107 protein-coding genes, 1 tRNA gene, 1 other RNA gene and 1 other annotated feature (1 of these 110 running past the window's edge) are annotated in these 115,343 nt (G+C 54.4%); of the genes, 54 read left to right on the plus strand and 55 right to left on the minus strand.

What is annotated here, in order from left to right:
- Positions 1-113: 113 nt before the first annotated feature.
- From hupB to J2X14_RS13615, 4 genes are all read left to right on the plus strand, one after another.
- Positions 114-386 carry a nucleoid-associated protein HU-beta gene (hupB, locus tag J2X14_RS13600; RefSeq protein WP_038627591.1) on the plus strand — a complete coding sequence of 91 codons (273 nt, stop codon included), beginning with the start codon at positions 114-116 and terminating at the stop codon, positions 384-386.
- Between the two features lie 246 nt (positions 387-632).
- Positions 633-2,501 (plus strand): peptidylprolyl isomerase, encoded by a 1,869-nt coding sequence (ppiD, locus tag J2X14_RS13605; RefSeq protein ID WP_352411726.1) that lies wholly within the window; start codon positions 633-635, stop codon positions 2,499-2,501.
- A gap of 139 nt (positions 2,502-2,640) precedes the next feature.
- Positions 2,641-3,036: a ComEA family DNA-binding protein gene (locus J2X14_RS13610; RefSeq protein ID WP_352411727.1), complete on the plus strand. Its 396-nt coding sequence runs from the start codon at positions 2,641-2,643 to the stop codon at positions 3,034-3,036.
- Between the two features lie 108 nt (positions 3,037-3,144).
- Complete coding sequence (locus J2X14_RS13615; RefSeq protein ID WP_352411728.1) at positions 3,145-3,543, plus strand: YbgC/FadM family acyl-CoA thioesterase; 399 nt, start codon at positions 3,145-3,147, stop codon at positions 3,541-3,543.
- A 43-nt stretch (positions 3,544-3,586) separates the two neighbouring features.
- Here the strand turns inward: J2X14_RS13615 and queC are convergent, their stop codons facing one another.
- On the minus strand, positions 3,587-4,282 hold the full coding sequence (gene queC / locus J2X14_RS13620; protein ID WP_352411729.1) for a 7-cyano-7-deazaguanine synthase QueC: 696 nt from the start codon (positions 4,280-4,282) through the stop codon (positions 3,587-3,589).
- Between the two features lie 122 nt (positions 4,283-4,404).
- Positions 4,405-5,442 carry a PLP-dependent cysteine synthase family protein gene (locus J2X14_RS13625; protein WP_352411730.1) on the minus strand — a complete coding sequence of 346 codons (1,038 nt, stop codon included), beginning with the start codon at positions 5,440-5,442 and terminating at the stop codon, positions 4,405-4,407.
- A gap of 116 nt (positions 5,443-5,558) precedes the next feature.
- Here J2X14_RS13625 and J2X14_RS13630 point away from each other — a divergent pair, with 116 nt between their 5' ends.
- The 5 genes from J2X14_RS13630 to amtB all read left to right on the plus strand — a co-directional run bounded on the left by J2X14_RS13630 (position 5,559) and on the right by amtB (position 11,518).
- A complete protein-coding gene (locus J2X14_RS13630) occupies positions 5,559-6,020 on the plus strand; it encodes an Lrp/AsnC family transcriptional regulator (RefSeq protein ID WP_352411731.1) in 462 nt (153 codons plus the stop codon).
- 53 nt (positions 6,021-6,073) lie between these two features.
- Positions 6,074-7,849, plus strand: coding sequence for a SmdA family multidrug ABC transporter permease/ATP-binding protein (locus J2X14_RS13635; protein WP_352411732.1), 1,776 nt, complete (start codon positions 6,074-6,076; stop codon positions 7,847-7,849).
- Entirely contained in the window at positions 7,842-9,611 is a 1,770-nt protein-coding gene (locus tag J2X14_RS13640) for a SmdB family multidrug efflux ABC transporter permease/ATP-binding protein (protein ID WP_352411733.1), read from the plus strand. The genes J2X14_RS13635 and J2X14_RS13640 overlap by 8 nt, the downstream gene beginning before the upstream one ends.
- Before the next feature lie 249 nt (positions 9,612-9,860).
- Positions 9,861-10,199 carry a P-II family nitrogen regulator gene (gene glnK / locus J2X14_RS13645; RefSeq protein WP_007886947.1) on the plus strand — a complete coding sequence of 113 codons (339 nt, stop codon included), beginning with the start codon at positions 9,861-9,863 and terminating at the stop codon, positions 10,197-10,199.
- A 35-nt stretch (positions 10,200-10,234) separates the two neighbouring features.
- On the plus strand, positions 10,235-11,518 hold the full coding sequence (gene amtB, locus J2X14_RS13650; protein WP_352411734.1) for an ammonium transporter AmtB: 1,284 nt from the start codon (positions 10,235-10,237) through the stop codon (positions 11,516-11,518).
- A gap of 51 nt (positions 11,519-11,569) precedes the next feature.
- Here the strand turns inward: amtB and tesB are convergent, their stop codons facing one another.
- A complete protein-coding gene (tesB, locus tag J2X14_RS13655; protein ID WP_352411735.1) occupies positions 11,570-12,430 on the minus strand; it encodes an acyl-CoA thioesterase II in 861 nt (286 codons plus the stop codon).
- A 215-nt stretch (positions 12,431-12,645) separates the two neighbouring features.
- Here tesB and J2X14_RS13660 point away from each other — a divergent pair, with 215 nt between their 5' ends.
- Positions 12,646-13,200 (plus strand): YbaY family lipoprotein, encoded by a 555-nt coding sequence (locus J2X14_RS13660; RefSeq protein ID WP_352411736.1) that lies wholly within the window; start codon positions 12,646-12,648, stop codon positions 13,198-13,200.
- A 30-nt stretch (positions 13,201-13,230) separates the two neighbouring features.
- Here J2X14_RS13660 and J2X14_RS13665 read toward each other — a convergent pair whose 3' ends face one another.
- A complete protein-coding gene (locus J2X14_RS13665) occupies positions 13,231-13,539 on the minus strand; it encodes an MGMT family protein (protein ID WP_352411737.1) in 309 nt (102 codons plus the stop codon).
- A gap of 208 nt (positions 13,540-13,747) precedes the next feature.
- Here J2X14_RS13665 and ffs point away from each other — a divergent pair.
- Positions 13,748-13,844: signal recognition particle sRNA small type (gene ffs, locus J2X14_RS13670), an RNA gene on the plus strand.
- Positions 13,845-13,883: 39 nt separating this feature from the next.
- Here ffs and J2X14_RS13675 read toward each other — a convergent pair.
- From J2X14_RS13675 to J2X14_RS13705, 7 genes are all read right to left on the minus strand, one after another.
- Positions 13,884-14,102 carry an HHA domain-containing protein gene (locus tag J2X14_RS13675; protein ID WP_071883698.1) on the minus strand — a complete coding sequence of 73 codons (219 nt, stop codon included), beginning with the start codon at positions 14,100-14,102 and terminating at the stop codon, positions 13,884-13,886.
- Between the two features lie 27 nt (positions 14,103-14,129).
- Entirely contained in the window at positions 14,130-14,510 is a 381-nt protein-coding gene (gene tomB / locus J2X14_RS13680; protein ID WP_352411738.1) for an Hha toxicity modulator TomB, read from the minus strand.
- A gap of 148 nt (positions 14,511-14,658) precedes the next feature.
- Positions 14,659-15,012 carry a hypothetical protein gene (locus J2X14_RS13685; protein ID WP_352411739.1) on the minus strand — a complete coding sequence of 118 codons (354 nt, stop codon included), beginning with the start codon at positions 15,010-15,012 and terminating at the stop codon, positions 14,659-14,661.
- Between the two features lie 345 nt (positions 15,013-15,357).
- Entirely contained in the window at positions 15,358-15,498 is a 141-nt protein-coding gene (gene ykgO, locus J2X14_RS13690; RefSeq protein ID WP_352411740.1) for a type B 50S ribosomal protein L36, read from the minus strand.
- A gap of 14 nt (positions 15,499-15,512) precedes the next feature.
- Entirely contained in the window at positions 15,513-15,770 is a 258-nt protein-coding gene (locus tag J2X14_RS13695) for a type B 50S ribosomal protein L31 (RefSeq protein WP_352411741.1), read from the minus strand.
- Positions 15,771-15,970: 200 nt separating this feature from the next.
- Positions 15,971-19,120: an efflux RND transporter permease subunit gene (locus tag J2X14_RS13700; RefSeq protein ID WP_352411742.1), complete on the minus strand. Its 3,150-nt coding sequence runs from the start codon at positions 19,118-19,120 to the stop codon at positions 15,971-15,973.
- A 17-nt stretch (positions 19,121-19,137) separates the two neighbouring features.
- Positions 19,138-20,334, minus strand: a complete 1,197-nt coding sequence (locus J2X14_RS13705; protein ID WP_352411743.1) for an efflux RND transporter periplasmic adaptor subunit — start codon at positions 20,332-20,334, stop codon at positions 19,138-19,140.
- Between the two features lie 140 nt (positions 20,335-20,474).
- Between J2X14_RS13705 and acrR the strand changes: the two genes are divergently transcribed.
- Positions 20,475-21,128, plus strand: coding sequence for a multidrug efflux transporter transcriptional repressor AcrR (gene acrR, locus J2X14_RS13710; protein WP_352411744.1), 654 nt, complete (start codon positions 20,475-20,477; stop codon positions 21,126-21,128).
- A 4-nt stretch (positions 21,129-21,132) separates the two neighbouring features.
- Here acrR and rsmS read toward each other — a convergent pair whose 3' ends face one another.
- Both rsmS and J2X14_RS13720 read right to left on the minus strand, forming a co-directional pair.
- Positions 21,133-21,288, minus strand: coding sequence for a pleiotropic regulatory protein RsmS (gene rsmS / locus J2X14_RS13715; protein ID WP_352411745.1), 156 nt, complete (start codon positions 21,286-21,288; stop codon positions 21,133-21,135).
- A 10-nt stretch (positions 21,289-21,298) separates the two neighbouring features.
- Entirely contained in the window at positions 21,299-21,541 is a 243-nt protein-coding gene (locus tag J2X14_RS13720) for a GlsB/YeaQ/YmgE family stress response membrane protein (protein ID WP_352411746.1), read from the minus strand.
- Positions 21,542-21,671: 130 nt separating this feature from the next.
- Between J2X14_RS13720 and J2X14_RS13725 the strand changes: the two genes are divergently transcribed.
- The 9 genes from J2X14_RS13725 (at position 21,672) to J2X14_RS13765 (ending at position 31,243) form a co-directional block, all read left to right on the plus strand.
- The gene (locus J2X14_RS13725; RefSeq protein WP_352411747.1) at positions 21,672-22,049 is read left to right on the plus strand and encodes a DUF454 family protein; all 378 of its coding nucleotides are present in this window, start codon (positions 21,672-21,674) and stop codon (positions 22,047-22,049) included.
- A gap of 217 nt (positions 22,050-22,266) precedes the next feature.
- Entirely contained in the window at positions 22,267-22,818 is a 552-nt protein-coding gene (gene apt, locus J2X14_RS13730; protein WP_352411748.1) for an adenine phosphoribosyltransferase, read from the plus strand.
- Between the two features lie 79 nt (positions 22,819-22,897).
- Positions 22,898-24,841: a DNA polymerase III subunit gamma/tau gene (dnaX, locus tag J2X14_RS13735; RefSeq protein ID WP_352411749.1), complete on the plus strand. Its 1,944-nt coding sequence runs from the start codon at positions 22,898-22,900 to the stop codon at positions 24,839-24,841.
- Positions 24,183-24,244: a sequence feature (DnaX frameshifting element), on the plus strand. (Overlaps the previous gene by 62 nt.)
- A gap of 52 nt (positions 24,842-24,893) precedes the next feature.
- Positions 24,894-25,223, plus strand: coding sequence for a YbaB/EbfC family nucleoid-associated protein (locus tag J2X14_RS13740; RefSeq protein WP_352411750.1), 330 nt, complete (start codon positions 24,894-24,896; stop codon positions 25,221-25,223).
- Positions 25,223-25,828 (plus strand): recombination mediator RecR, encoded by a 606-nt coding sequence (recR, locus tag J2X14_RS13745; RefSeq protein ID WP_352411751.1) that lies wholly within the window; start codon positions 25,223-25,225, stop codon positions 25,826-25,828. Before J2X14_RS13740 ends, recR begins: the two co-directional genes overlap by 1 nt.
- A 103-nt stretch (positions 25,829-25,931) precedes the next feature.
- Entirely contained in the window at positions 25,932-27,800 is a 1,869-nt protein-coding gene (gene htpG, locus J2X14_RS13750) for a molecular chaperone HtpG (protein WP_352411752.1), read from the plus strand.
- Between the two features lie 245 nt (positions 27,801-28,045).
- Positions 28,046-28,690, plus strand: a complete 645-nt coding sequence (gene adk / locus J2X14_RS13755) for an adenylate kinase (RefSeq protein ID WP_352411753.1) — start codon at positions 28,046-28,048, stop codon at positions 28,688-28,690.
- A gap of 232 nt (positions 28,691-28,922) precedes the next feature.
- Complete coding sequence (hemH, locus tag J2X14_RS13760; RefSeq protein WP_352411754.1) at positions 28,923-29,882, plus strand: ferrochelatase; 960 nt, start codon at positions 28,923-28,925, stop codon at positions 29,880-29,882.
- A gap of 56 nt (positions 29,883-29,938) precedes the next feature.
- Positions 29,939-31,243 carry an inosine/guanosine kinase gene (locus J2X14_RS13765; protein ID WP_352411755.1) on the plus strand — a complete coding sequence of 435 codons (1,305 nt, stop codon included), beginning with the start codon at positions 29,939-29,941 and terminating at the stop codon, positions 31,241-31,243.
- Between the two features lie 33 nt (positions 31,244-31,276).
- On the opposite strand, the gene ybaL is transcribed toward J2X14_RS13765, so the two are convergent.
- Complete coding sequence (ybaL, locus tag J2X14_RS13770) at positions 31,277-32,968, minus strand: YbaL family putative K(+) efflux transporter (protein WP_352411756.1); 1,692 nt, start codon at positions 32,966-32,968, stop codon at positions 31,277-31,279.
- Between the two features lie 486 nt (positions 32,969-33,454).
- On the opposite strand from ybaL, the gene ushA reads away from it, so the two are divergent.
- A complete protein-coding gene (ushA, locus tag J2X14_RS13775; protein WP_352411885.1) occupies positions 33,455-35,185 on the plus strand; it encodes a bifunctional UDP-sugar hydrolase/5'-nucleotidase UshA in 1,731 nt (576 codons plus the stop codon).
- A gap of 35 nt (positions 35,186-35,220) precedes the next feature.
- Here the strand turns inward: ushA and J2X14_RS13780 are convergent, their stop codons facing one another.
- Positions 35,221-35,652 (minus strand): multidrug/biocide efflux PACE transporter, encoded by a 432-nt coding sequence (locus J2X14_RS13780; RefSeq protein ID WP_352411757.1) that lies wholly within the window; start codon positions 35,650-35,652, stop codon positions 35,221-35,223.
- 123 nt (positions 35,653-35,775) lie between these two features.
- Between J2X14_RS13780 and J2X14_RS13785 the strand changes: the two genes are divergently transcribed.
- Positions 35,776-36,642: a LysR family transcriptional regulator gene (locus tag J2X14_RS13785; RefSeq protein WP_352411886.1), complete on the plus strand. Its 867-nt coding sequence runs from the start codon at positions 35,776-35,778 to the stop codon at positions 36,640-36,642.
- Here J2X14_RS13785 and ybaK read toward each other — a convergent pair.
- The 3 genes from ybaK to copA form a co-directional block, all read right to left on the minus strand.
- Positions 36,639-37,118, minus strand: coding sequence for a Cys-tRNA(Pro)/Cys-tRNA(Cys) deacylase YbaK (gene ybaK, locus J2X14_RS13790; protein ID WP_352411758.1), 480 nt, complete (start codon positions 37,116-37,118; stop codon positions 36,639-36,641). The genes J2X14_RS13785 and ybaK overlap by 4 nt on opposite strands.
- A 165-nt stretch (positions 37,119-37,283) precedes the next feature.
- Complete coding sequence (locus J2X14_RS13795) at positions 37,284-38,084, minus strand: TraB/GumN family protein (protein WP_352411759.1); 801 nt, start codon at positions 38,082-38,084, stop codon at positions 37,284-37,286.
- A 123-nt stretch (positions 38,085-38,207) separates the two neighbouring features.
- Positions 38,208-40,796, minus strand: a complete 2,589-nt coding sequence (copA, locus tag J2X14_RS13800) for a copper-exporting P-type ATPase CopA (protein WP_352411760.1) — start codon at positions 40,794-40,796, stop codon at positions 38,208-38,210.
- Positions 40,797-41,013: 217 nt separating this feature from the next.
- Between copA and cueR the strand changes: the two genes are divergently transcribed.
- Positions 41,014-41,421, plus strand: coding sequence for a Cu(I)-responsive transcriptional regulator (gene cueR, locus J2X14_RS13805; RefSeq protein ID WP_352411761.1), 408 nt, complete (start codon positions 41,014-41,016; stop codon positions 41,419-41,421).
- Here cueR and J2X14_RS13810 read toward each other — a convergent pair.
- The 5 genes from J2X14_RS13810 to tesA all read right to left on the minus strand — a co-directional run bounded on the left by J2X14_RS13810 (position 41,418) and on the right by tesA (position 45,221).
- Entirely contained in the window at positions 41,418-41,882 is a 465-nt protein-coding gene (locus J2X14_RS13810) for an NfeD family protein (RefSeq protein ID WP_352411762.1), read from the minus strand. The two genes, cueR and J2X14_RS13810, sit on opposite strands and share 4 nt — an antisense overlap.
- Entirely contained in the window at positions 41,882-42,799 is a 918-nt protein-coding gene (locus tag J2X14_RS13815; protein ID WP_352411763.1) for an SPFH domain-containing protein, read from the minus strand. Before J2X14_RS13815 ends, J2X14_RS13810 begins: the two co-directional genes overlap by 1 nt.
- 55 nt (positions 42,800-42,854) lie before the next feature.
- Positions 42,855-43,712 carry a co-chaperone YbbN gene (locus tag J2X14_RS13820; protein ID WP_352411764.1) on the minus strand — a complete coding sequence of 286 codons (858 nt, stop codon included), beginning with the start codon at positions 43,710-43,712 and terminating at the stop codon, positions 42,855-42,857.
- Positions 43,713-43,792: 80 nt separating this feature from the next.
- Positions 43,793-44,566 (minus strand): SDR family oxidoreductase, encoded by a 774-nt coding sequence (locus J2X14_RS13825; protein WP_352411765.1) that lies wholly within the window; start codon positions 44,564-44,566, stop codon positions 43,793-43,795.
- A gap of 31 nt (positions 44,567-44,597) precedes the next feature.
- Positions 44,598-45,221 carry a multifunctional acyl-CoA thioesterase I/protease I/lysophospholipase L1 gene (gene tesA, locus J2X14_RS13830; protein WP_352411766.1) on the minus strand — a complete coding sequence of 208 codons (624 nt, stop codon included), beginning with the start codon at positions 45,219-45,221 and terminating at the stop codon, positions 44,598-44,600.
- Here tesA and ybbA point away from each other — a divergent pair.
- Both ybbA and ybbP read left to right on the plus strand, forming a co-directional pair.
- Positions 45,189-45,875, plus strand: coding sequence for a putative ABC transporter ATP-binding protein YbbA (gene ybbA / locus J2X14_RS13835; RefSeq protein WP_352411767.1), 687 nt, complete (start codon positions 45,189-45,191; stop codon positions 45,873-45,875). The two genes, tesA and ybbA, sit on opposite strands and share 33 nt — an antisense overlap.
- On the plus strand, positions 45,872-48,280 hold the full coding sequence (gene ybbP, locus J2X14_RS13840) for a putative ABC transporter permease subunit YbbP (RefSeq protein ID WP_352411768.1): 2,409 nt from the start codon (positions 45,872-45,874) through the stop codon (positions 48,278-48,280). The genes ybbA and ybbP overlap by 4 nt, the downstream gene beginning before the upstream one ends.
- Before the next feature lie 36 nt (positions 48,281-48,316).
- On the opposite strand, the gene purK is transcribed toward ybbP, so the two are convergent.
- The 4 genes from purK to ppiB all read right to left on the minus strand — a co-directional run bounded on the left by purK (position 48,317) and on the right by ppiB (position 51,246).
- On the minus strand, positions 48,317-49,384 hold the full coding sequence (gene purK / locus J2X14_RS13845) for a 5-(carboxyamino)imidazole ribonucleotide synthase (RefSeq protein WP_352411769.1): 1,068 nt from the start codon (positions 49,382-49,384) through the stop codon (positions 48,317-48,319).
- Entirely contained in the window at positions 49,381-49,890 is a 510-nt protein-coding gene (purE, locus tag J2X14_RS13850; RefSeq protein ID WP_352411770.1) for a 5-(carboxyamino)imidazole ribonucleotide mutase, read from the minus strand. The genes purK and purE overlap by 4 nt, the downstream gene beginning before the upstream one ends.
- A gap of 145 nt (positions 49,891-50,035) precedes the next feature.
- The gene (gene lpxH / locus J2X14_RS13855) at positions 50,036-50,752 is read right to left on the minus strand and encodes a UDP-2,3-diacylglucosamine diphosphatase (protein ID WP_352411771.1); all 717 of its coding nucleotides are present in this window, start codon (positions 50,750-50,752) and stop codon (positions 50,036-50,038) included.
- Positions 50,752-51,246: a peptidylprolyl isomerase B gene (gene ppiB, locus J2X14_RS13860; RefSeq protein ID WP_352411772.1), complete on the minus strand. Its 495-nt coding sequence runs from the start codon at positions 51,244-51,246 to the stop codon at positions 50,752-50,754. Before ppiB ends, lpxH begins: the two co-directional genes overlap by 1 nt.
- A gap of 243 nt (positions 51,247-51,489) precedes the next feature.
- Here ppiB and cysS point away from each other — a divergent pair, with 243 nt between their 5' ends.
- The 3 genes from cysS (at position 51,490) to J2X14_RS13875 (ending at position 54,861) form a co-directional block, all read left to right on the plus strand.
- Positions 51,490-52,869, plus strand: a complete 1,380-nt coding sequence (gene cysS / locus J2X14_RS13865; protein WP_352411773.1) for a cysteine--tRNA ligase — start codon at positions 51,490-51,492, stop codon at positions 52,867-52,869.
- 149 nt (positions 52,870-53,018) lie between these two features.
- Complete coding sequence (locus tag J2X14_RS13870) at positions 53,019-53,777, plus strand: DeoR/GlpR family DNA-binding transcription regulator (protein ID WP_352411774.1); 759 nt, start codon at positions 53,019-53,021, stop codon at positions 53,775-53,777.
- Positions 53,770-54,861 (plus strand): oxidoreductase, encoded by a 1,092-nt coding sequence (locus J2X14_RS13875; RefSeq protein WP_502890011.1) that lies wholly within the window; start codon positions 53,770-53,772, stop codon positions 54,859-54,861. The genes J2X14_RS13870 and J2X14_RS13875 overlap by 8 nt, the downstream gene beginning before the upstream one ends.
- 64 nt (positions 54,862-54,925) lie before the next feature.
- Here J2X14_RS13875 and ybcJ read toward each other — a convergent pair whose 3' ends face one another.
- Together ybcJ and folD are read right to left on the minus strand one after the other, a co-directional pair.
- Complete coding sequence (ybcJ, locus tag J2X14_RS13880; RefSeq protein WP_352411776.1) at positions 54,926-55,138, minus strand: ribosome-associated protein YbcJ; 213 nt, start codon at positions 55,136-55,138, stop codon at positions 54,926-54,928.
- Positions 55,138-56,004 carry a bifunctional methylenetetrahydrofolate dehydrogenase/methenyltetrahydrofolate cyclohydrolase FolD gene (gene folD / locus J2X14_RS13885; RefSeq protein WP_352411777.1) on the minus strand — a complete coding sequence of 289 codons (867 nt, stop codon included), beginning with the start codon at positions 56,002-56,004 and terminating at the stop codon, positions 55,138-55,140. The genes ybcJ and folD overlap by 1 nt, the downstream gene beginning before the upstream one ends.
- 182 nt (positions 56,005-56,186) lie before the next feature.
- Here folD and J2X14_RS13890 point away from each other — a divergent pair.
- Positions 56,187-56,263 (plus strand) — tRNA-Arg (locus tag J2X14_RS13890).
- A 174-nt stretch (positions 56,264-56,437) separates the two neighbouring features.
- Entirely contained in the window at positions 56,438-57,643 is a 1,206-nt protein-coding gene (locus J2X14_RS13895; RefSeq protein ID WP_352411778.1) for a tyrosine-type recombinase/integrase, read from the plus strand.
- A 192-nt stretch (positions 57,644-57,835) separates the two neighbouring features.
- Here the strand turns inward: J2X14_RS13895 and J2X14_RS13900 are convergent, their stop codons facing one another.
- Positions 57,836-59,956, minus strand: a complete 2,121-nt coding sequence (locus J2X14_RS13900; protein WP_352411779.1) for a hypothetical protein — start codon at positions 59,954-59,956, stop codon at positions 57,836-57,838.
- Between the two features lie 415 nt (positions 59,957-60,371).
- Between J2X14_RS13900 and J2X14_RS13905 the strand changes: the two genes are divergently transcribed.
- From J2X14_RS13905 to mzaE, 8 genes are all read left to right on the plus strand, one after another.
- On the plus strand, positions 60,372-61,976 hold the full coding sequence (locus J2X14_RS13905) for a type I restriction-modification system subunit M (RefSeq protein WP_058960842.1): 1,605 nt from the start codon (positions 60,372-60,374) through the stop codon (positions 61,974-61,976).
- Positions 61,966-63,417: a restriction endonuclease subunit S gene (locus J2X14_RS13910; protein ID WP_352411780.1), complete on the plus strand. Its 1,452-nt coding sequence runs from the start codon at positions 61,966-61,968 to the stop codon at positions 63,415-63,417. Before J2X14_RS13905 ends, J2X14_RS13910 begins: the two co-directional genes overlap by 11 nt.
- An 84-nt stretch (positions 63,418-63,501) precedes the next feature.
- Positions 63,502-66,783, plus strand: a complete 3,282-nt coding sequence (locus tag J2X14_RS13915) for a type I restriction endonuclease subunit R (protein ID WP_352411781.1) — start codon at positions 63,502-63,504, stop codon at positions 66,781-66,783.
- Between the two features lie 531 nt (positions 66,784-67,314).
- Positions 67,315-69,366: an MZA anti-phage system associated sigma-70 family RNA polymerase sigma factor MzaA gene (mzaA, locus tag J2X14_RS13920; protein WP_352411782.1), complete on the plus strand. Its 2,052-nt coding sequence runs from the start codon at positions 67,315-67,317 to the stop codon at positions 69,364-69,366.
- Positions 69,363-70,865: an MZA anti-phage system associated ATPase MzaB gene (mzaB, locus tag J2X14_RS13925; protein ID WP_352411783.1), complete on the plus strand. Its 1,503-nt coding sequence runs from the start codon at positions 69,363-69,365 to the stop codon at positions 70,863-70,865. Before mzaA ends, mzaB begins: the two co-directional genes overlap by 4 nt.
- The gene (gene mzaC / locus J2X14_RS13930) at positions 70,862-73,720 is read left to right on the plus strand and encodes an MZA anti-phage system associated Z1 domain-containing protein MzaC (protein WP_352411784.1); all 2,859 of its coding nucleotides are present in this window, start codon (positions 70,862-70,864) and stop codon (positions 73,718-73,720) included. The genes mzaB and mzaC overlap by 4 nt, the downstream gene beginning before the upstream one ends.
- On the plus strand, positions 73,704-74,732 hold the full coding sequence (gene mzaD, locus J2X14_RS13935) for an MZA anti-phage system associated PD-(D/E)XK motif protein MzaD (protein WP_352411785.1): 1,029 nt from the start codon (positions 73,704-73,706) through the stop codon (positions 74,730-74,732). The genes mzaC and mzaD overlap by 17 nt, the downstream gene beginning before the upstream one ends.
- On the plus strand, positions 74,719-76,515 hold the full coding sequence (mzaE, locus tag J2X14_RS13940; RefSeq protein ID WP_058960836.1) for an MZA anti-phage system associated AIPR family protein MzaE: 1,797 nt from the start codon (positions 74,719-74,721) through the stop codon (positions 76,513-76,515). The genes mzaD and mzaE overlap by 14 nt, the downstream gene beginning before the upstream one ends.
- Before the next feature lie 366 nt (positions 76,516-76,881).
- Here mzaE and J2X14_RS13945 read toward each other — a convergent pair whose 3' ends face one another.
- Positions 76,882-77,430 carry a hypothetical protein gene (locus J2X14_RS13945; protein ID WP_352411887.1) on the minus strand — a complete coding sequence of 183 codons (549 nt, stop codon included), beginning with the start codon at positions 77,428-77,430 and terminating at the stop codon, positions 76,882-76,884.
- A 27-nt stretch (positions 77,431-77,457) separates the two neighbouring features.
- Positions 77,458-78,578 (minus strand): IS3 family transposase gene (locus tag J2X14_RS13950; protein ID WP_352411786.1). Its coding sequence is split into 2 segments (ribosomal slippage): positions 77,458-78,341 and positions 78,341-78,578, totalling 1,122 coding nucleotides; the frame shifts between segments, so codons are not numbered across the junction.
- Positions 78,579-78,942: 364 nt separating this feature from the next.
- On the opposite strand from J2X14_RS13950, the gene J2X14_RS13955 reads away from it, so the two are divergent.
- Positions 78,943-79,299: a putative periplasmic lipoprotein gene (locus tag J2X14_RS13955; protein WP_352411787.1), complete on the plus strand. Its 357-nt coding sequence runs from the start codon at positions 78,943-78,945 to the stop codon at positions 79,297-79,299.
- Between the two features lie 55 nt (positions 79,300-79,354).
- Here the strand turns inward: J2X14_RS13955 and J2X14_RS13960 are convergent, their stop codons facing one another.
- Positions 79,355-79,972, minus strand: coding sequence for a LysE family translocator (locus J2X14_RS13960; protein WP_352411788.1), 618 nt, complete (start codon positions 79,970-79,972; stop codon positions 79,355-79,357).
- A 350-nt stretch (positions 79,973-80,322) separates the two neighbouring features.
- Here J2X14_RS13960 and J2X14_RS13965 point away from each other — a divergent pair, with 350 nt between their 5' ends.
- Positions 80,323-80,616: a hypothetical protein gene (locus J2X14_RS13965; RefSeq protein ID WP_502890015.1), complete on the plus strand. Its 294-nt coding sequence runs from the start codon at positions 80,323-80,325 to the stop codon at positions 80,614-80,616.
- 402 nt (positions 80,617-81,018) lie between these two features.
- Here J2X14_RS13965 and J2X14_RS13970 read toward each other — a convergent pair whose 3' ends face one another.
- The 13 genes from J2X14_RS13970 to J2X14_RS14030 all read right to left on the minus strand — a co-directional run bounded on the left by J2X14_RS13970 (position 81,019) and on the right by J2X14_RS14030 (position 95,527).
- Complete coding sequence (locus J2X14_RS13970) at positions 81,019-82,047, minus strand: HoxN/HupN/NixA family nickel/cobalt transporter (protein WP_352411790.1); 1,029 nt, start codon at positions 82,045-82,047, stop codon at positions 81,019-81,021.
- A gap of 30 nt (positions 82,048-82,077) precedes the next feature.
- Entirely contained in the window at positions 82,078-84,342 is a 2,265-nt protein-coding gene (gene hypF, locus J2X14_RS13975) for a carbamoyltransferase HypF (protein ID WP_352411791.1), read from the minus strand.
- 46 nt (positions 84,343-84,388) lie between these two features.
- Positions 84,389-86,560: a formate dehydrogenase subunit alpha gene (fdhF, locus tag J2X14_RS13980; RefSeq protein WP_352411792.1), complete on the minus strand. Its 2,172-nt coding sequence runs from the start codon at positions 86,558-86,560 to the stop codon at positions 84,389-84,391.
- Between the two features lie 23 nt (positions 86,561-86,583).
- Positions 86,584-87,129: an electron transport protein HydN gene (hydN, locus tag J2X14_RS13985; RefSeq protein ID WP_352411793.1), complete on the minus strand. Its 546-nt coding sequence runs from the start codon at positions 87,127-87,129 to the stop codon at positions 86,584-86,586.
- Between the two features lie 196 nt (positions 87,130-87,325).
- The gene (hycI, locus tag J2X14_RS13990; protein WP_352411794.1) at positions 87,326-87,820 is read right to left on the minus strand and encodes a hydrogenase maturation peptidase HycI; all 495 of its coding nucleotides are present in this window, start codon (positions 87,818-87,820) and stop codon (positions 87,326-87,328) included.
- On the minus strand, positions 87,813-88,289 hold the full coding sequence (locus tag J2X14_RS13995; protein WP_502890016.1) for a formate hydrogenlyase maturation HycH family protein: 477 nt from the start codon (positions 88,287-88,289) through the stop codon (positions 87,813-87,815). The genes hycI and J2X14_RS13995 overlap by 8 nt, the downstream gene beginning before the upstream one ends.
- The gene (locus J2X14_RS14000; RefSeq protein ID WP_352411796.1) at positions 88,289-89,086 is read right to left on the minus strand and encodes an NADH-quinone oxidoreductase subunit B family protein; all 798 of its coding nucleotides are present in this window, start codon (positions 89,084-89,086) and stop codon (positions 88,289-88,291) included. The genes J2X14_RS13995 and J2X14_RS14000 overlap by 1 nt, the downstream gene beginning before the upstream one ends.
- The gene (locus J2X14_RS14005; protein WP_352411797.1) at positions 89,086-89,640 is read right to left on the minus strand and encodes a formate hydrogenlyase complex iron-sulfur subunit; all 555 of its coding nucleotides are present in this window, start codon (positions 89,638-89,640) and stop codon (positions 89,086-89,088) included. The genes J2X14_RS14000 and J2X14_RS14005 overlap by 1 nt, the downstream gene beginning before the upstream one ends.
- A 12-nt stretch (positions 89,641-89,652) precedes the next feature.
- Entirely contained in the window at positions 89,653-91,377 is a 1,725-nt protein-coding gene (locus J2X14_RS14010) for a hydrogenase large subunit (protein ID WP_352411798.1), read from the minus strand.
- A 42-nt stretch (positions 91,378-91,419) separates the two neighbouring features.
- The gene (locus tag J2X14_RS14015; protein ID WP_352411799.1) at positions 91,420-92,373 is read right to left on the minus strand and encodes a respiratory chain complex I subunit 1 family protein; all 954 of its coding nucleotides are present in this window, start codon (positions 92,371-92,373) and stop codon (positions 91,420-91,422) included.
- Between the two features lie 10 nt (positions 92,374-92,383).
- Complete coding sequence (locus J2X14_RS14020) at positions 92,384-94,282, minus strand: proton-conducting transporter transmembrane domain-containing protein (RefSeq protein WP_352411800.1); 1,899 nt, start codon at positions 94,280-94,282, stop codon at positions 92,384-92,386.
- Positions 94,282-94,890 carry a 4Fe-4S dicluster domain-containing protein gene (locus tag J2X14_RS14025; protein WP_352411888.1) on the minus strand — a complete coding sequence of 203 codons (609 nt, stop codon included), beginning with the start codon at positions 94,888-94,890 and terminating at the stop codon, positions 94,282-94,284. The genes J2X14_RS14020 and J2X14_RS14025 overlap by 1 nt, the downstream gene beginning before the upstream one ends.
- A 172-nt stretch (positions 94,891-95,062) precedes the next feature.
- Positions 95,063-95,527, minus strand: coding sequence for a formate hydrogenlyase regulator HycA (locus tag J2X14_RS14030; RefSeq protein WP_352411801.1), 465 nt, complete (start codon positions 95,525-95,527; stop codon positions 95,063-95,065).
- A gap of 340 nt (positions 95,528-95,867) precedes the next feature.
- On the opposite strand from J2X14_RS14030, the gene hypA reads away from it, so the two are divergent.
- The 7 genes from hypA (at position 95,868) to J2X14_RS14065 (ending at position 102,558) form a co-directional block, all read left to right on the plus strand.
- Entirely contained in the window at positions 95,868-96,212 is a 345-nt protein-coding gene (hypA, locus tag J2X14_RS14035) for a hydrogenase maturation nickel metallochaperone HypA (RefSeq protein ID WP_352411802.1), read from the plus strand.
- A 29-nt stretch (positions 96,213-96,241) separates the two neighbouring features.
- Positions 96,242-96,991, plus strand: a complete 750-nt coding sequence (gene hypB, locus J2X14_RS14040; RefSeq protein WP_352411889.1) for a hydrogenase nickel incorporation protein HypB — start codon at positions 96,242-96,244, stop codon at positions 96,989-96,991.
- On the plus strand, positions 96,982-97,260 hold the full coding sequence (gene hypC, locus J2X14_RS14045) for a HypC/HybG/HupF family hydrogenase formation chaperone (RefSeq protein WP_352411803.1): 279 nt from the start codon (positions 96,982-96,984) through the stop codon (positions 97,258-97,260). Before hypB ends, hypC begins: the two co-directional genes overlap by 10 nt.
- Positions 97,260-98,414: a hydrogenase formation protein HypD gene (hypD, locus tag J2X14_RS14050; RefSeq protein ID WP_352411804.1), complete on the plus strand. Its 1,155-nt coding sequence runs from the start codon at positions 97,260-97,262 to the stop codon at positions 98,412-98,414. The genes hypC and hypD overlap by 1 nt, the downstream gene beginning before the upstream one ends.
- A complete protein-coding gene (gene hypE / locus J2X14_RS14055; protein ID WP_352411805.1) occupies positions 98,411-99,448 on the plus strand; it encodes a hydrogenase expression/formation protein HypE in 1,038 nt (345 codons plus the stop codon). The genes hypD and hypE overlap by 4 nt, the downstream gene beginning before the upstream one ends.
- Before the next feature lie 112 nt (positions 99,449-99,560).
- Positions 99,561-101,630, plus strand: a complete 2,070-nt coding sequence (flhA, locus tag J2X14_RS14060) for a formate hydrogenlyase transcriptional activator FlhA (protein WP_352411806.1) — start codon at positions 99,561-99,563, stop codon at positions 101,628-101,630.
- Between the two features lie 106 nt (positions 101,631-101,736).
- The gene (locus J2X14_RS14065; RefSeq protein WP_352411807.1) at positions 101,737-102,558 is read left to right on the plus strand and encodes a Cof-type HAD-IIB family hydrolase; all 822 of its coding nucleotides are present in this window, start codon (positions 101,737-101,739) and stop codon (positions 102,556-102,558) included.
- Here J2X14_RS14065 and J2X14_RS14070 read toward each other — a convergent pair.
- Complete coding sequence (locus J2X14_RS14070; protein WP_352411808.1) at positions 102,555-103,712, minus strand: iron-containing alcohol dehydrogenase; 1,158 nt, start codon at positions 103,710-103,712, stop codon at positions 102,555-102,557. The two genes, J2X14_RS14065 and J2X14_RS14070, sit on opposite strands and share 4 nt — an antisense overlap.
- Before the next feature lie 276 nt (positions 103,713-103,988).
- Here J2X14_RS14070 and gntT point away from each other — a divergent pair, with 276 nt between their 5' ends.
- Positions 103,989-105,305 carry a gluconate transporter gene (gntT, locus tag J2X14_RS14075; protein WP_352411809.1) on the plus strand — a complete coding sequence of 439 codons (1,317 nt, stop codon included), beginning with the start codon at positions 103,989-103,991 and terminating at the stop codon, positions 105,303-105,305.
- 87 nt (positions 105,306-105,392) lie between these two features.
- Here gntT and J2X14_RS14080 read toward each other — a convergent pair whose 3' ends face one another.
- The gene (locus tag J2X14_RS14080; protein ID WP_352411810.1) at positions 105,393-105,638 is read right to left on the minus strand and encodes a hypothetical protein; all 246 of its coding nucleotides are present in this window, start codon (positions 105,636-105,638) and stop codon (positions 105,393-105,395) included.
- Positions 105,639-105,912: 274 nt separating this feature from the next.
- On the opposite strand from J2X14_RS14080, the gene J2X14_RS21025 reads away from it, so the two are divergent.
- From J2X14_RS21025 to tatE, 5 genes are all read left to right on the plus strand, one after another.
- Positions 105,913-105,996, plus strand: coding sequence for a small membrane protein YohP (locus J2X14_RS21025; RefSeq protein WP_442897173.1), 84 nt, complete (start codon positions 105,913-105,915; stop codon positions 105,994-105,996).
- A gap of 956 nt (positions 105,997-106,952) precedes the next feature.
- Positions 106,953-107,162 (plus strand): transcription antiterminator/RNA stability regulator CspE, encoded by a 210-nt coding sequence (gene cspE, locus J2X14_RS14085; protein ID WP_038627478.1) that lies wholly within the window; start codon positions 106,953-106,955, stop codon positions 107,160-107,162.
- A 340-nt stretch (positions 107,163-107,502) separates the two neighbouring features.
- Positions 107,503-107,937: a GNAT family N-acetyltransferase gene (locus J2X14_RS14090; RefSeq protein WP_352411811.1), complete on the plus strand. Its 435-nt coding sequence runs from the start codon at positions 107,503-107,505 to the stop codon at positions 107,935-107,937.
- Positions 107,938-108,019: 82 nt separating this feature from the next.
- Positions 108,020-108,811, plus strand: coding sequence for a deaminated glutathione amidase (locus tag J2X14_RS14095; protein WP_352411812.1), 792 nt, complete (start codon positions 108,020-108,022; stop codon positions 108,809-108,811).
- Positions 108,812-108,963: 152 nt separating this feature from the next.
- Positions 108,964-109,164: a twin-arginine translocase subunit TatE gene (gene tatE, locus J2X14_RS14100; protein WP_352411813.1), complete on the plus strand. Its 201-nt coding sequence runs from the start codon at positions 108,964-108,966 to the stop codon at positions 109,162-109,164.
- A 185-nt stretch (positions 109,165-109,349) separates the two neighbouring features.
- Here the strand turns inward: tatE and lipA are convergent, their stop codons facing one another.
- From lipA to mrdA, 7 genes are all read right to left on the minus strand, one after another.
- Positions 109,350-110,315: a lipoyl synthase gene (gene lipA / locus J2X14_RS14105; RefSeq protein ID WP_352411814.1), complete on the minus strand. Its 966-nt coding sequence runs from the start codon at positions 110,313-110,315 to the stop codon at positions 109,350-109,352.
- A gap of 172 nt (positions 110,316-110,487) precedes the next feature.
- Positions 110,488-111,147, minus strand: coding sequence for a lipoyl(octanoyl) transferase LipB (gene lipB, locus J2X14_RS14110; RefSeq protein ID WP_352411815.1), 660 nt, complete (start codon positions 111,145-111,147; stop codon positions 110,488-110,490).
- An 84-nt stretch (positions 111,148-111,231) separates the two neighbouring features.
- Positions 111,232-111,495 carry a DUF493 family protein YbeD gene (ybeD, locus tag J2X14_RS14115; protein ID WP_104956631.1) on the minus strand — a complete coding sequence of 88 codons (264 nt, stop codon included), beginning with the start codon at positions 111,493-111,495 and terminating at the stop codon, positions 111,232-111,234.
- Between the two features lie 99 nt (positions 111,496-111,594).
- Positions 111,595-112,806 carry a D-alanyl-D-alanine carboxypeptidase DacA gene (dacA, locus tag J2X14_RS14120; RefSeq protein WP_352411816.1) on the minus strand — a complete coding sequence of 404 codons (1,212 nt, stop codon included), beginning with the start codon at positions 112,804-112,806 and terminating at the stop codon, positions 111,595-111,597.
- Positions 112,807-112,954: 148 nt separating this feature from the next.
- Positions 112,955-114,043 carry an endolytic peptidoglycan transglycosylase RlpA gene (gene rlpA / locus J2X14_RS14125; RefSeq protein WP_352411817.1) on the minus strand — a complete coding sequence of 363 codons (1,089 nt, stop codon included), beginning with the start codon at positions 114,041-114,043 and terminating at the stop codon, positions 112,955-112,957.
- A gap of 10 nt (positions 114,044-114,053) precedes the next feature.
- Positions 114,054-115,166, minus strand: a complete 1,113-nt coding sequence (gene mrdB / locus J2X14_RS14130) for a peptidoglycan glycosyltransferase MrdB (RefSeq protein WP_352411890.1) — start codon at positions 115,164-115,166, stop codon at positions 114,054-114,056.
- 8 nt (positions 115,167-115,174) lie between these two features.
- Positions 115,175-115,343 carry the 3' portion of a peptidoglycan DD-transpeptidase MrdA gene (gene mrdA, locus J2X14_RS14135; RefSeq protein ID WP_352411818.1) on the minus strand. Its footprint extends 1,736 nt past the window's final position, so only the last 169 of its 1,905 coding nucleotides appear in the window; its start codon lies off the right edge, out of view; the stop codon is at positions 115,175-115,177.

Consider the following 115,343-nt stretch of genomic DNA (forward strand, 5'->3'; position numbering starts at 1 on the left):
ACCCAGAGAATTCCCGTTGTTTCGGCTCAACAACCTTGCTATAACTGGCTGCGCATTCGCGTCTGGCTGGAAGTCGGCTGCGATAGTGAATAATAAAAGAGGGGATGAATAGAGTGAATAAGTCACAATTGATCGACAAAATTGCCGCAGACGCTGATATTTCTAAAGCGGCAGCAGGACGTGTTTTAGATGCATTTATTGGTTCAGTTTCTGATTCCCTGAAATCAGGCGAAGAAGTGGCTCTGGTTGGCTTCGGTACGTTTTCCGTGCGTGAACGTTCTGAGCGCACCGGCCGTAACCCGCAGACAGGTAAAGAAATTACCATCCCAGCAAGCAAAGTACCTGGCTTCCGTGCCGGTAAAGCGCTGAAAGACGCGGTGAACTGATTTACGGTCAGCTCCATTAAAGCAATTTCTTTGGTGGAGTGAGGACGGCTATGGCGTTCTCATGTAACATACGGGCACATCAGACAAATGATGTGCCTTTTTTATTCTGACAGGTGACAAACGTCAGCGATGGATGTCAGAACATAGCCAGCTACTAGTCGGCCTGAAAGCAGCAACGCGCACGCCTGCAAGGATGGGTGCCTGCGTGAGGTTTACATTCACATTACAGCGGAGTGTTGTCATACCATGATGGACAATTTACGCGCGGCGTCGAATCATGTCGTGCTCAAGATTATTCTGGGACTGATTATCCTGTCATTCGTGCTGACCGGCGTTGGCAACTATCTGATCGGCGGCAGTGGCGATTACGCAGCCAAAGTCAACGGCCAGGAAATTGGTCGCGCCCAGCTGGATCGCGCTTTTAACAACGAGCGTAGCCGCCAACAGCAGATGCTGGGCGAGCAGTTCTCGCAGCTGGCTGGTAATGCGGGCTATATGCAGCAGATGCGTCAGCAAGCGCTGTCACAGCTGGTGGATGAGATGCTGCTGGATCAGTATGCCAAAGAGTTGAATCTGGCCATCAGCGATGAGCAGATCAAACAGGCGATCTTCACTCAGCCTGCGTTTCAGACCAACGGTAAATTTGATAACGCCAAATATCTCGCGCTGATTAATAACATGGGCTTCAGCGCCGATCAGTATGCTGAAGCGCTGCGCAAGCAGCTAACCACGCAGCAGCTGATTTCCGCTATTGCCGGTACTGACTTTATGCTGAACGGTGAAACCGAGGCGCTGGCAGCGCTGGTTTCTCAGCAACGTGTGGTGCGTCAGGCGACGCTGAACGTGGATGCCCTGGCGGCCACGCAGCAGGTTAATGATGATGAAATCAAAAACTACTATGCCCAGCACAAAAACAGTTTCCTGGCACCGGAGCAGTTCCGCGTAAGCTATATCAAGCTTGATGCGGCCAGCATGCAGGAAAACGCCAGTGAAGCGGATATCCAGAGCTGGTACGAGCAGCACAAAGCCGAGTATGCCCAACCGCAGCGTAATCGCTACAGCATTATTCAGGTTAAAAGCGAAGCGGATGCGCAGGCTATTCTGGATCAGCTGAAGCAGGGCGCGGATTTTGCCACGCTGGCTAAAGAAAAATCTGCCGATCCGATCTCGGCGCGCAAGGGCGGCGATATGGGCTGGCTGGAACCGGCTTCCACGCCGGATGAGCTGAAAGAGGCTAACCTGACCAGCAAAGGAGAGCTGTCGGGCGTGGTGAAATCTTCCGTGGGTTTCCTGATTGTGCGCCTGGATGATATTCAGCCAGAGCAGATTAAACCGCTGGCGGAAGTGCATGACGTCATCGCGGATAAAGTGAAACAGGAAAAAGCGCTGGATGCTTACTATAAGCTGCAGCAGAAAGTCAGCGATGCGGCGAGCAACGATAACGAATCGTTAGCCAGCGCAGAAGAGGCGGCAGGCGTGAAGGCCGTTGAGACCGGCTGGTTTGGCCGTGACAACGTGCCGGAAGATCTGAACTTTAAGCCGGTGATCGACGCGATTTTCAACGGTAATCTGCAGGGTGAAAACGGTACGCCGGGCAGCAACTCCGATATGATCACCGTTGAGGGCGATCGCGCCTTTATCCTGCGTGTTAATCAGCATCAGCCGGAAGCGATCAAAGCGCTGGATGAAGTCAAAGCGCAAATCGCCGATACGCTGAAGCATGATAAGGCGGAAAAACAGGCTAAAGCGCAGGCGGAAAAAATCCTTGCCGAGCTGAAAGCGGGCAAACAGGATGCCCTGAAGGCTTCGGGTCTGACGTTTGGCGAAGCGAAAACCTTCACCCGTAACGACCGTGATGCGATTGTCCAGGCGCTGTTTGCACTGCCGCAGCCGCAGGCGGGTAAAGTCGTTTATGGCACCAGCGAAGATATGCAGGGCAATGTTGTGCTGCTGGCGCTGGATGAAGTAAAAGCCGGAAGCCTGCCAGACGAGCAGAAAAAAGCGATGGCGCAGGGCATTACGCAAAATAACGCGCAGATCGTTTTTGATGCGTTGTTAAGCAACCTGCGTAAGGATGCGAAAATCAAGTACGGCGCTGCGGTACAAATGCAGTAAGTCTCGCATAAAAAATGCAATCCGTTGCAAATCAAAAGGCCGCTTTCGCGGCCTTTTCCACATCATAACTTTGCCTTTTGTCTTCCGCGCCACCGACCTTTACTGTTTCTCCTGCTGTTACACACAAGGAGAAATCAGCATGCAAAAGAACTTTCTTTCAGCGCTCTGTTTATCATTAACCATGGGCGCGTTCTGCTGGACACTTACGGCGCCCGGCGCGCTGGCGGCTAAGGAAAGCACCAGCGGGGCAGCCAGCAGCGCCGTTCAAACCAAACCCGCCAGCAAAGCTAATCCCACGCCAGCGGCCACCCGCGGCGCGACGTCATCCCCCTCCACCGAGGCGACGGTTAGCATCAACAGTGCATCGGCACAGGAGCTCGCTGCGGTCATGAACGGCGTTGGCTTAAAAAAAGCGGAAGCGATTGTGAGCTATCGTCAACAATTTGGCCCCTTTACCGAGCTGGAGCAGCTAAAAGAGGTGCCGGGAATCGGCAGCGCGCTGGTGGAGCGTAATCTGTCACGGCTTAAATTGTGATCCTGTTCCCAGCGCGCATGACAACTTTTCCAGGCACGCCGCGCCGCTGCTAATCTCAAGAGGTCATACCAGATCGTATGACCTTAAACATTGATAAGGCAAGGCGCTATGCAGACATTAATAAAAGTACGTGGCTATCATCTGGATGTGTATCAACACGTCAATAATGCGCGCTACCTGGAATTCCTTGAGGAGGCGCGCTGGGAATGGCTGGAGAAGTTAAACGCGTTTCACTGGCTGATGGAAAACAAGTTGGCCTTTGTGGTGGTTAATATCAATATCAACTATCGACGTCCGGCGTTGCTGGGCCATGTGCTCTGTATCAATAGCCGGCTGCTGCAGCTGAACAGCAAGAGCGGCGTTATTGGTCAGGAGGTGACGCTGCAAGAAGATGGCGCGGCGATTGCCGATGCGACCCTGACCTTCGTCTGTATCGACCTGGCTACGCAAAAGGCGTTGCCGCTGGAGGGAGAACTGCTGAGGCGCATGGAAACGCTGCTGAGCTGACGATAGCAGCCGGGGAGGGCCCGGCTGTTGTTCATCTGATGGCTTAATGTAATCCGGTTTTCTGCCGCATGCTCTGCATTACCGCAGCGGAATCGTCCTGATAGTTTTTTAGTCCGTTCGCCCGCAGATGACAGGCCGCACACTCACCGCAGCCGTCGCCTTTGATGCCGTTATAGCAGGTCAACGTCTCTTGCTGAACCAAAGGCAGCTGCTGCCAGTAATCTGCCAGCGCCCAGGTCTCTGCTTTGTTCAGCCACATCAAGGGGGTTTCAAAACGTACGGCGCGCGCCATACCCAGCGCCACGGCATGATTTAACGCTTTAACAAACTCGTCGCGGCAATCCGGATAGCCAGAAAAATCCGTTTCGCACACGCCGGTAATCACCGCTTCCGCTTCGACCTGATAAGCATAAATTGAGGCCAGAGTAAGAAAGAGGATATTGCGTCCCGGCACAAAAGTGCTCGGCAAGCCGTTGGCGTTGGCGTCATATTGCGGTACCGGGATGTTATCGCGCGTCAGGCTGCTGATAGCCAGTTCATTCAGCAGCGTAACGTCCAGCACTTTATGGGCGCGGGCGCCCAGCTTGATGGCCAGTTCACGCGCAACGTCGATCTCCTGACGATGACGCTGACCATAATCAAAGGTCACGCAGTGAACGTCGTCATACTGCGCTAACGCCTGAATCAGGCAGGTTGTGGAGTCCTGCCCGCCGCTGAAAACTACCACTGCTCGTTTCATTTTTTCGCCTTACTAAACCTGTTCGGGCTTATGGTAATGCCTGCGAGGCAAGAAAGGTAGCCCGTACTGGCTGTGCAGCCCCCGGCGCGTTGCGGCTGCGTTTTTTAAATGCCTGCGTCGGGTTAACCGTTCAGCTGGTTCAGCCACGGCGTCAGGTCGCCAACCTGGCTTGCCACCCATTGCGGATCGTACCAGGTGTCCAGGTAGCGCTCGCCGCTGTCGCATAACAGCGTGACAATCGCGCCTTTACGCTGCTGCTGGCGCATACGCTGCGCCACCTGAATCACGCCCCAAAAATTGGTGCCGGTGGAGGCGCCAGGTTTGCGGCCAAGAATCTGGGCGAGGTAATGCATGGCGGCGGCAGAAGCGGCGTCGGGAACGCGCATCATCTCGTCAATCACGTCGGGAATAAATGAGGGCTCAACGCGCGGACGCCCAATGCCCTCAATGCGGCTGCCGCCGGGACTACGCAAGGTGGCATCGCGCTGGTGCCAGTAATCGTGAAAAACGGAGTTTTGCGGATCCACCACCAGCAGACGCGTGGCATGTCCCTGATAGCGTAAATAGCGCCCGATGGTAGCGGAGGTGCCGCCGGTACCGGCAGACATTACAATGGTTTCCGGCACCGGAAACGGCTCGCTGGCCATCTGGCGGAAGATGCTTTCGGCGATATTATTATTGCCGCGCCAGTCGGTCGCGCGTTCCGCATAGGTGAACTGGTCCATAAAATGGCCGTTGAGATCGCGTGCCAGCCGCTCCGCTTCCTCATAAATGGCACAGGGATCCTGCACAAAATGGCACTGACCGCCGTAAAAGGTGATTTGTTCCACTTTGCGGCGCGCAGTGCTGGCGGGCATGACGGCAATAAACGGCAGGCCAAGCAGACGCGCAAAGTAAGCTTCGGAAATGGCGGTGCTGCCGGAGGACGCTTCGACAATGGTGGTTTCCTGCTTAATCCAGCCGTTACACAGGCCATAGAGAAACAGCGACCGGGCCAGACGATGCTTTAAGCTACCGGTGGGATGCGTGCTTTCATCCTTAAGATAAAACCAGATGCCTGGAAACTGGGGCAGGGTAAAACGGATCAGATGCGTTTCGGCGGAGCGCTGAAAATCCGCATTAATTTCATTAATCGCCTGTTTAACCCACTGGCTGCTCATGATGCTGTTCCCCCATTGATAAACGCAATTAGGGTAAGGCATTCTGCGGAAAAAAAGTTTGCCTTATTTCCTGTATAATAGAGCGTCCATAGCAAAACATTCTCCAGGAGTGGCCGGTGTTAGATAAAATTGATCGTAAGCTGCTGGCGCTGTTGCAAAAGGATTGTACGTTATCGCTGCAGACGTTAGCCGATGCCGTTAACCTGACGACCACTCCCTGCTGGAAACGGCTTAAAAAGCTGGAAGATGATGGCATTATTCGCGGGCGCGTAGCGCTGCTGAACAGTGAAAAACTGGGGCTGGGATTAACCGCGTTTATGCTGATTAAAACGCAACAGCACAGTCGTGAATGGTATCAGGAGTTTGTTAGCGTGGTGCAGGCTCAGCCCGAAGTCATGGCGTTTTATCGTATGGCGGGCGAGTATGATTATCTGTTACGCATCCAGGTTGCCGATATGAAGCAGTATGATGCGCTCTATAAACGTTTGGTCAACGGCGTTAGCGGCCTTATCGACGTGACCTCCAGTTTTGCCATGGAAGAGATAAAATACACCACGGCATTACCGGTTGAACCCTGATCTTTTCTGCAGCCTTACCCGGCTGATCATTTAACCCTGCAGGACAATTTTTTGTGCGATTGTTTAGCCAGTTAAGTTGGTATTTTCTTCGTGAGTGGCGGCGCTATCTTGGCGCGGTTTCTCTGTTAATCGTGATTGCGGTTTTGCAGCTGCTGCCGCCTAAAATCGTTGGCATCATTGTGGATGGCGTAACGCTGCATAGCCTGAGCGCGGGCTCCATCATGATGTGGATCGGCATTATGCTGGTGACCGCGTTGGTGGTTTATCTGCTGCGCTACGTCTGGCGCGTGCTGCTGTTCGGTGCCTCTTATCAGCTGGCGGTCGAGCTGCGGGAAGATTTTTATCGCCAGCTGAGTCGACAGCATCCGGAATTTTATTTGCGTCACCGCACCGGCGATCTTATCGCGCGCGCGACAAATGATGTCGATCGCGTGGTGTTTGCCGCCGGTGAAGGGGTGCTGACGCTGGTGGATTCGCTGGTAATGGGCTGCGCGGTGCTGATTGTGATGAGTACGCAAATCAGCTGGCAGCTTACGCTGCTGGCGCTGGTGCCGATGCCCGTTATGGCGCTGATGATTAAGCGCTATGGCACGCAGCTGCATCAGCGGTTCAAGCATGCGCAGGCGGCGTTCTCCTCGCTTAACGATCAGGCGCAGGAAAGCCTGACCAGTATCCGCATGGTGAAAGCGTTTGGTCTGGAAGATCATCAGTCGCGCCAGTTTGCGACGATAGCGGCCGATGCCGGTGAGAAAAATTTACGCGTGGCGCGCGTGGATGCCCGTTTCGATCCCACTATCTATATTGCGATTGGTTTATCCAATCTGCTGGCGATCGGCGGCGGCAGCTGGTTAGTGTGGCATCAGCAGATGACGCTGGGCCAGTTAACCAGTTTCGTGATGTATCTGGGCCTGATGATTTGGCCGATGCTGGCGCTGGCGTGGATGTTTAACATTGTTGAGCGCGGCAGCGCCGCCTGGAGCCGAATCCGTTCGCTGTTGTCAGAAGCGCCAGCGGTAACGGATGGCACTAAAGTCCTGCCGGAAGGGCGGGGCGTGCTACAGGTGGCGATCCGTGAGTTCAGCTATCCGGGCAACGCAAAACCGGCGTTAAAAAACCTTAACTTTAATCTCAAGCCCGGTCAGATGTTGGGGCTGTGCGGCCCAACCGGTGCTGGCAAAAGTACGCTGCTGAGCCTGATTCAGCGCCATTTCGATATTTCCCAGGGGGATATTCGTTATCACGCTATCCCGCTGACGCAGTTGCGTATTGATAGCTGGCGTGGACGGCTGGCGGTGGTGAACCAAACACCGTTTCTGTTCTCCGATACCGTCGCGAATAATATTGCGCTGGGCCGCCCCGGAGCCAGCCGCGATGAGATCGAGCGTGCGGCGCAGCTGGCAAGCGTGCATGAAGATATCCTGCGTTTGCCGCAGGGCTATGAAACCGAAGTAGGTGAACGTGGCGTGATGCTCTCCGGCGGGCAGAAACAGCGTATCTCTATCGCCCGCGCGCTGTTACTGAATGCGGAGATTCTGATTCTGGATGACGCGCTCTCGGCGGTAGACGGGCGCACCGAGCATCAAATTTTGCATAACCTACGCCACTGGGGCCAGGGACGTACGGTGATTATTAGCGCCCATCGTCTGTCAGCATTAACTGAGGCCAGCGAAATACTGGTTATGCAGCAGGGGGTAGTGGCGCAGCGCGGCGACCATAATGCGCTGTTACAGCAGGCGGGCTGGTATAGCGATATGTATCGCTATCAACAGCTGGAAGCGGCATTAGATGAGGATGAAGCGGGCAGCAACGAGGAGAAGCAGCATGGCTGATAACAAAAAACTTTGGCCAACGCTGAAAAGGTTGCTCTCCTATGGCAAACCCTGGCGCAAAGCGCTCTCAATGGCGGTGCTAATGCTGTGGGCCGCGGCTGCGGCTGAAGTGCTGGGCCCGGTGCTGATTGGCTATTTTATCGATAATCTGATTGCTAAGCACCATATGCCGATTGCCCTGGCGGTTGGCCTGGCGAGCGCGTTTATTCTGCTGCAGGCGCTGGCGGCGCTGCTGCATTACTGGCAGGCGCTGCTGTTTAACCAGGCGGCGGTGGGCGTGGTTCAGCGCCTGCGCTCCGATGTTATGGATGCGGCTCTGCGTCAGCCTCTCAGCGCCTTCGATCAGCAGCCGGTAGGGCAGATTATTTCGCGCGTCACCAACGATACCGAAGTGATCAAAGATCTCTGGGTTACGGTAGTGGCGACCGTATTGCGCAGCGCCGCGCTGATTGGCGCCATGCTGGTCGCTATGTTTAGTCTGGACTGGCAGATGGCGCTGGTGGCCGTGGTGATTTTCCCGCTGGTGATAACGGTGATGCTGATTTATCAGCGTTACAGTACGCCGATTGTGCGGCGGGTTCGCAGCTATCTGGCTGATATCAATAATGGCTTTAATGAAGTCATTAACGGCATGAGCGTTATCCAGCAGTTCCGTCAGCAGGCGCGTTTTGGCGAGCGGATAGGGGAGGCGAGTCGCTCACACTATCTGGCGCGTATGGAGACTCTGCGGCTGGATGGTTTTCTGCTGCGTCCGTTGCTAAGCCTGTTTTCCGCCGCCATTTTATGCGGGCTGTTGATGCTGTTTAGTTTCTCCTCGGTGGGCGTATTTGAGGTCGGCGTGCTGTACGCCTTCATCAGCTATCTGGGGCGCTTAAATGAACCGTTGATTGAGTTAACGACGCAGCAATCGATGCTGCAGCAGGCGATCGTCGCTGGCGAACGCATTTTTGAATTAATGGATGCGCCGCGTCAGCATTACGGCCAGCAAGCTCAGCCGTTACAAAGCGGCCGCATCGATATCGACCATCTTAGCTTTGCCTATCGCGAAGGGCGCAATGTGCTGGAGGATATTTCACTGCAGGTTCCTTCACGCAGCTTTGTTGCGCTGGTCGGCCATACCGGCAGCGGCAAAAGTACGCTTGCCAGTCTGCTAATGGGCTATTACCCGGTGACGCACGGGCGTATCTGTCTGGATGGACGCCCGCTGGAAACCTTCAGCCATCAGGCGTTGCGTCAGAGCGTGGCGATGGTGCAGCAGGATCCGGTGGTGCTGGCAGACAGCTTTTTTGCCAATGTTACCCTGGGGCGGGATATCAGCGAGCAGGCGGTATGGGCGGCGCTGGAAGCGGTGCAGCTGGCGGCGCTGGCGCGCGGCCTGACGGACGGCATCCATACGCGCCTGAATGAGCAGGGCAATAATCTCTCGGTCGGGCAGAAGCAGCTGCTGGCGCTGGCGCGCGTGCTGGTGGCTGAGCCGCAAATCCTGATTCTGGATGAGGCGACGGCCAATATCGATTCCGGCACCGAGCAGGCGATTCAGCGCGCCCTGCAGGAAGTGAGAAAGAAAACCACGCTGGTGGTGATTGCTCATCGTCTCTCAACCATTACCGAAGCCGATACGATTTTAGTGCTGCACCGCGGGCAGGCCGTTGAGCGCGGCACGCACTTTCAGCTGCTGGCGCAGCAGGGACGTTACTGGCAGATGTATCAATTGCAGCAGGCGGGCAGTGAACTGACTGCGGGCATTGCCGAAGGGACCTGACGCGTTTTGCACCTTTTTCAGGCGCGATTGTCAGCCTCTTCCCTGTCAGTGCACATCATCAGGTTATAACGCACCATCAAGGTGCGTTTTTTCTTACTCCAGACCTGCGCCTGGCTGCTTAACGGGCATTTTTACCCTCACCGCGCGCTTTCCCCACGCTGTTTTCACTTTCCGACATAGCTGGCACAGCCTTTGCTTTACTCCTGTCAGGTCAGATGCCTGACCAACCTGATCAAGTAAGGGGAGCGTATGAAGCTGGTTACCGTAGTCATCAAGCCATTCAAGCTGGAAGATGTGCGCGAAGCGCTCTCTTCTATCGGCATCCAGGGCCTGACCGTCACAGAGGTAAAAGGATTTGGCCGACAAAAAGGCCATGCCGAACTCTATCGTGGCGCTGAATATAGCGTCAATTTTTTGCCGAAGGTCAAAATCGATATCGCCATCGCTGACGATCAACTGGATGAAGTGGTTGATGTTATCAGCAAGGCGGCCTACACCGGCAAAATTGGCGACGGTAAAATTTTTGTTGCTGAGCTACAGCGCGTTATCCGTATTCGCACCGGTGAAACTGACGAAGCCGCTCTGTAAGCCGGATTCTGGGTATTGTGATGGGATGGAATAAAATGAATAAATTAATGACCAAAGGCCTTGCTGGCCTGGCGCTGTTACCATCGCTGGCGATGGCGGCACCTGCCGTTGCGGATAAGGCGGATAACGCCTTTATGATGATTTGCACCGCGCTGGTGCTGTTTATGACGATTCCTGGGATTGCGCTGTTTTACGGCGGCCTGATCCGTGCTAAAAACGTGCTTTCCCTGCTGACGCAGGTGTCCGTTACCTTCGCCATGGTTTGCGTGATCTGGGTGCTGTATGGCTATTCGCTGGCGTTTAGCGAAGGTAACGACTTCTTTGGCGGCCTGAACTGGCTGATGCTGAAGAACATCAGCCTGACGGATCTGAGCGGCACCTTCTATCAATATATTCATGTGGTGTTCCAGGCTTCTTTTGCCTGTATTACCGTTGGGCTGATTGTTGGCTCCATCGCCGAGCGCATCCGCTTTTCCGCCGTTCTGATCTTTGTGGCAATCTGGCTGACGCTGGCTTACCTGCCTATTGCGCACATGGTCTGGGCGGGCGGTTTCCTGGCGCAGGATGGCGCGCTGGATTTTGCTGGCGGAACCGTGGTGCATATTAACGCTGCCGTTGCCGGTCTGGTGGGCGCTTATCTGGTAGGGAAACGCGCAGGCTTTGGCAAAGAAGCGTTTAAACCGCACAATCTGCCGATGGTGTTTACCGGCACGGCCATCCTTTACGTGGGCTGGTTTGGCTTTAACGCAGGCTCTGCGGCGGCGGCAAACGAAATTGCGGCGCTGGCCTTCCTGAATACCGTGGTAGCGACGGCGGGTGCGGTGCTGTCATGGACCTTCGGCGAATGGGCGCTGCGTGGCAAGCCCTCGTTGCTTGGCGCCAGCTCCGGTTTTATCGCAGGTCTGGTGGCAATTACGCCTGCCTGCGGCTACGTTGGCCCTGGCGGCGCGCTGATGATTGGCTTGATCGGCGGCCTGGGCGGCCTGTGGGGCGTTACGGTGCTGAAAAAATGGCTGCGCGTTGACGATCCCTGCGACGTATTTGGCGTACATGGCGTTTGCGGCATTATCGGCTGTATTCTGACCGGCGTTTTTGCCTCTTCGTCGCTGGGCGGCGTCGGCTATGCCGAGGGCGTCACCATGGGACATCAAATTTGGGTACAGCTCCTGAGCGTTGTGTTAACCATCGCCTGGACCGGCGTGGTCGCTTTTATCGGTTTCAAAGTTGCGGATATGCTGGTGGGGCTGCGCGTGCCGGAAGAGCAGGAGCGCGAAGGGCTTGATGTTAATAGCCACGGCGAGAACGCCTATAATCAGTAAATGGCGCTAAGCAGAAGCACAGGACGATGCCTGGCATCGTCCTTTTTTGCCTTAACTGCGTTGCCGCATAACGCCTTCCTGTACGGTGGACGCCACCAAGACACCTTCCTGGGTATAAAACTCGCCACGAACAAAGCCACGCGCGCCTGAGGCGGACGTGCTTTCCACACTGTATAACAGCCACTGGTTTAAATTGATGGCGCGATGAAACCACATCGAGTGATCGATTGTGGCTACCTGCATGCCCGGCTCAAGAAAACCTTTGCCATGCGGCTGAAGCGCCACCGGAAGAAAGTTGAGGTCGGAAGCGTAGCCCAGCAAATATTGGTGGACAGAGGCGTCATCAGGCATCGCACCATTGGCGCGTAGCCACACCTGGCGCGTCGGCGCGTCAACGTGGCCTTTTAACGGGTTATGGAAGGTGACCGGACGAATATCGAATGGTTTCTCAGCAAGGAATTTCGCGCGGACTTTCTCCGGGATCATGGCGGCCAGCTGTTGGGCAATTTCCGTTTCGCTGGGTAAGCCTTCCGGGCCTGGGACTTCAGGCATCGGCTTTTGATGTTCAAAACCGGGCTCCGGCGCCTGGAAAGAGGCAGTCATATAGAAAATAGGCTGGCCGTTTTGGATGGCGGCAACGCGGCGGGCGCTAAAACTGTGACCATCACGCAGCGTTTCGACATCGTAAATAATCGCTTTCTGGCTGTCGCCGGGCCGTAAAAAGTAGCTATGAAAAGAGTGAATATTACGTTCGACAGGCACGGTTTGCTTGGCAGCATGCAGAGCCTGGCCAACGACCTGACCACCAAATACCTGGCGCAGGCCCAAATCTTCGCTTTGGCCGCGAAACAGGCCCTCTTCTAGTTTTTCCAGCTGCAACAACGTAACTAAGTTTTTTAAAGCCTGGCTCATAAGCGGTTCCTCGATAACGTTACCGGTTTAGTTTGCGAGATCCGACCAGCGCCTGCAACTCTGCCAGACGCTAAAGGTTCAGTTAATAAAAATGAACGCCGCCACTGCCAGGCAAAAAAGCGGATCCTGTGCCAGAATTAAGCACATACAGCGTCTTATAGCTGTTTCGGCCAATTTGTCGCCGACACGACATTGATCAGAAGGAGAGGTTATCAATGAAATTCTGGCATGTAATGAGCGGAGCAGCGCTGGCCGTTGCCCTTGCAGGTTGTGCAGATAAAAGTGCAAATATTCCCGTTCCAACGCCGGGCGCAGAGTTATCAGGAAAACCGGTTATTGCCCAGCCAAACGTGAGCGGTTCCATTTATATTCAACAGAAAGTCGCATTGCCGCCCGATGCCGCCTTGACGGTTACGCTGTCAGACGCCTCGCTAGCTAACGCCCCGGCCAAAGTGCTGGCGCAGCGTGTGGTGTTGACCGAAGGCAAGCAGGCGCCTTTCCACTTCACCTTGCCATTTAACCCAGCCGATATTCAGCCTGACGCGCGGATTCTGTTAAGTGCTGCGATCACGCTGGATAATAAGGTCATTTTTATGACCGAGTCGGTTAAACCGGCAATTAATGATGGCGGGAAGAAGATTGATTTAACGCTGGTGCCTGCAACGTCGGTTGCCATGCCGACCCAAAGCGGCGCAGCGACGACCGTGCCGGCAACCTCGCCAACGCAGGTCACGCCATCCTCATCGGTACCGGCACCAACCAGTTATTAAAGACGTTTATCAGGCCAGCGTTGCTGGCCTTTACCACTGCCAACGATAGCGCGCCAAATCCACCTGCCCATCGTCACTTATTTCAATGCCTTCCGCTTCCAGCGCATCACGCTGGCGTAATAAATCATCACCCTGCAGCGAGATATGCCCATGACGATTGATAATACGATACCAGGGGAGGCGGCTCTCTGCGGGCAACCGCCTCAACACGCCGCCAACCTGACGCGCTGCTCGCGGCGAGCCAGCCAGTCGTGCTACGTCGCCATAGGTGGCAACCGTTCCGCAGGGAATAGCGGCGATGACCTGAATCACACGCTGTGTGAAAGAATCGTTTTCCATGGCGGCTCCTTTATGTTTGCGCATTATCGTCGCAAAAAGCAGCGTCAGAAGGAATGGTTGAGCAAGATAAAACCGTCGCGCAGGAAAATGAGTAAATAAAATGCGGGATTGTTTAATAAAACAACGGTTGCGGGCGTGCGGCTTGCATTTACCCCATGCATCATTGATAATGCCCCCGCTCTGTAACGGAGCGCGTCAATGGGGGCCCTGTTGGTTCTCCCGCAACGCTAACTTGTGAACTCGGTCAGGTCCGGAAGGAAGCAGCCGCAGCAGGTAACGCGTGTGCCGGGATGTAGCTGGCAGGGCCCCCACCATTTTTACCCACCCCGCCATTTATTATTTCCTTAACGTACATACTTCCATACAGATACAGGCACTTTATCGTATAGCTTGTTCATGGTTAATTCAGCCAAACGATGATCGGCCGCGGAATAAAAAACAGCCAGTTCATCATCCGGTAATTCATATTTATTCTTTTCAATAACACGCTCAAGTGTGTCAATTGATCGGCAACGTCTTAAACGCATCAGATAGTCAGTTTTGGTCATAATTTTTTCTGTCATGGTTAAACCATAATAAATGAACGGTTGCTAAAACGAATGGCTAGGCTGTAAAGGAAGCTGAGCACACTCTTCTGCGAAAAGGTTAAACAAACGCCTGGCGGAACGCTGCCAACGTTGCAAATCCTGAACATTAATGCCGTAATTACTGAAAAGCATAAAGGTATCATCAAGATAATCATCAATTTGAACAATGAGTGACTCATCTTCAGCATGCTTTATTTTATAATTCATCGTGAATGAAGCAATATGTTCAATCAGATCATTAAGCTGTAAATTAGAAGCAGACGTAGGATCATTGACCCAGCCGTGATGGCTGTCGCCCAACGTTGCCATACTTTCGTCGTACAGATTCTCACACAAGAAATTCAATTGGGCAATATCATGCCGTTTCGGTGAGTATTCGTCCATCTTTTTTCCCTCCATACATCGACCATTGTCTGCATGCTAAACAGCGAAAAAAGCACTGTACTTCAGGGTTAATATTAAGATTCGTTAGTTAAACAGACAAGGTAAATATAACGTAAGCTTGCTCTTTTCAGATAAGGTATGAGTAAAGTTATAGTTCATCGGCGGTTGAAGGGCGTGCATTATGAATAAAGTCAAACGCCAGCGCGCCAGCAATTACCTCGAATTCAACGCTTTCCCGCTGGGTTTCCGTCTGATTAATGTCAAGGCACGGATTGAATACATTCCAGTCATACTGATAGTACAATTTATATCTGGCATTACTCACTGGCTCTACAGAAATAACGTTAATCGATCCTGGAACGAATAGCGCATTTTGCGAATACCATTGCAGATCGCCAATCAGCAATTTTTCTATTTTGGGAATATTCTGTAGAATGATACTTTCTAATTTTAGCGGGTTTCTATCATCTTGCAAAATATCACACGGGATAATTTTTCGCACTTTACCTCCGCAGCGTTGACTAAAACTTAAGATAATAATGAGATTAAGCGCCCCAGAAGGCAAGTCAGGTTAATTAAAGATGGGCCTAATTTCCTGCAAAACAATGTCACGCTTTCCTCTACTTTAGTCTAGCGTGCGTAAAGTTAGTGCGTTGAATTTACTCTATTTAGCTGAAAAATCGTGGGTAGATAATCTGATTCACCGACATAAAAGGATACAATTTTTTTACGGTAAGGCCGCAGGCAACGCCAGCGTGCTCTATTACACCTGAAAAAATTGGGGGTTTAAAGGAGGTAACAAGACAAGTTTATATCAGGCCAGCGGAATTGCCAGCCTGCAATGTGTTTAACGTTTTTTCTTTCTGCCCTGAACGGCTTTAAAGCGTGGGTTGCTTTTGCAAATGACATATACGCGACCGTGTCGACGTACTACCTTACAATCTTTATGGCGTGACTTAGCCGCGCGCAATGAACTTAAAACTTTCATAGCCTCTTCGTTCCTTAATCATGCTTACCAAAAAAACGGCCATAACGTTGGTTGAAGCGCGCTGAGCTGCCTTCACGGCTGTAATCTTTCTGCTTGCCCGTATAGTGAGGATGAGAAGCAGACGACACATCTAACGCCACGTAAGGGAAAGTCTCACCATCAATCTCAATCGTGCGATCGGTTTGGATCGTCGAGCCGATTCTAAAATAGTGATTGATGCTGGTATCGTGGAACACGACGGTACGGTAATGCGGATGGATACCCGGTTTCATAATGCCTCCTTCTTGATATGTTATATCATAACAATTTCCATAGTATGCGCCTTTCATTGGGGTTATGCAATGGACGAAATAGTGGCGAAGAGATCAGGCCGAAACCTGTCTGAGATAACACGAAAGGGAAGGGCTAACACGCTGACAACGGGCAAAAAAAGAGGCCACCGAAGTGGCCTCTGCATAACGTATGACGTTAATTAGTGTTGATGCTCTACTGGATGGCCTTCTTCCAGCTCTTCTTTATTCTTGCTGAAGCGACGACGCACCACAACAAAGAACACCGGCACAAAGAAGATCGCCAGAACGGTAGCGGTAACCATACCACCCATTACGCCAGTACCTACCGCGTTCTGTGCGCCAGAACCTGCGCCAGTACTGATAGCCAACGGCAGCACGCCGAGAATAAACGCCAGAGAGGTCATCAGGATAGGACGCAGACGCATACGGGTTGCTTCCAGCGTTGCCTCTATCAATCCTTTGCCTTCTTTCTCCATCAGATCTTTGGCGAACTCGACAATCAGGATGGCGTTTTTCGCCGACAGCCCCACCGTGGTCAACAGGCCGACCACAAAGTAGACGTCGTTACTCAGGCCGCGCAGCGTGGTAAAGATCAGGGCACCAATAACCCCTAACGGCACCACCAGCATAACGGCGAAAGGGACTGACCAGCTCTCATAGAGCGCCGCCAGACACAGGAACACCACAATCAGCGAGATGGCATAGAGCGCAGGCGCCTGGTTACCGGAGAGACGTTCCTGATAGGACATGCCAGTCCAGTCATAGCCAATGCCCTGCGGCAACTGCGACGCAAGCTCTTCCATCATCGCCATCGCATCGCCCGAACTGCGGCCCGGCGCTGGCTGACCCAGAATCTCCATGGATGGCAGGCCGTTATAGCGCTCCAGACGCGGCGAACCATATTGCCACTGCGCCGAAGAGAAGGCTGAGAAAGGCACCATTTCGCCATTCGAGGCGCGTACATACCATTTATTAATGTCGTCCGGCAGCATACGTGAGTTGGCTTTACCCATCACATACACTTTTTTCACACGGCCACGATCGATAAAGTCGTTAACGTACGAGCCACCCCAGGCGGCACCCAGCGTGGTGTTGATATCGGAAATGGAGACGCCCAGCGCCTGAGCCTTTTCCTGATCAACCGTCAGCTTGTACTGCGGCGTATCTTCCAGACCGTTAGGGCGTACGCCGACTAACGTATCAGGATGCTGTGCCACCATGCCCAGCAGCTGATTACGCGCCTGCATCAGCTTGTCATGTCCCAGGTTAGCCTGATCGATCAGCTCAAAGTCGAAGCCGGTTGCGTTACCCAGTTCGATAATGGCTGGCAGGTTAAACGGAATGACCATGGCATCTTTAATCGCGCCCAGCGCCTGCATGGCGCGACCGGCAATAGCGGGCACCTTGTTTTCTTCACCGCCGCGTTCTTCCCACGGTTTCAGGCTGACGAAGGCGATACCGGTGTTCTGTCCACGACCGGCAAAGCCGAAGCCGTTAACCGTAAAGACCGACTGAACGTTAGCTTTCTCTTTGGTCAGATAATAGTCAGAAACCTGATCCAGCACCTTCTGCGTACGCTCCTGTGTGGCACCGGCAGGCAGCTGAGCCTGGGTCAACAGCAGGCCCTGGTCCTCTTCCGGCAGGAACGAGGTCGGCAGACGCATAAACAGCACCGCCATACCGATCACAATCAGCAAGTAGAGCAGCAGATAACGACCGGTACTGCGCACGATATGCCCGACGCTATCCACATAGTGGTTAGTGCTGTTATCAAACAGGCGGTTAAACCAGCCGAAGAAACCGGTGGTTTTACCATGTTCGCCTTTTTTGATCGGTTTCAGCATGGTGGCGCAAAGCGCAGGGGTCAGAATCAACGCGACGATAACCGACAGCACCATTGCCGACACAATCGTAATGGAGAACTGACGATAGATAACCCCGGTCGAGCCGCCGAAGAAGGCCATGGGAATAAATACGGCGGAAAGAACCAGCGCAATACCGACCAGCGCGCCCTGGATCTGCCCCATCGATTTACGCGTCGCCTCTTTTGGCGACAGCCCTTCCTCAGCCATCACGCGCTCAACGTTTTCCACCACCACGATGGCATCATCCACCAACAGGCCGATAGCCAACACCATCCCGAACATCGTCAGGGTGTTTATCGAGTAGCCGAACGCGTTAATAATGGCGAAAGTGCCTAACAGCACCACCGGCACGGCGATCGTTGGGATCAGCGTGGCGCGGAAGTTTTGCAGGAACAAGTACATCACCAGGAACACCAGCACGATGGCTTCAAACAGCGTTTTTACTACCTCAAAGATTGAGATCTTAACAAACGGCGTGGTGTCGTAAGGGTAAACCACCTTCAGCCCGGCAGGGAAAGTGGGGGAGAGGCGCGACAGCTCGGCTTTTACCGCATCGGCCGTATCCAGCGCGTTAGCGCCGGTTGCCAGCTTAATACCGAGACCGGAAGCAGGCTGACCGTTAAAGCGCGCGATGATTTCATAGTTTTCACCGCCCAGTTCAATGGTTGCCACGTCACGCAGACGCACCTGTGAGCCATCCGGATTCACTTTCAGTAAAATTTTACCGAACTCTTCCGTCGAGGTCAGACGCGTTTGCGCGATGATCGACGCATTCAGCTGTTGGCCTTTCACCGGCGGCGTACCGCCTAACTGACCGGCCGCCACCTGGGCGTTCTGCGTAGAAATCGCGTTGACCACGTCAACCGGCGTCAGCTGATAGTTATTCAGCTTATGCGGGTCCATCCAGATACGCATAGCGTACTGCGCACCGAACAGCTGCGTGTCGCCCACGCCGGTGGTACGGCTGATCGGGTCTTTGATGTTGGAAGAGACAAAATCCGCAATATCATTCTGCGTCATGCTGCCATCTTCACTCACAAAGCCCGCTACCATCAGGAAGCTGCTGGAGGATTTTTCAACCTGAATCCCCTGTTGCTGCACTTCCTGCGGCAGCAGCGGCATCGCCAGCTGCAATTTGTTCTGCACCTGTACCTGCGCGATATCCGCATCCGTACCGGACTGGAAAGAGAGGGTAAGCTGCAACGAGCCGGATGAATCGCTATTGGAGGACATATACATCAGTCCATCAATACCGTTCATGTTCTGCTCAATAACCTGGGTTACTGAGTCCTGCAACGTTTTCGCATCCGCCCCTGGATAGTTTGCGCTAATCTGTACCGCTACGGGAGCAACGTTGGGATATTGCTCAATCGGCAGCTTAAGAATCGATAGCGCACCCGCCAACATGATAATGATGGCGATTACCCACGCAAATATGGGGCGATCGATAAAGAACTTAGCCATGTATCAGTGGCTCCTGTTTAAGACTGAGGTTTTTCAGATTGCGTTTGCGGCTGTTGATCCGCTTTCGCATCATCTGTTACTTCCTGCGGCGTGACCTGTGCGCCCGGTTTGGCACGCTGAATGCCGACCGAAATAACGCGATCGCCAGCCTGTACGCCCTGGGTTACCAGCCACTTATCACCAATTGCCTGCTGAGCGGTCACGTTACGCACGGCCACTTTATTATCCTGACCGACCACCATCACCGTAGCCTGACCGGTTGGCGTGCGGGCGACCGCCTGTTGCGGAACCAGGATAGCGTTTGGATTGGTGCCTTCTTCCAGACGCGCACGCACGAACATGCCTGGCAGCAGACGTTGATCCTTATTCGGGAAGACCGCACGCAGCGTAATCGAGCCGGTGGTTTCATCAACGCTAACATCAGAGAATTCCAGGGTACCTGGCTGCTGATATTCGCTACCATCAGGCATCATCAGCGTCACGTTGGCTTTGCCATCGGTTTGCTTTAACTGGCCCGACTCCAGCTCTTTACGCAGACGCAGATATTCATCGCTGGACTGCGTGACATCGACATACATGGGATCGAGCTGTTGTACGGTAGCCAGAGCGGTGGTTTGCCCGGTTTGCACCAGCGCGCCTTCGGTAACAGCGGATTTACCGATACGGCCGCTAATGGGTGAGGTGACCTTGGTGTAGGCGAGATTGATGCGCGCCGTTTCCACATTCGCCTTCGCAACCGCCACGGCGGCGGCGGTCTGGCTCTGGGTGGCCATCGCCTGATCGTAATCCTGCTGGCTAATATATTTTGTTCCCAGCAGCGGCTGATAACGTTTTACCGTTACCGCAGCGATTTGCGCGTTGGCCTGCGCCTGCGCCAGATCGCCTTTCGCGCTGTTATAAGCGGCCTGATAAGGTGCCGGGTCGATCTGATAGAGCGATTCTCCCGCTTTAATATCGGTGCCTTCAACAAAATTGCGTTTCAGAATAATGCCAGAAACCTGCGGGCGTACTTCCGCCACGCGGAAGGCGGAGGTTCTTCCCGGTAATTCAGTGGTGATTTTCAACGGTTCGCTTTTCAGCGTTATTACGCCAACTTCAGGCGCTTGCTGCTGCTGGCCTTCCTGCTGGGATTTATCATCACATCCTGTTAGCAAAAAGCTGCCTGAAAGCATCAGGACGGCCGCCAGAGGCGTTAACCCTCTGTTATTTTTCATAAATCAACCTCGATTGTTCAATATCGGTTGGTCAATGGATCACAAACCGTTGAGCCATTGCTGCGTTTAAATTGTGGTCATGCTATGTTACATACATTCGCAAATGTATGTAAATCTGCCGCTTGGTAAAAGCACTCACTATGGCACGAAAAACCAAACAGCAAGCCCTTGAAACACGGCATCAAATTCTTGACGCCGCCATCGCCCGCTTTTCAGAATTCGGTGTTTCAGCGACCTCACTGGCTGATATCGCCACAGCGGCTGGCGTAACGCGCGGCGCTATCTACTGGCATTTTAAAAACAAGACCGATCTGCTGAATGAGATCTGGGCGCAGTCTGAGTCAGGCCTGGAGGACGTTGAGCAAGAGTATCGGGCAAAATACCCAGACGATCCACTTTCTGTGCTGCGCGCCATGCTGCGCTATGTTTTTGAAGCGCTGGCCAGTGACCCGCGGCGGCGTTCACTGCTGGAAATTATCTTTCATAAATGTGAGTTTGTCGGGGAGATGCTGCCGTTACAAATTATGCAGCAAAATCTTTACCTTGAATGTTATGAAAAGATAGAACAGTCGCTGAGCCACTGCATTGCGCTGGGCCAGCTGCCTGCCGAGCTGAATATGCGGCGGGCGGCCATTATTATTCGCGGCTATATTACCGGCATTATGGAAAACTGGCTGTTTATGCCGGATAGCTTCGATCTTGAGCAGGATGCGCCGATCCTGGTCGAAACGCTGATTGATATGCTGAAAACCTGCCCCAGCCTGCGCCCGTCGGCTGTGGGCCAGGCTTGTTAGGCGCTTAGCCAGGCTGCGGCATCTGCCTTTTTTTTTCAAAATCGCGGCGCACAATTTCCAGCGCCGCCAGCACGGTTTCCGGCGGGATCGCGTGTTGTTCCAGCAGCATAATCAGATCAACCGCCAGTTTAACTTCATCAGAGGCGCCTTCCAGCGACATAGTTTGCTCCTTAACGTCGTATCACGCGCGCTACCGCGACCAGCAGTAACGCGCCCGCCAGCGCCAGCAACAGCGCGCGCGGATGCAGGTTTGCCAGCGTTCCCCAGTTAAAATACACGCTAATATAGCCGCCGACCAGGGCGCCGATAGTGGCTAAAATCAGCGTTGGCAGCCAGCTGCTGCGGCCCGGTAGTAACTTGCCCGCGACCAGCCCCACCAGCAAACCAATAACGAGCCAGGATAATAATCCCATTGTGATGTCCTTAATTAAGCGCTGATTGCAAAACGGTAAATAACAATAGATAAAATAGCCTGCCAGCGGCTGCAGTACAGTCAGCCTGCTGTGATAAAGTGATCCCGGTAGTTTTTTCACGGGGCAGGGCATGCAGCGCATTATCTTACTTATTATTGGCTGGTTGGCTATCGTACTGGGCACGCTGGGCGTGGTGTTGCCGCTGTTGCCGACTACACCTTTTATTTTGCTGGCCGCCTGGTGTTTCGCCCGTTCCTCGCCGCGTTTTCATGACTGGCTGCTCTATCGTTCCTGGTTTGGCGCCTATATTCGCCACTGGCAACAGCATCGCGCCCTGCCGCCTGGGGTAAAGCTACGCGCCATGCTGCTGATTATCTGCACGTTTGCGCTCTCGATCTGGCTGGTAAAGATCGTCTGGCTGCGCATTATGCTGCTGGGCATGTTGGCGCTGTTATTGCTGTTTATGTGGCGTATGCCGGTGGTCGAAGCGGAAAATAAACACGATTAACCGCGTTAAATGTATAAATTAACTTTTTAGCTTATCGATTTTCAAACACTTAAACTGCCGACATGGCAATCGGAGTTGCATTTGTCCTGCGGTTTGCTTAGATTTGTTCGTTTTCGTGCGTGGCTTCCCTGAATTTATTCTTTTGCGTCTGCGGAATTATCCGTCAGCGTAAGGCGAAGCTGCGCGAGTCAGTTTAGTATTCACCAGGCATAACATTATGACCGCGACTGCACAGCAGCTTGAATTTCTTAAAGACAGTATTAAAAGCGTACCGGATTATCCGAAGCCGGGTATCCTGTTTCGTGATGTCACCAGCTTGCTTGAAGATCCGCGCGCTTTCACCACAACGATTGATCTGTTCATTGAACGCTTTCGCGATCGGGGAATCACCAAGGTAGTGGGTACCGAGGCGCGTGGCTTCTTGTTTGGCGCACCGGTAGCGTTGGGATTGGGCGTTGGCTTCGTGCCCGTGCGCAAGCCTGGCAAGCTGCCGCGTGAAACCTTCAGCGAAACCTACGATCTGGAATATGGCAGCGACCAGCTTGAGCTGCATCGCGATGCGATTAAGCCGGGCGACGTGGTGCTGGTGGTGGACGATCTGCTGGCGACCGGCGGTACGATTGAAGCCACCGTTAAGCTGATCCGCCGCGCCGGTGGCGAGGTTAAAGACGCCGCTTTTGTCATCAATCTGTTCGATTTAAATGGCGAAGCCCGCCTCAATGCGCTGGGTATCGATTGCTACAGCCTGGTCTCCTTCCCGGGCCACTGAGTTTCCCGCCTTCAGCCTCGCCGTAGCGGCGGGGCTGTGTTAGCATGTCCCACTGGTTTTCAACACATCTTGTGAACGAATGAGTTATCAGGTCCTTGCCCGCAAGTGGCGTCCACAAGCGTTTTCCGATGTCGTTGGTCAGGAGCATGTCTTGACTGCGCTGGCGAACGGACTGTCGCTGGGACGCATCCACCACGCTTATCTTTTTTCCGGCACCCGAGGCGTCGGGAAGACCACCATTGCGCGTTTGCTGGCCAAAGGGCTCAATTGCGAAACCGGCATTACTGCCACGCCGTGCGGCGTCTGCGATAACTGTCGCGAAATTGAACAGGGTCGCTTTGTCGATCTGATTGAAATCGATGCCGCCTCGCGCACCAAAGTTGAAGACACCCGCGATCTGCTGGATAACGTGCAGTACGCGCCCGCGCGCGGCCGTTTTAAAGTCTATCTGATCGATGAAGTACATATGCTGTCGCGTCACAGCTTCAACGCGCTGTTGAAAACGCTGGAGGAGCCGCCAGCGCACGTTAAATTCCTGCTGGCGACCACCGATCCGCAAAAGCTGCCGGTGACCATTCTTTCCCGCTGCCTGCAATTCCATCTTAAAGCGCTGGATGTCGATCAAATTCGTCAGCAGCTGGAATATGTGCTGGAGCAGGAAAATATTCCGGCAGAGCTGCGCGCATTACAGCTGCTGTCACGCGCGGCGGATGGCAGTATGCGCGATGCGCTGAGCCTGACCGATCAGGCGATCGCCAGCGGAGAAGGGCAGGTCACCACTGAGAGCGTCGCGGCGATGCTGGGCACGCTGGATGACGATCAGCCGCTGGCGTTGATTGAAGCCTTAGCCGCCGCCGACGGGCAGCAAACCATGGCGCTGCTGCAACAGGCGGCCAGCCGTGGCGTGGAGTGGGAGGCGCTGCTGGTTGAGATGCTGCGCCTGTTGCACCGTATCGCCATGATCCAACTGTTGCCGACTGCGCTCAGCGAAGAGTATGCCGGGGTTGAGCAGCGCCTGCGCGAGCTGGCGCGCGTGGTGCCACCCGCCGATGTACAGCTCTATTATCAAACCATTTTAATGGGGCGCAAAGAGCTGCCGCTGGCGCCCGATCGCCGCATGGGCGTTGAAATGACCCTGTTGCGTGCGCTGGCGTTTCATCCGCAGGTGGAGATTGCCGAGCCGGTAACGCGTCCGGTAATGACGCCGCAGCCTAACGTGCAGGCGCCGCCGTCTGCCGCTGCCGCCGCGTTTTCCGCCCCGGAAGCAGCGAAAGCACCTCCGACAATGGCTTCCGGCACGCCGGAGCCGCCGTTGCCCGATACCACCAGCCAGCTACTGCAGGCGCGAACGCAGCTGTTGCGCCAGCAGGGAGCGAACAAAACAAAAAAGAGTGAGCCGGCAGCGCAACATGCGCGGCCGGCAGGCTCGGCGCTGGAACGTCTCGCTCAGGTAACGGAGCGTGTCGCCAAACGACCAGCAACGGAACCGGCAGCGCCCGCGAAGAAAGAAGCCTACCGCTGGAAAGCGCAGCATACGGCAACGGAAAGCGAAGCACCGCCGGTAGCGACGCCAAAAGCGCTGCGTTCCGCGCTGGAGCATGAAAAAACGCCGGAGCTGGCCGCAAGGCTGGCCGAGGAAGCGCTGGAGCGCGATGCCTGGGCGGCGGAAATCGCCACGCTGACGCTGCCGAAGCTGGTGCAGCAGCTGGCGCTCAACGCCTGGAAAGAGCAGACGGCGCAGGGCATTTGCCTGCATTTACGCAGCAGCCAGCGCCATCTTAACTCCGCTTCAGCGCAGCAGGTATTAACCGAGGCATTAAGCAACGCCAGCGGCAAGTCGGTTGAATTGACTATCATTGAAGATGATAATCCTGCGATATTGACGCCTCTGGAGTGGCGTCAGAAGATTTATGAAGAAAAACTGACGCAGGCGCGTCAGGCCATCATTGCGGATAGCCATATTCAGACGCTGCGTCGCTTTTTTGACGCCGATCTGGATGAGGAGAGTATTCGCCCCGTTTGAATCGCCGCATAACCGGTAACGGCTTACGCGGCCTGAGCAAAGAGAGAAGACTATGTTTGGTAAAGGCGGTTTGGGCAACCTGATGAAACAGGCCCAGCAGATGCAGGATAAAATGCAGCAGGTACAGCAAGAGATCGCTGAAATGGAAGTTACCGGCGAGTCTGGCGCAGGCCTGGTGAAAGTCACCATCAACGGCGCGCACAACTGCCGTCGCGTCGAGGTGGATCCCAGCCTGATGGAAGATGACAAAGATATGCTGGAAGATCTGGTTGCGGCGGCATTCAACGATGCGGCGCGCCGTATCGCCGAAGCGCAGCAGGAGAAGATGTCTTCCGTTTCCTCCGGCATGCAGCTGCCGCCGGGCTTTAAGATGCCGTTCTGATGCAAACCAGCCCTTTGCTGGAGTCGCTAATGGAAGCGCTGCGTTGCTTGCCGGGCGTTGGCCCGAAATCAGCGCAGCGCATGGCGTTTCAGCTGTTGCAGCGCGATCGCAGCGGAGGCATGCGCCTGGCTCAGGCGCTTACGCGCGCTATGTCAGAGATTGGTCACTGTACGGACTGTCACACCTTTACCGAACAGGAAATTTGCACCATTTGCGCGAACCCGCGTCGCCAGCAAAACGGGCAAATCTGTGTGGTGGAAAGTCCGGCCGATATTCATGCCATCGAGCAAACCGGGCAGTTTGCCGGACGTTACTTTGTGCTGATGGGGCATCTTTCACCGCTGGACGGCATCGGCCCACAGGATATCGGACTGGATCGCCTTGAGCAGCGGCTGGAGAAAGAAGCCATTCAGGAAGTGATCCTGGCGACCAATCCCACGGTAGAAGGCGAGGCCACGGCCAACTATATCGCCGGACTTTGCGCGCAGTACGGCGTTGATGCCAGCCGCATCGCGCACGGCGTGCCGGTTGGCGGTGAGCTGGAAATGGTCGATGGCACCACGCTGTCGCATTCATTAGCCGGACGCCACAAGATTAAATACTGACCACTTGCTGGCACATTCGCATGTGCCAGCTTGAAAAGCTTTTTCCCATCCCCATCTCTTCCTCAACGTTCGATAAACCTGTTTCAGTTGAGGTAGCCAAAACATGAAAGGACAAGAGACGCGTGGTTTCCAGTCAGAGGTAAAACAGCTTCTGCACCTGATGATCCATTCCCTCTATTCGAATAAAGAGATCTTTCTGCGCGAGCTGATTTCCAACGCCTCGGATGCGGCGGACAAGCTGCGCTTTCGCGCACTTTCCACGCCGGATCTGTATGAAGGCGACGGCGAGCTGCGCGTTCGGGTTTCTGTCGATAAGGAAAACCGCACGCTGACGCTGAGCGATAACGGCATCGGCATGCGTCGTGATGAAGTGATCGAGAACCTCGGCACCATCGCTAAATCGGGCACCAAAGCGTTCCTTGAGTCGCTTGGCTCCGATCAGGCGAAAGATAGCCAGCTGATTGGGCAGTTCGGCGTCGGCTTTTATTCGGCGTTTATCGTGGCCGATAAGGTTACCGTGCGTACCCGTGCTGCGGGAGCGGCGCCGGAAGAGGGCGTGTTCTGGGAATCTGCTGGCGAAGGCGAGTACACCATCGACGATCTGACCAAAGCGGATCGCGGTACCGAAATCACGCTGCACCTGCGTGAAGGCGAAGATGAGTTCCTCGACAGCTGGCGCGTACGCAATATCATCAGCAAATATTCCGATCACATCGCGCTGCCGGTGGAGATCGAAACCAAAGATGAAGAGAGCGACACCACCAGCTGGGAAAAAATCAACAAGGCGCAGGCACTGTGGACCCGCAACAAAGCGGAGATCAGCGATGACGAATACAACGAATTCTATAAGCACATCGCGCACGATTTCAGCGAGCCGCTGGCCTGGAGCCACAACCGCGTTGAGGGCAAGCAGGAATATACCAGCCTGCTCTATATCCCGGCGCGCGCGCCATGGGATATGTGGAACCGCGATCATAAACATGGCCTGAAACTCTATGTGCAGCGCGTCTTTATCATGGATGACGCTGAACAGTTTATGCCGAACTACCTGCGCTTTGTGCGCGGCCTGATCGACTCCAACGACCTGCCGTTAAACGTTTCGCGTGAAATCCTGCAGGATAACCGCATTACGCAAAACCTGCGCAGCGCGCTGACCAAACGCGTTCTGCAGATGCTGGATAAACTGGCGAAAGATGATGCTGAGAAATATCAGCAGTTCTGGAGCGAGTTCGGCCTGGTGTTGAAAGAAGGCCCGGCGGAAGATCATGCGAACCAGCAGGCGATCGCCAAACTGCTGCGCTTTGCTTCCACCAGCAGCGAAGGCGCAACGCAAACCGTCTCGCTGGAAGAGTATGTCAGCCGGATGGTGGAAGGGCAGGAGAAGATTTACTACATCACCGCCGACAGCTACGCCGCCGCGAAAAGCAGCCCGCACCTGGAGCTGTTCCGTAAAAAAGGCATCGAGGTGCTGCTGCTCTCCGATCGTATCGACGAATGGATGATGAGCTACCTGACCGAGTTCGACGGTAAAACCTTCCAGTCGGTCAGCAAAGCGGACGAAACGCTGGACAAGCTGGCGGACGAAGAGAACGACGCGCAGAAAGAAGCGGAAAAAGCGCTGGAGCCGTTCGTTGATCGCGTGAAAACGCTGCTGGGCGACCGGGTGAAAGAGGTGCGTCTGACGCATCGTCTGACCGACACGCCTGCTATCGTTACCACCGAGGCCAATGAAATGAGCACGCAGATGGCCAAACTGTTCGCCGCAGCGGGACAGGCGGTGCCGGATGTGAAATATCTCTTTGAGCTGAACCCGGATCACGCGCTGGTGAAACGCGCAGCGGATACCCAGGATGAAGCGCGCTTTGCCGAATGGGTGGAGCTGCTGCTTGATCAGGCGCTGTTTGCTGAACGCGGTACGCTGGAAGATCCAAACCAGTTTATTCGTCGTATGAACCAGCTGCTGCTGGGTTAAACCGGATTGACGCAAGCATAAAGCCGACCGCGCGTCGGCTTTTTTTTTGCAGCATGGATTCCGAAAAAGCGCGGTTTCCTGCCGTCAGGCTGGATCCTATGGATAAATCGGTTGATGATAGCGGCAGGTAACGCACTCACTATTGCCAGAGCCGCTGCCAGCCCCGTTTCCTTGTGATGATCGGGGCTTAATGGTATGTTCTTGGCCTTCTGGTTAGATCATGAATTCGCAAGGGGATTTACGCAATGCGTATTATTCTGCTCGGCGCACCGGGCGCAGGTAAGGGCACACAGGCTCAGTTTATTATGGAGAAATACGGTATTCCGCAAATCTCCACGGGTGACATGTTACGTGCGGCGGTTAAAGCCGGTACGGAGCTGGGCAAACAGGCGAAAGCCATTATGGATGAAGGCAAACTGGTGACCGATGAGCTGGTTATCGCGCTGGTAAAAGAGCGTATTGCGCAGGAAGACTGCCGCAACGGTTTCCTGCTGGACGGTTTCCCGCGCACCATTCCGCAGGCCGATGCCATGAAAGAAGCCGGTATCAAGATTGACTGCGTGCTGGAGTTCGATGTGCCTGACGAACTGATCGTTGAGCGTATCGTTGGCCGTCGCGTGCATGCGCCGTCAGGCCGCGTCTATCACGTGACCTTTAACCCGCCGAAGGTTGAAGGCAAAGATGATGTCACCGGCGAAGAGCTGACCACGCGTAAAGACGATCAGGAAGAGACCGTTCGTAAGCGCCTGGTGGAATATCACGAAATGACCGAGCCGCTGGTGGCCTATTATCAGCAGGAAGCGCAGGCGGGCAATACGCAGTACCACAAAATCAACGGTACGCGTAAAGTCGCCGAAGTCAGCGCCGAACTGGCGACAATCCTCGGCTAACGCACAGCATTGCTGACCCTCTCAGGGATATCTGCCGGATATCCCTGATCTCCTTTCTTTTCGCTCCCGCTTTGCCATCATCACGCCATCCGGCGCGCTTTCCTCTATACTTTGCCGCTAAGCGTTTTCATCTCTTGTAAGGAAAGGTTTTTCCGGCGAGCTTATCTCTCTCCGCCAGGGTAAAATCAGCGCGTAAAACAAGTTAATCCATTTGAAAAAACAGGGATATACGATGAGGCAAGATAAACCCGGCGTCTTGCTGGTCAACCTGGGTACGCCCGATGCGCCAACCACGCCAGCGGTTAAACGCTATCTGAAACAATTTCTCAGCGATAAGCGTGTGGTAGATACGCCGCGCTGGCTCTGGTGGCCAATCCTGAACGGCGTCATTCTGCCGATCCGCTCTCCGCGCGTATCGAAGCTTTACGCCTCGGTATGGATGGAAGAAGGCTCGCCGCTGATGGTATTCAGTAAACGTCAGCGTGATGCGCTGGCCGCCAGGCTGGATATTCCCGTTGAGCTGGGCATGAGCTATGGCAATCCCAGCCTGAAAAGCGCAATGGATAGCCTGATGGCGCAGGGCGTTACGCGGCTGATTGTGCTGCCGCTCTATCCGCAATTCTCCTGCTCCACGGTGGCAGCGGTTTGGGATGGCCTGACCAGCGTTTTCGCCGGTTACCGCTCGATGCCCAGCGTGCATTTTATTCGCGACTACGCCGAGCACCCGGCCTATATTGCCGCGCTGAAAGCGTCGGTTGAGCGCTCTTTTGCGCAGCACGGCAAGCCCGATCTGCTGGTGATGTCCTATCATGGCATTCCGCAGCGCTTTGCCAATGAGGGTGACGATTACCCGCAGCGCTGCCGCGATACCACCGAGGCGCTCACGCGTGCGCTGGGGCTGAGCGATAACGAAGTGATGATGACGTTCCAGTCGCGCTTTGGGCGTGAACCGTGGCTGACCCCCTACACCGATGAAACCATGCGCGGTTTACCGGCAAAAGGGGTACGTCATATTCAGATCATGAGTCCCGGTTTCTCCTCTGACTGCCTGGAGACGCTGGAAGAGATCAGTGAGCAAAACTGTGAGTTCTTTATGCACGCGGGCGGGGAGAAATTTGAATATATCCCGGCGCTGAACGATGACGCTGCTCACATCGATATGATGCTGGCGCTGGTGAACGCGCATCGCTGAGTAACGGCGGGGAGTGTGGTATCATTCTCCGCCTGTTTATTCTGAAGCTATCAATCATGAAATTTCCCGGCCAACGCAAATCCAAACACTATTTTCCCGTCAACACTCGCGATCCGCTGTTACAGCCGGTGCAACCGGAAACGGAAACCAGCACCAGCTGGATCGTCGGCATCGATCAAACGCTGGTTGATATTGAAGCAAAAGTGGATAACGCTTTTGTGGCGCGTTATGGGCTGAGCGTGGGTCACTCGCTGGTGATTGAAGATGAGGTGGCGGATGCGCTCTACGCCGAGCTGATGCGGGAAAATTTGATCACCCACCAGTTTGCTGGTGGCACCATCGGCAATACCATGCATAACTACTCGGTGCTGGCCGATGACCGTTCGGTGCTGCTGGGCGTGATGTGTAATAACGTGCAGATTGGCGGCTACGCCTATCGCTATCTCTGTAATACCTCAAGCCGTACCGATCTTAACTATCTGCAGGGCGTGGACGGCGCGATTGGCCGCTGCTTTACGCTGATCGGCGATAACGGCGAACGTACTTTCGCTATCAGCCCCGGCATGATGAACCAGCTGCGTCCGGAAAGTATTCCTGAAGAGGTGATCGCGGGCGCGTCGGCGCTGGTGCTGACCTCTTATCTGGTGCGTTGCAAAGCCGGAGAACCGATGCCGGAAGCGACCATGCAGGCGGTCGCCTGGGCGAAACAGTACAACGTGCCGGTGGTGCTGACGCTGGGAACCAAGCATGTTATCGCTGAAAACCCGCAGTTCTGGCGAGACTTCCTGCGCGAGCACGTTTCCATTCTGGCGATGAACGAAGAGGAAGGGCTGGAGCTGACCGGCTATGCCGATCCGCTACAGGCGGCGGATAAAGCGCTGGAGTGGGTGGATCTGGTGCTGTGTACCGCAGGCCCCAACGGGCTTTATATGGCGGGCTACACCGAAGAGAGCGCAAAGCGTCAAACCAACCTGCCGCTGTTGCCCGGTGCGATTGCAGAATTTAACCAGTATGAGTTCAGCCGTGCGATGCGCTATCAGGATTGTCAGCAGCCGCTGCGGATCTACTCGCACATTGCGCCCTATATGGGCGGGCCGGAGAAGATCATGAACACCAACGGCGCGGGCGACGGCGCGCTGGCGGCGCTGCTGCATGATATCACCGCAAACAGCTATCACCGCAACAACGTGCCTAACTCCAGCAAGCATGCCCGCAACTACCTGACCTATTCTTCGCTCTCTCAGGTGTGTAAATATGCTAACCGCGTAAGCTATCAGGTGCTGAATCAGCATTCGCCGCGTTTGACGCGCGGCCTGCCGGAACGGGAAGATAGCCTGGAAGAGGCTTACTGGGAGCGGTAAAAAAGCAGCGCGGCGTGATGCCGCGCTGGTTATTCAGGAAGGGTGATGCGGATTGAGGATGGGCTGCGCTTCCAGTCCAGCTTTCAGCATCGCCAGCATACTGTTAGCGATTTCGCGTTCGCCCATGATCACATTATCGGCACCGCGCTCAAGGATATAGTGCACTTCGTCGTCATAATGCGCGCGGGCGATAATCTCCAGATGTGGATGTTTTTCACGCGCCGCGGCGATAATTTCGCCCGCCTCATAGCCGTTGGGTATGCTCATCAGCAGCCAGCGTGCGCAGTCCAGCCGCGCCAGCTCCATGGTTTCAGCACGCGCAGCATTGCCCAGAATGGCTCTGATGCCTTGCTCACGCAGCGCTTCGACACGCGGACGAGAGTTCTCAACCACCACGATAGGCACTTCAGCTTCCACCAGCAGCTTGCCTACCAGGCTACCAACGCGACCGTAACCGACAATCACCGCATGGTTGCAGATATTAACCGGAATCTGTTTCTCTTCTTCCGTGGCCTCTTCCATGCTCTGCTCTTCGAAATTTTCACTTTTTTCCAGAAAGCGTTCCAGCAGCGTAAACAGAATCGGGTTAAGCATAATCGACAGAATGGCGCCCGCCAGCACCAGGTTACGGCCTTCATCGCTGAGCATATCCAGCGAAATACCGAGTCCGGCAAGAATAAAGGCGAACTCGCCGATCTGCGCCAGGCTAACGGAGATGGTCAGCGCCGTGCGCCGTGAATGGCCGAGCAGCGTTACCAGCAGCCAGGCCGCCACCGATTTACCAAACACGATAATCGCTAATACGCCCAGCACCGCCAGCGGCTGCTGAACCAGGATCATCGGATCGAACAGCATGCCCACCGAAACGAAAAATAGTACGGCAAAGGCATCGCGCAGCGGCAGCGTATCATGTGCGGCGCGATGGCTCAGTTCCGACTCATTCAGCACCATACCGGCGAAAAAGGCGCCCAGCGCAAAGGAGGCGTCAAAAAACTCTACCGCGCCAAAGGCGATGCCCAGCGCCAGCGCCAGCACCGACAGCGTAAACAGTTCGCGTGAACCGGTGGCGGCGCTGCGCGCCAAAATCCACGGGACGACCCGACGGCCCACCACCATCATCAGCACCATAAAGGCCGCGACTTTACCGATGGTAAACAACATATCCCATGCCAGCAGCGTAAAGCTGGCGTTGCCTTTTTCCATCATGCTGGCGATAGCAGGCAGCAGCACCAGCGTCAGCACCATGACTAAATCTTCAACAATCAGCCAGCCTATAGCAATCTGGCCGCGCTGCGTATCGATCAGCTGTCGCTCTTCCAGCGCGCGCAGCAGCACCACGGTACTGGCGGTAGAAAGACAGAGACCAAACACCAGCCCGGTCATCCATTCCCAGCCCAGCGCCATGCTCAGGCCCATCCCCAAAAGCGTCGCCACGGTGATTTGCGCAATCGCGCCGGGAATGGCGATTTTTTTGACCGCCATCAGATCTTTAAATGAGAAGTGTAGCCCGACACCAAACATCAGCAGGATAACGCCCAGCTCTGCCAGCTCCTGCGCCAACCCCATATCCGCCACGAAACCCGGCGTAAAAGGACCTGACAGAACGCCCGCCAGCAAATAGCCCACCAGAGGAGAAATGCGTAGCCTACTGGCGAGCATTCCCAGGAGAAAGGCGAGGACAAGGCCTCCGACGATGGTGGTGATCAGCGGGGTGCTGTGATGCATGCGTTCTCCTTCTGTTTGTAACTGTGTCCGGTTGTAACCAGTGTAAAACAATATAGGGGCGGCAGTCTGAAAATAAATGCTTAGAAAGCGAAAAAAGTGCGGAACCTCTAAAAAAAAGGCAATGAGCGCCATTTTTTTTACTTATGTCGCGTAACGCTTGATGAGTAAGGCTACCTGGCTTTGCAAAATTGCAAGAATAGCGCCGTAAACAGGATTAACCTGTCATATTAAAGCAATGAAATGCCTGTAAAAGCCTGTAAAGATGAAAAGGCAGCTGTTTCGCAGGTAATTTCCTGTGAGGAAAGAACAGGGCGCAGCGAGATACGTTATGGCGCAGCGCTATTGTTCTTCAGGCATCACTCAGATAAGCACCGCGACGGGTTACAAATTTGCTGGCTTACCGTACTATTATGGCAGCAAATAACCGGCTGCCGCTGGCTGATTCAGCCGGAAATCGCGTCGACAAGGAGAATAACGTTGCGTTTTATCAATCCTCTAATCATAGGCGGGATCCTCTCGCTGGGCCTGCTTTCATCGCAGGCGCAGGCATGGGAAAAGGGTCGCGTCTATAAATTTACCGTGCTGCATACTAACGATCATCACGGACGCTTCTGGCATAACGAACAGGGCGAATATGGCCTCGCGGCGCAGAAAACGCTGATGGACACTATCCGTTATGATGTGCAGGCGCACGGCGGTGCGGTACTGATCCTCTCCGGCGGCGATATTAATACCGGCGTGCCGGAGTCCGATCTGCAGGATGCAGAGCCCGATTTTCGCGGCATGAATCTGGTTGGCTATGATGCCATGGCTATCGGTAACCATGAGTTCGATAATCCGCTTTCCGTGCTGCGCCAGCAGCAAAAGTGGGCCAAGTTTCCTTTGCTCTCGGCGAATATTTATCAGAAAAGCAGCGGCCAGCGCCTGTTTCAGCCCTGGGCGCTGTTTAACCGAATGGGCCTGAAAATAGCGGTTATCGGCCTGACAACCGACGACACCGCCAAAATCGGCAATCCTGAATATCTGACCGATATCGAGTTCCGCTCTCCCGCCAGCGAAGCGAAGCAGGCGGTGGAAACGTTACGCGCCACGGAAAAGCCGGACGTCATTATTGCCGCTACCCATATGGGCCATTACGACAACGGTAAGCACGGTTCTAACGCGCCCGGCGATGTGGAAATGGCGCGCGCCTTGCCGCGTGGCTATCTCGATCTGATTGTTGGCGGTCACTCGCAGGATCCGGTGTGCATGGCGCAGGATAATCAGAAGCAGGCCGATTATGTGCCGGGTTCGCCCTGCGTGCCCGATCGTCAGAACGGCACCTGGATTGTCCAGGCGCATGAGTGGGGTAAATATGTCGGCCGCGCCGATTTCACCTTCAGCGACGGCGTACTGACGCTGGAAAATTATCAGCTGATCCCGGTTAACCTGAAGCACAAGATCAAGAACAGCGCAGGGAAAGATGAGTGGATTAACTACCAGCAGGAGATCTTGCCAAACAGCGCCATGATGAAGCTGTTAACGCCTTTCCAGAAAAAGGGCGAAGCGCAGCTGAATGTGCAGGTCGGCAGCGTTGACGCGCGGCTGGAAGGGGATCGCAATAAAGTTCGCTTTGTGCAGACCAATCTGGCGCGCCTGCTGCTGGCTGCGCAAATCGACCGCACCAAAGCGGACTTTGCCGTGATGAGCGGCGGCGGCGTGCGCGATTCTATCGAAGCGGGTTCGATCAGCTACAAAGATGTGCTTAAGGTTCAGCCGTTCGGCAATACGGTCTGCTGGGTAGAGATGAAAGGCAGCGAGGTCGAAAAATATCTGGCGGTGGTAGCGAATAAGCAGGTGGATTCCGGTGCCTATGCGCAGTTTGCCAACGTGAGCCTGATCGCTGACGGACAGGGCGTGAGCGCGGTAAAAATCAACGGCGAGCCGCTCCAGGCGGACAAAACCTACCGCATGGCGACGCTGAGCTTTAACGCCAACGGCGGCGATGGTTATCCGGTGATCAATACGTTACCGAGTTTTGTGAATACCGGTTTTGTCGATGCGGAAGTGCTGAAGCAGTATATCGAACAGCACTCACCGTTGAAGGCAGACGCCTATGCGCCGAAAGGGGAAATTATCTATCGTAGCGCGGCGGAGAAAGAGAAACTGGAGCAGCAGGAGAGCCGCCGACGCAGCTATCCCCAGATGATTCTGGCCTGGTTCAGCGGTAAAGAGTAACCGCAGGCCCGCCGTTGCCACCGGCGGGCCTGAATTTATGCGCTATGGCAGGGCGCCCGCCATTTTTCCCGCAGCTTATCCCATACCCAGTTATAAACCACCGTGTAGGGCAGGAAGAACAGAAAGAAACCGACCTCCAGCATAAAGGCCTGCAGCAGCCCGATGCCCAGCATCATTGAGGCCACCGGCAGGCCGATAATAATAAAGCCGCCCTCAAAACAGAGAGCATGCATAATACGTAGCCACAGCCCGCGCTTGACCCGATCGCGTGGAAAGAGCCGGTCAAACACAGCGTTATAAATAATGTTCCACACCATAGCGATAGTGGAAAGCGCCAGCGCCACCGCGCCCATCTGAAAAAGCGGTTTGTTCATCACCGCTGCGGCCAGCGGCGAAACCATCAAAATCGCCAGCGCCTCAAAACCTACCGCATGTAATAAGCGTTCTTTAAACGAACGGGTCTGCATAATATCTCCTTTAAAATCGGTCTTATTACGCCTGAAATGCAGGCCGGTAATAAGCTGACGCCCATTTTCCGGCTTTTCTGAGATAGAATGAAACTATCTCCCATCGGAAAAAGCGATAGAACGATGCGTTATTCACCGGAATCATTACAGGCTTTCGTTGAGACAGTCGAAAAAGGCTCTTTTTCAGCGGCCGCGCGTGCGCTGGGGAAAAGCCAGTCTACGGTGAGTGCCGCGATTGCTAATCTGGAAGCGGATCTGGGATTTAAGCTGTTTCATCGCGCCGGGCGTGAACCGGTGCTGACCGAGGCGGGGGCGCGAGCGCTGCGTCAGGTTCAGGAGATCCTGGCGGCCAGCCAGCGGCTTGATGAACTGGCGGTGCGCTTATCACACGATAGCGAACCGCGCCTCAGTATGGCGATTTCCGATTTCTGGCAGGCGGATCATCATGAACAGCTGCTGAAGCGTTTTGCCGCGCGCTATCCGCACATTGAGTTTGAATGCATGATTGCCGAAGATGAGGACGTTATCGATCTGCTGCAAAGCAACCGCATTCATCTGGGCGTGATTCGCGTACAGTCGGCGTTACCGGTGACCATCGCCGCCTCGCGTTTGCAGGTGCAGGCGCAAATGGCGGTGTTTATTCATCGCGATCATCCGCTGGTTGCCCGGCAGGCAGTCAGCCAGGCGGAACTGGCGCAGATCCGGCAATTAAAGCTGAATACCTGGGCTGGCGTCAGGGAAAGTATTTCCTGCGGTCAGGTCTGGTCGGCGCCTTCCTATTTGCTGCTGCTGGAGATGGCGGAGCAGGGGTTTGGCTGGTCGATTCTGCCGCGCTGGCTGGTGGAGCAGTTTGGTCATGGCGTCTTGCGTATGCTGCCGGTGGCGGGCTGGCCGCAGAATATTGCGGTGGACGCCGTCTGGTCAACCCGCACCCCACCGGGACCCGCGGGGCGCTGGATGATCGATCAGCTCTGCGCGCAGCGCGCCTAATCCTGCCGCGCAATATCCACCAGGCTCGCCTCTAACAGCGCCGCCAGATCGCCCGCCGCCAGTTCGATATCCAGGCCGCGTTTGCCGCCTGAAATAAAAATGGTGGGGAAGGCGGCCGCCTGGCTATCGATCACCGTCGGCAGGCGTTTTTTTTGCCCCAGCGGGCTGATGCCGCCAATCAAATAACCGGTAACGCGCTGCGCCAGCTGTGGATCGGCCATTTCTGCCTTTTTAGCGCCCAACGCCTTTGCCACTTTTTTCAAATCGAGCTGGCTGGCGACCGGCGTCACCGCCACGGCCAGCTGTTTGGCATCACCGTTAAGCGCCACCAGCAGCGTTTTATAAACCTGCTGTGGGTTCAGGTTCAGCTTACGCACCGCCTCATCGCCGAAGTGCGTCTCGTTGCTGTCATGTTGATAGGGATGCAGCGTAAAAGGGATTTTTTTCTTTTTCAGCAGTTTTATTGCGGGTGTCATGATCTTTTCCTGACAATGAAAAATGAATCTGGTGAAAAATAGCGCTGGTTAAATTGCAGGCTTTGAGAGAAAATTGCCGCGTGTCAGCTATGCAATGGCTGATTAATAACCAAAATCATAAACACATTCCTCTTTGACGGGCCGATAGCAATATTGGCCTTTTTTTTATCTGCGCTTTAACAGATCCGGCAGATTATTTTCGCCATACAGGTGCAGCGCGCCAACTGCCACAACATAACGCCCCGGCGGCAGATCCCGCAACAGCCTGTTCCAGCGCTGATTGCGCTGGCGCATCAGCAGATCGTTTAGCTCAGTGCTGAAGGTGGTCGGCAATGCGGTGCGGCTCTGCGGCGGCGGCTTTTCCAGCCACCAGCTGATCATGGTCTGCAACAGGCGCGCGTTGGTGTGCCAGTGCTCCAGCGTATCGGCCAGCAGCGACTCGCCATCTTCCGGCAGGGTTTTAAGAATATCGAGCTGCTCGCTGGCGCCTTCCAGTTCAATAATGCGCCGACCCTGCGCGTGCGCCGCCTGCAACAGCTGATAATCGATACCGTAATCGGGGCGCAGACCCAGCCGCTGCGCCTGTTGCGCCTGCAGCATCAGCGCGATTTGCCACAACGGCAACGCCTCAAGCTGAGCCAGACTCAGGTTCAATTCGTCGCACAGCCGCTCCAGCTGCTGCAGCGTTGCGGCATCCAGGCGTTGCGCCAGCGGCGGCTGGGGTTCGTTATAGGTGAAAGGCGAGGCGCTGCCGGTGATATCGGCTTCAACAATCAAGGCATCCGCCTTTTCCAGCAGTGTGAGCAGCGCTGGCGGCAGCGGCATCATATTGCGCGTGCCCATATGAATACTGCCCACCAGATGCAGCTGTCGGCCCGGCAGCCAGATATCCGTGGCTGGCCAGCGATACTGCTTCGGAACCAGCCTGCGCAACAGCGTGGTCAGGTTGTGCTGCCATCTCTCCATTCTTTCACCCTTTGCCGCCAGTAAACCCCTCATGCTAGCGGTTTCATTTACCGATGAACAGGCGAAAGCGCTGACTTCTTTCCGGGAAGCCAGCGCCTGGTTGCGAAACTTCCTCGCGTCGGGCTATTGGCCGGGCGGCTGATAGCGCAGCAGCCGGTTGGCATTGCTCACTACGGTAATCGAAGAGAGCGCCATCGCCGCGCCCGCAATCACCGGGCTGAGCAGCGTGCCGGTCAGCGGCCAGAGCACGCCCGCCGCGACCGGAATCGCCAGCGCATTGTAAACAAAGGCGCCCAGCAGATTCTGCTTCATATTACGCAGCGTCGCTTTGGCAATCGCCAGCGCATCGACCACGCTGTGCAGATCGTGACGCATCAGCGTAATTGCGGCGGTTTCGATCGCCACGTCGCTGCCGCCGCCCATGGCAATGCCGACGTCAGCCTGCGCCAGCGCCGGGGCGTCGTTAATACCGTCGCCGATCATCGCCACTTTATGGCCCGCCTGCTGCAGTTGAGTAATCGCTGCCGCTTTGCCATCCGGCAGGACGCCAGCAATCACCCGATCCAGACCCGCTTCGCGCGCAATGGCGTCGGCGGTGATTTCATTGTCTCCGGTCAGCATAATCAGCTGATAGCCCAGCCCATGCAGACGCTGCAACGCGCTCACGCTCTCGGTACGCAACGGATCGCGGATCAATAGCAAACCCGCCAGCTCACCCGCCACCGCCAGAAACACCGGTGTCGCCCCGTTGGCCGCCTGCTTATCGGCAAGCGATATGGCCTGTTCCGCCGCAACCTGCTGCTGCGTCAATAAGGCGGCGTTGCCCAGCAGCATCGGCTTGCCTTCCAGTTGAGCGCTCACGCCCATCCCGCGCAGAGTGCGAAACTGGCTGTTTTCCGGCAGCGCCATATCCGCGGCACGATCGCGAATCGCTTTCGCCAGCGGATGGTTAGAGCCCTGTTCCAGCGCCGCCGCCCAGCGCAGCACCTGTTCTTCGCTGAAACCGTTGAAGGTGACGATTTCGGTAACCTGCGGCGCGCCCTGGGTCAGCGTCCCGGTTTTATCAAATACCAGCGTATCCAGCTCGCTGGCGCGCTGTAGCGCATCGGCATCGCGCACCAGCACGCCAAACTCCGCCGCCCGACCAACGCCAGCGATAATCGACATCGGCGTGGCCAGCCCTAACGCGCAGGGGCAGGCGATAATCAGCACGGTAGTGGCAATCACCAGCATATAGACCAGCGACGGCTGCGGACCAACCACATACCAGACGGCGGCGCTGAACAGCGCAATCGCCACCACCACCGGCACAAACACGGCAGAAATACGGTCTGCCAGCTGGCCGATGGCTGGTTTACTGCTTTGCGCCTGACGCACCAGCTGAATAATGCGCGACAGCGTGGTGTTTTTACCGATGGCGCTGGCGCGAAACAGCACGCTGCCGTCCTGTACCAGCGTCCCCGCATGTAACGGCTCATCCGTGGATTTGCACTGCGGCACCGGCTCGCCGGTCAACATCGATTCATCCAGCCAGGCTTCGCCTTCGGTAATCACGCCATCAACCGGCACGCGATCGCCGGTCACCAGCCTTAATACCATGCCCAGTTGAACATCGTTTAGCGCAACGGTTTTCTCACCTTCAGCGCTGACAACGCGTGCCGTGGCGGGGGTTAAATCCAGCAGCCGTTCCAGCGCTTTTGAGGAGCGCTGACGCGCCCGCTGTTCCAGCGCATGGCCCAGGTTAATCAGGCCGATAATCATGGCGCTGGCTTCGTAATAGAGATGACGCGCGGCGGCCGGGAAAAATTCTGGCCACAGATTGACGCTAATGGAATAGAGCCAGGCGGCGAGCGTGCCCAGCGCCACCAGCGTATCCATGGTGGCGGAGCGATTGAGTAAACTGCGCCACGCGCTGCGGTAAAAATGTCCGCCTGCAACCACCATCACCAACAGCGTCAGCACGCCGACCATCAGCCAGCCGCTGCGATTGCTGGCGGTGAGCATCATATTGTCGCCAAACAGGCCGTAAATCATCAAAGGCACGCCAAGCGCCAGCGCCAGTGCGGACTGCCAGCTAAAGCGGCGCATCGCCTGACGCGCGCCAAGCTGCTGCTTTTCACGCCGTTCGTTCTCGTCGCCAATCACTTCCGCACCGTAGCCCGCAGCGTTAACGGCGTCCACCAGCGCCGCGGGCTGCGGCGAACCAATCACCAGCGCGCTGCGCTCGGCAAGATTAACCCGCGCCTGCTGCACGCCTGCCACCTGAGCCAGCGCCTTCTCTACGCGGCTAACGCAGCTGGCACAGCTCATGCCGTCAATCAGCAGCTGATAATTTTCAGCTGCCTCATCAGCCTGGGTAGAAAGCGCCGCGCTTTGCGCAGCGGCGTCTTGTTGCTGGGTTGTCAGGCGTGAACCATCCGCCGCGGCCTTAACCTGAGCGGGGAGATCGTTATTATCCGCTGGCAGCTGGCTTGCAGTCGCTGTCAGCGGTTCAGGCTTTGGGCGCGCATTATCCTGCACGCTGGCGTGATAGCCTGCCTGCTCAACGGTGGCGACCAGCGCCTCAGCGGCAGCATCGCCGGTGACGCGCGCTTCATTCAGCGAAACGTCCGCTTGCTCAACGTCCTGACGCTGTTCCAGCGCCTCTTTGACACGTTTAACGCAGTGGCCGCAGGTGAGGCCGTCCAGCGTGAGAAGGGTGGTATGTGACATAAGGTACTCCTTACTTTTCAGGCACGATAAATCATCGGAGCATTAAGCTTAAACCTTCCATCAAGGGGAAGGTCAAGTTTTTAACCTGCTGATAATGTGTGCGGATAAAACGCTTTGTCGGCCAGAACAAAACAGAAAAGTGAAGGAGGGGAATCTGCTGTTGTCCACTTTGCAGATTCAGCGTTATTCTGACTGTCGTAGCGTAAAGGGGGGCAAAATGAATATTAGCGATGTGGCAAAAAGAACCGGCTTAAGCAGCAAGGCAATCCGCTTTTATGAAGAGAAAGGGCTGGTGACGCCGCCGCTGCGTAGCGAAAACGGCTATCGCAGCTATACGGCGCGCCATCTGGATGAGCTGACGCTGCTGCGCCAGGCGCGCCAGGTGGGTTTCACCCTGGATGAGTGCCGCGAGCTGGTGCATCTGTTTAACGATCCGGCGCGTCACAGCGCGGATGTGAAGGCGCGTACGCTGCAAAAAGTCAAAGAGATCGAGGCGCATATTCTGGAGTTAAACCTGATGCGGGAGCGCCTGCTGGCGCTGGCGGAGGCATGTCCCGGCGATGAGAGCGCAGACTGCCCGATTATCGATAACCTTGCCGGTTGCTGTCAGCGGACAAAAAATTAACGGCCTTGCGTTTCAGTGTCCAACGGCCTGATGCGTAACGTTACGCCCTCTACGCAAATCACTACCACGCGCGTCCCGGCAGCGAGTTCGCTTTCCGCCTGCACGCGCCAGCTGCTGTCGCCAACGCGGACATGACCCAGGCCATTTACCAGATCTTCATCTAATGTCAGCTGCATGCCGGTCATCTGTATGCCGCGCTGGTTAAGCAGCATGCCGGGATCTTTCTGGCGCAGCGCCAGCCAGCGATACCAGAGAAACGCGGCAAGCAGCGTCAGCAGCGCGAACAATACGCCCTGCGTTCCCCATGAAAAGGGCATCAGCCAGCGTATTAATCCCACCGCCAGCGCCGCCAGCCCGCTCCAGAGCAGATAGCCGCTGGTGCCCAGCATCTCCGCAATCAATAACAGGCCGCCCAGCGTTAACCAGAACCAGTGGGGATGGTTAATCACCGCCGCCAGCATTATTTCGTACTCCGCGTCTGCCTGCTTTCGTTCAGGAGTTCGCTGATACCGGCGATAGAACCCATAATGCTGGTGGCGTCTAACGGCATCAGCACTACTTTGCTGTTATCGGCGGAACCAATATGTTGCAGCGCATCGGTATATTTCTGCGCCACAAAGTAGTTCACCGCCTGGATATCCCCGGCAGCGATCGCCTCTGACACCATTTTGGTAGCGCGGGCTTCCGCTTCTGCTGCGCGTTCGCGCGCTTCCGCCTGCAGGAAAGCGGCCTGGCGGTCGCCTTCCGCTTTTAAAATTTCCGACTGTTTCTCCCCTTCGGCGCGTAAAATCGCCGCCTGACGAATCCCTTCCGCCGCCAGAATATCGGCGCGCTTGGTGCGTTCCGCTTTCATCTGCGCATTCATGGCGGCAATCAGCTCCTGCGGCGGACGCACATCGCGTATTTCGATACGCGTTACCTTGATCCCCCAGGGATTGGTGGCTTCATCCACGATATGCAGCAGACGCGTATTGATGCTGTCACGCTGCGACAGCATTTCATCCAGCTCCATGGAGCCAAGCACCGTGCGGATATTGGTCATCGTGAGGTTAATAATCGCCTGATCAAGGTTGCTGACCTCATAGGCGGCACGCGCCGGATCGATAACCTGAATAAAGCAGACGGCATCGATGGTGACATTGGCGTTATCTTTGGAAATGACTTCCTGAGAAGGCACGTCGAGCACCTGCTCCATCATATTGATCTTGCGACCAACACGGTCCATAAGCGGTACTAAAAGATTTAAACCGGGCTGCAGCGTTTTGGTATAACGGCCAAAACGCTCCACGGTCCACTGATAGCCCTGCGGCACAATTTTTACGCCTGACCAGACGATAATTAACGCAACCACAATAAGCACCGGGATCACAGCAAGCATAAAACCTCCAGACTGTCTTATGACGGGCCGAACCCTGGCCCGTTGTCGGCAGAGATTAGTAGAGCAGGGAGTATAACAGGCGACGATATTTTGCCGCCAGCGCATCACCGGTGCCGAGCGCCGCCAGAATCTCCTGCAGCATCTTACGCGCCTGACCGTCGGCGGCATTAAGGTCTGTCTTTAAAAAACCGTACAGCAGCGCCAGCGCCTCTTCGTTGCGGCCTACCTGATGCAGTTGCAGCGCCAGTTTGCTGGCCAGCTCGGCATTCTGCGGGTCGCTCTCCAGCTGTTGCTGAAGCTGCTGGATTTCCGGGGTATCCGCCGCCTGTTTCAGCAGATCGATCTGCGCAACCAGAGCCTGGTAGCGGGTATCCTGATCCTGCAACGGCACCACGCTCAGCACGCTTTCCGCCTCATCGCTGCGGTTAAGGGAGATCAGCACTTCCGCCAACAGGAAGCCAACTTCGCTGGATTGATTGCTAAGCTGCCATGCCTCTTTCAGCAGCGGCAGCGCATCCAGTGTTTTCCCCTGTTGCATCAGCTCGATAGCCTGCTGCGCTTTCAGCTCCTCTTCACGCGGCAGCACTTTTTCCAGTAGCGCGCGCACCGCTTCTTCCGGCTGCGGGCCCTGGAAGCCATCCACCGGCTGACCATTCTGGAACAGATAAACCGTGGGAATGGCGCGCAGGCCGAACTGGGAAGCCACCATCGGCTCATTATCGCAGTCGAGCTTCGCCAGCACGAACTGCCCGGCGTACTCCTGCGCCAGCTTATCCAGCACCGGCGTAAGCTGCTGGCAGTGCTGGCTGCGTTCGGACCAGAAATAGAACAGCACCGGCACCGTCATGGACTGTTCCAGCGTCTGTTGCAGGTTTGATTCGTTGATATCGATAATCGAAGCGTGTAATGACATGTCTGCGTCTCTTTGTCTGATGACTTTGTTACGATATTGGGGCGTTGCCTTCGGCTTCAAGCCAAATTTGCGCTGCGCTATTAGTTGCCGCGTAAAATGCGATCGAGTATCCAACCTGGCAGCAAACGTCGCAGCCAGCTCATCGCATGCGCGACCAGCGTCACAGGATAACGCTGACGCGGGTGACGGCTCTCCAGCGCGTGACGCAGCTTGGGCAGGATGGCTTCCGGCGGCAGCGTAAAGCGCGCCGCGATGCCAGGGTTCTTCACCGGCTTTTCCTGCTGGGTCTGATTCACATTATCAGTAAAGCGCGTGTGGATGGGGCCGGGCTCAATCAGGCTGACGCGCACGCCGCTACCATGAAGTTCCATACGCAGCGCGTCGGCCCAGGCTTCCAGCGCATATTTACTCGCAGCGTAGGCGCCGCGCCCCGGCGTGGAGATCAACCCCATTACCGAGCTGGTATTAATAATACGCGCTTCGCCGCTGGCGCGCAGGGCAGGCAGCAGCAGCATGGTTAGCTGGTGGGTGCCAAACAGGTTGCTGGCAAACTGCTGCTCCAGCTGCTGCCGCGACAGCGTTTCCAGCGGGCCATAAACGCCATAGCCCGCATTATTAAACAGGCCATACAGTCGCCCGCCGCACAGCGTGATGATCTGTTCCGCCGCCTGCGTCACGCTCTGCGCATCGTCGAGATCGAGCTGCACGCCGGTAAATCCCAGCGTCTCCATGCGCGCGACATCCTCCGGCTTGCGGCAGGCGGCCAGCACGCGGTAGCCGCGCATTAACAAATCATTGGCGGCAACCAATCCGATACCGCTGGAGCAGCCGGTGATTAATACGTTTTTTTGCATAACTTTACGTCCGTGGCTTCTGTGCCGTTTGTTACTCATGCTTAACTAGGGGAGCCAGTTGTTTATCCATCAGATCGGTGATAAAAGCCTGCGCATCCGGCGCGGGATGAATACCGTCCTGCTGCATCCACTGGGGTTTCAGATAAACCTGCTCCATAAAAAAGGGCACCAGCGGAATATTGTACTGCTGCGCCAGTTTGACATAGATATTATTGAAAGCGTCGTTATAACGACGACCGTAGTTTGCCGGTAAACGAATCTGCATCAGCAGCGGTTGCGCATTAGCCGCCTGAACCGTGGTGATGATTTTACTTAAGTCCTGCTCAATGTTTTGCGGCGGGAAGCCACGCAGGCCATCGTTACCGCCCAGCTCGATCAATACCCAGCGCGGATGGTGCTGCTGCAACAGCGCAGGCAGACGCGCCAGCCCCTGCGCCGCTGTATCGCCGCTAATGCTGCCATTGATAACCTCTGGCTGCTGCTGCCATTTTTTATCCAGCAGGGCAGGCCACGCCTGACTGGCCGACATGCGATAACCGGCGCTCAGGCTGTCGCCGAGAACCAACAGTGATTCTGCAGACGCCATGCGCGTCAGTAACAGTAACAACAACAGGAAGGGATAATGCCAGCGGAAAACATTGTTGAAGTTCATCATCTTACTAAATCCGTCGGTGAAGGTGAGCATCAGTTGTTCATCCTTACCGGAGTTGACCTGGTTGTCAAACCAGGGGAGAGCATTGCCCTGATTGGTGAATCGGGATCGGGCAAGTCTACGCTGTTGGGGATTCTCGCCGGGCTGGATGATGGCAGCAGCGGCGAAGTCTGGCTGTGCGGCGAACCGCTGCAAAAAATGAACGAGGAACAGCGCGCGCAGCTGCGGGCGCGCCACGTAGGGTTTGTGTTCCAGTCCTTTATGCTGGTGCCGACCCTGAACGCGCTGGAAAATGTGCAGCTGCCTGCGCTGCTGCGCGGTGAACCGGAGCGTCAGGGCCGCGAGCAGGCGCAGGCGCTGCTGGAGCAGCTGGGGCTGGGCAAACGCCTGCATCATCTGCCGTCGCAGCTTTCCGGCGGCGAACAACAGCGCGTGGCGCTGGCTCGCGCCTTTAATGGTCGTCCTGACGTGCTGTTTGCTGATGAACCCACCGGCAATCTCGATCGGCAGACCGGCGATCGCATTGCCGATCTGCTGTTCTCCATGAACCGTGACAGCGCCACCACGCTGATTCTGGTGACCCACGATCTGCAACTGGCGGCGCGTTGCGATCGACGGCTGCGCGTGCGTGACGGCAAGCTGTGGGAGGAAGCATGATTTGGCGCTGGTTCTGGCGCGAGTGGCGTTCGCCCTCGCTGCTGATTGTCTGGCTGGCGCTCACCTTGTCGGTCGCCTGCGTTTTAGCGTTAGGCACGCTGGGCGACCGTATGGAAAAAGGGCTGACGCAGCAAAGCCGTGAATTTATGGCGGGCGATCGTACGTTACGCAGCGCGCATCCGATGCCGCAGCCGTGGCGCGATCGCGCGCAGCAGCTGGGGTTACAGGTCTCTGCCCAGCTTACCTTTATGACCATGACCTTTGCGGGTGACGCGCCGCAGCTGGCGGCGGTAAAAGCGGTCGATCAAACCTATCCGCTGTTTGGCGACCTGCGCACCGAACCGCCGGGTCTCAAGCCGCAGCCCGGCAGCGTGCTGCTGGCGCCGCGGCTGATGGCGCTGCTGGGCGTTAAGCCTGGCGACGAACTGGATGTCGGCGATGTCCGTTTGCATATCGCCGGAACGGTGTTGCAGGAGCCGGATGCCGGTTTTAATCCCTTTCAAACCGCGCCGCGCCTGCTGATGAACCTTGATGACGTGGAGAAAACCGGCGCGGTACAGCCAGGCAGCCGCCTGACCTGGCGCTATAAAGTGGCGGGCGACGCCGGGGCGCTCAGCCGCTACGATAGCTGGATTACGCCACAGTTAACAAGCGATCAGCGCTGGCAGAGCGTGGAGAATTCGGAAGATGCTTTGGGGCGCTCAATGCAGCGCGCCCAACAATTTTTACTGCTGTCGGCGCTGTTGACGCTGCTGCTGGCAGTAGCGGCGGTGGCGGTGGCGATGAGCCACTATTGCCGCAGCCGTTACGACCTGGTAGCGGTACTGAAAACGCTGGGCGCCGGGCGCAGCGCGTTACGTAAGCTGATTGTTGGACAATGGCTGGCAGTGCTGTTGCTGGCGGCGCTGGCGGGCAGCGCGCTGGGAATGGGCTTCGAGCGGTTGCTGTTAACCATGCTGCGTCCGGTGCTGCCCGGCGAGTTGCCTGCCGCCGGGATCTGGCCGTGGATCTGGGCGCTGGGCGCGCTGTTTACCATTTCGCTGCTGGTAGGGTTGCGTCCTTACCGGCTGCTGTTAGCGACGCAGCCGCTGCGTGTGCTGCGCCAGGATGTCATCACCACCGCGTGGCCGTTACGCTATTATCTGCCCGCGATGGCGCTGGTGGTGGTGGCGCTGTTGCTGCTGCTGGTCGGCAGCAGCAAGCTGCTCTGGGCCTTGCTGGCGGGAATTGTATTGCTGGCGGCGCTGCTGGCGGCGTTGGGGTGGGGCGCGCTCTGGTTGTTGAGTCGGCTAAAGGTGCGTGGACTGGCGCTGCGGCTGGCGGTAAACCGCCTGCTGCGTCAGCCGTGGGTGACGTTAAGTCAGCTGGCTGCGTTTTCGCTCTCTTTTATGCTGTTGGCGCTGCTGCTGGTGTTGCGTGGCGATCTGCTCGATCGCTGGCAGCAGCAGTTGCCTGCCGACAGCCCTAACTATTTCCTGCTGAATATCAGCCGTGAACAGGTGGCGGATGTGCAACGTTTCCTGACGCAGCATCAGATTAAGCCAGAGACCTTTTACCCCGTTGCGCGCGTGCGCCTGACGGAGATCAATCATCAGCCTGCCGATCCGCGCCGCGATAACGCGCTGAACCGCGAGCTTAATCTGACCTCCTTAGCGCGCCGTCCGGATCATAACCCGATTGTGGCCGGACAATGGCCGCCGCGTGCCGGAGAGGTGTCCATGGAGGTGGAACTGGCCGACCGTTTGGGCGTTAAGCTCGGCGATACGCTGACCTTTACCGGCGATACGCAGCAGTTCAGCGCGAAAATCAGCAGCCTGCGTCAGGTGGACTGGGAGAGCCTGCGGCCTAATTTCTTCTTTATTTTCCCGCCGGGGGCGCTGGATGAACAGCCGCAAACCTGGCTCACCAGTTTCCGCTTTGACGGCGGCAGCGGAACGCTGGCCGAGCTGAACCGCGCCTTTCCCACGCTCAGCCTGTTGGATATTGGTGCGATGATGCGCCAGATTGGTCAGGTGCTGACGCAGGTCAGCCAGGCGCTGGAGATCATGGTGGTGCTGGTGACCGCCTGCGGGCTGCTGCTGCTGTTGGCGCAGATTCAGGTGGGGATGCGCCAGCGGCGTCAGGAACTGGTGGTATATCGCACGCTGGGCGCGGGGAAAAAGCTGCTGCGGGCAACCTTGTGGTATGAGTTTGCGCTGTTGGGCATTGTCGCGGGCGCGGCGGCGGCGCTGGGAGCTGAAGCGGCGCTATGGGGTTTACAGCGGAAAGTGTTCGATTTTCCCTGGGAGCCTGATTACCGGCTGTGGATCGCACTGCCGTTAAGCGGGGCGCTGCTGCTTTCTCTGTGCGGCGGCTGGTTGGGGGTTCGGCTGCTGCGCGGTAAGGCGCTGTTCCGCAGTTTCTGACAACGGCGGTCCGCCAGAATCGGACCGCCATCGTGCTTAGCGTAGCGTCGACTGCGCCCAGGCAATGCCGCTGGCATATTCCGGTGGCAGCATCGGCACCAGCGCCTGTAGCGCGGCGGCGAGGCGCTGCGCATCGGGATCGCTCAGGTTGAGGTGACCCACTTTGCGGCCAGGGCGCACCTCTTTTTCATACCAGTGCAGATGCACCAACGGCTCGCTGAGCCACTGCTGATTTAGGGCGGTGCCAATCAGGTTAACCATCACCGATGGCGTGCTGACCACCGGTGACGGCAGCGGCAGATCGAGGATGGCGCGCAGATGCAGCTCGAACTGGCTGATTGATGCGCCGTTTTGCGTCCAGTGCCCGCTGTTATGCACGCGCGGAGCCAGTTCATTGATCAGCAGCCCCTCCGGCACCACAAAGCACTCCATTGCCATCACGCCCACGTAATCCAGCTCATGCATAATCGCGCTCAGCATCTGCTCCGCCTGCTGCTGCTGTGCCGGGTCCGGCTGCGGCAGCGCGACGCTGGTGCGCAAAATTCCTTCCTGATGCAGGTTATGCGTCAGCGGATAGAACACGGTCTTGCCGTCGCGCCCGCGCGCGCCGACCAGCGACACCTCACCTGAAAAGTTAATGCCCTGTTCGACGATGCATTCGCCGTAGCAGTCAGCGGGCAACGCGCTGGTTTCAGTGGCGCGTAAACGCCACTGACCGCGTCCGTCATAACCGCCGGTTCGACGCTTGACGATCGCCAGTTCGCCCAGCTGCGCAAACACCTGCGGCCACTGGTCGGCGGACGAGAGCAGCTGCCAGGGGGCGGTCGCCAGTGCCAGTCGATCGAGCAGCTGCTTTTGTGTTAAACGATCGGCCAGCAGCGGAAAAATATCGCGATTGACAAAAGCCGCATGCCGCGCCAGCTCACGCGTCAGCGCCGTTTCCGGCCAGCGTTCGATCTCTGCGGTGATCACGCTTTGCTGAATCGGCAACGCTTCCGGCTCAGCGTCGAGGCCCACGGGATAGACCGCGATGCCCAGCGGTTCGCCCGCCTGACGCAGCATTCTTCCCAGCTGCCCATTACCCAGTACGCAAACCGGCTTCATGCGTCCTCCCGCGGATCGGGATTATTCAGCACTTCATCCGTTTGCGCCTGACGCCAGGCGCTGAGGCGCGTAGCCAGCTCCCGGTCATGCGTCGCCAGAATCTGCGCCGCCAGCAGCGCCGCGTTGGCCGCGCCCGCTTTGCCGATCGCCAGCGTACCGACCGGAATACCGCGCGGCATCTGCACAATGGAATAGAGACTATCGACGCCGCTCAGCGCCGCGCTCTGTACCGGCACGCCCAGCACCGGCACCAGCGTTTTCGCCGCCAGCATGCCCGGCAGATGCGCCGCGCCGCCAGCTCCGGCGATAATCACCTGGAAACCGTTATCCGCCGCGCTTTCGGCAAAGCTAAACAGCTTATCCGGCGTGCGATGCGCAGAAACGATTTCAACCTGAAAAGGAACGTCCAGAACGGTAAGGATCTCCGCAGCGAACTGCATAGTGGCCCAGTCACTCTTCGAACCCATGACGATGGCGATGCGGGTCGGGGCGGCGTTAAGAGACATGCAGATGTGGCTCCTGTGATTATGCAAAAGTCACCGGCGTGGTTGTCACGCGGTCGGGAAGGGCACAGAGAATAGCATGACTCAGACGCGAGGAAAACGGTTGCGTAGCGGGTTTACGCGGCAAAAAGCGGCCTGCGCACCGCTTTTAAAAAGGGAAATGGATCAGGGAAAGGCCTTGCGGCGTGACTTCGATCATCGAACCTTCATGGTGCCAGGCGCCCAACACCAGGCGTTGCGCAGGCTGACCGTTCACCAAAAGCGTATGGACTGCCGGTCGGTGGGTATGTCCGTGAATCAGCCACTGCACATGATGGCGCTGCATCGCATCAACCACCGCTTGCGGATTGACATCCATAATCGCCACCGATTTATGCTGATTGGCATCTTTACTGCCGTCACGCATACGCAGGGCAATGCGCTGACGCAGCCGCAGCGGTAAAGCAAGAAACAGCTTTTGCAGCCAGGGCTGATGCACTTTGCGGCGAAAGCGCTGATAGCCTTCGTCATCGGTGCAGAGCGTATCGCCATGCATAATCAGCACCGAGCGACCATACAGATTCAACATCTGCTCTTCCGGCAGCAGCTGCATGCCGCTGGCGCGCGCATAGCGTTTGCCCAGCAGAAAATCGCGGTTGCCGTGAATAAAAAAGACCGGCAACGGCAACGCGTTGAGCGCCGCCGCGATCTGCTGATGCAGCGGATTGGGATCGTCATCGCCGATCCAGGCCTCAAACAGGTCGCCCAGAATGTATAACGCATCGGCATTTTGCGTTTCGCGCTGCAAAAAACGCAGAAAACCGGCAGTAATTGCCGGTTCCTGAGTACACAGATGCAGATCTGCGATAAATAGCGTGCGTGACATTACTCGCTAACGGTGACTTTCTGAATGATCACGTCTTCTTTCGGCACGTCCTGATGCATACCGCTGCGGCCGGTCGCCACGCCTTTGATTTTCTCAACCACGTCCATGCCTTCTACCACTTCGGCGAACACGCAGTAACCCCAGCCCTGCAGGCTTTCGTCACGGAAGTTCAGGAAGTCGTTATCGGCTACGTTGATAAAGAACTGCGCGGTAGCGGAGTGCGGTGCGGAAGTCCGCGCCATTGCCAGCGTGCCACGGGTGTTTTTCAGGCCGTTATTGGCTTCGTTTTTGATTTCCGCTTTGGTTGCTTTCTGCTGCATGCCCGGTTCAAAACCGCCGCCCTGGATCATAAAGCCGTTGATCACACGGTGGAAAATAGTGTTGTCGTAAAAACCTTCACGGCAGTAGTCCAGGAAGTTCTGCACGGTTGCAGGCGCTTTGTCATCAAATGTTTTGATCACGATATCGCCATGATTAGTCTGGAAAGTAACCATAATCTCATCCTGTAAAGGTTGGAGTTTTCAAGATTCTGTACCCGCACGCTGCATCAGGGTGGCGGGCCAGTTTTAACAGACGCCTCTTATAACATAATTCGCGCGCTGACGTCAGTAAACGCAGAAGGGCTTTCTGCCTTCATCGGTGCGCTGCATGGTCTGGTTTCTTGCATTGCGCCGCGCTTACGTGAAAAATAGACTTTCTGGTTTTGTTTATCCGCACACGCTTATACGGAAAGTTCAATGCTTAAAATTTTTAATACCCTGACGCGACAAAAAGAGGAATTTAAACCGATTCATGCCGGAGAAATCGGCATGTACGTGTGCGGCATTACCGTTTATGACCTCAGCCACATCGGCCACGGTCGTACTTTTGTCGCCTTTGATATTGTAGCGCGCTACCTACGCTATTGCGGCTATCAGCTGAAATATGTGCGTAACATTACCGATATTGATGACAAAATCATTAAACGCGCCAATGAGAACCAGGAGTCGGTCGAGGATCTCACCAACCGCATGATTGCGGAGATGCACGCTGATTTCAGCGCGCTGAATATTCAGCCGCCCGATCTGGAGCCACGCGCCACGCGCCACATCAGCGAAATTATCGAGCTGGTAGAAAAGCTGATCGCACGTGGGCACGCCTATGTTGCCAGCAACGGCGATGTGATGTTTGCCGTGGACAGCGATGCGGATTATGGCTGCCTTTCCCGTCAGGATCTCGATCAGTTACAGGCAGGCGCGCGCGTTGAAGTGGCGGACGTGAAGCGCAATCCCATGGATTTTGTGTTGTGGAAGATGTCGAAAGCGGACGAGCCAAGCTGGCCATCGCCGTGGGGCGCCGGTCGTCCGGGCTGGCATATCGAATGTTCCGCGATGAACAGCAAACAGCTGGGCGAGCATTTTGATATTCACGGCGGCGGTTCGGATCTGATGTTCCCGCACCATGAAAACGAAATTGCGCAATCCACCTGCGCCCATGATGGCCCGTACGTTAACTACTGGATGCACTCCGGGATGGTGATGGTCGATCGCGAGAAGATGTCTAAATCGCTCGGCAACTTCTTTACTATTCGCGATGTGCTGCAGCATTTTGATGCGGAAACGGTGCGTTACTTCCTGATGTCCGGCCACTACCGCAGCCAGCTCAACTATGGCGAAGATAACCTGAAACAGGCGCGTGCGGCGCTGGAACGTCTTTATACCGCGCTGCGTCATACCGATGCCAGCGCCGCGGCGGCCGGTGGCGAAGCGTTCGTGACCCGTTTCCGCGAGGCGATGGATGATGATTTCAACACGCCGGAAGCCTATTCGGTGCTGTTTGATCTGGCGCGTGACGTTAACCGCCTGAAAACGGAAGATATGAGCGCAGCGAACGGGCTGGCGGCGCGTCTGCGCGAGCTGGCTGGCGTGCTTGGCTTGCTGGAGCAGGATCCTGAGCTGTTCCTGCAGGGCGGGGCGCAGGATGATGACGTGGCAGAGATCGAAGCGCTGATTAAAATGCGTAACGATGCGCGTCAGGCCAAAGACTGGGCGCAGGCGGATGTTGCCCGCGACAAGCTGAATGTGCTTGGCATCGTGCTGGAGGATGGGCCGCAGGGCACCACCTGGCGTCGTAAATAATCGTGACAAGGCCGGTGCTTACCGGCCTTTTTTTTGCCGCATTTTCTCCCCGGAATCGCTATCTTTTAACCACCGCCGCACGAGCGCGTGCGTTATCTTTGCAGTATTTTGCTGTTTCTTGCTGTATATTGCCTGCAAGGAGGATCCTTATGCATAAAGCCGCTCGCCAGAAAACCTTATTAACGCTGCTCAGCGAGCAGGGACAGTCCAGCGTGACGCAGCTTGCGCAGGCATTACAGGTATCAGTGGATACCGTGCGGCGCGATCTTAACGATCTACAACAGCAGGGGCTGGCGCAAAAAAGTCATGGCGGGGCGATTGCGCTGGATGTGCCGGTGATGACGCGCCGGGCGCGCAGCGCCGTGCTTAACGCCACTAAGCAGCGCCTGGGCGAGGCGGTCGCGGCGCAGATTCCGCCCGGCAGCACATTAATGCTGGATGCTGGCAGTACGGTGCTGGCGGTGGCGCAAGCCCTGACCGTGCCAGCGCGGGTGATTACCGCCTCGCTGGATATCGCCTGGGCGCTGAACGATCGTCCTGAGATTGAGCTTATTTTGCTGGGCGGACAGTGGGATAACCAACAGCGCCTGTTTGCAGGCGCCGCCACGCTGGCCATGCTACAGCGCTATCGCGCCGATATCGTTGTGTTGGGCGCCTGTGCGGTGCATCCCACGTTGGGGCTGAGCGCCAGCCATGAGGCCGATGCGGAAATCAAACGCGCTATGCTGGCGTTCAGCGCCCAACGCTGGCTGGTGGCCGATCATTTAAAGCTGAACCGCTGCCAGCCGCATCGGGTCGCAGATTTAACTGAGATACAACGTCTGTTTATCGATCGTCGCTGGGATGAGCTGCCCGCTTTATCCTCTGTCGACATCTCTGTTATCGCTGAAGGAGAACACTATGAGTAATACCGCTACGTCTGCAAAGATGCTTAATGCCGTGCTGATTGGCTATGGTTTTGCCGGTAAAACCTTTCACGCTCCGCTGATCTCCGCCACGGCGGGTTTGAACCTCTATGCCGTCGCCTCCAGCGATGCCGCTAAAGTCCATGTCGATCTTCCCGGCATCCAGGTGATCGCGGATCTACAGCAGGCGATCGCGCACCCTGAGATTGATCTGGTGGTGATCGCTTCGCCGAATACCACCCATGCGCCGCTGGCGCGTCAGGCGTTGGAAGCCGGTAAGCATGTGGTGGTTGATAAACCGTTTACGCTGGATATGCAGGAAGCGCGTGAACTGATTGCGCTGGCGCAGGAGAAGGGGCTGCTGCTGTCGGTATTCCACAACCGCCGCTGGGACAGCGATTACCTTGGCATTCGTCAGGCGATAGAGCAGGGGAAAGTGGGGCAGGTAGTGCAGTTTGAGTCGCATATCGATCGCTTCCGCCCGCAGGTGCGCGTGCGCTGGCGCGAGCAGAATGTGCCGGGCAGCGGCCTGTGGTTCGATATCGGCCCGCATCTGATCGATCAGGTTTTGCAGCTGTTTGGCCTGCCGGAGAGCGTGCAGGGCAATATCGCCACGCTACGTGACGGCGCGGAAGTTAATGACTGGGCGCATGTGGTATTAACCTATCCCGCGCACCGGGTAATTCTGCATTGCAGCATGCTGGTGGCCGGTGGCGTCTCACGCTTTAGCGTACACGGCAGCAAAGGCAGCGTGATTAAAGCCCTGGCTGACCGTCAGGAGAGTCAGCTGCTGGCTGGCGTGACGCCTGGCAGCGCAGGATGGGGCGAAGATGATGACGCGATGGTGCTTTACAGCGGCGAAGCGCAAACGCAGCTGCCGGTGCCCGCGGGCGATCAGCGTCAATATTACATCCAGATCGCCAATGCGCTAAACGGCGCGCAGGAGAATCCGGTGCCGCCTGAGCAGGCGTTGGCGGTGATGGCGGTATTAGAGGCGGCGGTAACATCCTCAGAGAGCGGCCAGGCGCAGCAGCCTGCGCTTAGCGCTGAAGAGAAAAGCGCGCTGCGTTTTCCGCAGGTGCAGTAAGCGCTGCAATAAAAAACAGCCGACGATGTCGGCTGTTTAACGATGAATTTAGGGTCGCGCGGTATCAGGCGATGACCGTCACGCGCTGGCCGCTGAACTCAACGGTTTGACCCGCCACGATCTTGCAGCGTTTACGCATTTCAACCTGGCCGTCCACGCTAACCTGGCCGTCAGCAATCAGGTTTTTGGCTGCTGCGCCGCTCTCTACCCAGCCCTCAAGCTTCAGCAGATCGCATAAATCAACATGCGCATGTTTACCCAGGGAAAATGTCGCCATTATACGGTTCCTTTATCATGATATTCTTCGCACGCCTGCAGCGTGTTTTGGATGAGCGTTGCGACCGTCATCGGCCCTACGCCGCCCGGCACCGGCGTGATCCACGCGGCGCGTTCGGCTGCGCTGGCGAACTCGACGTCGCCCACGACTTTGCCGCTGTCTAAACGGTTAATGCCGACATCGATAACAATAGCGCCGGGTTTAATCCATTCGCCAGGGATAAAGCCCGGCTTGCCGACGGCTACGACCAGCAGATCGGCATGTTCAATATGATGACGCAGATCTTTAGTAAAACGATGCGTTACGGTGGTGGTGCAGCCCGCCAGCAGCAGCTCAAGGCTCATCGGACGCCCAACGATATTGGACGCGCCAACCACGACCGCATTCAGGCCATAGGTGTCAATGTTATAACGCTCCAGCAGCGTGATAATGCCGCGCGGCGTACAGGGACGCAGCAGCGGCGCGCGCTGGCACAGGCGGCCTACATTGTAAGGATGAAAACCATCAACATCTTTATCGGGCGCGATGCGCTCCAGCACCTTAACGTTATCAATACCCGCCGGTAACGGCAGCTGCACCAGGATACCGTCGATCTCGTTGTCATGGTTCAGGGCATCAATTAGCTCAAGCAGCTCGGCTTCGCTGGTGGTGGCGGGCAGATCGTAAGAGCGGGAGAGAAACCCGACTTCTTCGCAGGCGCGGCGCTTGCTGCCGACATAGATCTGAGAAGCGGGATCTTCGCCAACCAGCACCACCGCCAGACCTGGCGCGCGTTTTCCGTCTGCCAGCCGCTGTTTCACTTTTTCGGCAACCTCAAGGCGCACCTGCTGCGCAATCGTTTTACCGTCGATAATTTTTGCTGCCATCAGTGAAGAAATCCATCTGTTTGAGTGAATCGGGGGAATGGGGCATATTTTGTCAGAAGCACAGGCCGCTGTCAGTCTCTGAATCGCGCTGGCTGGTTACATCTTCAGCGATGGGAACGGCACGGCTGCAAAAACGTTGACTCGCTGTCTGCGCGCCGTATAATTCGACGCAAATCACCAATGCGCCCTTAGCTCAGCTGGATAGAGCACCGGCCTTCTAAGCCGTAGGTCACAGGTTCGAATCCTGTAGGGCGTGCCATTTTCAAGTCAACACACTTCTACTGAACTCTCTTTCTTTGCTTTATAATCCCTGATATAGCTGGATTTTTCTGTCGCGAGCTCAACTAAAGTCTACTCAGTTCAACCCAAATCAATTGGTGTCTGGGGGCCTTTGCGGGGGCTCATCTCGTTCAATGGAAATTAGGGGCCCCCTATGCCACTAAATGCACGGCAGATCGACACTGCAAAACCAAGAGAGAAAGAATACAAATTAACGGATGGAGGCGGGCTCTACCTGCTGATCAAACCCAACGGTGCTAAATACTGGCGCTTAAAATATCGCGTGCTGGGTAAAGAGAAAAAGCTCTCTATCGGTGTTTATCCCGATATCTCATTGGCAGATGCTCGTTTGAAGCGAGAGGAAGCACGCAAGGTTGTTGCGCTTGGCGGAGATCCAAGCGAAGAGAAGCGGGTTGAAAAACTGGCGCAGAAGGCAAGTGTTGAAAATAACTTCAAAGCTATCGCGCTGGAATGGCATGAGTATAAGCGTACCGGATGGTCAAAAGGCTACGCTGATGACTTAATGGAAGCATTTGAAAACGACATCTTCCCAGATCTCGGCAAGCGACCCATTGCAGAGATAAAGCCGCTGGAGATGCTGACGACGCTGCGTAAGCTAGAGAAGCGCGGTGTTCTCGATAAATTGCGTAAAATCCGACAGGCATGCAATCAGGTATTTCGATACGCGATTGTCACTGGCCGGGCGGAGAATAACCCTGCATCTGAGCTTTCTAGTGCTTTGGCAACGCCAAAGCCACAACATTTCCCTCATCTGCTCGCGGAAGAGCTGCCTGAGTTTTTGCAGGCGTTAGAAGCCTATTCAGGTAGCCCAATCACTCGGCTTGCAACCCGTATTCTGATGCTGACCGGTGTGCGCACCATTGAGTTACGTCTGGCTGAGTGGAAAGAGTTTGATCTTGATAAAGCGATTTGGGAAGTGCCTAAAGAACGCATGAAGATGCGGCGTCCACATATGGTACCGCTGTCAACCCAGGTGGTTGAAGCACTGCGCGAGATCCAAGTGGTTACTGGGCGTTATTCGCTGGTATTTCCCGGACGCAATGACATCACCAAACCAATGAGTGAAGCGAGCATCAATCAGGTGTTGAAACGCATTGGTTATCACGGGAAAGCGACAGGACATGGATTCCGGCACACGATGAGTACCATCCTGCATGAGCAGGGGTATAACACCGCGTGGATTGAGTTGCAGTTAGCTCATGTGGACAAAAACACAATTCGTGGGACGTATAATCATGCTCAGTATCTGGAGCAGAGAAGGGAAATGTTGCAGTGGTATGGGGATTTTGTGGATGGTTTAGGGAAAATTAATACTACTGAGCTCCCAAAAGTCGTTTGAATGGTAATCTCTGATTTAACCTTGCAGCGATATTGGTAAGGGAACTCAAAAAGTGTGTGACTAAAAGAGGTATGTTTATAAGTCTAATGACATGGCTCACACAATAGTAAGCCATGTCATTAATTGGCACAAATCAACATCCAGCACTGCTCTCTGACAGTTATGAGCGTCATCTGTTATAAATACCCAAAATCAATCAGAGCTTGCAAGCATTTTTTTGAGCCCCAGTTTTTGGGCAAAGCTAACATTTCTCAATCGAGCTCTTTTTGAAATATCAGACAACTTTAATATTTCCATTCGAATATTTGCAATAGTTTGCCTATTAGTTAAGTCGGCACTTCTCACTGGAATAGAATCCCTGTACCAACTTCCTGTTACTGATTGCTCATAATCGTTCAAAGATGAAATTGGTGATATTTTTTCACCAATCAAATAACAGTAGAATTTTTCCAGCTTAACATTTGCGTAATTTGCCAATATATTGCAATATTTAGGCATTTGTTGCAGGTAATCAGAAAGATCAACGTCTTGAGCCTTAAACTCAAGCAAAATACACTTACCTTCTCCAGCATAAAGGTAAACATCAGGTCTTTGATTGGGCTTAAACCCTTCTTTTACCATAACTTCATACGCTTCTCGTCGAAGAAGGGGAGTTCCATCAGGTAAAGTTATTTTACTTAACTCTATTTCAGAAAACCCTTGATAATAAAGAAATTCCTCATCAATAACCCAAAGGTCATTAATCTCATTATTGGTTTTTCTTTTAAAAAACAAGTCATGAATAATTCCCTCTTTATCTTTTCTTTTCCCTAAAGGTTGTTCTTCATTTTGAATCTCAAGCTTGCTTGATACTATTTTGTCCAGCAGTGTTGTAATAATCTCTCTACGAATAACGTACTTAGAAAGTTCTTCTTTATTTTGCTCATCAATAAGTCGAGAAATTTCTTTTGATTTTGACTCGATTTGCGCTTGATAATTATCAGAGGCAGGGTTTAGTTTATCTAATTGTTTAATGATGGTTCTGGTTTTATTACTTTTATCTGCGATAATATTGGCTAATTCAACATGTAGAGATTTAATTATCACCTCATCTGGTGCATTCAGCTTTACTCGGCCTTTTACAATGTCAGCAACCTTTGCCGACACACCGAGTTCTAGAGCGAGCATCATCACTCTTTTGCTGGTTGCTTCCTTTGCATCTACAAGTTCCTCATAAATCTTATCAAGCTGAATGCCAACCTCTTTTTTAATATCATCCATATACACATATGAATAATCATAAAATAAAGAAGAAGATATCTGATTAACATCTAATTTAGATTTTATTATAAAGGAATCTACAGCGTCATTTACATTTTCTGGGCGATCTAAGTAATCACCATAAAATGCCGCAATTTTTTTCTTACCAATCAACCCATTCGCATTATTTATAATGGGATTCTTAATGTGTTCGACTGGGATATCTTTACTGCAAAGAAATGCCCCGTGACTTTCTATTGATTCAGCGTCAAACTCAAATACAAGCCACTTAAAAATTTCTGGCTCTTTAACTGAATCGCAAATCCAGTCAACACCACTTTTTGCCTTGTCATTTTGTCGTGGGTAGGAGTAAGGAACTGTAAACTGCCCGGATTGGCAAGGTTCAGGGAAGAGATCGGGAGTCAAGCAAACTGTTTCTGATTCTGAAGACACAGAATATTCAAATTGGAGCTTTAAATCAGGGAATGTGATATCTTTCTGCTTTTCTAAATATACACGTAGTGCATATTGAGATTTAATAAGGGACTCAAATTTTTTCAGTGTCAACGAACTGAAATATTCATCATCTTTTTTCTGTGACTTAAATCCTTGCAAAGTTATTGTTGTCAAAGATTCTTCAGAATTCGACTGCACCAGCCGCTCATCAAAGATGAAGTTCTCATTACTGCTTTTGAAAGTTCGAATATAGCTCTCATTCTTTTCTATATATTGACTAACTATACTAAGTTGAGAGAAACGGTGTAAGAACTGTAAACGCCCAGTACCTCTATTATGATAGCCTTTGGAATTGTCTAATATTGCGCCAAATCTTTCAAAAGAAACACTGTTAAATCCAACACCAGTATCAGAAATAACTATACGATCGAGGTGTTTCTTTTCTTTGTCAATATCGTTGAAATGAAAATTCACACTGATGAATTGTTTTTTAGTGCTTTTTTTTTCGAGGATAGACTCTAAAGAGTTAGTTATTGCCTCAAAAACTGGAGCTAGCGTGTTCTTTGAGGCTGGAATAAGCCTAAGCATACCTTGGAGGTTTGCGTTCGGGTTTCTCATTTTTTCCTAACTCTTTCAGAGAAATTATGTGTGTGGTCAGATTAGCAACAATTGTTAGAAAAATCACTATCAATACTTCGTTAAGTATTCGCCACAACACATCGCAGCCGGTACACCAACACTTCCATAAGCTGTTTCACAACTAGTTCTGTGCAAGCCATCAATTTCCCAGTTTGTAGATGCTGGTCGCGATCGCTTGTCTCGACCATCTTAGAGGGCGCAAACTTGCATGCATTTTGGCCTTAGGTAATTAAGTCCGGCTGATTTTATGAGATAATCCCGGTCAATATCACTTTGTATACATTGGCGACCACTCGCACAGGGATTAACCCATGATGAGGTTTCCTCTCATCAGAGGTTAGCTCCAAAATCGAGAGAATCCGATTGTTTTATTAGAAAAAGAGAACGCATTTACATGGCTAAATCACCAACCAAGAAAGCTGGAAAAGGCTTCGAAGAAACACTTTGGGATACCGCCAACCAGCTGCGTGGCAGCGTGGAATCCTCCGAGTACAAGCACGTAGTTTTGAGCCTGGTATTCCTGAAATTTATCAGCGACAAGTTTGAAGCCAAGCGTAACCAGCTGATTGACAACGGCCAGGAAGCTTTTGTCGATATGGACGTTTTCTATCAGCAGGATAACGTCTTCTTCCTGCCACCAGAAGCCCGCTGGTCTTATGTCAAAACCCGTGCGAAGCAAGATGACATCGCGGTGATCGTTGACACGGCTCTTTCCACCATAGAGAAGTGCAATACGTCGCTGACGGGTGCCTTGCCTGATAACTACTTCTCCCGTCAGGGATTAGAGGTGAAAAGGCTCGCTTCTCTAATTGATACCATTGAGAACATTGACACCCTCGCCAACGAATGCGATCTGACTGAAGAAGATCTGGTAGGCCGCGTTTACGAATATTTCCTTGGCAAGTTTGCCGCCAGCGAAGGTAAAGGTGGTGGAGAGTTCTATACCCCGAAAGCAGTAGTGACCCTGCTTGCTGAAATGCTCGAACCCTATCAAGGCAAGATCTATGATCCTTGCTGTGGCTCAGGCGGCATGTTTGTGCAGTCGCTAAAATTTGTTGAAAGCCATCAAGGTAAGAGTAAGGACATCGCTATTTACGGCCAGGAGTTGACCAGCACCACTTATAAGCTGGCCAAAATGAACCTGGCTGTGCGCGGACTTTCCGGCAATCTGGGAGAGCGCCCGGCTGATACCTTTTTTGCCGATCAGCACCCAGATCTCAAGGCCGATTTCATCATGGCTAATCCACCTTTTAACCTGAAGGACTGGCGCAACGAGGCGGAGCTCACCAACGATCCGCGCTTTGCAGGTTTTCGCACTCCTCCTACCGGCAACGCTAACTATGCCTGGATCCTGCACATGCTCTCCAAGCTGAGCGAAGACGGCACCGCGGGCTTTGTGCTGGCCAATGGCTCGATGAGCTCTAATAGCAGCGGTGAAGGCGAGATCCGTCAAAAGCTGATAGAAGATGACCGTATCGAATGCATGATTGCCCTGCCGGGGCAGCTGTTTTTTACCACCCAGATCCCCGTTTGCCTGTGGTTTATCAGCAAAAGCAAACAAGCCAATCCTCAATATGGCTACCGCGATCGTCGTGGTGAGACTCTGTTTATCGATGCCCGTAATCTTGGCACTATGGTGAGCCGTACCCAAAAAGAGCTGACTAAAGAGGATATTGCCACCATAGCCGACACTTTCCACGCCTGGCGCATTAGCGAAAGCGAACTCAAGCGCCGCATTGAGGCTAAAGAGATCGGTGTCGAGCAATATCAGGATCAGGCTGGTTTCTGCAAAGTCGCGACTCTTGATGATATGAAGGCCAACGACTTTGTGCTGACTCCTGGCCGCTATGTGGGCGCTGCAGATGTTGAAGATGATGGCATCGCCTTTGAAACCAAGATGCAGGAGCTGACCCAAACTCTTTATCGACAATTGGATGAAGCAGCCGTGCTGGATCGAGCTATACGCCAAAATATGGAGGAGCTTGGGTATGGAGAGTAATAATTCTAGATTTTTAGGCGAATATAGCTGGGATACCGTTTGCTTAAAAGAGATATCTCTTAAGATTGGTTCTGGTTCAACTCCTCGCGGGGGAGAGTCTGCTTATATTCCAGAACGTAAAAAATTTGCATTTATCAGAAGTCAGAATGTCTACGATTTCAAATTTGACGTAAGTGGCTTGAGGTTTATATCAGATGAGGACGCTAATAAACTAAAAGGGGTACATCTTCAGAAAGATGACGTGCTAATAAATATCACAGGTGATGGTGTAACATTCTCACGTTGCTGCTTAGTTCCTGAAGAAATTTTGCCCGCAGCTGTTAATCAACATGTTGCAATAATTAGATTAGATAAGAGTAAATGCTTGCCTGGATATCTAATGGCCTACTTATGCTTACCTGAAACCAAAGCATACATTGAAAGTTTCAATGCAGGAGGCAGTAGAAGAGCGATTACAAAAGGACATATAGAAAGCTTCGAGATCTCCTTGCCACCGATGCTTATTCAGGAACATATATCCAGAGTCACGCTTGGTTTATTGGCAAAGCAAAGTATTAATACTCAAATCAACCAAACTCTAGAGCAAATGGCACAAGCGCTCTTTAAATCATGGTTCGTGGATTTTGACCCCGTAGTCGATAACGCGTTGGATGCAGGCTTTTTCGAGCAGGATTTAGAGTTCTCTGATGAGTTGCTGCGCCGTGCTGAGGCCCGTAAAGCTGCGCGCGAAAATGCAGACTTCAAACCTTTATCGGAGGATATCCGCCAGCTATTCCCCGCAGCTTTTGAGGAGGGTGTCGAGCCTTCAGTAGGAATTAATGGTTGGATACCGAAGGGGTGGTTTATTGCCCCATTAGATAATATTGCCAATTTCCAGAATGGACTGGCTTTACAAAAATTTAGACCAGATAGTGACGAAGATGAATATCTTCCTGTTCTTAAAATTGCGCAGCTTCGCCAAGGGTATTGCGACAATAACGAAAGAGCCAGAATCGACTTAAAGGAGTCATGCCGAGTATACAATGGCGACATGATTTTTTCTTGGTCAGGAACATTGATGACAGATATTTGGACTGGTGGTAATGCGGCTTTAAATCAGCATTTATACAAGGTCACTTCAAGTAAATATCCGTTATCATTTTATTTTCACTGGACAAATCATCATTTGGTTAGGTTTCAACATATTGCAGCAGCAAAAGCAGTTACGATGGGACATATCAAAAAGGGTGACCTCAGTGATTCATTCTGCGTTGTGCCAAAAAATCAAACGTTGGCTTATTTTGACAGTATTGCTGGGGCTTACCTAGAGCAGGCAAAAAATGTTCGATTGCAATGCAATACATTAGTTAAGCTCCGTGACTGCCTACTACCCAAACTGATTTCCGGAGAGCTGTGTCTTGAGGAACTCGAGGCCAAACTTACTTCAGAGAGCGTGGTATAACTCATTAAAGGGGGGACGTGCTAGCACTTTCTCCTCTATAGCTATTTCCTTTAACGACCCGAACTAGAATAAGAAGCCATTGCTATGAGCCATATTTTCACGGAAGCGAAGCTGGAACAGGCCATTATCTCCCTACTGGGACAGCACTCAAATGCGGAAGGCCAACCCTGTTACCCTCATTTTGTCGGTAGTAATGTGCCACGCAAAGAGAGAAGTGAGGTGCTGATTACGGATGACCTGCGCCAGTATCTGGCCAACCAGTATCAGGCTGAGGGGATCACGGAAGGGGAGATTTCTCACATCCTCCATCAGCTGCAGACGCTTCCTGCCAGCGATCTCTATCAGAGCAATAAAACCTTTTGCCACTGGCTCAGCAACGGCTTTTTACTTAAGCGTGAAGATCGTAATAAGAAAGACCTCTATATCGAGCTGATGGATACCAGCACCTTGTCAGAGCAGTTAGTCAGCTTGTTTACAGGACATGGCGAAGAGATGGCCGAGGTGGGTAATAATATCTACCGGTTGGTTAATCAACTGGATATAGAAGGCCAGACTCGTGACGGCGGACTGCAACTGCGTATCCCCGATGGCATCTTGTATGTGAACGGCCTGCCGCTGGTAGTCTTCGAGTTTAAATCGGCGGTACGTGAAGAAGAGGCTACCACTTATGACGCTTGGCGCCAACTTTGTGTGCGCTACAAGCGCGATATTCCTAAGCTTTTCGTCTATAACGCGCTGTGTATTCTCAGTGACGGGGTGAACAATAAGCTAGGTAATCTGTTTGCTCCATACGAGTTTTACTACGCCTGGCGCAAGGTGAACGGTAACGAGTCCACAGAGCAAGATGGTATCAACGGCCTCTACACTCTGATCCAAGGGTTATTTCATCCGATCCGTCTGCTGGACGTGTTGAAGAACTTTGTCTTCTTCCCGGACACCAGTAAACAGGAAGTGAAGATTTGCTGTCGCTATCCGCAGTATTACGCCGCCCGTAAGCTTTACTACAACATTAAAAAAGAGCGCAAGCAGATAACGGCCAGCGGAGAGAATATTGGTGGCACCGGTAAAGGGGGAACCTATTTTGGTGCTACTGGCTGCGGCAAGAGCTACACCATGCAGTTTCTTGCACGGCTGTTGATGAAAAGCGTCGATTTTGCCAGTCCGACCATTGTTCTCATTACCGACCGCACCGATCTTGATGAACAGCTCGCGAAGCAATTCTGCAATGCCACCGCTTTTATCGGCGATGCGGTGATTGAACCGGTCACCAGCCGTCAGGATTTGCGAGACAAGCTGGCCGGATGCGCTAGCGGCGGAGTTTTCCTCACAACCATCCATAAGTTTACTGAAGATATCCAACTGCTCTCCCATCGCAGCAATATCATCTGTATTTCTGACGAAGCCCACCGAAGCCAGATCAACCTCGACCTGAAGGTCAGTATCGATGCTGAAAGCGGAACGGTGAAAAAGACCTACGGCTTTGCTAAGTATCTACAAGACTCCCTGCCTAACGCTACCTATGTTGGCTTTACCGGCACCCCTATCGACGCCACCCTGGATGTATTTGGCCCCACCATCGATAGTTACACTATGACCGAGTCGGTTAACGATGAAATCACGGTGCGGATTGTCTACGAAGGGCGAGCTGCCAAAGTGGTGCTTGATAACAGTAAGCTGGAAGAGATCGAGCAGTATTATCAAGAATGCGAAAAACTAGGTGCCAGTGAACACCAGATTGAAGAGAGCAAGAAAACCACGGCCAATATGAATTCCATCTTGGGCGATCCGGATCGCATCGAGGCATTGGCCAAGGATTTCGCCCAGCATTACGAAAAACGGGTGACAGAAGGCTCGACTATCAAAGGCAAGGCGATGTTTGTCTGCGCCAGCCGCGAGATTGCCTACGATTTCTATAAGAGACTGAAACGTCAGCGCCCCAAGTGGTTCGAGGCAAAACAGGCTATTGATGGTGTCACCCTTACTGAGCAAGAGAAAAAAGAGTTGATGAGTCTTCCTCTCGTCAACATGGTTATGACTCGTGGCCAGGATGATGATGAGGCTATGTACAACTTGCTCGGTACTAAGGAGTACCGCCGTGAGCTCGACAAACAGTTCAAGAACCCTAAGTCCAACTTCAAAATTGCGATTGTGGTGGACATGTGGCTAACCGGTTTTGACGTGCCCGAACTTGATACCATTTACATCGATAAGCCACTGCAAAAGCATAATCTGATCCAAACTATCTCGCGGGTAAACCGCCGCTTTGAGGGCAAAGAGAAGGGGCTTGTGGTCGATTACATTGGCATAAAAAGTCGAATGAATATGGCGTTAGCTATGTATTCGAAAGCTGATAAATCCAACTTTGAAGATATACAGCAGTCACTTATCGAGGTGCGTAATCACCTGCATCTGCTTGCTCAGGTGTTCCATACTTTCGACAACCGCGATTACTTCTCCGGCGCACCGGCCTTACAGTTGGAATGTCTCAACCGAGCTGCCGAGTTCGTGCTGCAGACCAAGAAGATTGAGCTGCGCTTTATGGGATTGGTGAAACGCCTGAAAGCCGCCTATGACGTTTGCGTGGGTAGTGAAGAGATCACTCAGGATGAGCGTGAGCGAATTCATTTCTATCTGGCCGTGCGTTCTATCGTCTACAAGCTTACAAAGGGCGATGCGCCGGACACCGCGCAGATGAACCAGAAAGTGCGTGAGATGATTGCCGAGGCACTCAAGGCTGAAGGAGTAGAGGAGATCTTCACCTTAGGCGAAGATAAAGCTGAGACCATCGATATCTTTGACGACGAGTACATGGCTCGTATCGGCAAGATCAAGTTGCCCAACACCCGGATGCAACTACTGCAAAAAATGTTGGCAAAAGCCATCAGCGATTTTCAAAAGGTGAACCAACTTCAGGGGATCAACTTCTCCAAACGTTTCCAGGCATTGGTTGATCAGTACAATCAGCGCAAAGAGAACGACGTGCTCAACGGTGAAGAGTTCGACACGTTCACCCAACAGATGGCTGACATGATCTACGACATTAAGACCGAGATGATGTCATTTGCCGATATTGGCATCGATATGGAAGAAAAGGCATTTCTCGATATCCTGGCGCATATGTGCGAGAAGTACGATTTCACCTATGACGAGGATAAAATGTTGGAGTTGGCCAAAGAGATGAAGGTGATTGTCGATGACAGTGCCCAGTACCCCGACTGGAGCAATCGCGACGACATCAAGGCTAAACTTAAAGTAGATCTTATCCTGCTGCTACACCGCTATGGCTTCCCTCCGGTAGCCAACGATGAGGTCTACAAGAGCGTGCTGGAGCAGGCGGAAAACTTTAAAAAGTACTTGCATAGCTGATTTATCAAATGGAGGGAGCGAGCCCTGTCCCCCTGAAATACTCAGCTATTTGAACCCACGTACTGAGCTTTATGCTACCGCTCGAAGTCATTTCGGTGACGCGGGTTTGCCAGTAAAATGACATTAAAGTATTTAAATTTTCCTTCAGTTGCAGTGGCTGTGGTCTACCAGATTTTGGGAACGTACCATTCCTCGAAAAGAACTGATTGTTGTAATCTTAACGCCGGAAGACATGCGTCATTTTGTGGAAAGATCGTAGGTTATATAGAGTTGTCTTTTGTAGGGAATCTGGACAAATGTCAACTCCACTTCAGGGACTTTCAGTGGGAACGCATTCAGAACTGTGGCAAGAACCCCCTTTGTGTTAGTGAAAAATCCAACATATTGCGCCTTGATAATCATTCCACATCAAGGAGATGAATGCTGACACTTAAAATGATAGTTTATTTATGTAAAGTACCAAATTCGACTTTTCCCATTTAAGATAGATTGCATTTCTGTGTGTGAGGTTTACAAGGAAAGACGGTCAACATGCATCGTACTATTTCTGAGTTTTATCGCATTCCCCCTTTACTTATTCGGGCGCTAAAAAGCGGAGTCTTCTCCGTGGTGGAGCTTCATCTCAGCAGGGGATTACCGAAAGATTCACAAGATTCTCTGGGAAATAGCCCATTGATGATTGCGGCCCAGAATGGGCATTTCGCTATTTGCGAAATGTTGTTGCGCGCGGGTGTCGATGTTGAACATCAAAACAACCTCGGGCTCTGTGCCAGTGACCTCGCACAGGAGCAAATGCTGCGTGATCTGTTGGCCCGTTATCGGCAATCTCATCCGCCTGCCGAGCAGCAACCAGCAAGAGGGCCAGTCGATGATGCCATAGTTGAGGTTGAAGTCGAAGCCGATGTTGAAACAGAACCTCCCGAAACCGAAGCCGCAATGGATTTCATGCTGTGGGACGCTGAAGTCGAATCGGAACCCGCCGAAGATAATCTGGCATTACGACACGCTTCCGCTGAGGTTCAGCAATTATTATCCCGCTATCGCCCGAAAGATGACGCTGCTGAGTGGAGCGATATCGAACTCACGCTTCCTGACCCGCCGACGCCAGTTTCCCACTCTTCACAAAATTATCCTCATCTCTCAACGTTGCTCGCTGACGCACTCAATGCCGGTCGTGTCTCTGTGCGTGGCATCCGGTTTGCCGGGGAAGAGGATTTCGGTATGTCGTGGCCTGAACTAGGGGTCAGCGTAGAGGCATTGATCAAAGACTTACCTCTGATTGTGGATGGCGATGATGCTTTCCCGGAAAGTGAGGCCTATGAGGCATTAACGGCGAGTGAAGATCTCGAGCCCTGGTTTGACGCTTTCGGTGCATTGTGGCAGTCCGGCATCTTTGAACGTTATCTTGTGGATATTCGCCAATGGGATGTCGTGGATAAAACAAAGGAAGAACGACTCGGGCAGCGCATGGATACGGCGCTTATCAATTTGTTGACTATCCTGGCGGAATTACCCGAAGCAGAATATCTTCAGTTGCTGCATCCGAATCGATTTCCGGTGCCAGCGCCTGAGATTTCTGAAGAGGAAGACGACGCTGAAGAAGCGGATGAGGAGATGTATTCCGCATCCGATGACGAAGACGCCATCAGCTTTAACGATCTGCTCTTTCTGCTGAGAAGTGGAAAAGCAGAAGAGTACCAGGATAATCATATTCCCCGTCCGGATTACGCTGACCTGCAACTGATAGTCGAGCGCGCTCGAACGCTCATTCCTGATGAATGCCATAAAATGAGTCTGTATGTCAGTAGCTACAGAGAGGCATGGGAGGGGTTAATCCACGCCAATTTGCGGTTGGTAGTCGCGATTGCGAAAAAATACAGCGGGCGAGGATTAGATGTCGAGGACCTGATCCAGGAAGGCAATCTGGGCTTGATCAAGGCCGTTGAAAAATTCGACTATCGGCGCGGATTTAAATTCTCAACCTATGCCTCTTGGTGGATCCGTCAGAAGATTACCCGTGCGATTGCCGATCAGGCACAACTCATCCGTTTACCCGTTCACTTCTATGAGCAATTTAGACGTTGGCAGAGCAGTCGGGATCAGTTTCTGCATCGCCAGGGGATAACGCCCACACTCAGACTGTTGCAGGAAATGACCGACCTGCCAGAGCGTCAGCTTCTTCGGATGGCTAAATATGAAGAACAGACGGCGCTGATTGGCGATTTTCATGATGACGCCCATGACCGCAAAGTGGCGTTGCCGGGGGATGCGCTGCTGACTAAAAGGGATTTTACCAGTGCCCCTGTTCAATCTCTGGAGCTAAGAGAGCGCATTTCATCGGTTCTGGATACCCTGCTGCCACGCGAAACACAGATTATAAAAATGCGTTTTGGCATCGGCATGACGCAAGATTTCACGTTGGAAGAGGTAGGTAAACAGTTTGATGTCACGCGAGAAAGGATACGTCAGATAGAAGCCAAAGCGCTCCGTAAGCTCCGTCATCATAGCCGGGCGTCAGAATTAGGCGGCTTCGTTGAGCAGTGGGAAACCGCGTTGAGTGAGATGCAGGAAGAAGAAGAATGACGACCATGCGCCATGCGCCACCGAATGCAGCAATTATGATCGAAGCTCTGCGAGGGCTCGGTTACAACACCGCCACCGCACTGGCTGACATCATCGACAACAGTATTAGTGCCGGTGCCCGTAAGGTCGAGCTGACCTTTTGCTGGCGTGAGGCGGATAGCTATATCGTGGTTCGGGATAATGGCTGCGGCATGTCGGCCGCTGAACTGGATGTTGCAATGCGACTGGGTGTCAAAAACCCGCTGACAAAGCGTCCAGGACACGATCTGGGCCGCTTCGGTCTTGGACTCAAAACCGCCTCCTTTTCGCAATGCCGCCGCCTGACGGTCTCTTCCAAAAAAGAGGGGGTAACGACCATCCTACGGTGGGATCTGGACATTCTCGCCGCAAGTACGGACGACGGTTGGTATTTGCTTGAAGGTGCTGACCCAGGGAGTGAGGAGGCGTTAGCAAATGCAGAACCTGACTCCCACGGTACGGTGGTGCTGTGGGATGTTTTAGACCGAATCGTCACCCCCAGCTACGGTGAGAAAGATTTCCTCAATCTGATGGATGGCGTTGAACAACATCTGGGGATGGTATTTCACCGATTCCTTGAGGGGAGCTCACCCCGACTCACTCTCACCCTCAATGGTCGCAACATTAAAGCCTGGGATCCCTTTCTCAGCGGGCATCCTTCCAAGCCCTGGCATTCGCCTGCGGCAATGGCGCCAGGCGCCCCTGCCGTGAAGGTGGAGTGCCATGTTCTGCCGCATCAGGATCACCTGACGACGCAGGAGTATCAACAGGCTCAAGGACCGGCAGGCTGGACTGCTCAGCAAGGATTCTATGTATACCGGAATGAGCGATTGCTGGTGGCGGGCAACTGGCTTGGACTCGGTAGTCCGCGGGCCTGGACGAAAGATGAAACCCACCGCCTTGCGCGGATCCGTCTGGATATCCCTAATGATGCCGACATAGACTGGAAGATTGATATTCGTAAATCGATGGCGCGCCCGCCGGTTTCGCTGCGTCCTTGGTTAACCCAACTGGCGCAATCAACACGCGATCGTGCGGTACGGACATTTGCAAAACGCGGGAAAATGAATAAGCGCAAGCCAGGTGAAGAACTCATTCATCTCTGGCAGGCGCAAAAGACGTCATCAGGTGTTCGTTACCAGATTTCATTACAACATCCTGTTATCAGCAATGTTCTTTCGCAGGCCGGTGAATTATCTCCGCAAATTCAGGCCATGCTAAGACTGATTGAGGAAACCGTTCCGGTTCAGCAAATCTGGCTTGATACGGCTGAGACAAAAGAGACGCCGCGGACAGGCTTTCAAACCGCACCGCCCGCAGAGGTGTTATCCGTATTGCAGGTCATGTACCAGACCATGGTTGGACAGCAGGCGATGTCACCGGCACTGGCGAAACAGCATCTGCAAAATATGGAACCCTTCGATAATTATCCCGAATTAATTGCACAACTCCTCGACGATCAACAAGAGAAATCGCTATGAGTCTGAGCCCCTTGGATGACACGCAACTGAGTGTATTGCAGATTGTGCAAACGTTCCTGCAAGGCCAGGATAAAAGCACGATTACCCCTGGTATTCTGCGTCAACATATTGACATGGTTTGTCAGATGAAACCGGAGTGGAACCACCTTGATAACCGGGAGATTCTGGTCGAAGAGTTGATCCGCCGTTATAGCATCTGGATGGGCGAAGATACTTCTCTGAGTAATGACGAAGGACATCAACCCTGGCTGACAGCTGACGCAAAACGCGAATGGCGCTACTGGCATCGATACCGTCAGTGGCTTGGCAAAACGATGCCCTGGGGAGTCCTAGATACCCTTGACCGTTCAACGGATCGTGTTCTGGGATTACTTGAGCAACCGGGACGAGAAGGGCGCTGGGATCGGCGTGGTCTGGTAGTCGGCCATGTTCAGTCCGGGAAAACCGGCCACTATACCGGGCTAATCTGTAAAGCCGCGGATGCAGGATATAAGATAATCATTGTGCTTGCTGGTTTGCATAATAACCTCCGCTCGCAGACCCAAATGCGTCTTGATGAAGGATTTCTTGGCTATGAGACGAGTCCACTCAGAGAAAAAGTGACCATCATTGGGGTGGGCGATATTGATAGCGATCCCGTCATTCGTCCCAATTACGTCACCAACCGATCTGAAAAGGGCGACTTCAGTGCCGGAGTGGCTAAGAATCTGGGGATCAGCCCCGAGCAACGCCCCTGGCTGTTTGTGGTAAAGAAAAATAAATCTATTTTAAAGCGCCTGCATACCTGGATTGAAAACCATGTTGCCACTAGCGTTGATCCCGTCACCGGAAAGCGTTTTGTTTCGGAATTACCGCTGCTGATGATTGATGATGAAGCTGATAACGCCTCCGTTGACACGGGGGAAATCGTTTACGATGGCGATGGAAAACCGGATGCTGAACATCAGCCAACGGCAATCAATAGTCTGATTCGTAAGTTGTTGATGCAGTTCAGCCGTAAGGCATATGTCGGCTATACCGCCACGCCCTTTGCCAATATCTTTATTCACGAGAGCAATGAAACGCGTGATGAAGGTCCGGATTTGTTCCCTTCAGCCTTTATCATTAACCTCGGCGCACCTTCAAATTACATCGGCCCTGCGAGGGTATTTGGTCGGGCAACCGCGGAAGGCCGGACTGGTGAACTTCCTTTGATCAGGCGGGTGAGCGATCATTGTAGCGATGATGGAAAAAGAGGATGGATGCCAGTTTCTCATAAGAGCTCGCACCATCCCACGCTTGATACGCTAACCCATTTCCCTGACTCGTTAAAAAACGCCATTGATAGCTTTTTGCTGGCGTGCTGCGTCCGAGAATTACGCGGTCAGGGAGATAAACACAGTTCGATGCTTGTCCATGTGACCCGCTTCAATAACGTGCAATCGATCGTTTATGAGCATATTAATGCCTACATTCAGGATTTGAGACAGCGGTTGACGCGAAAGATTGGACATGAGCTTTTTTTACATCAGCTTGAATCACTCTGGCAGGCCGACTTTTTGCCGACTTGTCAGACGATTCGCGACGTTATGCCGCAGCAGGTTCCAGACGTCTACTTCGTGTGGCAGGAGATCGTTGACAAGCTGTATAACGTGATAGAAAACGTGTCGGTACGAATGATAAATGGAACGGCGAAGGATGCGCTTGATTATTCAGACAGTGCGACAGGTTTAAAAGTTATTGCGATTGGCGGAGACAAGCTGGCTCGAGGGTTAACGCTTGAGGGATTATGCACCAGTTATTTCTTACGCGCCTCCCGCATGTATGACACGTTAATGCAGATGGGGCGCTGGTTTGGCTACCGCCAGGGATATCTGGACGTATGTCGGCTGTATACCACCGATGAGCTGATTGAATGGTTTGAGCACATTGCGGATGCATCGGAAGAGCTGAGAGAAGAGTTTGACAATATGATCGCCAGCGGCGGAACTCCGCGTGATTTCGGGCTAAAAGTGAAATCACACCCCGTGTTAATGGTGACATCACCCTTAAAAATGCGTAGTGCGCGCTCACTGTGGCTGTCTTTCAGTGGCTCGGTGGTCGAAACGATTTCGTTGTTTAGAGAGCCAGAGTACCACAAGCATAACTACTCGGCCTTCCAGCGTCTGACCGGACGTATCGGTTCTGGCGTGCCTATCCCTGAGAGACGACGCGGAGAGAAGATTGAAAAATGGAATGGAGTCATCTGGCAAAATGTCTCTCCCGAGCCGATCATTGATTTCTTAACGGAATATGAGACCCACGCACAGGCCAGAAAAGCCAACAGCAAACTGCTGGCGGATTTCATTACACGGATGAATCGTGTTGATGAACTCACCCAGTGGACAGTGGCGGTGATAGGAGGGGGGGGCGATCGTCATCACGCTGTATGTGGCTTCCCCGTCCCGCTTATGATGCGTAAAGCGTCTGAGGGAGTCACTGATCGCTATTCCATTGGCCGTTTACTTTCTCCACGCGATGAAGGGATAGACTGCGATGAATCGACTTGGCTTGCCGCGCTGGAAGAAACGCAGCGTATTTTTCATGCCGATCCCGGACGTAATGAAGGGCGAGAGAAGCCCGTCATTCCTGGTGGCGTAGTACTGCGTCGGATCAAAGGATTTGGCATAAACGACATCCCGGCACAGCGTCAAAAAGGGCTACTGCTCATTTACTTACTGGACCCGCAACAGGCATTGTCGGCAACGGAATATAAGGATGATGCCTTGCCAGTGGTGGCTTTTGGTATCAGTTTTCCGGGAAGTCGCAGTGGGGTAACGGTGGAGTACAAAGTTAACAACGTATTGTGGGAGCAAGATTATGGTGCGGCTGAGTAAAGATGATCTACTGGCAGCCTGGAAAGCCTTAGATCGCTTTCAGGTAGACGAACAGCCCGGAGCCCAGGGCTGGCGCGGAATTCGGCTTTATACGCATCAGGGCTGTAGCTTTCATGCCGGGCGTCGTCAGCCTGATAATGAAGAAATGCTGATTGCCGTGTTTCCTCATCCTCTTTCGTTGGGGGCGACGGCGCTGCCGTCCTGTAAAGGATTTCGCGTTGAGATGACCGGAACAGAGGAAGGGCGGCAGAACGGTTTGATGATCCGTCGCCAGCAAACGGGGAATGTGGATGTCTTTACGACGATGATTCTGGATATTCTCCATTCGCTCCTGAATGTTTCTGAACAGCGTCTGTTTGAAACCCTGCTCCGTCGGATTCGTTTATGGCAGACGTTTATGGAGCGCGATACCCGTCCACTCAGTCACGAAGAAGAAGTGGGATTAATCGGGGAATTGACGTGTCTGGAACGGTTGATCGAGAGCGGTCTTGCGTCGCCAACGGCAGTCGAAGCATGGGTAGGACCACAGCATGGCCTACAGGATTTTGAACTCGATGAACGTGCCATTGAGGTAAAAAGCACCACAGCAGAGCAGGGTTTTTGCGTAACCATCCACTCTCTTGAACAACTGGACTGGCAGCGGCCTGGCTCGCTCATGTTGTGCGGTTTGCGCTTCAGCGAGCATCCCACCGGCGCGACCCTGAATGACATTATTAACCGTCTTCGTCAGAGGTTTGAGGGAAACGCTCAGGCGGCTTGTCTTTTTGAGGGATCGCTTTGTCATGTCGGATATTACACTGAACATGCTGAATTCTATACACGTCATTTCTTGCTGACAGAGGCGTTCGCGCTCCCCATTGAAGCGGATTTTCCCTCTTTGACGCATGCCAATGTCCCGTTGCCGGTGGTGAGTGCGTTCTATCAACTCGAACTCCAGACACTTATTCCTCAGGCTCAAAATTTTAACCATTGCTTGTCAGACTTTGCAGGATTACCGCATGGAACTTATTGATTTTTTACGTCAAACGCAGAATGAGATTCGTAAGGAATATCAGGACCAGATGACTCAGCCTGGGGTAGAGTCGCCTTTTCAGGAGCTGATTTTTACCAATACTGTTATGCGTCATATGGCCGATATCGGCATGACATTCGACGATGCCGAGACGTGTCACTTTATGGCTAAAGTCAGTGGACACAATGTGCGTCTCAGCGGTTATGCCTTCTCAGAAGATGGCGATCAACTTGACCTTTTTGTCAGCATTTATCACGGTAGCGACGAGCTTTGTCACGTCCCGGATGCTGAGACAAAAGCGATTGCCGGCCACTGCATTCAATTTTTGCAGAAGTGCGTTGACGGTAAATTATCTTCCACGCTGGATCAGTCCAATGATGCCTGGCAACTGGTGACGACCATCGAACAGTCCTATACGGAACTGGAGCAAATCAGAGTTTATGTACTGACCGATGGTCAGGTGAAAACCCGCTGGTACCAGTCCCGCGACGTGGCCGGTAAAACCATTAAATTAGAGGTTATGGACATTGTCCGCCTGTTTAACCATTGGCAGGAAGGTAAGCCACGCGACGAACTGCAGGTTAATTTTGATGAGGTGGCGGGGGGCGCACTCCCCTGTGTATGGATCCCGGATGAAATGGGTGAATATGATTATGCACTGACGGTGGTTCCGGGCGAGACGCTGCGATTTATCTATGAAAAATATGGCAACCGGATTCTGGAAGCGAACGTTCGCTCATTTCTGAGCCAGACGGGGAAAGTCAACAAGGGGATTCGCGACACCTTACGTGAGCAGCCTGAGCGTTTTATGGCTTATAATAACGGTATTGTGATTGTTGCCGATCAGGTCAGACTTGGCGAAGCGCCAGGAGGTGGCCCTGGTATTGCGTGGATGCAGGGAATGCAGATCGTCAACGGTGGGCAGACGACGGCTTCCATGTTTTTCACCAAAAAGAAATTCCCGGCAACCAATCTGCGTAACGTGCGTGTACCCGCAAAAGTCATTGTGCTGAAACAGACGAATAATGCACAAGAAGAGATGTTAATTGCGGATATTTCGCGCTTCTCGAATAGCCAGAATAAAGTCAATATTTCCGATTTGTCAGCCAATCGACCGGTACATGTACAGCTGGAAAAAATGGCAAACACGGTGTATTGCCCGGACGGATACAGTCGTTGGTTTTACGAGCGAGCGAACGGCAGTTATAAGGTTATGCTGGAACGAGAAGGTAAAACACCGGCTGGAATCAAACGGCTAAAAGACGCGATTCCTCCATCACGTCGGATAACGAAAACCGATTTCGCAAAATATCACTGTGCCTGGCTCCAGCGTCCGGATTTAGTCAGCCTCGGCGGACAGAAGAACTTTGCCGCATTAATGACGATGATCGACAAGGATACTGAGCGTTATGGGGATGAACTGAACATTGAAAGTTTTAAAAATTACATCGCGCAGGCCATTATTTATAAAAAAGCCTATAAGTTGATTAATTCACTTTTCCCCGCATTTAAAGCGAATATCGCCGCCTATACCGTGGCCGCGTATTCACATCTTTATGGCAACCAAACGGATCTGGCAGAGATCTGGCATCAACAGGGCATTGAGGAAACGATGGGGAATCGTCTTGTCAGCCTAGCCCATCGGGTGAATAGTCTTCTGACTGAATCCGCGAACGGCAGGATGATTTCGGAATGGGCGAAAAAGCCTGAATGCTGGGACTATGTGCGCAGCAAAATCTATTTCTCCGCGCAGGCAAAAACGGATGGCCTCCCGCATGTTTAAATTAAATACTGATTTCAGTATCAAAGCCTTACACGCATGTCGTGGTTGATCTCAGTGGTTGTTATGTCTGAGTGTGCCACTACATGACATTCGTTAACGTCTCCGCATAGTATGTCCAGAGTTACGTTGCTCTGGACAATTCAATTTTTTCCTCTAGTCACCTCCTTACCTCACTTTCCTTCCCACGGGAGCAACATCCCATCTTAATCAGCTTACGCAATAGGCGATGAAGAATGCGAAAATTTTCCCACAAGTCCCGGCGAATTGCCCCGATCCTCTTTAAGCTCAGGGGTATTAATCAACGGAGAGAAGGTCAGTGCCTTGCCGCTACTGCCATCAACGATCCAGCTAAAGGTAAGCATGAATTTATAGAGCGACTACCGTACGACAAGCGAAGGTGACATACTCATCCATTGCGCTGGTGAGTGCTTCGTTTTCAGCTTGCCGGTTGTTTATCCATACAATAATTTCTGGCTCTGATTTGAATTTTAAACTTTCAATCCAGTCGGTTAGATCATTTCCTAACATCAAATCGTACCAGCACAGCCAGACAAGTTTGAGGCGTATTTCTGTGCCACTAAATTGTTGAAACAGGCTGATTAGCTTCTTGGTTAATGAGTGTTGTTTCAAGCGAACACATTCAGAGAGTAAGACACCTTCAAGCATTGGATGGTGAACCAGCAGATGTTCCTGCATACTTAAACTAACATTATGGTCATCCAATGAAGGTGACGGTTTCTCCAGAAGTGGGCCAAAAATGATCTTGTGCAGACACTGTGGAACAACAGCATTAATAGGTTCCTTTTTGGGGAACTTTAAGCAACCTATCATAAGGTGATGCGAGAAATAAATGTTCTGGTGGCACATTCCTTGTCGAACGGCGAGCTTAGAAAAATCTGAATCGCCACGGGTAATTTAGACACTTCCGAGCCGTTGGTAATATTAATTTTCGTATTCCGTTGGTGGCATCTGATCACTCGAACCATGCCGACGCTTACTGTTATAAAACATTTCGATGTAATCAAAAATATCGCTGCGGGCTTCTTCCCGTGTTCCGTAGATCTTTTTCTTTATCCGCTCGCGTTTCAGTAACTGGAAAAAGCTTTCTGCAACCGCATTATCGTGGCAGTTACCGCGGCGGCTCATGCTGCCCTCCAGTCCGTGTGATTTCAGGAATGACTGCCACTCATGACTTGTATACTGACTGCCCTGATCCGAGTGAACCAGCACCTGTTTTTGGGGATTACGCCGCCATACAGCCATCAGCAATGCGTTCAGAACAATGTCCTTTGTCATCCGGGATTGCATTGACCAGCCAATAATTTTGCGTGAGAACAGATCAACAACCACGGCAAGATACAGCCAGCCTTCGTGGGTCCTGATGTAGGTTATGTCCGTTACCCAACGCTCATCCGGAGCATCCGGATTGAACTGTCGCTGGAGCCTGTTGGGCGACACGATACTGGCCTCGCCTTTACGTGCCCGCGGGCTTCGGTATCCGACCTGAGCCTTTATTCCGGCTCTTTTCATCAGTCGCCAGACTCTGTTAACTCCGCACTGTTGCCCGCTGTCCCGCAGATCCATATGGATCTTGCGATAACCATAGACGCACCCCGATTCCAGCCAGAACTGTTTAATTTGTCCTGTCAGTCTCAGGTCTGCCTGATAGCGTTGTGAATGCGGCTGCTGAAGCCAGGCGTAAAACCCACTGGGATGAACATCCAGCACCCGACAGAGCCGGCGAACAGGCCAGCAACAGGTGTTGTCACGGATAAAGGCGTACCTCAGTCGGACAGCTTTGCGAAGTACGCCGCGGCTTTTTTTAATATGTCCCGTTCGTCCGTAACCCGCTTTAGCTCTTTCTGGAGTCGGCGGATCTCGGCCAAAGCATCTGACTGTGCTTTATTAATGGAAGAATCCGGTCCGTACTTCTTTATCCAGGCATAAAGACTGTGGGTAGTGATATCGAGACGTGTTGCAACACTGGAAACAGAATAACCACGATCAACAACCTGTTTGACAGCTTCAATTTTAAACTCTTCGGGATAACGCTTACCACTCATAGGCACCTCTCTTTAAGCCATTTTAAATGACTCCGAGGTGTCTGTTAAACCTGTGGCGATTCATCTATCGCTACCGCTCCTCATCTCCAGGACGCCATTAACTATAGCTTACAGGTGGTTCTTGAGTTCAAGGTTAATTAACACTTTAAGCCCGCTTGGAGGGCAATCCTAGGCGTTACGCTACAACGCTGAAGGCGTAAAAGTATCGCGTCACCTGATTAACGGTACTGAGATAACTTAACTTGCGCCAATGGCTCATCTTGGATTCATCAATGACTTAACCCGCTTAACTGCGGATTTCTTGTATTGCATTGTAAAGATTTAATGATAAGATAATTCCGATTGCAATAAAAGGAAATATAAAATGAAGAAGATTTTGGTGGTGGCTTTAGGGGTTATGGTTTTATCTGGTTGTTCAATGCGTGTGGCTGACCTTACTGTAGGTAGCACTAAAAACTACAACATCAATGGAAACAAGTTCGTAACTGGACCGCGCGTTTCAGCTGAAGACTCTTATCCAGTCATTATCTTTCCTACTGGTTTCCCTAACATGAAGACCGCTATCGATCGAGCTATCGAAAAGGACAAATGTGCCGTAGGACTGAGCAACGTGGTAATTACTCAGCTCAACTATTCGTTTCTGTTCGGTAAAATTGGTGTTCGTGCAGAAGGTAACCTGATTATCGATCGTAGCCTGCCGGGATGTGAAAACCACATCTAATATCAAGCCACCTCTGGGTGGCTTTTTCTTTTGCCTTGCCCCCTAACCGTCTGACTCATTTTACCAGCAGCCGAAGTCCCAGAAAGGCCATTACTCCTCCGCTTAGCCTATTTATAAACTTACGATATTTAATGTAAGCCAGACGTGGCCCCTCGGTTGATAATAAGCATGCGACGACTGCATACCAGAGCACATCAATAACAAATGCCATTGTGGGCAGGATGATATACATAACAGGCTGAATATTTTTGCTAAGCGCTGCGGAAAAGATACTGGCAAATACCAGAGCGGTATGAGGATTGCTGATTTGTGTAAATACACCCGTTAAGAAAGCTTTTGTGGCGCTTACGTCCTCTGAAACAGCAGAATCATTAAACCGGTTTGAAGGATGACGAAACATGTTCAATGCCAGCCATAAAAGATAACAACCGCCAGCAATCTTCAGGCCGGTGTAAAGTGATGGAACCAACGTCAGCAGGGTGTGAAGACCCGCTAACGCTATGGCAGCAAAGACAAGCGCACCAAAACCCATACCTGCCGCCACTGATAATGCCGCCCGTCTCGAACTGGACATGGCCGTGCGGGCAACGAGAAGAAAGCTAACTCCCGGGCTCATTGCGCCAAACAGGATAGCTGCACCGATAGCAGAAAGAGCAATCAAATCACTTGTCATTCATCTTCTCCATTATTATGACGTGTCAGCCAGTTCCTCACTGCGCGGAGCACACCTTATAAACCGCTTTCAGTTAATAACATAACACGATGCCAACAACGTTCGCTTCTGGCACAGAGCAAACGTTGAGCCTGAACGGCATAATCTGCTGCAATCGGGCAGTGCGCTTGCGCGGCCCGCATACCATCTCATTCAGCGTCATGCCGACTGCTCTGCCTGTCTGATTTTCCTTCGCATACTCCGCTCATGGCGATGGCAAAATGCGCACTTTATGGTTTTTTATTGAACGATTGGCAGGGGTATTGTTAAGTTATTTTTATCCTTCCACATAAGGAAGCTATAACATGTTTATGAAAAATCTTCTCATTGCGTCGCTTTTTCTGGCAGGTTTATCCTCTTCAGCTAGCGTCCAGGCAAAAAACACGCGCTTGTCGGACGAGCAGGTCAAACAACAAATCATTGAAGAATCTATAGCATCCTATCCGGGCACCTGCGCATGCCCTTTTAATACGGCGAGAAATGGCAGCAGCTGCGGCAGACGAAGCGCCTGGAGCAAAGCGGGCGGTTACGCGCCAATCTGCTATAAAAAGGAAGTTACCAAAGAGATGATCGCGCAATGGCGACAAAGTAATAACGCAGAGTAACCCGCTCCGGCGGGTTTTTTTATGCCAACGGCATAAGCTTATCCAACCATGCAGACAGATATCAGAGATATACCGGTCGAAAGCATTATTAAAAGATTGACGCAAGGCAGATTCTAATCTGGTGAGATCAAGACACAGATCGCAGAAACAACAAAAGCGCCAAAAGGCGCTTTTGTTGTTTGGACAAACACACTACTAAATTCATGTATCTGACCGCATTCTGCATATGTATTATGTAAAAACAGGGAATAACATACACGTTCATTGCGTTAAACTTTACCAGTGGAGAAGGACTTTGCAACTACATAACCATCACGCGGTTGAAGCCTACATATCTAAGGCTCGCCTAAAGACATACCTTGCTCTAACAAACAATAGCACGCCTGGAGAATGTATCGGAGCCTATGTTTGGAGTAGTTGATCATATTTTTTATAGCGGTAGTTCAGCGCAGAGGCACCCCAAATCACCACAAAAATCACAACGGAAGCGTAGCCAACCACGCCCATATTTTCATTCAGCGCGCCAACGCTATCCCACAGCCCACCCCGCAGACCTAACTTATCCACCAACAGACCTAACGCTTCCAGGCCACCAATAAATAGCGCAATCACCACGCTGGTGGCGGTAATGGTCATATTGTAATAAAGCTTGCGCACCGGCTTATCAAAGGCCCAGCCGTATGCGCCGACCATGACAAAGTTATCCAGCGAATCGATCAATGCCATGCCGCTGGTAAACAGCACCGGAAAAATCAGCATACTCCAGACCGACATGCCTGAAGAGACGCCCGCAGTAGAAATGCCCAGCAGGCCGATCTCGGTAGCGGTATCAAACCCCAGACCAAACAAAAATCCCACCAGATACATCTGCCAGCTTTTGTTCACCAGCCTGAAGGTGGCGCGAAACAGACGGCTCATCATGCCGCCCGATAGCGCCTGTAGCGGATGCGCCTCGGTACAGGCTTTTTCACGCTTAACCCGCTGGAAGCGATGATACACATCGCGCAGAATCAGCGCGTTAAGCAGCGCCATTGCCAGTAAGAACAGCGCGGAAACCAGCGTGCCGATGGTGCTGCCCCAGGCATGCACCGCCTCGATTTTACTGCCAAACATCAGCGAGGTGGCGGCGATCGCGATGCAGGCCAGCACCACAATTGTCGAATGCCCCAGTGAGAAAAATGCGCCGACCGCCACCGGTTTTTGCCCCTGTTGCATCAGTTTACGCGTCACGTTATCGATAGCGGCGATATGGTCGGCATCTACCGCGTGACGCAGGCCATAGCTGTAGGCCAACAGTGCGGCGGCTATCAACGGCGCGCTATGGCGAAATATCACCAATGCCCAGCCCCAGGCCAGCAAGTTCATGAACAGCAGCGCGATAAGCAGCCAAAAAGCGCGGCGGTGGGTATGGAAAAAGCGAGGGTTAATCATGATGATTCCTGTCGTAAAGTTGAAATTCAGTCATTGCCGCCGGGCACAGGCGATCAGCGCCTGGCCCAGCGCCAGCCCGCCGTCGCCAGCCGGATACTGCAACGGCATCAGCACGCGCAGCGGAGAGAGGTAATGGAGTAGCCGCTGGCGCAGCAGACGGTTATGCAACACGCCACCGCCGAGTGCGACGGTATCGAGGCCATACCGCTCGGCGTGATAGCGGGCGAGGTCGGCAAAACCGCGCGCCAAAGCATCGTGAAAAGCCCAGGCGCGCGCCGCAGGCGCTGCCTGCCAGCCGAGCCATTGCTGCCAAAAGGTGGCTAAATCGAGCCGACTAATCGAGCCTGGGATTAACGGCAAGGTTACCGGATGTGCGATATCCGCTACTCGCTGGGCCAGCGCTTCCAGCCGACAGGCGGCTTCACCTTCAAAGCTGAGGCGATCGGGCGCACAGTCGAGCGCGGCGGCAACCGCATCGAACAGTCGTCCACATGAGGAGGCGAGCGGTGCGTTGATACCGGCCTCAATGGCTTTCGCCAGCGGCTGCCAGGGGCGTCCCCGGAGTAATCGCGCCTCCCGGCGCTGCTGCCAGTCCGGCACAAAAGCCAGCCACTGTGCCAGCAGGTTGCGCCAGGGTTCATGCGCGGCACGATCGCCGCCAGGTAACGCTACGGCGGGCAGGCCGCCCAGGCGTTGGCAATCGCGGTAATCGGCCTGCAGGCATTCACCGCCCCACAGCTCGCCGTTTTCACCATAGCCCAGGCCATCAAGCGCCAGCCCGATAACCTGACCGCCCGCCAGCGGCCATTGATGTTCCGCCAGGCAGGCGGCGATATGCGCATGATGATGCAGCACATCCACTGTCCGGGCCGCCGGAGGCAAACTCTGGCGATGCGTGACATAACCCGGATGCGCGTCGCGCACCAGGGTTACGGGGGTGCAGTCGTACAGCTGCTGAAAATGGCGGATGGCCTGCTGCTGCTGCCGGGCGATGTCGCTGTGGCTCAGCGAACCAAAATGGGCGCTGACGATCGCTTGCTCGCCGCGCACCAGACAAAAGGTATTTTTAAGGTCGCCGCCCAGCGCCAGCAGCGGCGCCTGCAGAGGGAAACCCGGCGGCAGCGGCAGCGCATCGGGCACGTAACCGCGTGCGCGCCGCAGCACCTCAGTGCCTTGCGGCGTCAGACGCACCAGCGAGTCATCGGCCCGCTGCACGATATCGCGGTTATGCAGGAGCCAGAGATCGGCAATTCCGTCGAGCTGTTGTAACGCGGCTTCGTTAGTGAGCACCGGCGCGCACTCCGCCGCGTTGCCGGAGGTCATCACCAGCGGAATGCCACAGGCGCGCATCAGCAGATGATGCAGCGGCGTAAAAGGCAGCATCAGCCCGACCTCGTCCAGATGCGGCGCGATGGCGGCGCACAGCGGCGAGTCAGCGCGTTGCGGCGCCAGCACAATCGGTGCGGCAGGAGAAAGTAACTGCGCCCGCAGAGCGGGATCGTCCGTGCTACAGCGTGCCAGCCAGCTGATATCCGGCAGCATCACGGCAAGCGGCTTCGTTGGCCGCGATTTACGCGCCCGCAGCCGCAGCACGGCGGTTTGCCGCGTTGCGTCACAGGCGAGGTGGAAACCGCCAAGCCCTTTCAGCGCCACAATCTTTCCGGCACGTAGCGCCGCTACCGCCAGCGCGATGGCCGCACTCTCCTGCGCCAGCGTAATGCCCGTTTGCCCGGCGGCGTAGAGGCGCGGCCCGCACTGCGGACAGCAAACCGGTTGAGCATGAAAGCGACGATCGCGCGGGTTATGATATTCCTGCTCACAGTGCGGGCAGAGGGCAAACGTCGCCATGCTGGTTAATGCACGGTCATACGGCATAGCGCGAATCAGCGTGAAGCGCGGGCCGCAGTGCGTACAGTTAGTAAAGGCGTAGCCGAAACGACGATCGCCAGGCCGCAGCATTTCCTCAAGGCAGGCAGGGCAGGTTGCCGCATCGGGCACGACCTGCGTCGTCATCAAACCCTGCTGGCTGGCGACGATGGTGAAACGCTGCGGCCGCTTTTGCCACTGAAAGTGGTGCACGCTGATATGGTCGATGCGCGCCAGCGGTGGGCAGTCACGGCGTAGCTGGCTGATAATGGCGTCAGGATCCACCGGCTGAAGCAGCTTGATCTCCACGCCCGCGCTGCTGTTGCATACCTCGCCGCGCAGCCCCAGTCGTTCAGCCAGCTGCCAGACAAAAGGCCGGAACCCCACGCCCTGAACTTTGCCGCTGATGCGAATTTCTAAACCAGACATAACCCTTCCTGTGCTAACGCCCCCCAGCGGAGGGCGTAAAGGGAACTCAAAGCGCAACGACCGGGATCGCATCCTCAACCGCGCTACGCAGACGCGCTTTCATGTCGCTGTAGGCCTGCTGTGCATAGCTTTCCGCCCAGCGTTGATCGGCGATGGCCTCCACTTTTACCGCGCAATATTTGGTTTCCGGCGTTTTTGACACCGGATCAAGATTTTCCTGCGTCAGTTCGTTACAGGCACCGATCCACCATTGGTAGGTCATATATACCGCGCCGATGTTAATCCGCTCGTTGAAATTGACGCGAGAAATCACCTTGCCGCGACGGGAAGCAACCCAAACCAGCTGTTGATCGCTTAGCCCTAATGCCTGTGCGTCCTGCGGATGCATCTGTACAAAGCCCGGCTCATCGGCCAGCGTTTGCAGTGCCGCGCAGTTGCCGGTCATTGAACGGCAGGAGTAGTGACCCACTTCGCGCACAGTGCAAAGCACCAGCGGATAGCTCTCGTCCGGCACTTCAGCCGGTGCGCGCCACGCAGCGGCAAATAGCTGCCCCTTGCCGGATGGGGTAGTGAAGTGATTGTCCTGGTAAAGATAGGGCGTACCGGCACTCTCCAGCGTGGTGCAGGGCCATTGGACATGCCCCAGCTCGCCCATTTTTTCGTAGGTGGCACCGTAAAACAGCGGGCACAGCGCGCGCATTTCGTCCCACACTTCCTGGTCACTGTTGTAGTGCATCGGATAACCCAGCTCGGTCGCCAGCAGGCTGATAATTTCCCAGTCGCGCCTGACGTTGCCCTGCGGTTCAATTGCCTTTTCGAAACGCTGAAATCCGCGGTCGGCACAGGAGAAAACGCCGCCATGCTCGCCCCATGAGGTGGCGGGCAGAATCACATCGGCCTGTTCGGCGGTTTTGGTCATAAAGATATCCTGCACCACTACAAAATCCAGCGCCTCGAAGCCTTTACGCACCAGACTTAAATCCGCCTCGGTCTGCAGCGGATCTTCGCCCATGATGTAATAGGCTTTCACCTTGCCCTCCAGCGCCAGATGCGGGATTTCAGTAATGCGATAACCTACTTCGGCATCCATCTTGTTGGCATCGATTCCCCAGGCATCGGCAAATTTGGCGCGCACCTGCGGATCGGTAACCGACTGATAGCCAGGGAACTCATTGGGCAGCACGCCCATGTCGCAGGCACCCTGCACATTGTTTTGCCCGCGTACCGGACCGACGCCAACGCCGGGACGGCCCAGGTTGCCGGTCAGCAGGGCCAGGCTGGCCAGCCCTTTCACCACGTCAACCGCCTGACCAAACTGCGTTACGCCCATGCCCCACATAATGGTGGCGGAAGGCGCGGCGGCGTAGATGCGCATCGCCTGGCGGATTTGCTGAGCGGAAACGCCGGTCTGTTCCGCCACCGCTTCCGGCGAATAAGCCGCGACCTGCTGACGATAGGCCGCAAACCCTTCGGTATATTTGGCGACATAGTCATGGTCGTAGAGATTTTCTTCGATCAACACATGCGCAAAGGCGTTAACCAGCGCCATATTGCAGCCGTTTTTAATTTGCAGATGGTGATCGGCAATGCGCGCGGTTTCGATGCGGCGCGGATCGCAGACGATCAGCTGCGCGCCTTTCTCTTTGGCTTTGATCACCCGACGCGCCACGATCGGATGGGAATCGGCGCAGTTGTAGCCGATCACCAGTAAACATTTCGAGTTTTCAATATCGCCGATGGAGTTGCTCATTGCGCCATTACCGAGCGTGGCCTGCAAGCCCGCTACGGAAGGGCCGTGGCAGACGCGGGCGCAGCAGTCGACGTTATTGGTGCCGATCACCGCTCTGGCGAATTTTTGCATCACGTAATTGGTTTCGTTGCCGGTACCGCGTGAAGAGCCGGTATGCATGATGGCACGTGGACCATACTGCTCTTTGATCGCTTGCAGACGCTGTGCAGTGTAGCTAATGGCTTCATCCCAACTCACCACTTCGAATTTGCCGCCTTTTTCACGGCGGATCATCGGCTGCGTCAGGCGCGGCGTCAGCAGTTTGGTATCATTAAGAAAATCCCAGCCGTAATAGCCTTTCAGGCACAGTTCGCCCTGGTTAGTGACGCCATTGGCGGCTTCGGCGCGGATGATTTTATTGTTTTCCACCACCAGGTTCATTTTGCATCCAGCTCCGCAGTACGGGCAGACAGTGGTTACTTTTTTCATGTTCTTACCTTTTTCGGTCGGGATCAAAACAGCAGCGGAGAGGTGTTATCCAGCGCGGCACGGCGGCGTTTTTCAGCGCTCATGTCATGCAGTTGGTTACGATCGATAATAAACAGCGCCTTGGTTGGGCAGACTTCCTTACAGGCTGGCCCTTGCGCACGGGTATGGCACAGGTCGCATTTATGCGCTTCGGCCTTTTCCGAGACCGCCGCGATCGCCGCGCCGTTCTGACGAAACACCGGTTTGGTGATCACTTCCATCGCGCCGTAAGGGCAGGCCACGACGCAAGTTTTGCAGCCGATGCAGCGTTCCTGCATCACATGAATATGGCTATCGGTGCGCGTAATCGCGCCGTTGGGGCAGACGTTGGCGCAGGGGGCATCCTCGCACTGGCGGCAGGAGACCGGCGTACTGAGGTTTACGCCTTTAATGACATGCAGACGCGGGGTGAAGTTAGTGCTGTTCAGTAGCGAACTATCCTGCGCGTCGCTGTGAGCCACGACACAGGCAATTTCACAGGTACGGCAGCCGATACATTTTTTGGGATCGGCAATAATAAACCGGTTCATCCTTTTACTCCTGAAGACCTTGCGCGTCGTCGCGCAAGGTAGAGGTTTAAACACGTTCAGTCATTAGCTATACATAAAGCGTGCCAGCCGGGCAGGTGATTTTTTATGGCTATAAATCAAGTGGTTATGTGGTTGTGCCGTGACGGTGACGATAGCTAACGCTGTCATCGTCACGGCTTCGTCACCACATCGACAGTTATGTCGATGGGTTTTCTCTCTGCCAGGGAGCGATGTCGAGGCCGTTTTGCAGCCCCGGCAAAAGACATTGATGCAGGCGGCTGACCGCCTGCTCAACGGCAGCGCTCATCGGGTAGTAAAACGCGACGATCTCCGGCTGAATGCCGATAAAGGTGATCTGAGGAATGTCTGCGCGTAGCTGTTCTATCAGGAAGGTCAGCGGCAGATTGTGCGTGGTCATCATGAACATCTCGCTGATGTCCTGCTCAGCAATGATGCGCATTTCACCGGGGGCCAGCCCCATTTCCGTGGCATCGACGATCACCAGATGGGCCGGACGCAGCTCGCGTAAATAGCCGATATCATTTTCAGGCGCCGCGCCGCCATCCACCACCGTCCAGCCGGGTAGCGGCTGCTGTGCGCACCGTTCAGCCAATCGCGGGCCTGCGCCGTCGTCGCCCATCATGCTGTTGCCGACGCAAAGCAGGGCATAAGCGTTATTAATGTCAGGCATCATACCTCCTGACCATCAGGTACATCGCCGGATCGCTGGCAATCTGCTGTAGCAGGGCGATCAGCCGATCGCTCCACGCCTGCTGCTGCTCGCTCATCCTGTCCCGCGCCTCGCGCAGCGCCAGCGCCAGCAAATGGATGTGGCTCTGATCGATATTGATTTCGCCAAAGCGTTCAACGCCAGTCAGCTTGCGTCGCGCCTCGCTCTCCGGCGGCAGGCGGCGGATCCACTGCTGGTAGTCGGCAAGCGGGCAGGTCAGCGAGGCTTTCAGACAGTCGATAACGCCCAGATGGTGGCCGATCGCCAGGCTGTAATAGACCACCTCCTGCACTTTCTGCGTGCTACGCTGCTGCGCGCGCTTCTCATCAACGAATTTGCTGTTAAGCGCATAAAACACCACGCTGTTTTTCTGCGGCGCGCGGCCAGCGCAGGGCTGGTGGTGCGCGTAGCGCTGTGGATTCGCGGTCATCACAGCGTTACCTCCCCGCTCAGCGCCTGGTGATAAATGCGCTGTAGGCTGTCGATGATCTCATTAAGACGCGCATCGCCCTGTTCATGACGCCAGGCGGCAAGCTGCTGTGCAACGCGTTGCGCATCAGATGCCGCGACGATGGTCATAAAGCGATCGGCAATCTGACGGCCATAGCGATAGCCCGCCATGCGGCGCGCCTCACGATCGAGCAGAACACGCAGCGGCTGCGGCAGAGCGGGGTGCAGCAGCAGGGCCGGTTCCGCCGCCCGCGTAGTGTGCTGTTCTCCTTTAATTTTCTGATCCAGCAGGCCGAGCGCCAGCGCAAAACCGTAAATCGTAGCGGCGGGCGAGGGTGGGCAGCCGGGAATATAGACATCGACCGGCACAATTTTGTCGGTGCCGCCCCAGACGCAATAGAGATCGTGGAAGATGCCGCCGCTGTTGCCGCAGGCGCCGTAAGAGATGCTGATTTTCGGATCGGGGGCCGCTTCCCAGGCGCGCAGCGCCGGCACGCGCATCGCCCGCGTAACCGCTCCGGTAAACAGCAGAATATCGGCGTGACGCGGCGAGGGCACCACTTTGATGCCGAAGCGTTCAGTATCGAAAATCGGCGAAAGGGTAGCGAAAATTTCGATTTCGCAGCCGTTACAGCCGCCGCAGTCAACGCGATAAACATAAGCGGAGCGGCGAATACTGTGAAGCAGCGTGGCTTTCAGTTTGGCGATGCTGGCGTCAAGCGTAATCGGCACCGGCAGGCCGTTTTCATCACGTGGGCCAATCAGGTTCTGCGCCATCAGCAAGCCTCCGTAACAAGGTGACGACCGATATCGATGCGGTCAGATGAGGTCAGGCCGTGCATTTTTTTGCATTCCGGGCAGGTTTCGTACTGCACGCGCCGCGCGGCAAGCTGGCTGTCGCTCAGCGCACCATTTTCCTGTAACAGACTGAGGGCGAAATCGATCTCTTTTTGTACGGCGTAAGGCTTGCCGCACTGACGGCAAGCGCACACGGGGAAATCAGCGGTCTCATACAGATCCTCTTTTTTCCACACCGACAGTTCAAAAGCGGGCGACAGGCTAATTGCTGCGGTTGGGCAGACTTCTTCACAGCGGGCGCAGAAAATACAGCGGCCTAAAAACAGTGACCAGCGAACGCTGTCGCCCGCTTCTGCGGTGGTCATGGTTAACGCATTTGAAGGGCAGGCGTTGGCGCACGCCCCGCAGGCGATACACTGTTGCGCGTTGTATTCCGGCTTGCCGCGAAAGTTAGCGACCATCGCCAACGGTTCTGCCGGATAGGCCACCGTGGCTTCACCGGTTTTCAGCACTTTTTTAATCAGTTTCAACATCGTGACGGCTCCTTAAAGCGGCGAATTTTTACGTTCGATGCCGTAGCGTTCGATCTCTTTGTAAGGCACCACCTGCGTGGTTTTCTTACGCACATCCACCACCGTCATCCGGTCGGTACAGGAGTAACAGGGATCGAGGCTGCCGATAATCAGCGGCGCATCAGAGACCGTGTTGCCGCGCAACATATAGCGCAGCGTTGGCCAGTTGGCGTAAGTGGCGGCGCGGCAGCGCCAGCGGAACAGTTTCTGATTGTCACCGGTCATGCTCCAGTGGATATCGTCGCCGCGCGGCGCTTCCGCAAAACCGAGCGCAAAGCGGTGCGGAATATAGGTAAAGCCTTCTACCATCAGCGGCCCGGCGGGCAGGTTTTGCAGGCCGAACTCAATCATATTCAGCGCGTTAAACACTTCGTTGATACGCACTTTCAGGCGCGAGTAAACGTCATTGCCGGTTTCGCTGCACAGCGTAAACGGCAATTTGGCGTAGCCCGCGTAGGGGTGATCCTGACGCATATCGCGCCGGTGTCCGCTGCCGCGCACCATTGGCCCGACATTGCCGAAATCGCGTGCGACCTGCGGATCAAGAATGCCCACGCCCACGCTGCGCTGTGTGGTGTTCGGCGTGCTCAGCAGGATATCCACCAGATCGTTCAGTTCGCGGCGCATGCTGCCCGCCAGCGCGATAGTCTGTATCATGTCCTGTTTCAGGATGTCGCGGCGCAGGCCGCCAATCAGGTTCATACCGTAGGTTTTACGCGCGCCGGTGAGAATTTCCGCCATCTTCATCGACTGCTCGCGTACGCGGAAAAACTGCATAAAGCCGGAGTCAAAGCCTACAAAGTGGCAGGCAAGGCCGAGGTTAAGCAGATGGCTGTGCAGGCGCTCCACCTCCAGCAAAATCGAGCGGATCATCTGTGCCCGTTCCGGCACCACGATGCCCATCGCATTTTCTACCGATGAGGTGTAAGCCACGCTGTGGGTAAAACCGCAGATGCCGCAGACGCGATCCGACAGAAAGGTGACTTCGTTATAACCCATGCGCGTTTCGGCCAGCTTTTCCATGCCGCGATGCACGTAAAACAGGCGATAGTCAGCATCAATAATGTCTTCGCCATCGACAAACAGCCGAAAGTGTCCGGGTTCGTCAGATGTGACGTGCAACGGTCCGATCGGCACAATTTTATTGCCTGCTTTGGTCTCGGAAATAAACGGATAGGTTTCCTCATCGGTGGTGGGGGCGGGACGCTGGCGATAGTCCATGGCGTCTTTACGCAGCGGGTAGAGATCGTCGGGCCAGTCGTCCGGCAGCACCAGGCGCCGCTCATCCGGCAGGCCCACCGGGCGCAGGCCGTACATATCGCGGACTTCACGTTCGCCCCAGACCGCCGCCGGTACGCGTGGCGTGACCGACGGAAACTCCAGGGAAATCGGGCTGACCTCGGCGCGCACGGTGATCCAGCATTTCACCCCTTGCTCCATCGATAACACATAGTAAAGGGCATAGTGGCCGCACAGCGTGCGCTCATCATTGCCGAACAATACGGAAAGCCAGCCGCCCTGCTGATAACAGAGCCATTCGACCACCTCCGGCAGCGCGTTGAGTTTGATGGTCACCGTGAGTTGGGTATCGGTCTGCCATTCGCTGCGCGTTATCGCAGCAGGAAACTGCTGCGCCAGCGCCGCCAGGTACGCTTTACCGACCGGGTTCTGATTTAATGCGGTAGTTAATTCACTCATTACACAACCTCTTTCCGCCGCAGCGGAGTAAACAATCTCGGCTCAGCCCGCCGCCAGCCAGGAGACCAGCGCCAGAAACGCCAGCCCAAAACCCGCCCAGGTGAAACGAGCAGTTTTAAGAAAGCGCAGCCGCGCCACGCTGTTTTCAATCAGTGCCATCAGCAGCACGGCAAGGGTTAATTTGACCAGCCACAGCGCGGCGGCCAGCAGTAGCGCGCCGAACGTAAGCTGTTGCGCCTGCCCGAACGGTAAAAACAAACCAACAAAGAGCTGCAACACCACCAGTTGCTTCAGGCTGATGCCGATTTTCACTACCCCCAGCGCTGCGCCGGAATACTCTGACAGCGGCCCCTCCTGTAGCTCTTGCTCAGCTTCAGCCAGATCGAACGGCAGCTTGCCCATTTCGATCCAGGTGGCAAAGGCGCAGGCCAGCGCGGCCAGCATCAGCGTGAGGGACGAGGAAAAAGGCCACTGCAGCACCCGCGCCGCAATAGCGCTCAGCGAGGTCGAACCGGCAGCCAGCGCCGCCATCCACAGGCCAAGCAGCAGAATCGGCTCAACCAGCACGCCCAATACCGCTTCACGACTGGCACCAATGCCGGTAAATGTGCTGCCGGTATCCAGCCCGGCAATGGCAAACACAAAGCGCACGATGGCAAACAGATAAATGATGGTGATGAGATCGCCCACCGCACCCAGCGGCGAAGCCACGGTAACCATCGGCAGGGCGGTCGCGATAACCAGCAGGCTACCGGTTAACAGATAAGGCATGGTGCGAAACGCCAGGCCGGAGGCCGCGGGCGCCACGCTCTGACGTCCCAGCAGCTTAATGATGTCGCGGTACTCCTGAAGCAGGTCAGGCCCGCGACGGGTATGCATGCGCGCGCGTAACATGCGGCTAAAACCGGCAACCAGCGGCGCCAGCGCCAGCAGCGCCAGCGCCTGAACCAGCGCCAGCGGCCACAGGGAAGTGGAAACTAATTCAGAAGGATTCATGATGGGTTCCTCAGGCAAACGCCACAACCAGCAGCACGGCCAGTTCGATAAAAGCCAGCCGACGGCAAACCGCGCCTGGCCATCCCTGATGCAGCACATTGACCAGCCCGCCCGTCGCGCACTGACGCAGGCGATAAAGCGGGGCGAACATCACCCGCAGCGGCTGGGCAAAGCCGGTGGCGGTAACCACCATTTCGGCAGAATGGCTGTAGCCGCAGGCCCAGGCCGTGCCACGTCGGCGGTTTGGCAGGCGCGCGCCGCGCAGAGCAATCGTTATCAGCCACGGCAGCAGCGGCATCGACAGCAACAGCAAGGCAATCATCGGGGGAGAGACCTGAGAAACCGGCGAGACGGTAATACCATGCTGCGCCAGGGGTTGAGCCGCGCTGTGCAGTACCGCAGCGCTAACGGCGGCAAAGAAGGGAATCAGCCACGGCGCGGCGACGCCGACCATCACGCACAGCAGCGCCAGCAGCAGGCTGCTTGATCGCATCGCCAGCGGGGCCGGTGAGGCAGCGGCGGCGGCGGGCGAACGCGGCGCGCCAAGAAACGTCACGCCAAAGACTTTGGCGATACACATCAGCGCCAGCGCGCCGGTTAATGCCAGGCCCACCGCCAGCAGCGGGCCGAGCAGCCGCGCCACAAAGGCATGGCTGCCGCTAAGCTGGAACAGCGACTGATAGAGCAGCCATTCACTGGCAAAACCGTTCAGCGGCGGCAGCGCCGCCATCGACATCAATCCAATCAGCATGGCGATAGCGGTGCCAGGCATGCGCCGCGCCAGGCCGCCGAGCTTCTCCATATCTCGTATCCCGGTCTGCTGTTCAATTTCTCCGGCGCCAAGAAACAGGACGGTTTTGAACAGGCCGTGATTAAACAGATGGAACAGCGCGGCCAGCAGCGCCAGCGTTGCCAGCAGCGGCATATGCAGCGCCACGCCCACCATCGCGCCGCCAACGCCGAGCAAAATAATGCCGATATTCTCCAGCGTGTGATAAGCCAGCAGGCGACGAATGTCATGCTCCATCAGCGCGTAAAGGCCGCCGAAAAAAGCGGTCAGCATCGCCAGCAGCAGCAGGGCGATTCCCCACCACAGCGGCGGCGCGCCGATAAGATCCAGGCCGATTTTTATTATCCCGGCGATGCCGGTTTTCATCAGCGCCGAAGAGAAAAGGGCGGCGGCGTGCGGCGGGGCGCTGGCATGCGACTGCGGAACCCAGGCGTGCAGCGGGATAACACCGGCGTATAGCCCGAACCCGATCAGCGCCAGCAGAAAGGCGGTGGACTTCACGCTCGCACTGAAAACGCTATGACGCAGCACGTCAAAATCCTGGCTGCCGCTGACGCGCCAGAGCAGCACAAAGGCTAACACCAGACAGAGCGTACCCACACGGCCCGACAAAAACTGATTGAGCGCGGCACGGCGGCTTTTAACGTCTTCGCCCAGCGCGATCAGAAAATAGGCGGCCAGCGCGGCCAGCTCCAGCAATAAGATCAGCGCCACGGCGTTGGCTGCGAGGTTGGCCGCTACCAGCGAGGCCAGCAATAAATGGCACAGCAGGCCACTGCGTGCGCGTTGAGCGGCATTGACGCCAGAGAAGCCCCAGGCGAACAGGCTGCAAAACAGCGCCGGAATGGTCAGCGCCAGCAGCAACAGCGCATTTAACGCGCTGAGCTCGGCGCGGAAAGCGATAACCGGCAGTTGAACCGTCTCGGTGGTGGTGCCGCGCAGTATCAGACAGGCTGCGCCGATAGCGGCCAGCGCGGCCAGCATCCCGCCACCGCCAATAATCGCACCGCTCAGGCGCGTGGCACCGGCCAGCAGGCTACCCGCCACGCCGCTTAGCAGCCAGATAAGCAGCGCCAGCGCCAGCAGCGAACCGGGAGTAAAAGCAAACAAAGCTGACATTATGCATTCTCCCTGTCTGAGGCAGTAAAGGCCACGATGCCCGCAGAGAGCGCGTTCATGGCATTCAGGCGTTTTTGCAGGCTGGCCTGGTGCGCCAGCACCGGCGTAACCAGCGTAATCGCCTGCGTAGGGCAGGTTTTAACGCAGGCCGGGCCATCCGGTGAGAAACTGCAAAGGTCGCATTTCACCGCCACCGCCCGCACGCCCGGCACGCAATCAACAAACGGACTAACCGCCGCAGGCGCTTCTGGCGCAGGCAGGGCTTTGCTGGTATGGCAACGGCGGGGAATATCCACCGGCTGGCTGCCGGCAAAGGTGATGGAGCCAAACGGACAGGCAATACCGCACAGCTTGCAGCTAATACAGAGGCTTTCATTAAGATAAATGGCGTTATCTTTACGGCCGATGGCATTGACCGGACAAACCTGCGCGCAGGGCGCATCTTCACACTGATGGCACATCACCGGCGCAGAATCGATCCGGTTGCGCATCACCTGCAAACGCGGCGCGGACTGCAGGCCATGCTGGCGGTGCGTCTGCGAACAACTGGCCATACAGGTATTGCAGCCGATACAGCGTTTGGGATCGGCAATAACATATTGATTCATGGCATGAGGGCTGCTCATGAAATCTCCTTTAATCAGGTTGGGCTGTTCGTCAAAAATGATGAAATCGTCAGTTAACATGACATTTCGACATTTTTGTCACTGCCCGCTGGGTGTTAAACGTCACTCTGAGATGGCAATGAACTGCTTTATTACACGACCGGAAAAATATTATTCAGGCCGGGTTAAGCAGCTGCTCTAATTGCGGGTAAATCGGCTGATTACCTTGCAGCGCATCAAACAGGCACTGGTAAATAGCGGCAATCTTATTCAGGTAATGGTCAAGAATGGCGGGTTTATCGCCGATGGGGATGGCGTCAACGGTGCCCTGTTCATTTAATTTCGCATGAGCGAAAGTGCTAAAGCGGGCAGGCGCGTCGGGCGAGGCGATATTAATGCTGTAAAGAATGTCATGGCTGAAAAAATCATCGCTTAAACGGATGCTGATAATAAAATGATTAAACAGCGCAAAGCGGATGTCGTCGCCTTCGCTATAGATAAACTCATGATTTATCTTTTTATTCTTTGCGCTGATTGCCTGTGTCAGGCTGTTTTGGTAGCTGTGCCACTGCGCTTTAAGTTGGTGGTTGCGGTTGGCAATATAATCCGCTTTGCTGCTCAGTTCGCTGAGTGTGCTCATGATAATTAACCGTTAATAAGTGATATAGGCTTTTCGACGCCTTAACTGACGACGAGAACGGGCGATATATCTCTGTTGGCATAAAACGTGCCAAATTGGAAAATTATCTAATATTTGCTGTTAAATCATTGGTGTGGATATTTCACTGCCTGCCAGCAAGGGACGCGATTAAAGCGTTTAGTGTCGATTTCGTCTTATTTCGACACTGCTGTCGTCACCTGCCTGCCGCTCTTCTTATTTAGGGAATATATTTCGCTGCGCCTGCGCTGTTAATAACGTTATTAAAAGTGGCATTGATATTGCAGTTATTCATCGGGTCATCTGTTAACGGTGAAAAATAATGCATGAAATTACGCTGTGCCAGTGCGCGCTGGAAATGATCGAGCAGCATGCCCGGCAGCATAATGCCCGGCGAATTACGGCGGTATGGCTGGAGATCGGCGCTTTTTCCTGCGTGGAGCCAGAAGCGCTGCGCTTCTGTTTTGATGTCGCCTGCCGTGAAACGCTGGCCGAAGGCTGCCTGCTGCATCTGGAAACGCCGGCGGCAGAGAGCTGGTGTCACGATTGCCAGCAGGCGATCGCCCTGCTTAGCCCCGGCGTGCTGATTTGCCCGCAATGCGGCGGGCGCCACCTGCGGGTTAACGCCGATGACGGCATGAAAATTAAACGTATTGAAATTGCATAACGGGCATTACGCATGCCTGGGGAGAAATGATGTGTACAACCTGCGGCTGCGCCAGCGGCGAGATACAAATTGAGGGCTTCAACGGCGCGCATGCCCCTGTTCACCAGCACGGTCTGCCTTTTGCTCCGCGTCGGCTGGTGGATATTGAGATCGATATTTTGGCGAAAAATAATCATATCGCCGACCATAACCGCGCGCATTTTGCCGCCGCATCCATCCTGGCGCTGAACCTGGTATCCAGCCCTGGCTCCGGGAAAACGACCTTGCTGACCCGCACGCTCACGCAGCTGGCCGCTCAGGTAAGCTGCGCGGTAGTCGAGGGCGATCAGCAAACCACCAACGATGCCGATCGCATTCGCGCCACCGGCGTACCGGCGATTCAGGTTAATACCGGCAAAGGCTGTCATCTGGATGCGCAAATGGTGCATGACGCGCTGCATCAGATGGCGCTACAGAATAACAGCCTGCTGTTTATTGAGAATGTCGGCAACCTCGTCTGTCCAGCCAGCTTTGATCTGGGCGAGCGGCATAAGGTTGCGGTGTTGTCGGTGACCGAGGGCGAAGACAAGCCGCTGAAATATCCGCATATGTTTGCCGCCTCCAGCCTGATGATCCTGAACAAAATCGATCTGCTGCCCTATCTCGATTTTGACGTGGCAGCCTGCATCGCCAACGCGCGCCAGGTTAATCCACAAATTGAGGTGATTCAGCTCTCAGCAACCCGTGGCGATGGTATGGATTGCTGGTTGAACTGGCTGGAGCAGCAGCGATGTGTATAGGCATTCCGGGGAAAATCATTGCGCTGCATCCACAACAGGCCGATTGCGCCTGGGCGGACGTCTGCGGTATGCGCCGCGAAGTGAATATTGCGCTGATCGCTGAGGGCGATCGTCAGCAGCTGATTGGCTGCTGGGTATTGATTCACGTCGGCTTTGCGCTGAGCAAGCTTGACGAGCAGGAAGCGCAGGAGACGCTGGCGGCGCTGCACGCCATGGAAGAGGTGGAAGCGGATGTGGCGATGTTCCTTGGCGCGGGAGAGAAAAGATAATGCGTTTTGTTGATGAGTTCCGCGATGCAAAACTGGCGGAAACGCTGCTTGAACGTCTGCATCAGCGGGCGGCGCAGCTGCCGTTTACGGCAGAAAAACCAATGCAAATTATGGAAGTGTGCGGCGGACATACGCACGCCATCTTTAAATTTGGTCTGGATAAGCTGATACCGCCGCAATTGGCGTTTATTCACGGGCCGGGCTGTCCGGTTTGCGTGCTGCCGATGGGGCGCATTGATGCCTGCTGTGAAATTGCCGCACAGCCGCAGGTGATTTTTTGCACCTTTGGCGATGCGCTACGCGTGCCGGGTAAGCAGGGATCGCTGATGCAGGCACGTGAGCGCGGTGCGGATGTGCGGGTGGTTTATTCGCCGCTGGATGCGCTGGCGCTGGCGCGGCAACATCCACAGCGTCAGGTGGTCTTTTTCGCGCTGGGTTTTGAAACCACCATGCCGGTCACCGCCGTGACGCTACAGCAGGCGCGGCGCGAAAAGCTCACGAATTTTAGCGTTTTTTGCCAGCACATCAGCCTGATACCCACGTTGCGCAGCCTGTTACAGCAGGAAGATATGCGCATTGACGCCTTCCTTGCGCCAGGTCATGTCAGCATGGTGATCGGCACCGCGCCCTATCTGTTTATCAATCAACAGTTCGGCAAGCCGCTGGTGGTTAGCGGATTTGAGCCGCTGGATATGCTGCACGGTCTGCTGATGCTGGTGGAGCAGGTATGCGAGGCGCGCTGTGCCACGGAAAACCAGTATCGACGCGTGGTGCCGCCAGCGGGCAATCCGCTGGCGCAGCAGGCGATGCGCGAGGTGTTCCAGCTGGGCGGCAGCAGCGAATGGCGCGGGCTGGGGCTGATCGAGGCATCCGGCATTTCCCTGACGCCCGCCTATGCCGATTTTGACGCAGAACGGCGCTTTCATCCCCAGGCACAGGCCGTGGCGGACGATCCGCGCGCCCGCTGCGGCGAGGTGCTGACCGGACGCTGTAAACCGCATCAGTGCCCGCTGTTTGGTCGCGTCTGTACGCCGCATAACGCCTTTGGCGCGCTGATGGTCTCGTCTGAAGGAGCGTGCGCCGCCTGGTATCAATACCGACACCAGGAAACAAGCCCGGAACTTTCCCAACATCAACAGAGGATTGCAGGATGAATCAGCAACAGCCCGCCCGCTCGCAGCAGGTGGTTACGATGGCGCACGGCAGCGGCGGACGCGCTATGCAGCAGATGATTGAACGAATGTTTCTTTCTGCTTTCGCCAACCCCTGGCTGGATGAGCGTGAAGATAGCGCTCGCCTCTCTATCGCCGATCTTGGTCAGCAGGGCGATCGGCTGGCCTTTACCACCGACAGCTATGTTATTGATCCGATCTTTTTCCCCGGCGGCAATATTGGCACGCTGGCGGTGTGCGGCACGGCAAACGATCTGGCGGTGTGCGGCGCAACGCCGAACTATCTCTCCTGTGGTTTTATTCTGGAGGAGGGGCTGGCGCTTGACGATTTGCAGGCGATTGTTAACGCCATGGCGCAAACGGCGCAGGCCGCCGGTATCGCCATCGTTACCGGCGATACCAAAGTGGTGCAGCGCGGCGCCGCCGATAAAATTTTTATTAACACCGCGGGTATTGGCGCGATCCCTGCGACGGTGAACTGGGCGGCAAAAAACATTCAGCCCGGCGATAAGATTGTGGTGAGCGGCACGCTTGGCGATCACGGTGCCGCCATCCTTAATCTGCGTGAAGGTTTGGGCATGGATTTGGGCGTGCAAAGCGACTGTGCGGTGCTGGCGCCGTTAATTGCGCCGCTGCGCGCAGGCTCTGGCGTACATGCCCTGCGTGACGCCACGCGCGGTGGCGTTAACGCCATTCTGCATGAGTTCGCCGAAGCCTGCGGATATGGAATAACGATTGATGAAGCCGCGCTGCCGGTTAAACCCGCGGTAAGAGGGATTTGCGAGCTGCTGGGGCTGGAGCCGCTGAATTTTGCCAATGAAGGGAAAGTGGTGCTGGCGGTTGCGGCTGAGGCGGAAGAGGCGGTGCTGAACCTGCTGCGTCGCCATCCGCTGGGCGTGGATGCGGCAACGATTGGGGAGGTGACCCCTACGCCGCAGGTTACGCTGCGCGGCTTACTGGGCGTATCGCGCCAGCTAATGTTGCCGCATGCGGAACCTTTACCTCGCATTTGTTGATCTCGCCTGGGATGGTGTATGACGAAGGGCGTAAGATCCCCCTTCCTTTCTGTTAATCCATTGCTGTTCAACATCCATGCTAGCGAAAAAAAATGCTGTCTACAGTGCAACGATGAGCACGAAAAAACACAAAGGCGTACTTGAGCTGACGCGCACCTTGCTTCAACAACCGTCTATGGCCGCGTTAACCGAAACCCTGAATCAACTGGTGCTAAACACCGGTATTGCCGAGAAGGTTTCGCTGGTGCTGTTTAACGATCGGAGCGAACGCGTGAGTTTTTACGGCATGGATGCGCGCCATCAACCGCTCTGTTACAAAGATGAAACCCTGTTGGCGACCGGGCCGGTCAATGCGCTGCTGCACAATCCGCAGATTCAGGTCTGGCGTAGCGAGGCATTACATCAGCGCTATCCGCAACTGGCGGTGCTCAACCTTTATCCACTGTTCACCGATTACTGCCTGGTGCCGTTGCAGGCCTCTGCGGGGCTGTTGGGCGGCTGCGAGTTTTTTCGGCAACATGCGCAGCCCTTCACGGAAGAGGATAAAGAGGGGCTGCATCAGCTCTGTACGCTGGTGGCTATTGCCATCGAACAGATCCAGCTACGGGAAAAGATGCAGCTACAACAGTCGCTGCTGCGCCATGAGCGCGACGATTTCAGTATTCTGGTGGATATCACCAATGCGGTGCTGTCAAAGCTGGATTTAGATGAACTGACCGGCGAAATCGCCAAGGTTATTCATCACTTTTTTCATATCAATGCCATCAGCATTGTGCTGTGCGACGCCGGTAAAGAGAGCGAACAGGCCAGCGTATATGCCACGCACTATGTGCAGGCACATCTGGCGAAGCGTGAGCAGTCGCGCAAAGATCTGGCCGGTTCGCTGGAACAGCAGGTGATGAAAAGCGGCGAAATGTCGCTGACCAGCGTAGAACCGTCGAAAAAGCGGCAAGGCGAGCAGGGCAGCCTGTTTCAGCAGCTCTGGGCGGATCAGGTGAAAACGCTCTGTATTTTACCGCTGCGTTTTGGTCATAAAACACTGGGCGTGCTGAAACTGGCGCAGCCTCAGCCCGATAATTTTAATGCGGCCAATCTGCGGGTGTTACAGCAGATCGCTGAGCGTATTGCCATTGCGGTTGATAATGCGTTGGCCTATCAGGAAATCAAAAGCCTGAAAGAGAAGTTGCAGCATGAAAACCGTTATCTGACCGAGCAGATCAACAGCGAAAGCGCTGACTTCTGCGATATTGTCGGGCGCAGCCCGCGCATGTCAGAAGTGCTGAAACAGGTGCAAATTGTCGCCAAAAGCGACTGTTCAGTGCTGATCCTGGGCGAAACCGGCACCGGCAAAGAGCTGATAGCCAGAGCGATACATCATTTGAGCGAGCGACGCGATCGGCGCATGGTGAAGATGAATTGCGCCGCCATGCCAGCCGGACTGATGGAAAGCGATCTGTTCGGCCATGAAAAAGGGGCATTTACCGGCGCCACCTCACAGCGGATGGGACGTTTTGAACTGGCCGATGAAGGCACGCTGTTTCTGGATGAGGTGGGTGAAATCCCGCTGGAGCTGCAGCCCAAGCTGCTGCGTATCCTGCAGGAGCAGGAGTTTGAACGGGTGGGCGGCAGTAAACAGATCTCGGTGAACGTGCGGGTAATTGCTGCCACCAACCGCGATCTACAGCAGATGGTGAATGATAAAACGTTCCGCAGCGATCTCTATTACCGGTTAAATGTTTTCCCTATCGTGATCCCGCCGCTACGTGAACGCCCGGAAGATATTCCGCAGTTAGTGAAATATCTGACGCATAAGATCTCCCGGCGTATGAAGCGGACCATTGAGAGTATCCCGGCGCATACCCTACGCCAGTTGAGCCAGATGCCGTGGCCGGGCAATGTGCGTGAGCTGGAAAATGTTATTGAGCGCGCGGTGCTGCTTACTCAGGGCAGCGTGTTAGATTTGCCGCTGCCAGCGCTCGACGCGCCCGTTGCCATGGCCGCCGCCGCCGCGCCTGCTGCTGCCGTGGCAATTCAGGAGACCGACGAGCGCGAACGCATTCTGCAAGTGCTGAAAGAGACCAACGGCGTGGTTGCCGGGCCGCGTGGGGCAGCCTGTCGATTAGGATTAAAGCGCACCACATTGCTGTCGCGCATGAAAAAACTAGGCATTAAGGCGAAGTAAACCGCGTGCCAGCCGGGTGGGCGATCGGTCACGAAGAGTGCGGCGAAGCAGCAGGCGGTATCGTCAGCTAAGCTAAGCATCAGTTAGCATACGCAGAGGCAGGATAATGGCGGAGATAAAACTTGTTGCAGTAGATATGGACGGCACGTTCCTTGACGATGGGAAAAATTATAACCGTGCGCGCTTTGCCGAACAGTATGCAGCGCTGAAGGCGCGCGGCATTCGCTTTGTTGTCGCCAGCGGCAACCAGTATTATCAGCTACGAAGCTTTTTTCCGGATATCGCGCATGAGATCGCCTTTGTGGCGGAAAATGGCGCTTATATCGTCGAGGCGGGCGAGGATCGCTTTGTCGGTGAGTTTCCGCAGGGCGACGTGGCGAAAATTATCGATACCCTGGCGCGCGGTAACTATCCTGAGCTGAATTATGTGCTGTGCGGCTATCACAGCGCCTGGTATTTCTCTTCTACGCCCGCCGTCTATCTGGAAAAAATGCGTCGCTACTGTCATCGCCTTCAGCCAACCGAACGGCTGGATGACATTGACGATCGCCTGTTTAAATTTGCGCTGAATCTCTCGGATGAGTACGTTTCTGTGCTGATGGCGGATATTGAGCGGCATCATGCCGGCGTTGCGACCGCCGTCACCAGCGGTCATGGCTCGGTTGATCTGATTATTCCGGGTTTGCATAAAGCGCACGGGCTGGCGCTGTTGCAGCAGCGCTGGGGGATATCCCACGAGCAGGTGGTGGCGTTTGGCGACGGCGGCAACGACCTGGAGATGTTAAACCAGGCCGGATTCGGTTACGCGATGGCTAACGCGCCGGACAGGGTAAAGGCGGCGGCGGGGTACCAGGCGCCCTCAAACAATCAAGAGGGCGTGCTGGAGGTGATTCAACAGCTGCTGGAAGGGCGAGGGGCCTTCGCTTAAGCCGTGCAGCTGTAGGCCTGTTGCAGCATCCAGCGCTGTTGCTCGGCGCTGTAATTGACCAGCGAATTTTTACTGTTGGCGCGCGCCAGTATCCACTCGACGTCACTGGCGCTCAACGGCGGTTTTTGCTGCCAGAAAGGAAACGGCGCATGTTGCTGGAGCCACTGCGCCAGGGCGCTTGCGGGTTCCGGGTGCGTTACGCCAAATAACGCCAGCTGTAGCTCCGCCATTAATGCCTGCTGTTGCGGATGCGCGCTATTATCCAGCAGCGCTAAAAAGGGAAGCAGTAAGCGGCCACAGACTTCACCGTGATGATACGCCTTGATCGCGCCCAGCTCGCCCGCGATGCCGTGGATCACGCCCAAACCCGCCATGCTCAGGCTTAAGCCGCCCAGCCATGACGCCATCAGCATCGCTTCGCGCGCCTCGGCGCCTTGTTGGTCCTGACGATGCAGATTCGGCCAGCCTTTAATAAACTGCCGCATGCCGTTAAGCGCGGTTTCGCGGGTAAAGAGGTTCCCTTTGGCGGAAAGCCAGGCTTCAAACAGATGCGTAAAGGTATCAATGGCGCAGCAGGCCAGCACCTTATCCGGCGCGCCAGCCAGTAAATCCGCATCCAGGATAGCAATTTGCGGCACAAAATTCGCATGACGCAGAGAGGCTTTCACCTTGATATCGCCCTGGTCAGTCACCACCGCGTTCTGCGTGACTTCACTACCGGTGCCAGCCGTGGTGGGTATGGCAATCACGGGCAATGTCGCACCGCTGACCGGCGTATCGCCCACTTTCTCCAGATAACGCAGGGTATTCAACGGATACTGGCTCACCGCAGCGAAAGCTTTGGCGGCGTCCAGCACGCTGCCGCCGCCGATTGCTACCACACGTTCTACTTTGCCACGCCAGCGCGCGACCCAGCGATCGATATCATCCGGCGAAGCTTCGCGGGTAACCACCTCATGGCCGATTAGCAATGGCTGAAGCGCCGGAGCGATGGCGGCGTAATGGGTGCTGTTCAGAAAGGAGCGGCCGCAAAATAACAGCGTCGCCTGCGGTGTCTGCTGAAGAAGCGGTAGCAGCTGTTGCAGGCTGCCGCGGCCAAAAAAAGTTTGTCGGTTAGTAATCGTCTGGCTGGTTAACACGTTTAGTCCCGCCATGGTTTTTTAAGGAGAGAAGAGTTTACCAGCCTGGCGCTGCGCTATGGATAGCAACCCGCGGTTAACACAGCGGTAAAAAGTTGATCACCTTCGCAAATTAATAATTCTCCTCACGGCGCAGATTCCAGTGACAATTTGTTACCGCTACCATGTTATCGGTAACAATATGGCAGGGCGTTCATTTGCTGCTAAGTATGTCACTCAGTTTATTCCTGTCGTGACCCACAATGATAAAGTCGGTCGTTATTCCTGGCGGCCATTCACCGGAGAAAAATTATGCCATTAGTTATCGTTGCGGTTGGGGTCGCGCTACTGCTCCTGCTAATGATTCGCTTCAAGCTTAATGGATTTATCGCGCTGATCCTGGTTGCGCTGCTGGTGGGCGTTATGCAGGGCATGCCGGTTGATAAGGTGATCGCCTCCATCAAAGCGGGCGTTGGCAGCACCCTTGGCGGCCTGGCGCTGATCATGGGCTTTGGCGCGATGCTGGGGAAACTGCTGGCGGACTGCGGCGGCGCACAGCGGATTGCCACCACGCTTATCGCTAAATTTGGGCAGCGTCATATTCAGTGGGCGGTGGTGTTAACCGGCTTTACCGTGGGTTTTGCCCTGTTCTATGAGGTGGGTTTTGTGCTGATGCTGCCGCTGGTTTTCAGTATCGCCGCCTCTGCGCGCGTGCCGCTACTCTATGTCGGCGTGCCGATGGCTACCGCCTTATCCGTTACCCATGGCTTTCTGCCGCCGCATCCGGGTCCAACCGCTATCGCCACGCTGTTCGACGCCGATATGGGCAAAACCCTGCTGTTTGGTACGCTGCTGGCGATCCCGACGGTGATTCTGGCGGGGCCGGTTTATGCGCGCTTCTTGAAAAATATCGATAAGCCAATCCCGGAAGGGCTGTATAACCCGAAAACCTTTAGCGAAGCGGAAATGCCGGGTTTTGGCGTGAGCGTCTGGACGGCACTTGTGCCGGTTATTCTGATGGCGTTACGCGCGGTGGCGGAAATGGTGCTGCCAAAAGGTCATGTTCTGCTGCCCTGGGCTGAGTTCTTTGGCGATCCGGTGATGGCAACGCTGATTGCCGTGTTAATTGGCATTTTCACTTTTGGTCTGAATCGTGGCCGCAGTATGGATGAGGTGATGAATACGCTGGCTGACTCCATCAAGATCATCGCCATGATGCTGCTGATTATCGGCGGTGGCGGCGCGTTTAAACAGGTGCTGGTGGACAGCGGCGTGGATAAATATATTGCCGGGCTGATGCACGCTACCAACCTGTCGCCTATTTTCATGGCCTGGTCGATTGCCGCCGTGCTGCGTATCGCGCTGGGATCGGCTACCGTCGCGGCGATTACCGCCGGTGGTATTGTCGCGCCGCTGATCGCCACCTCTGGCGCCAGCCCGGAGCTGATGGTGATCGCCGTAGGGGCCGGTAGCGTGATTTTCTCGCACGTTAATGACCCAGGCTTTTGGCTGTTTAAAGAGTACTTTAACCTGACTATCGGCGAAACCATACGCTCCTGGTCAGCACTGGAAACCATTATTTCCGTGTGCGGCCTGGTGGGATGTTTACTGTTGTCCGCCGTTATCTAAGTTAACGCAGTCGCGCAGCCCGCTATCCCTCAGCTGCGCGACTGGCCGAAGCATTTCACATCACGGGGCACGCAGCGGCCCCGCTGTTTAATGCGGCTGGGTAAATCCTGCTTTAATCATCTGCTCGCGCAGCGCCTGTGTGATTTCACGGTTACCGCCGGTGATCGGGAAGATCACGTTATTGACCACATCATCCAGATAATGCTCATCAAACTCCTGTAAAGAGAGCTGATCGCCGCCCTCGTTGTTGATGGCAATGGAGCCTTTGATGTGATTACCCGCGTGGTTCGCCTTCAGGCAATACCTGCCCATATTGGTATTAATCGTACTCATAAAGCCTCCTTTTTACAGGCTGACAAAATGTCACTAAGAGACTGGGTTAACACCCGCATTAAGTTTAGCGGCCTTTAGTGAGCAGATCGAAGCGGCAGGGCGGGGGACGGCCGCAGGGCGCGATCTGCATCGCAAAAATGCAGAATTGTTTTTCTTAACTATACTTAAGCAACAGATAACGCTGCGGTTGTTGGCAAGGTGACAAGCAGACTTTGTTAACAGTGGACCACAGCTCAATTTACTCATCGGCTGTCAGGCCTACAGGGAGAATGGAATGAAAATTATACTGTGGATTATCGCGATTATCTTTATTGTTGGCTTACTGACGCTTACCGGCGTATTCAAAATCCTGTTTTAATACGATTAGCGGCACCTCAGGCAGGTGCCGCTTTTCTAAGGCGCCAGCCTGTTATTGCGTTGTCCGATCAGACAACGGGCAATAGGGTCTACCTCAGTGTTGGGCAGCACATCCTGTACGGTAAAAGGTTTAAAACAATAAGCACATACCGCGCCGTGGTGAAATTTCCCTTTTTGGTCCCCGGTAGTATAGCGAAACCTTTTACTGCCACAGGCGGTACATCTTATTTTCATGACCATCCTTATCTTCCTTACTGCTGATTTCGCGGCGTGAAATATCTTAGCAAAAACAGACAAAAGATCTATAAATTTACTTAATATGTTTAAGGTGGTTATGATCACTTTGTAAATCAATGAAAAGTAAGTAAATTTAATGCATCAGATAAACGGCATGCTCGGCAATGGCCTGATAAAAGCGGCTTTCATTGATGCATGGCAACAACCGGGCAAATCGTTAGCCTGGGTTATCAGTTTCTTATCAGCAACAGATTAGCGCTGACGGCTTAACGCCAGGACAGCAAGCTCTCACTGGGGCCTGGCTGCTAAAAATGGGATCAGTGCAGATGTGACAGAGAAGCGGTAACGTTGTGATGATAAAAAACAGCGTTTATCTTTTGCGCAAAGTTTTTATTGCTGAGGGTGATAATTCTTCATGGTTAAGATTGAGGCGGGCAAAAAAAACCGTTTTTAGCGTTTTTTACGCATTTGCCAAGCCCACTGTGCCGCTTGCTTATAAAAACACTTAATTTATAATATCTTGCGAAGGAGAAAGGGAAGAGTAAACGCTTAAGATGCTTTCTTATGGTCCTGCTTGCCCCCGCGACAAAATGGTCACATACGAAAAAATAGCGATATTTATCACTTTTTCTTCACGACGCACTGGACAAAAGGCGCGGCAATTGCTGTACTTAACCCCGACACAGTTTAGTGTCCATTTTTCATGTAAAGGTAATATAGATGTCCAAGATCAAAGGTAACGTTAAGTGGTTTAATGAGTCCAAAGGATTCGGCTTCATTACTCCGGAAGATGGCAGCAAAGACGTATTCGTACACTTCTCTGCTATCCAGAGCAATGGTTTCAAAACCCTGGCCGAAGGTCAGCGCGTTGAGTTTGAAATCACTGACGGCGCAAAAGGCCCATCTGCTGCTAACGTTATCGCTCTGTAAGTTAACAGTCAGAATTTTAAAAACCCGCCATCAGGCGGGTTTTTTTTTATCTGTATCAACGGTAGAGATATATCCCGATAAACGTTACCAGCGAAACGCAGCTTAACGTCAGCGCAAAAAGCTCAGACAGGCAATGCGGCATCAGATTCTTCATCACGACTTCTCCCGGTAAAAACTCTGCTTAGTGTGCCGTTGCAAGATTAAGGAAACATTAATTATTGCGTCACTGCACATAAAAAGCGGCAAAGGTATTTTGCCCTCTGCATCTGCTTGCTTCCGCGCCTTAACTACGGCTATAAACAGTAATCTCAACGCGGTAAGCGCACCTGAAGGAGGCGCGATGCATATTCGTCCCGCTCAAAGCACAGACAGTTTTGCCTTAATCTCTTTACTGACCGAATTAGGCTACGGCGGCACCGAAAGCCTGATGCATACCCGTTTACAGCAGCTAATTGCTGACCCAAATGAGAAGCTGATGGTGGCGGAAGATCGACAAACCGTGCTGGGCTTTTTATCGTTACATTTCATTCCTCAGTTGGCCTTTTCCGGTGATTTCGCCCGTATTAGCTATTTCTGCATTGCTGAAGGCGAACGCAGCAAAGGCGTGGGGCAGCATTTGCTACAGCATGCTGAACAGCTGGCGCGCGAGCGGGGCTGCGAACGAATGGAAGTGCATTGTCATGACGCACGCATTAAGGCTAACCAGTTTTACGCGCGTGAGGGCTATAGTGAATCGCCCTGTTATCGTATTAAATCGCTGGCAACGGGCGCCTAATCACCCTTAAGCTACGGCCTGCTGGCGTTACGGTAAAGCACGCCCGTTTTGCAGGCTAAAGCGGGATTAAGAAGGAGAGAAGATGAAAGTAGCTATGGGACAGTTTGCCGTTGCGCGGGAATGGCAGAAAAATGCGCAAACCTGTATTCAGCTGATGCAGCAGGCGCAACAGGGCGGTGCAGAGTTACTGGTGCTGCCTGAAGCGGTGCTGGCGACCGATATGCAGGACCCTGCTCTGGCAATAAGGGAGGCGCAGCCGCTGGACGGCGCTTTTCTTACCCAGCTGCTAACCGCCAGCCGACAGAGCCCGCTTACCACGCTGTTAACCCTGTATGTTCCTGACGGCCCGAATAAGGCGATTAACGCGCAGGTGGCGCTACGCGGCGGCGAAATCGTCGCACGCTACGATAAGCTGCATCTTTACGATGCGTTTGCCATGCAGGAATCACAGCGCGTTACCGCTGGCGAGGCGATTCCGCCGCTGGTAGAGGTGGGCGGAATGAAAATCGGCATGATGACCTGCTACGATATCCGTTTCCCGGAGCTGGCGCGGCGTCTGGCGCTGGATGGCGCAGAGGTGCTGGTATTGCCCTCAGCCTGGGTCAAAGGCCCGCAAAAAGAGAAGCACTGGGAAGTGCTGGTTACCGCAAGAGCATTAGAAAACACCTGTTATGTGATCGCGGTAGGGGAATGCGGCCCGCGTAATATTGGCGGCAGTTTGATTGTTGATCCGCTGGGCGTCGCCGTTGCCCGTGCGGCGGAAGAGCCTGCGCTGGTGTTTGCTGAGCTGGATGCGCAGCGTATTCAACGCGCGCGGGAAATGTTGCCGGTGTTAGCGAATCGCCGTTTCCGCCGTCCTGAACTGGACGCTTGAGCCAGCGTTACTGAATCCCTGCCAGCATAAGCTGTCGCCGCCTTAAGTAACGCGGCAAAAAGTTGTAATCTGTTACAAGTCACGGTTGTATTTGGTGACATTCTGCGCGTTAATAGCGCCAGTTGGCTTCTCGTGTAAAGTAAGAAGGTGTTATGGAAGGTTTCAGTATTGCCAAGCTACTGGTTATCGGTGCGTTGATCGTACTGTTATTCGGCACGAATAAACTCCGTTCGCTGGGTGGTGATTTAGGCGCCGCCATTAAAGGTTTTAAAAAAGCGATGAAGGATGACGATGCGGTTCCTGCGGCGAAAGCAGAAGAAATGCCAGCGGAACGCGTTACGCATAAAGAGTAAAATAAGCGGCAGCATTACGTTACAAAATGTAACCTGCCCGCTGCGATAAAAAGCCAGCTAAGCTGGCTTTTTTACGTGCGTAGCCTCTGTCGGGCACTATGCTAAGGGTTCGGGCTGCGGCTTCTACGTGCCGACCGGCATAAAAAAACGCAGCCCCAGAGCTGCGTTTTTTAGCGTGAAAGCCGTTATTTGACTTCCAGCCCTTTCGCCTGCAAGTCGGCATGATAGGAAGAACGCACAAAAGGACCGCACGCCGCATGGGTAAAGCCCATCGCCAGCGCTTCCTCTTTCATTTCTTCAAACTCCGCCGGACTGACATAACGCTGAACCGGCAGGTGATGGCGGCTCGGCTGCAGGTACTGACCCAATGTCAGCATGGTGACGCCATGACGGCGCAGATCGCGCATAACCTCCACGATTTCCGCATTGGTTTCACCCAAACCGACCATCAAGCCTGATTTGGTCGGGATGTGCGGATGCGCCTCTTTAAAGCGCTCCAGCAGCTTCAGCGACCACTCATAGTTGGCGCCGGGACGAACCTGACGATAAATACGCGGCACGTTTTCCAGGTTGTGGTTAAACACATCCGGCGGCGTGGCGGTCAGGATCTCAAGCGCGCGATCCATACGGCCACGGAAATCTGGCACCAGCGTTTCGATTTTAATCGTTGGATTTTTTTCACGAATCGCGGTGATGCAGTCAGCAAAATGCTGTGCGCCGCCGTCACGTAAATCGTCACGATCCACAGAGGTCACTACCACGTAGCGCAGGCCCATATCGGCAATGGTTTGCGCCAGTTTGGCAGGCTCATTGCTGTCGGGGGTAAGCGGACGACCGTGCGCGACATCGCAGAAGGGGCAGCGACGCGTACAGATAGCGCCAAGGATCATAAAAGTGGCGGTGCCGTGGTTAAAACATTCTGCAAGGTTAGGGCAGGAGGCCTCTTCACAGACGGAGTGCAGACCGTTTTTACGCATCGCCGCTTTAATGCCCTGAATGCGGCTGGAATCGGCGGGCAGTTTGATCTTCATCCATTCTGGCTTGCGCAACAACTCCTGACGTTCGGTGACCACGGTTTTCACCGGGATTAACGCCATTTTGTCTGCGTCGCGATATTTGACGCCGCGTTCCATCTGAATCGGTTTACTCATAAGCTTGCAGTTTCCAGGTTGGATTGCAGTTTGAAAAGAGGCGGTCACTCAACGAGTCGGCTGCTTTTTCAACTTTATTTGATAAAAGTGCAAAAATTATATCATTTCATCGGCTGACAAACAGCCTGACGGCGTGCTAAAAAGTTGCAAATTTGTAAAGCAGCCTGCACGGTTACAAAAAAGCGCAGCGTTCAGCGGGCTGCCAGCTGGCCTGTGGGATCGCAACCTGCTGCAGAAATTTTTCAATCAGCACCGGCTGCACCGCTTGCGGCGTAACCTCTGCACGAAAAGCGCTCAGCTGCGTCATCTCTAATCCGGCATAGCCGCAGGGATTGATACGCTGAAAAGGCGCAAGATCCATCGCAATATTCAGGGCCAGGCCATGAAACGAGCAGCCCTGACGGATGCGAAGCCCAAGCGAACAGATCTTTTTGCCATCAACATAGACGCCGGGCGCATCGGGGCGCGCATAGGCTGCGACATCATAATGCGCCAGCGTCTCCACCACCGTTTGCTCGATAGCGGTAACCAGCTGACGAACACCCAGCTTGCGGCGTTTCAGATCGATCAACACATACATCACCTGCTGGCCCGGACCGTGATAAGTCACCTGACCGCCGCGATCGCTTTGCACCACAGGGATATCGCCGGGCATCAGCAAATGCTCTGCTTTGCCCGCCTGTCCCTGGGTAAAAACCGGCGGATGCTCTACCAGCCATAGCTCATCGGGCGTATCGGCCGTGCGGCTATCGGTAAACTGATGCATAGCTTGAGAGACAGGTTCCCAGGGGCGCAGGCCCAGCGGGCGAACAATAAGAGGAGGCTGCTGCAAAACGTGCTTTCCGTTTCAGAGAAAGAAGGAAGTATAACGCTGCGCCTGGACGAGCTCTACCCGCCCAGGCTCATGCGCGTGCGGTTACAGCACCATACGCACAATTTCGATGTTACCCAGCTCTTCATACAGCGTTTCAATCTGCTCGATATGGGTGGCATTAATGGTAATAGAGACGGAGTGGTAGTTGCCTTTGCTGCTGGGTTTAACATCTGGCGTGTAGTCGCCCGGCGCATGGCGTTGCACCACTTCCACCACGTGATCAACCAGCTCAGGCTGCGCCAGACCCATGACTTTATAGGTAAAGGAGCAGGGGAATTCGAGCAGTTCGTTCAGTTTGGTTTTCATAGAGACTCCGGTGCTAAAAAAAGACTCCCGCCGTAGCGGGAGCTTACTGTTATTCAGGTTATATGGGCGAAAAAGGCAAATATCAACCGCCCGCGCGCCTTAACCGAACCAGTGGTGGAACATTAGCTTAATATAATCCACGATGCGGCTAAAGAAACCGCCTTCGGTGACTTCATTCAACACCACCAGCGGACGCTGCTCGATGGTTTTGCCATCCAGCTGGAAGTTAATGGTGCCGACCACCTGGTTTTTCTGCAGCGGCGCATGCAGTTCGGTATTGTTCAGCACGTAGCTGGCTTTCAGATCTTTCATGCGGCCACGCGGGATAGTGAGATACATATCCTTGCTGACGCCCAGCTGAACGCGATCGCTGTCGCCGAACCATACCGGCTCAGAGGCGAACTCTTTGCCCGCTTTCAGTGGTGCAACGGTTTCAAAGAAGCGGAAGCCCCACGTCAGCAGCTTTTTGCTTTCAACTTCACGCCCTTTATAGGTATGACCGCCCAGGACCGCGGAGATCAGGCGCATCTGGCCTTCAGTGGCCGAGGCCACCAGGTTATAACCGGCAGCGTTGGTATGGCCGGTTTTGATGCCGTCAACGCTCAGGCTGGTATCCCACAGTAAACCGTTACGGTTTATCTGGCGGATATTGTTGAACGTAAACTCTTTCTCTTTATAAACCGCATACTCTTCCGGCACATCACGGATCAGCGCCTGGCCAATCAGCGCCATATCGCGTGCGGAACTGTATTGCCCATCAGCATCCAGCCCGTGCACCGTCTGGAAGTGGGTGTTTTGTAAGCCCAGCGCTTTAACATAGTTGTTCATCAGGCCAACAAACGCATCCTGACTGCCTGCGACATAGTCCGCCATGGCGACGCAGGCGTCGTTACCGGATTGCAGCACGATACCGCGCGTCAGCTGAGAAACCGGCACGCGATCGCCCGGCTTCAGGAACATCAGCGAAGAGCCACGGAACACCGGATTACCGGTTGCCCAGGCATCCTGGCCCACGGTAACCAGATCGTCCTGATGAATTTTTCCTGCTTTCACCGCCTGACCAATAACATAGCTGGTCATCATTTTTGTCAGGCTGGCGGGATCGCGACGCGCATCCGCGTTCTTTTCAGCAAGCACTTTCCCGGAGTTATAGTCGATCAGGATATACGCTTCTGCGTCAATATCCGGTACGCCAGGGATCATGGTTTTTAGATTAATATCTTCAGCCAGCGCGGCCTGGCTCAGGCTCAGGGCAATCACGGTGCCCGCCGCCAGGCGCTTAAAATAGTGACAGGTTTTCAGCGTATTCATGTTAGGGACAACATCATCCGTGGAAGTGAGTGAAAAAAGTGCCTTACTATAACAAAAGGCGTTTTTACAGGCATCCAACTTCGCGTTGACAAAATACACAGCCAGCCTGCTCGCTGTTGTATTCACGCCAGGTGGACGCCATGCGTTTTTACATGCCGCTTTGAATCACGGTAATAAAGGATTGCTGGCTGGCTTCACTGATTAGCCGCTGCTGTAACGCCGCCGCCTGTTGACGTGAAGCAAACGGTCCCAGCTGTACGCGATAAATTTTACCGTTGCTGGCGATCGCCCCCGGCACGCCAAACTGCGATTTCAGTTTATCAGCCCACTGTTGCGCCCGTCCGGCATCGCTGAGCGCGCCCACCTGAACCACATAATTTCCAGCTGCGGCAGGTGCCGCCGCCGGTGCGCTGCTTGCCGCAGGGGACGGCGCTGCCGCTGGCGTTTCCGGCTCGCTGCCTTCCAGCACGCCTGACTGCAACGGCGTCGGCGCGCCCAGAAAACCGCTGCTACGTACTGGCGCACCCATGTTGCTATCGCTGGTTAATGTACTGTTATCAACCGGATGCACATCCTGCGGCTGTTCAGTTGCCGCGGGCTGCGCCATCGCTGCGCCGCCGCCCATCACCGTCATGCCGCCGCCAATATCGGGACGTGCCGGTAAGGCGTAGTTTTGTTTAGCGACCACGGTGCCAATGGTGCCAGGCCCGGAAAGCGAGCCATCCGGGGCCACCTTAATATAATCTACGCGCACGCGCGTATTGTTGGAGATGTTCAGCCGATCGCCAGCCGCACGTGACAGGTCGATAATCCGTCCAGGCGTATAGGGACCGCGATCGTTAACGCGCACCACCAGCTGCCTGCCGTTAGCCAGGTTGGTTACCCGTACATAGCTCGGCAGCGGCAGAGTAGGGTGGGCCGCCGTTAACGCTTCCTGATCGAAAGTTTCGCCGATAGCGGTACGCGTGCCGTTGGCCTGCTCGCCATACCAACCGGCCAGCCCGGTTTCGCTGTAGTTAGACGGATCTTGCATAATCCGCCAGGTTTTGCCGTTAACGCGGTAATCCTGGCTGGTCGCCGGATTTATCGGCTCATAGCGCGGCTCAACGCCGCCGATTTCCACCACCGGGCCATTATAAGCGGGCTGCTGCACAGCGGGCGCCTGCTGTTCTGTAGGGGTCGTACAGGCGGCGAGCAGCAGCGAAGCCGCACCCACCCAAAGCCAATCCTTACGCATCGGAAACCTCTTAAACGCTTTTAGACAACAATTTTCGGTGTGTGTGAATCGACATCACGATGCCAAATCCCGCCATCAAGACAATCAGCGCCGAGCCACCATAACTGACCAACGGCAGCGGCACGCCGACCACCGGTAAGATACCACTTACCATGCCAATATTAACGAAAACGTATACAAACAGAATCAGCATCAGGCCGCCTGCCATCACGCGGCCAAAGGTGGTCTGAGCGCGAGCGGCGATAATCAGACCGCGCATAATCAGCAGTAAATAAAGCGCCAGCAGGATCAGCACGCCAACCAGCCCCAGCTCCTCCGCCAGCACGGCAAAGATAAAGTCGGTATGGCGCTCCGGCAGAAACTCCAGCTGCGACTGGGTGCCATGCAGCCAGCCCTTGCCGCGCAGGCCGCCTGAGCCGATGGCAATTTTGGACTGAATAATATGGTAGCCAGCGCCCAGCGGATCGCTTTCCGGATCCAGCAGCATCATCACGCGGTCGCGTTGATAATCGTGCATCAGGAAAAACCACAGCACCGGAATAAAGGCAGCGACCAGCAGCACCGCCACGCCAATCAGCTTCCAGCTCATACCGGATAAAAACAGCACGAACAGGCCAGAGGCGGCAACCAGAATTGAGGTGCCAAGGTCAGGCTGCGCGGCGACCAGCAGCGTTGGCACGAAAATCAGCACCAGCGCGATGCCGGTATTCTTCAGGGTAGGCGGACAGATATCGCGGTTAATAAAACGCGCCACCATCAGCGGGACGGCTATTTTGGCAATCTCCGAAGGCTGAAAGCGCACCACGCCCAGATCGAGCCAGCGCTGCGCCCCTTTACTGATATGGCCAAAGGCATCGACCGCAATCAGCAGCACCACGCATACGATATACAGATAGGGCGCCCAGCCCTCATAAACGCGCGGCGGCACCTGCGCCAGCGCCACCATCACCGCCAGGCCCATAAAAATCTGGCCGATTTTGCGTTCCATCATGCCGGGATCCTGGCCGCTGGCGCTCCACATCACAAAGGCGCTGTAGATCAGCAGGCAGGCAATAATAATTAAAAACAGCGGATCGATATGAATTTTGGTCCAGATCGATTTTTTTTGCGGATTATCGTTCATGGACATCGTTATTCACCTTCGTAACCAGGCGGAGTCGGTGTTGCATCCGGCAGCACCGTATTGTTATCGCCTAACATAATATGGTCGAGAATTTGACGCATTACGGTGCCCACAGCCGGACCCGCGCCGCCATTCTCCAGTATCATACTGACCGCTACGCGCGGCTTATCATAGGGC

The sequence above is a fragment of the Mixta sp. BE291 genome (genome assembly GCF_031457955.1).
In the GTDB taxonomy this organism is placed as follows: Bacteria; Pseudomonadota; Gammaproteobacteria; order Enterobacterales; family Enterobacteriaceae; genus Mixta.

Coding starts and splice junctions, on each gene's coding strand:
- ppiD (WP_352411726.1), top strand. CDS start 633: ATGATGGACAATTTACGCGCGGCGTCGAATCATGTCGTGCTCAAGATT.
- J2X14_RS13610 (WP_352411727.1), top strand. CDS start 2,641: ATGCAAAAGAACTTTCTTTCAGCGCTCTGTTTATCATTAACCATGGGC.
- J2X14_RS13615 (WP_352411728.1), top strand. CDS start 3,145: ATGCAGACATTAATAAAAGTACGTGGCTATCATCTGGATGTGTATCAA.
- queC (WP_352411729.1), bottom strand. CDS start 4,282: ATGAAACGAGCAGTGGTAGTTTTCAGCGGCGGGCAGGACTCCACAACC.
- J2X14_RS13625 (WP_352411730.1), bottom strand. CDS start 5,442: ATGAGCAGCCAGTGGGTTAAACAGGCGATTAATGAAATTAATGCGGAT.
- J2X14_RS13640 (WP_352411733.1), top strand. CDS start 7,842: ATGGCTGATAACAAAAAACTTTGGCCAACGCTGAAAAGGTTGCTCTCC.
- glnK (WP_007886947.1), top strand. CDS start 9,861: ATGAAGCTGGTTACCGTAGTCATCAAGCCATTCAAGCTGGAAGATGTG.
- amtB (WP_352411734.1), top strand. CDS start 10,235: ATGAATAAATTAATGACCAAAGGCCTTGCTGGCCTGGCGCTGTTACCA.
- tesB (WP_352411735.1), bottom strand. CDS start 12,430: ATGAGCCAGGCTTTAAAAAACTTAGTTACGTTGTTGCAGCTGGAAAAA.
- J2X14_RS13660 (WP_352411736.1), top strand. CDS start 12,646: ATGAAATTCTGGCATGTAATGAGCGGAGCAGCGCTGGCCGTTGCCCTT.
- J2X14_RS13665 (WP_352411737.1), bottom strand. CDS start 13,539: ATGGAAAACGATTCTTTCACACAGCGTGTGATTCAGGTCATCGCCGCT.
- J2X14_RS13675 (WP_071883698.1), bottom strand. CDS start 14,102: ATGACAGAAAAAATTATGACCAAAACTGACTATCTGATGCGTTTAAGA.
- tomB (WP_352411738.1), bottom strand. CDS start 14,510: ATGGACGAATACTCACCGAAACGGCATGATATTGCCCAATTGAATTTC.
- ykgO (WP_352411740.1), bottom strand. CDS start 15,498: ATGAAAGTTTTAAGTTCATTGCGCGCGGCTAAGTCACGCCATAAAGAT.
- J2X14_RS13695 (WP_352411741.1), bottom strand. CDS start 15,770: ATGAAACCGGGTATCCATCCGCATTACCGTACCGTCGTGTTCCACGAT.
- J2X14_RS13700 (WP_352411742.1), bottom strand. CDS start 19,120: ATGGCTAAGTTCTTTATCGATCGCCCCATATTTGCGTGGGTAATCGCC.
- J2X14_RS13705 (WP_352411743.1), bottom strand. CDS start 20,334: ATGAAAAATAACAGAGGGTTAACGCCTCTGGCGGCCGTCCTGATGCTT.
- acrR (WP_352411744.1), top strand. CDS start 20,475: ATGGCACGAAAAACCAAACAGCAAGCCCTTGAAACACGGCATCAAATT.
- rsmS (WP_352411745.1), bottom strand. CDS start 21,288: ATGTCGCTGGAAGGCGCCTCTGATGAAGTTAAACTGGCGGTTGATCTG.
- J2X14_RS13720 (WP_352411746.1), bottom strand. CDS start 21,541: ATGGGATTATTATCCTGGCTCGTTATTGGTTTGCTGGTGGGGCTGGTC.
- J2X14_RS13725 (WP_352411747.1), top strand. CDS start 21,672: ATGCAGCGCATTATCTTACTTATTATTGGCTGGTTGGCTATCGTACTG.
- apt (WP_352411748.1), top strand. CDS start 22,267: ATGACCGCGACTGCACAGCAGCTTGAATTTCTTAAAGACAGTATTAAA.
- dnaX (WP_352411749.1), top strand. CDS start 22,898: ATGAGTTATCAGGTCCTTGCCCGCAAGTGGCGTCCACAAGCGTTTTCC.
- J2X14_RS13740 (WP_352411750.1), top strand. CDS start 24,894: ATGTTTGGTAAAGGCGGTTTGGGCAACCTGATGAAACAGGCCCAGCAG.
- recR (WP_352411751.1), top strand. CDS start 25,223: ATGCAAACCAGCCCTTTGCTGGAGTCGCTAATGGAAGCGCTGCGTTGC.
- htpG (WP_352411752.1), top strand. CDS start 25,932: ATGAAAGGACAAGAGACGCGTGGTTTCCAGTCAGAGGTAAAACAGCTT.
- adk (WP_352411753.1), top strand. CDS start 28,046: ATGCGTATTATTCTGCTCGGCGCACCGGGCGCAGGTAAGGGCACACAG.
- hemH (WP_352411754.1), top strand. CDS start 28,923: ATGAGGCAAGATAAACCCGGCGTCTTGCTGGTCAACCTGGGTACGCCC.
- J2X14_RS13765 (WP_352411755.1), top strand. CDS start 29,939: ATGAAATTTCCCGGCCAACGCAAATCCAAACACTATTTTCCCGTCAAC.
- ybaL (WP_352411756.1), bottom strand. CDS start 32,968: ATGCATCACAGCACCCCGCTGATCACCACCATCGTCGGAGGCCTTGTC.
- J2X14_RS13780 (WP_352411757.1), bottom strand. CDS start 35,652: ATGCAGACCCGTTCGTTTAAAGAACGCTTATTACATGCGGTAGGTTTT.
- J2X14_RS13785 (WP_352411886.1), top strand. CDS start 35,776: ATGCGTTATTCACCGGAATCATTACAGGCTTTCGTTGAGACAGTCGAA.
- ybaK (WP_352411758.1), bottom strand. CDS start 37,118: ATGACACCCGCAATAAAACTGCTGAAAAAGAAAAAAATCCCTTTTACG.
- J2X14_RS13795 (WP_352411759.1), bottom strand. CDS start 38,084: ATGGAGAGATGGCAGCACAACCTGACCACGCTGTTGCGCAGGCTGGTT.
- copA (WP_352411760.1), bottom strand. CDS start 40,796: ATGTCACATACCACCCTTCTCACGCTGGACGGCCTCACCTGCGGCCAC.
- cueR (WP_352411761.1), top strand. CDS start 41,014: ATGAATATTAGCGATGTGGCAAAAAGAACCGGCTTAAGCAGCAAGGCA.
- J2X14_RS13810 (WP_352411762.1), bottom strand. CDS start 41,882: ATGCTGGCGGCGGTGATTAACCATCCCCACTGGTTCTGGTTAACGCTG.
- J2X14_RS13815 (WP_352411763.1), bottom strand. CDS start 42,799: ATGCTTGCTGTGATCCCGGTGCTTATTGTGGTTGCGTTAATTATCGTC.
- J2X14_RS13820 (WP_352411764.1), bottom strand. CDS start 43,712: ATGTCATTACACGCTTCGATTATCGATATCAACGAATCAAACCTGCAA.
- J2X14_RS13825 (WP_352411765.1), bottom strand. CDS start 44,566: ATGCAAAAAAACGTATTAATCACCGGCTGCTCCAGCGGTATCGGATTG.
- ybbA (WP_352411767.1), top strand. CDS start 45,189: ATGCCAGCGGAAAACATTGTTGAAGTTCATCATCTTACTAAATCCGTC.
- tesA (WP_352411766.1), bottom strand. CDS start 45,221: ATGATGAACTTCAACAATGTTTTCCGCTGGCATTATCCCTTCCTGTTG.
- ybbP (WP_352411768.1), top strand. CDS start 45,872: ATGATTTGGCGCTGGTTCTGGCGCGAGTGGCGTTCGCCCTCGCTGCTG.
- purK (WP_352411769.1), bottom strand. CDS start 49,384: ATGAAGCCGGTTTGCGTACTGGGTAATGGGCAGCTGGGAAGAATGCTG.
- purE (WP_352411770.1), bottom strand. CDS start 49,890: ATGTCTCTTAACGCCGCCCCGACCCGCATCGCCATCGTCATGGGTTCG.
- lpxH (WP_352411771.1), bottom strand. CDS start 50,752: ATGTCACGCACGCTATTTATCGCAGATCTGCATCTGTGTACTCAGGAA.
- ppiB (WP_352411772.1), bottom strand. CDS start 51,246: ATGGTTACTTTCCAGACTAATCATGGCGATATCGTGATCAAAACATTT.
- cysS (WP_352411773.1), top strand. CDS start 51,490: ATGCTTAAAATTTTTAATACCCTGACGCGACAAAAAGAGGAATTTAAA.
- J2X14_RS13870 (WP_352411774.1), top strand. CDS start 53,019: ATGCATAAAGCCGCTCGCCAGAAAACCTTATTAACGCTGCTCAGCGAG.
- J2X14_RS13875 (WP_502890011.1), top strand. CDS start 53,770: ATGAGTAATACCGCTACGTCTGCAAAGATGCTTAATGCCGTGCTGATT.
- ybcJ (WP_352411776.1), bottom strand. CDS start 55,138: ATGGCGACATTTTCCCTGGGTAAACATGCGCATGTTGATTTATGCGAT.
- folD (WP_352411777.1), bottom strand. CDS start 56,004: ATGGCAGCAAAAATTATCGACGGTAAAACGATTGCGCAGCAGGTGCGC.
- J2X14_RS13895 (WP_352411778.1), top strand. CDS start 56,438: ATGCCACTAAATGCACGGCAGATCGACACTGCAAAACCAAGAGAGAAA.
- J2X14_RS13900 (WP_352411779.1), bottom strand. CDS start 59,956: ATGAGAAACCCGAACGCAAACCTCCAAGGTATGCTTAGGCTTATTCCA.
- J2X14_RS13905 (WP_058960842.1), top strand. CDS start 60,372: ATGGCTAAATCACCAACCAAGAAAGCTGGAAAAGGCTTCGAAGAAACA.
- J2X14_RS13910 (WP_352411780.1), top strand. CDS start 61,966: ATGGAGAGTAATAATTCTAGATTTTTAGGCGAATATAGCTGGGATACC.
- J2X14_RS13915 (WP_352411781.1), top strand. CDS start 63,502: ATGAGCCATATTTTCACGGAAGCGAAGCTGGAACAGGCCATTATCTCC.
- mzaA (WP_352411782.1), top strand. CDS start 67,315: ATGCATCGTACTATTTCTGAGTTTTATCGCATTCCCCCTTTACTTATT.
- mzaB (WP_352411783.1), top strand. CDS start 69,363: ATGACGACCATGCGCCATGCGCCACCGAATGCAGCAATTATGATCGAA.
- mzaC (WP_352411784.1), top strand. CDS start 70,862: ATGAGTCTGAGCCCCTTGGATGACACGCAACTGAGTGTATTGCAGATT.
- mzaD (WP_352411785.1), top strand. CDS start 73,704: ATGGTGCGGCTGAGTAAAGATGATCTACTGGCAGCCTGGAAAGCCTTA.
- mzaE (WP_058960836.1), top strand. CDS start 74,719: ATGGAACTTATTGATTTTTTACGTCAAACGCAGAATGAGATTCGTAAG.
- J2X14_RS13955 (WP_352411787.1), top strand. CDS start 78,943: ATGAAGAAGATTTTGGTGGTGGCTTTAGGGGTTATGGTTTTATCTGGT.
- J2X14_RS13960 (WP_352411788.1), bottom strand. CDS start 79,972: ATGACAAGTGATTTGATTGCTCTTTCTGCTATCGGTGCAGCTATCCTG.
- J2X14_RS13965 (WP_502890015.1), top strand. CDS start 80,323: ATGAAAAATCTTCTCATTGCGTCGCTTTTTCTGGCAGGTTTATCCTCT.
- J2X14_RS13970 (WP_352411790.1), bottom strand. CDS start 82,047: ATGATTAACCCTCGCTTTTTCCATACCCACCGCCGCGCTTTTTGGCTG.
- hypF (WP_352411791.1), bottom strand. CDS start 84,342: ATGTCTGGTTTAGAAATTCGCATCAGCGGCAAAGTTCAGGGCGTGGGG.
- fdhF (WP_352411792.1), bottom strand. CDS start 86,560: ATGAAAAAAGTAACCACTGTCTGCCCGTACTGCGGAGCTGGATGCAAA.
- hydN (WP_352411793.1), bottom strand. CDS start 87,129: ATGAACCGGTTTATTATTGCCGATCCCAAAAAATGTATCGGCTGCCGT.
- hycI (WP_352411794.1), bottom strand. CDS start 87,820: ATGCCTGACATTAATAACGCTTATGCCCTGCTTTGCGTCGGCAACAGC.
- J2X14_RS13995 (WP_502890016.1), bottom strand. CDS start 88,289: ATGACCGCGAATCCACAGCGCTACGCGCACCACCAGCCCTGCGCTGGC.
- J2X14_RS14000 (WP_352411796.1), bottom strand. CDS start 89,086: ATGGCGCAGAACCTGATTGGCCCACGTGATGAAAACGGCCTGCCGGTG.
- J2X14_RS14005 (WP_352411797.1), bottom strand. CDS start 89,640: ATGTTGAAACTGATTAAAAAAGTGCTGAAAACCGGTGAAGCCACGGTG.
- J2X14_RS14010 (WP_352411798.1), bottom strand. CDS start 91,377: ATGAGTGAATTAACTACCGCATTAAATCAGAACCCGGTCGGTAAAGCG.
- J2X14_RS14015 (WP_352411799.1), bottom strand. CDS start 92,373: ATGAATCCTTCTGAATTAGTTTCCACTTCCCTGTGGCCGCTGGCGCTG.
- J2X14_RS14020 (WP_352411800.1), bottom strand. CDS start 94,282: ATGTCAGCTTTGTTTGCTTTTACTCCCGGTTCGCTGCTGGCGCTGGCG.
- J2X14_RS14025 (WP_352411888.1), bottom strand. CDS start 94,890: ATGAATCAATATGTTATTGCCGATCCCAAACGCTGTATCGGCTGCAAT.
- J2X14_RS14030 (WP_352411801.1), bottom strand. CDS start 95,527: ATGAGCACACTCAGCGAACTGAGCAGCAAAGCGGATTATATTGCCAAC.
- hypA (WP_352411802.1), top strand. CDS start 95,868: ATGCATGAAATTACGCTGTGCCAGTGCGCGCTGGAAATGATCGAGCAG.
- hypB (WP_352411889.1), top strand. CDS start 96,242: ATGTGTACAACCTGCGGCTGCGCCAGCGGCGAGATACAAATTGAGGGC.
- hypC (WP_352411803.1), top strand. CDS start 96,982: ATGTGTATAGGCATTCCGGGGAAAATCATTGCGCTGCATCCACAACAG.
- hypD (WP_352411804.1), top strand. CDS start 97,260: ATGCGTTTTGTTGATGAGTTCCGCGATGCAAAACTGGCGGAAACGCTG.
- hypE (WP_352411805.1), top strand. CDS start 98,411: ATGAATCAGCAACAGCCCGCCCGCTCGCAGCAGGTGGTTACGATGGCG.
- flhA (WP_352411806.1), top strand. CDS start 99,561: ATGAGCACGAAAAAACACAAAGGCGTACTTGAGCTGACGCGCACCTTG.
- J2X14_RS14065 (WP_352411807.1), top strand. CDS start 101,737: ATGGCGGAGATAAAACTTGTTGCAGTAGATATGGACGGCACGTTCCTT.
- J2X14_RS14070 (WP_352411808.1), bottom strand. CDS start 103,712: ATGGCGGGACTAAACGTGTTAACCAGCCAGACGATTACTAACCGACAA.
- gntT (WP_352411809.1), top strand. CDS start 103,989: ATGCCATTAGTTATCGTTGCGGTTGGGGTCGCGCTACTGCTCCTGCTA.
- J2X14_RS14080 (WP_352411810.1), bottom strand. CDS start 105,638: ATGAGTACGATTAATACCAATATGGGCAGGTATTGCCTGAAGGCGAAC.
- J2X14_RS21025 (WP_442897173.1), top strand. CDS start 105,913: ATGAAAATTATACTGTGGATTATCGCGATTATCTTTATTGTTGGCTTA.
- cspE (WP_038627478.1), top strand. CDS start 106,953: ATGTCCAAGATCAAAGGTAACGTTAAGTGGTTTAATGAGTCCAAAGGA.
- J2X14_RS14090 (WP_352411811.1), top strand. CDS start 107,503: ATGCATATTCGTCCCGCTCAAAGCACAGACAGTTTTGCCTTAATCTCT.
- J2X14_RS14095 (WP_352411812.1), top strand. CDS start 108,020: ATGAAAGTAGCTATGGGACAGTTTGCCGTTGCGCGGGAATGGCAGAAA.
- tatE (WP_352411813.1), top strand. CDS start 108,964: ATGGAAGGTTTCAGTATTGCCAAGCTACTGGTTATCGGTGCGTTGATC.
- lipA (WP_352411814.1), bottom strand. CDS start 110,315: ATGAGTAAACCGATTCAGATGGAACGCGGCGTCAAATATCGCGACGCA.
- ybeD (WP_104956631.1), bottom strand. CDS start 111,495: ATGAAAACCAAACTGAACGAACTGCTCGAATTCCCCTGCTCCTTTACC.
- dacA (WP_352411816.1), bottom strand. CDS start 112,806: ATGAATACGCTGAAAACCTGTCACTATTTTAAGCGCCTGGCGGCGGGC.
- rlpA (WP_352411817.1), bottom strand. CDS start 114,043: ATGCGTAAGGATTGGCTTTGGGTGGGTGCGGCTTCGCTGCTGCTCGCC.
- mrdB (WP_352411890.1), bottom strand. CDS start 115,166: ATGAACGATAATCCGCAAAAAAAATCGATCTGGACCAAAATTCATATC.